At 40.4% G+C, this 114,510-nt stretch carries 117 protein-coding genes, 3 pseudogenes and 1 riboswitch; of the genes and pseudogenes, 39 read left to right on the top strand and 81 right to left on the bottom strand.

Annotation, left to right across the window (positions count from 1 at the left end; genetic code table 11):
- Nucleotides 1-174: 174 nt before the first annotated feature.
- From CU635_RS17415 to CU635_RS17395, 6 genes are all read right to left on the bottom strand, one after another.
- The gene (locus tag CU635_RS17415; RefSeq protein WP_101578657.1) at nt 175-420 is read right to left on the bottom strand and encodes a hypothetical protein; all 246 of its coding nucleotides are present in this window, start codon (nt 418-420) and stop codon (nt 175-177) included.
- 275 nt (nt 421-695) lie between these two features.
- On the bottom strand, nt 696-1,109 hold the full coding sequence (locus CU635_RS17410) for a hypothetical protein (protein ID WP_101578656.1): 414 nt from the start codon (nt 1,107-1,109) through the stop codon (nt 696-698).
- 166 nt (nt 1,110-1,275) lie between these two features.
- Complete coding sequence (locus CU635_RS17405) at nt 1,276-2,238, bottom strand: DMT family transporter (RefSeq protein WP_245917509.1); 963 nt, start codon at nt 2,236-2,238, stop codon at nt 1,276-1,278.
- A gap of 187 nt (nt 2,239-2,425) precedes the next feature.
- Nucleotides 2,426-2,578: a hypothetical protein gene (locus CU635_RS23450; protein WP_180956505.1), complete on the bottom strand. Its 153-nt coding sequence runs from the start codon at nt 2,576-2,578 to the stop codon at nt 2,426-2,428.
- 109 nt (nt 2,579-2,687) lie between these two features.
- The gene (locus CU635_RS17400; protein ID WP_101578654.1) at nt 2,688-3,161 is read right to left on the bottom strand and encodes a hypothetical protein; all 474 of its coding nucleotides are present in this window, start codon (nt 3,159-3,161) and stop codon (nt 2,688-2,690) included.
- Nucleotides 3,162-3,554: 393 nt separating this feature from the next.
- Nucleotides 3,555-4,370 (bottom strand): metallophosphoesterase, encoded by an 816-nt coding sequence (locus CU635_RS17395; protein ID WP_101578653.1) that lies wholly within the window; start codon nt 4,368-4,370, stop codon nt 3,555-3,557.
- A 152-nt stretch (nt 4,371-4,522) separates the two neighbouring features.
- Between CU635_RS17395 and CU635_RS17390 the strand changes: the two genes are divergently transcribed.
- Both CU635_RS17390 and CU635_RS17385 read left to right on the top strand, forming a co-directional pair.
- Nucleotides 4,523-5,629 carry an MGDG synthase family glycosyltransferase gene (locus tag CU635_RS17390; RefSeq protein WP_180955709.1) on the top strand — a complete coding sequence of 369 codons (1,107 nt, stop codon included), beginning with the start codon at nt 4,523-4,525 and terminating at the stop codon, nt 5,627-5,629.
- A 275-nt stretch (nt 5,630-5,904) separates the two neighbouring features.
- Nucleotides 5,905-6,684, top strand: coding sequence for a hypothetical protein (locus CU635_RS17385; RefSeq protein ID WP_101578651.1), 780 nt, complete (start codon nt 5,905-5,907; stop codon nt 6,682-6,684).
- A gap of 297 nt (nt 6,685-6,981) precedes the next feature.
- Here CU635_RS17385 and CU635_RS17380 read toward each other — a convergent pair whose 3' ends face one another.
- Entirely contained in the window at nt 6,982-7,770 is a 789-nt protein-coding gene (locus tag CU635_RS17380) for a 3D domain-containing protein (protein WP_101578650.1), read from the bottom strand.
- Nucleotides 7,771-8,011: 241 nt separating this feature from the next.
- Nucleotides 8,012-10,171: a PAS domain S-box protein gene (locus CU635_RS17375; protein WP_101578649.1), complete on the bottom strand. Its 2,160-nt coding sequence runs from the start codon at nt 10,169-10,171 to the stop codon at nt 8,012-8,014.
- 211 nt (nt 10,172-10,382) lie between these two features.
- On the opposite strand from CU635_RS17375, the gene yhfH reads away from it, so the two are divergent.
- A complete protein-coding gene (gene yhfH, locus CU635_RS17370) occupies nt 10,383-10,517 on the top strand; it encodes a protein YhfH (RefSeq protein WP_101578648.1) in 135 nt (44 codons plus the stop codon).
- Between the two features lie 188 nt (nt 10,518-10,705).
- On the top strand, nt 10,706-12,520 hold the full coding sequence (gene pepF, locus CU635_RS17365) for an oligoendopeptidase F (RefSeq protein WP_101578647.1): 1,815 nt from the start codon (nt 10,706-10,708) through the stop codon (nt 12,518-12,520).
- A gap of 133 nt (nt 12,521-12,653) precedes the next feature.
- Here pepF and CU635_RS17360 read toward each other — a convergent pair whose 3' ends face one another.
- Nucleotides 12,654-12,866: a cold-inducible protein YdjO-related protein gene (locus CU635_RS17360; RefSeq protein WP_101578646.1), complete on the bottom strand. Its 213-nt coding sequence runs from the start codon at nt 12,864-12,866 to the stop codon at nt 12,654-12,656.
- Between the two features lie 132 nt (nt 12,867-12,998).
- On the opposite strand from CU635_RS17360, the gene CU635_RS17355 reads away from it, so the two are divergent.
- The 3 genes from CU635_RS17355 (at nt 12,999) to CU635_RS24130 (ending at nt 13,675) form a co-directional block, all read left to right on the top strand.
- Nucleotides 12,999-13,187: a hypothetical protein gene (locus tag CU635_RS17355; protein ID WP_180955708.1), complete on the top strand. Its 189-nt coding sequence runs from the start codon at nt 12,999-13,001 to the stop codon at nt 13,185-13,187.
- 101 nt (nt 13,188-13,288) lie between these two features.
- Nucleotides 13,289-13,426 carry a hypothetical protein gene (locus tag CU635_RS23445; RefSeq protein ID WP_180955707.1) on the top strand — a complete coding sequence of 46 codons (138 nt, stop codon included), beginning with the start codon at nt 13,289-13,291 and terminating at the stop codon, nt 13,424-13,426.
- A 123-nt stretch (nt 13,427-13,549) separates the two neighbouring features.
- Nucleotides 13,550-13,675, top strand: coding sequence for a hypothetical protein (locus CU635_RS24130; protein ID WP_257985647.1), 126 nt, complete (start codon nt 13,550-13,552; stop codon nt 13,673-13,675).
- A 160-nt stretch (nt 13,676-13,835) separates the two neighbouring features.
- Here CU635_RS24130 and CU635_RS17350 read toward each other — a convergent pair whose 3' ends face one another.
- The gene (locus CU635_RS17350; protein ID WP_101578644.1) at nt 13,836-15,011 is read right to left on the bottom strand and encodes an MFS transporter; all 1,176 of its coding nucleotides are present in this window, start codon (nt 15,009-15,011) and stop codon (nt 13,836-13,838) included.
- 395 nt (nt 15,012-15,406) lie between these two features.
- On the opposite strand from CU635_RS17350, the gene CU635_RS17345 reads away from it, so the two are divergent.
- Nucleotides 15,407-16,891 carry an aldehyde dehydrogenase family protein gene (locus tag CU635_RS17345; protein ID WP_101578643.1) on the top strand — a complete coding sequence of 495 codons (1,485 nt, stop codon included), beginning with the start codon at nt 15,407-15,409 and terminating at the stop codon, nt 16,889-16,891.
- A 165-nt stretch (nt 16,892-17,056) separates the two neighbouring features.
- A complete protein-coding gene (locus CU635_RS17340) occupies nt 17,057-17,656 on the top strand; it encodes an SCO family protein (protein ID WP_101578642.1) in 600 nt (199 codons plus the stop codon).
- 116 nt (nt 17,657-17,772) lie between these two features.
- Here CU635_RS17340 and CU635_RS24125 read toward each other — a convergent pair whose 3' ends face one another.
- Nucleotides 17,773-17,904: a hypothetical protein gene (locus tag CU635_RS24125; protein ID WP_257958830.1), complete on the bottom strand. Its 132-nt coding sequence runs from the start codon at nt 17,902-17,904 to the stop codon at nt 17,773-17,775.
- Between the two features lie 607 nt (nt 17,905-18,511).
- Between CU635_RS24125 and CU635_RS17335 the strand changes: the two genes are divergently transcribed.
- The 3 genes from CU635_RS17335 (at nt 18,512) to modB (ending at nt 21,507) form a co-directional block, all read left to right on the top strand.
- A complete protein-coding gene (locus CU635_RS17335; RefSeq protein ID WP_101578641.1) occupies nt 18,512-20,131 on the top strand; it encodes an ABC-F family ATP-binding cassette domain-containing protein in 1,620 nt (539 codons plus the stop codon).
- A gap of 224 nt (nt 20,132-20,355) precedes the next feature.
- Nucleotides 20,356-20,598: a YkuS family protein gene (locus CU635_RS17330; RefSeq protein WP_101578640.1), complete on the top strand. Its 243-nt coding sequence runs from the start codon at nt 20,356-20,358 to the stop codon at nt 20,596-20,598.
- 255 nt (nt 20,599-20,853) lie between these two features.
- Nucleotides 20,854-21,507, top strand: a complete 654-nt coding sequence (gene modB / locus CU635_RS17325; RefSeq protein WP_373270864.1) for a molybdate ABC transporter permease subunit — start codon at nt 20,854-20,856, stop codon at nt 21,505-21,507.
- Between the two features lie 81 nt (nt 21,508-21,588).
- Here modB and CU635_RS17320 read toward each other — a convergent pair whose 3' ends face one another.
- Nucleotides 21,589-22,752 carry a D-alanyl-D-alanine carboxypeptidase family protein gene (locus CU635_RS17320; protein ID WP_101578638.1) on the bottom strand — a complete coding sequence of 388 codons (1,164 nt, stop codon included), beginning with the start codon at nt 22,750-22,752 and terminating at the stop codon, nt 21,589-21,591.
- Nucleotides 22,753-23,074: 322 nt separating this feature from the next.
- A complete protein-coding gene (locus CU635_RS17315) occupies nt 23,075-24,487 on the bottom strand; it encodes a PAS domain S-box protein (RefSeq protein ID WP_101578637.1) in 1,413 nt (470 codons plus the stop codon).
- A 376-nt stretch (nt 24,488-24,863) separates the two neighbouring features.
- Between CU635_RS17315 and CU635_RS17310 the strand changes: the two genes are divergently transcribed.
- The 5 genes from CU635_RS17310 to CU635_RS17290 all read left to right on the top strand — a co-directional run bounded on the left by CU635_RS17310 (nt 24,864) and on the right by CU635_RS17290 (nt 30,370).
- Nucleotides 24,864-25,313, top strand: a complete 450-nt coding sequence (locus tag CU635_RS17310; protein ID WP_101578636.1) for a cupredoxin domain-containing protein — start codon at nt 24,864-24,866, stop codon at nt 25,311-25,313.
- A 146-nt stretch (nt 25,314-25,459) separates the two neighbouring features.
- Nucleotides 25,460-26,140 (top strand): DUF421 domain-containing protein, encoded by a 681-nt coding sequence (locus tag CU635_RS17305; RefSeq protein ID WP_245917508.1) that lies wholly within the window; start codon nt 25,460-25,462, stop codon nt 26,138-26,140.
- A gap of 290 nt (nt 26,141-26,430) precedes the next feature.
- On the top strand, nt 26,431-28,656 hold the full coding sequence (gene pflB / locus CU635_RS17300) for a formate C-acetyltransferase (protein WP_101578634.1): 2,226 nt from the start codon (nt 26,431-26,433) through the stop codon (nt 28,654-28,656).
- A 153-nt stretch (nt 28,657-28,809) separates the two neighbouring features.
- Complete coding sequence (gene pflA, locus CU635_RS17295; RefSeq protein WP_101578633.1) at nt 28,810-29,556, top strand: pyruvate formate-lyase-activating protein; 747 nt, start codon at nt 28,810-28,812, stop codon at nt 29,554-29,556.
- 265 nt (nt 29,557-29,821) lie between these two features.
- Entirely contained in the window at nt 29,822-30,370 is a 549-nt protein-coding gene (locus CU635_RS17290; protein ID WP_101578662.1) for a biotin transporter BioY, read from the top strand.
- 52 nt (nt 30,371-30,422) lie between these two features.
- On the opposite strand, the gene CU635_RS17285 is transcribed toward CU635_RS17290, so the two are convergent.
- The 5 genes from CU635_RS17285 to CU635_RS17265 form a co-directional block, all read right to left on the bottom strand.
- Nucleotides 30,423-30,740, bottom strand: coding sequence for a hypothetical protein (locus CU635_RS17285; protein ID WP_101578632.1), 318 nt, complete (start codon nt 30,738-30,740; stop codon nt 30,423-30,425).
- Between the two features lie 498 nt (nt 30,741-31,238).
- Nucleotides 31,239-31,442 carry a DUF6501 family protein gene (locus CU635_RS17280; RefSeq protein ID WP_101578631.1) on the bottom strand — a complete coding sequence of 68 codons (204 nt, stop codon included), beginning with the start codon at nt 31,440-31,442 and terminating at the stop codon, nt 31,239-31,241.
- Between the two features lie 85 nt (nt 31,443-31,527).
- Nucleotides 31,528-32,394, bottom strand: coding sequence for a gamma-glutamylcyclotransferase family protein (locus tag CU635_RS17275; RefSeq protein ID WP_101578630.1), 867 nt, complete (start codon nt 32,392-32,394; stop codon nt 31,528-31,530).
- A gap of 184 nt (nt 32,395-32,578) precedes the next feature.
- Entirely contained in the window at nt 32,579-34,219 is a 1,641-nt protein-coding gene (locus CU635_RS17270) for an AMP-binding protein (protein ID WP_101578629.1), read from the bottom strand.
- Between the two features lie 158 nt (nt 34,220-34,377).
- The gene (locus CU635_RS17265; protein ID WP_101578628.1) at nt 34,378-34,776 is read right to left on the bottom strand and encodes a secondary thiamine-phosphate synthase enzyme YjbQ; all 399 of its coding nucleotides are present in this window, start codon (nt 34,774-34,776) and stop codon (nt 34,378-34,380) included.
- Nucleotides 34,777-35,081: 305 nt separating this feature from the next.
- Here CU635_RS17265 and sda point away from each other — a divergent pair, with 305 nt between their 5' ends.
- Nucleotides 35,082-35,216, top strand: a complete 135-nt coding sequence (sda, locus tag CU635_RS17260; RefSeq protein ID WP_101578627.1) for a sporulation histidine kinase inhibitor Sda — start codon at nt 35,082-35,084, stop codon at nt 35,214-35,216.
- 101 nt (nt 35,217-35,317) lie between these two features.
- Here sda and odhB read toward each other — a convergent pair whose 3' ends face one another.
- The 3 genes from odhB to CU635_RS17245 form a co-directional block, all read right to left on the bottom strand.
- Nucleotides 35,318-36,583, bottom strand: coding sequence for a 2-oxoglutarate dehydrogenase complex dihydrolipoyllysine-residue succinyltransferase (gene odhB, locus CU635_RS17255; RefSeq protein WP_101578626.1), 1,266 nt, complete (start codon nt 36,581-36,583; stop codon nt 35,318-35,320).
- Nucleotide 36,584: 1 nt separating this feature from the next.
- Complete coding sequence (gene sucA / locus CU635_RS17250) at nt 36,585-39,437, bottom strand: 2-oxoglutarate dehydrogenase E1 component (RefSeq protein ID WP_101578661.1); 2,853 nt, start codon at nt 39,435-39,437, stop codon at nt 36,585-36,587.
- Nucleotides 39,438-39,958: 521 nt separating this feature from the next.
- The gene (locus tag CU635_RS17245) at nt 39,959-40,195 is read right to left on the bottom strand and encodes a hypothetical protein (RefSeq protein WP_101578625.1); all 237 of its coding nucleotides are present in this window, start codon (nt 40,193-40,195) and stop codon (nt 39,959-39,961) included.
- Nucleotides 40,196-40,429: 234 nt separating this feature from the next.
- On the opposite strand from CU635_RS17245, the gene pxpB reads away from it, so the two are divergent.
- Genes pxpB through CU635_RS17230 form a run of 3 tightly spaced genes read left to right on the top strand, consistent with a single transcriptional unit; the run spans nt 40,430 to nt 42,854 of the window.
- Nucleotides 40,430-41,149 carry a 5-oxoprolinase subunit PxpB gene (gene pxpB, locus CU635_RS17240; RefSeq protein ID WP_101578624.1) on the top strand — a complete coding sequence of 240 codons (720 nt, stop codon included), beginning with the start codon at nt 40,430-40,432 and terminating at the stop codon, nt 41,147-41,149.
- Nucleotides 41,134-42,093, top strand: coding sequence for a 5-oxoprolinase subunit C family protein (locus tag CU635_RS17235; RefSeq protein ID WP_101578623.1), 960 nt, complete (start codon nt 41,134-41,136; stop codon nt 42,091-42,093). Before pxpB ends, CU635_RS17235 begins: the two co-directional genes overlap by 16 nt.
- Nucleotides 42,094-42,098: 5 nt before the next feature.
- Complete coding sequence (locus CU635_RS17230) at nt 42,099-42,854, top strand: LamB/YcsF family protein (RefSeq protein ID WP_101578660.1); 756 nt, start codon at nt 42,099-42,101, stop codon at nt 42,852-42,854.
- Nucleotides 42,855-42,904: 50 nt separating this feature from the next.
- On the opposite strand, the gene CU635_RS24120 is transcribed toward CU635_RS17230, so the two are convergent.
- The 4 genes from CU635_RS24120 to CU635_RS17215 all read right to left on the bottom strand — a co-directional run bounded on the left by CU635_RS24120 (nt 42,905) and on the right by CU635_RS17215 (nt 46,767).
- Nucleotides 42,905-43,039 carry a hypothetical protein gene (locus CU635_RS24120; protein ID WP_281258891.1) on the bottom strand — a complete coding sequence of 45 codons (135 nt, stop codon included), beginning with the start codon at nt 43,037-43,039 and terminating at the stop codon, nt 42,905-42,907.
- Nucleotides 43,040-43,149: 110 nt separating this feature from the next.
- Nucleotides 43,150-45,330 (bottom strand): beta-propeller domain-containing protein, encoded by a 2,181-nt coding sequence (locus CU635_RS17225; RefSeq protein ID WP_101578622.1) that lies wholly within the window; start codon nt 45,328-45,330, stop codon nt 43,150-43,152.
- A 216-nt stretch (nt 45,331-45,546) separates the two neighbouring features.
- The gene (locus CU635_RS17220; RefSeq protein WP_101578621.1) at nt 45,547-46,029 is read right to left on the bottom strand and encodes a spore coat protein; all 483 of its coding nucleotides are present in this window, start codon (nt 46,027-46,029) and stop codon (nt 45,547-45,549) included.
- 105 nt (nt 46,030-46,134) lie between these two features.
- Entirely contained in the window at nt 46,135-46,767 is a 633-nt protein-coding gene (locus tag CU635_RS17215; protein ID WP_245917506.1) for a hypothetical protein, read from the bottom strand.
- 283 nt (nt 46,768-47,050) lie between these two features.
- Here CU635_RS17215 and CU635_RS17210 point away from each other — a divergent pair, with 283 nt between their 5' ends.
- Nucleotides 47,051-47,899 (top strand): dimethylarginine dimethylaminohydrolase family protein, encoded by an 849-nt coding sequence (locus CU635_RS17210; RefSeq protein ID WP_101578620.1) that lies wholly within the window; start codon nt 47,051-47,053, stop codon nt 47,897-47,899.
- 47 nt (nt 47,900-47,946) lie between these two features.
- Here the strand turns inward: CU635_RS17210 and CU635_RS17205 are convergent, their stop codons facing one another.
- The 7 genes from CU635_RS17205 to CU635_RS17175 all read right to left on the bottom strand — a co-directional run bounded on the left by CU635_RS17205 (nt 47,947) and on the right by CU635_RS17175 (nt 54,084).
- Entirely contained in the window at nt 47,947-48,339 is a 393-nt protein-coding gene (locus CU635_RS17205; RefSeq protein ID WP_101578619.1) for a thiol-disulfide oxidoreductase DCC family protein, read from the bottom strand.
- A 165-nt stretch (nt 48,340-48,504) separates the two neighbouring features.
- Nucleotides 48,505-49,029 carry an RNA polymerase sigma factor gene (locus CU635_RS17200; protein WP_101578618.1) on the bottom strand — a complete coding sequence of 175 codons (525 nt, stop codon included), beginning with the start codon at nt 49,027-49,029 and terminating at the stop codon, nt 48,505-48,507.
- A gap of 17 nt (nt 49,030-49,046) precedes the next feature.
- Complete coding sequence (locus tag CU635_RS17195; RefSeq protein ID WP_101578617.1) at nt 49,047-50,999, bottom strand: DUF6449 domain-containing protein; 1,953 nt, start codon at nt 50,997-50,999, stop codon at nt 49,047-49,049.
- On the bottom strand, nt 50,974-51,873 hold the full coding sequence (locus tag CU635_RS17190; protein WP_101578616.1) for an ABC transporter ATP-binding protein: 900 nt from the start codon (nt 51,871-51,873) through the stop codon (nt 50,974-50,976). The genes CU635_RS17195 and CU635_RS17190 overlap by 26 nt, the downstream gene beginning before the upstream one ends.
- Before the next feature lie 2 nt (nt 51,874-51,875).
- Nucleotides 51,876-52,256, bottom strand: coding sequence for a GntR family transcriptional regulator (locus tag CU635_RS17185; RefSeq protein ID WP_101578615.1), 381 nt, complete (start codon nt 52,254-52,256; stop codon nt 51,876-51,878).
- Between the two features lie 189 nt (nt 52,257-52,445).
- A complete protein-coding gene (locus CU635_RS17180) occupies nt 52,446-53,600 on the bottom strand; it encodes an acyl-CoA dehydrogenase family protein (protein ID WP_101578614.1) in 1,155 nt (384 codons plus the stop codon).
- Nucleotides 53,601-53,688: 88 nt separating this feature from the next.
- Nucleotides 53,689-54,084 (bottom strand): VOC family protein, encoded by a 396-nt coding sequence (locus CU635_RS17175; RefSeq protein WP_101578613.1) that lies wholly within the window; start codon nt 54,082-54,084, stop codon nt 53,689-53,691.
- A gap of 270 nt (nt 54,085-54,354) precedes the next feature.
- Between CU635_RS17175 and CU635_RS17170 the strand changes: the two genes are divergently transcribed.
- Nucleotides 54,355-55,188, top strand: coding sequence for an undecaprenyl-diphosphate phosphatase (locus CU635_RS17170; protein WP_101578612.1), 834 nt, complete (start codon nt 54,355-54,357; stop codon nt 55,186-55,188).
- 150 nt (nt 55,189-55,338) lie between these two features.
- On the opposite strand, the gene CU635_RS17165 is transcribed toward CU635_RS17170, so the two are convergent.
- Nucleotides 55,339-56,679 carry an ABC transporter permease gene (locus CU635_RS17165; protein WP_101578611.1) on the bottom strand — a complete coding sequence of 447 codons (1,341 nt, stop codon included), beginning with the start codon at nt 56,677-56,679 and terminating at the stop codon, nt 55,339-55,341.
- Nucleotides 56,676-57,365: an ABC transporter ATP-binding protein gene (locus CU635_RS17160; protein ID WP_101578610.1), complete on the bottom strand. Its 690-nt coding sequence runs from the start codon at nt 57,363-57,365 to the stop codon at nt 56,676-56,678. The genes CU635_RS17165 and CU635_RS17160 overlap by 4 nt, the downstream gene beginning before the upstream one ends.
- A gap of 233 nt (nt 57,366-57,598) precedes the next feature.
- Here CU635_RS17160 and CU635_RS17155 point away from each other — a divergent pair, with 233 nt between their 5' ends.
- From CU635_RS17155 to CU635_RS17145, 3 genes are read left to right on the top strand one after another with little or no spacing between them, the layout of a single operon-like run.
- Nucleotides 57,599-58,438 (top strand): amino acid ABC transporter substrate-binding protein, encoded by an 840-nt coding sequence (locus tag CU635_RS17155; RefSeq protein WP_281258890.1) that lies wholly within the window; start codon nt 57,599-57,601, stop codon nt 58,436-58,438.
- Nucleotides 58,425-59,126 (top strand): amino acid ABC transporter permease, encoded by a 702-nt coding sequence (locus CU635_RS17150; RefSeq protein ID WP_180956508.1) that lies wholly within the window; start codon nt 58,425-58,427, stop codon nt 59,124-59,126. The genes CU635_RS17155 and CU635_RS17150 overlap by 14 nt, the downstream gene beginning before the upstream one ends.
- A gap of 27 nt (nt 59,127-59,153) precedes the next feature.
- Nucleotides 59,154-59,888, top strand: coding sequence for an amino acid ABC transporter ATP-binding protein (locus CU635_RS17145; protein ID WP_101578607.1), 735 nt, complete (start codon nt 59,154-59,156; stop codon nt 59,886-59,888).
- 100 nt (nt 59,889-59,988) lie between these two features.
- Here CU635_RS17145 and CU635_RS17140 read toward each other — a convergent pair whose 3' ends face one another.
- The 4 genes and pseudogenes from CU635_RS17140 to CU635_RS17130 all read right to left on the bottom strand — a co-directional run bounded on the left by CU635_RS17140 (nt 59,989) and on the right by CU635_RS17130 (nt 61,285).
- On the bottom strand, nt 59,989-60,228 hold the full coding sequence (locus tag CU635_RS17140) for a hypothetical protein (protein WP_101578606.1): 240 nt from the start codon (nt 60,226-60,228) through the stop codon (nt 59,989-59,991).
- 41 nt (nt 60,229-60,269) lie between these two features.
- Entirely contained in the window at nt 60,270-60,422 is a 153-nt protein-coding gene (locus CU635_RS24400; protein ID WP_373270863.1) for a hypothetical protein, read from the bottom strand.
- Nucleotides 60,350-60,631: pseudogene (locus CU635_RS17135) on the bottom strand (DUF3817 domain-containing protein); the annotation flags it as partial. The gene CU635_RS24400 and the pseudogene CU635_RS17135, both read right to left, overlap by 73 nt.
- A gap of 102 nt (nt 60,632-60,733) precedes the next feature.
- A complete protein-coding gene (locus tag CU635_RS17130; protein ID WP_101578604.1) occupies nt 60,734-61,285 on the bottom strand; it encodes an HAD hydrolase-like protein in 552 nt (183 codons plus the stop codon).
- 249 nt (nt 61,286-61,534) lie between these two features.
- On the opposite strand from CU635_RS17130, the gene CU635_RS17125 reads away from it, so the two are divergent.
- Complete coding sequence (locus CU635_RS17125; protein ID WP_101578603.1) at nt 61,535-63,271, top strand: AAA family ATPase; 1,737 nt, start codon at nt 61,535-61,537, stop codon at nt 63,269-63,271.
- A gap of 204 nt (nt 63,272-63,475) precedes the next feature.
- Entirely contained in the window at nt 63,476-64,495 is a 1,020-nt protein-coding gene (locus CU635_RS17120) for an STAS domain-containing protein (RefSeq protein WP_101578602.1), read from the top strand.
- Between the two features lie 109 nt (nt 64,496-64,604).
- Here CU635_RS17120 and CU635_RS17115 read toward each other — a convergent pair whose 3' ends face one another.
- From CU635_RS17115 to CU635_RS17085, 7 genes are all read right to left on the bottom strand, one after another.
- Entirely contained in the window at nt 64,605-65,414 is an 810-nt protein-coding gene (locus tag CU635_RS17115) for an alpha/beta hydrolase family protein (protein WP_101578601.1), read from the bottom strand.
- A gap of 14 nt (nt 65,415-65,428) precedes the next feature.
- Nucleotides 65,429-65,593: a Fur-regulated basic protein FbpA gene (locus tag CU635_RS17110; protein WP_245917505.1), complete on the bottom strand. Its 165-nt coding sequence runs from the start codon at nt 65,591-65,593 to the stop codon at nt 65,429-65,431.
- A gap of 121 nt (nt 65,594-65,714) precedes the next feature.
- Nucleotides 65,715-65,820, bottom strand: a riboswitch (SAM riboswitch).
- A gap of 167 nt (nt 65,821-65,987) precedes the next feature.
- The gene (locus CU635_RS17105) at nt 65,988-66,815 is read right to left on the bottom strand and encodes an aldo/keto reductase (protein ID WP_101578600.1); all 828 of its coding nucleotides are present in this window, start codon (nt 66,813-66,815) and stop codon (nt 65,988-65,990) included.
- Nucleotides 66,816-66,948: 133 nt separating this feature from the next.
- Nucleotides 66,949-67,296 carry a hypothetical protein gene (locus CU635_RS17100; protein ID WP_101578599.1) on the bottom strand — a complete coding sequence of 116 codons (348 nt, stop codon included), beginning with the start codon at nt 67,294-67,296 and terminating at the stop codon, nt 66,949-66,951.
- 308 nt (nt 67,297-67,604) lie between these two features.
- A complete protein-coding gene (locus CU635_RS17095) occupies nt 67,605-69,953 on the bottom strand; it encodes an FdhF/YdeP family oxidoreductase (protein WP_101578598.1) in 2,349 nt (782 codons plus the stop codon).
- Nucleotides 69,954-70,223: 270 nt separating this feature from the next.
- Nucleotides 70,224-70,583, bottom strand: coding sequence for a Na-translocating system protein MpsC family protein (locus CU635_RS17090; RefSeq protein WP_101578597.1), 360 nt, complete (start codon nt 70,581-70,583; stop codon nt 70,224-70,226).
- Between the two features lie 102 nt (nt 70,584-70,685).
- Nucleotides 70,686-71,951 carry an L-lactate MFS transporter gene (locus CU635_RS17085; protein WP_101578596.1) on the bottom strand — a complete coding sequence of 422 codons (1,266 nt, stop codon included), beginning with the start codon at nt 71,949-71,951 and terminating at the stop codon, nt 70,686-70,688.
- Nucleotides 71,952-72,293: 342 nt separating this feature from the next.
- On the opposite strand from CU635_RS17085, the gene fdhD reads away from it, so the two are divergent.
- Both fdhD and moaA read left to right on the top strand, forming a co-directional pair.
- Nucleotides 72,294-73,109 (top strand): formate dehydrogenase accessory sulfurtransferase FdhD, encoded by an 816-nt coding sequence (fdhD, locus tag CU635_RS17080; RefSeq protein WP_101578595.1) that lies wholly within the window; start codon nt 72,294-72,296, stop codon nt 73,107-73,109.
- 3 nt (nt 73,110-73,112) lie between these two features.
- A complete protein-coding gene (gene moaA, locus CU635_RS17075) occupies nt 73,113-74,138 on the top strand; it encodes a GTP 3',8-cyclase MoaA (RefSeq protein ID WP_101578594.1) in 1,026 nt (341 codons plus the stop codon).
- A 45-nt stretch (nt 74,139-74,183) separates the two neighbouring features.
- Here moaA and CU635_RS17070 read toward each other — a convergent pair whose 3' ends face one another.
- The 4 genes from CU635_RS17070 to CU635_RS17060 form a co-directional block, all read right to left on the bottom strand.
- Entirely contained in the window at nt 74,184-74,858 is a 675-nt protein-coding gene (locus tag CU635_RS17070) for a hypothetical protein (RefSeq protein WP_101578593.1), read from the bottom strand.
- Between the two features lie 106 nt (nt 74,859-74,964).
- Nucleotides 74,965-75,237: a hypothetical protein gene (locus CU635_RS17065; protein ID WP_101578592.1), complete on the bottom strand. Its 273-nt coding sequence runs from the start codon at nt 75,235-75,237 to the stop codon at nt 74,965-74,967.
- A 144-nt stretch (nt 75,238-75,381) separates the two neighbouring features.
- Nucleotides 75,382-75,519: a hypothetical protein gene (locus tag CU635_RS23440; RefSeq protein WP_180955646.1), complete on the bottom strand. Its 138-nt coding sequence runs from the start codon at nt 75,517-75,519 to the stop codon at nt 75,382-75,384.
- Nucleotides 75,520-75,646: 127 nt separating this feature from the next.
- Entirely contained in the window at nt 75,647-76,900 is a 1,254-nt protein-coding gene (locus CU635_RS17060) for an ATP-binding protein (protein ID WP_101578591.1), read from the bottom strand.
- 342 nt (nt 76,901-77,242) lie between these two features.
- Here CU635_RS17060 and CU635_RS17055 point away from each other — a divergent pair, with 342 nt between their 5' ends.
- Nucleotides 77,243-77,839, top strand: coding sequence for a biotin transporter BioY (locus CU635_RS17055; protein WP_101578590.1), 597 nt, complete (start codon nt 77,243-77,245; stop codon nt 77,837-77,839).
- A gap of 61 nt (nt 77,840-77,900) precedes the next feature.
- On the opposite strand, the gene chrA is transcribed toward CU635_RS17055, so the two are convergent.
- Nucleotides 77,901-79,100 carry a chromate efflux transporter gene (chrA, locus tag CU635_RS17050; RefSeq protein ID WP_101578589.1) on the bottom strand — a complete coding sequence of 400 codons (1,200 nt, stop codon included), beginning with the start codon at nt 79,098-79,100 and terminating at the stop codon, nt 77,901-77,903.
- A 223-nt stretch (nt 79,101-79,323) separates the two neighbouring features.
- On the opposite strand from chrA, the gene CU635_RS17045 reads away from it, so the two are divergent.
- Together CU635_RS17045 and CU635_RS17040 are read left to right on the top strand one after the other, a co-directional pair.
- Entirely contained in the window at nt 79,324-79,749 is a 426-nt protein-coding gene (locus tag CU635_RS17045; RefSeq protein WP_101578588.1) for a hypothetical protein, read from the top strand.
- A 167-nt stretch (nt 79,750-79,916) separates the two neighbouring features.
- Nucleotides 79,917-80,441, top strand: coding sequence for a MerR family transcriptional regulator (locus CU635_RS17040; protein WP_245917504.1), 525 nt, complete (start codon nt 79,917-79,919; stop codon nt 80,439-80,441).
- Between the two features lie 134 nt (nt 80,442-80,575).
- Here CU635_RS17040 and CU635_RS17035 read toward each other — a convergent pair whose 3' ends face one another.
- The gene (locus CU635_RS17035; protein ID WP_101578586.1) at nt 80,576-80,986 is read right to left on the bottom strand and encodes a hypothetical protein; all 411 of its coding nucleotides are present in this window, start codon (nt 80,984-80,986) and stop codon (nt 80,576-80,578) included.
- A gap of 332 nt (nt 80,987-81,318) precedes the next feature.
- On the opposite strand from CU635_RS17035, the gene CU635_RS23120 reads away from it, so the two are divergent.
- Entirely contained in the window at nt 81,319-81,651 is a 333-nt protein-coding gene (locus CU635_RS23120; RefSeq protein ID WP_125928558.1) for a hypothetical protein, read from the top strand.
- 419 nt (nt 81,652-82,070) lie between these two features.
- Nucleotides 82,071-82,916, top strand: coding sequence for a CgeB family protein (locus CU635_RS17025; RefSeq protein ID WP_180956506.1), 846 nt, complete (start codon nt 82,071-82,073; stop codon nt 82,914-82,916).
- 113 nt (nt 82,917-83,029) lie between these two features.
- Here CU635_RS17025 and CU635_RS17020 read toward each other — a convergent pair whose 3' ends face one another.
- The 16 genes and pseudogenes from CU635_RS17020 to CU635_RS16945 form a co-directional block, all read right to left on the bottom strand.
- Nucleotides 83,030-84,292, bottom strand: a complete 1,263-nt coding sequence (locus CU635_RS17020) for a glycosyltransferase family 2 protein (protein ID WP_101578583.1) — start codon at nt 84,290-84,292, stop codon at nt 83,030-83,032.
- Between the two features lie 14 nt (nt 84,293-84,306).
- Nucleotides 84,307-85,386: a glycosyltransferase family 4 protein gene (locus tag CU635_RS17015; protein WP_101578582.1), complete on the bottom strand. Its 1,080-nt coding sequence runs from the start codon at nt 85,384-85,386 to the stop codon at nt 84,307-84,309.
- Nucleotides 85,387-85,588: 202 nt separating this feature from the next.
- A complete protein-coding gene (locus CU635_RS17010) occupies nt 85,589-86,512 on the bottom strand; it encodes a GDP-mannose 4,6-dehydratase (RefSeq protein ID WP_101578581.1) in 924 nt (307 codons plus the stop codon).
- Complete coding sequence (gmd, locus tag CU635_RS17005; protein ID WP_101578580.1) at nt 86,509-87,474, bottom strand: GDP-mannose 4,6-dehydratase; 966 nt, start codon at nt 87,472-87,474, stop codon at nt 86,509-86,511. The genes CU635_RS17010 and gmd overlap by 4 nt, the downstream gene beginning before the upstream one ends.
- A gap of 85 nt (nt 87,475-87,559) precedes the next feature.
- A complete protein-coding gene (locus CU635_RS17000; protein ID WP_101578579.1) occupies nt 87,560-88,675 on the bottom strand; it encodes a glycosyltransferase in 1,116 nt (371 codons plus the stop codon).
- An 88-nt stretch (nt 88,676-88,763) separates the two neighbouring features.
- Nucleotides 88,764-89,894: a class I SAM-dependent methyltransferase gene (locus CU635_RS16995; RefSeq protein WP_101578578.1), complete on the bottom strand. Its 1,131-nt coding sequence runs from the start codon at nt 89,892-89,894 to the stop codon at nt 88,764-88,766.
- A 107-nt stretch (nt 89,895-90,001) separates the two neighbouring features.
- A complete protein-coding gene (locus CU635_RS16990) occupies nt 90,002-91,156 on the bottom strand; it encodes a glycosyltransferase family 4 protein (protein ID WP_101578577.1) in 1,155 nt (384 codons plus the stop codon).
- Between the two features lie 25 nt (nt 91,157-91,181).
- Nucleotides 91,182-92,276, bottom strand: a complete 1,095-nt coding sequence (locus CU635_RS16985; RefSeq protein WP_180955722.1) for a glycosyltransferase family 4 protein — start codon at nt 92,274-92,276, stop codon at nt 91,182-91,184.
- Nucleotides 92,277-92,353: 77 nt separating this feature from the next.
- Nucleotides 92,354-93,163 carry an SAM-dependent methyltransferase gene (locus tag CU635_RS16980; protein WP_245917503.1) on the bottom strand — a complete coding sequence of 270 codons (810 nt, stop codon included), beginning with the start codon at nt 93,161-93,163 and terminating at the stop codon, nt 92,354-92,356.
- A gap of 155 nt (nt 93,164-93,318) precedes the next feature.
- Nucleotides 93,319-93,912 (bottom strand): class I SAM-dependent methyltransferase, encoded by a 594-nt coding sequence (locus CU635_RS16975; RefSeq protein WP_180956507.1) that lies wholly within the window; start codon nt 93,910-93,912, stop codon nt 93,319-93,321.
- A gap of 240 nt (nt 93,913-94,152) precedes the next feature.
- Nucleotides 94,153-94,971, bottom strand: coding sequence for an FkbM family methyltransferase (locus tag CU635_RS16970; RefSeq protein WP_101578573.1), 819 nt, complete (start codon nt 94,969-94,971; stop codon nt 94,153-94,155).
- Between the two features lie 348 nt (nt 94,972-95,319).
- Nucleotides 95,320-95,915, bottom strand: a pseudogene (locus tag CU635_RS24240) (sugar phosphate nucleotidyltransferase).
- A 231-nt stretch (nt 95,916-96,146) separates the two neighbouring features.
- Nucleotides 96,147-96,905 carry an FkbM family methyltransferase gene (locus CU635_RS16960; RefSeq protein ID WP_180955718.1) on the bottom strand — a complete coding sequence of 253 codons (759 nt, stop codon included), beginning with the start codon at nt 96,903-96,905 and terminating at the stop codon, nt 96,147-96,149.
- A 143-nt stretch (nt 96,906-97,048) separates the two neighbouring features.
- Entirely contained in the window at nt 97,049-97,375 is a 327-nt protein-coding gene (locus CU635_RS16955) for a hypothetical protein (RefSeq protein ID WP_101578571.1), read from the bottom strand.
- A gap of 13 nt (nt 97,376-97,388) precedes the next feature.
- Nucleotides 97,389-97,937, bottom strand: a complete 549-nt coding sequence (locus CU635_RS16950; RefSeq protein ID WP_101578570.1) for a hypothetical protein — start codon at nt 97,935-97,937, stop codon at nt 97,389-97,391.
- A 68-nt stretch (nt 97,938-98,005) separates the two neighbouring features.
- Nucleotides 98,006-98,695, bottom strand: coding sequence for a BMQ_0737 family morphogenetic spore coat protein (locus tag CU635_RS16945; RefSeq protein WP_101578569.1), 690 nt, complete (start codon nt 98,693-98,695; stop codon nt 98,006-98,008).
- A gap of 185 nt (nt 98,696-98,880) precedes the next feature.
- Between CU635_RS16945 and CU635_RS16940 the strand changes: the two genes are divergently transcribed.
- On the top strand, nt 98,881-99,468 hold the full coding sequence (locus CU635_RS16940) for a hypothetical protein (RefSeq protein ID WP_101578568.1): 588 nt from the start codon (nt 98,881-98,883) through the stop codon (nt 99,466-99,468).
- 373 nt (nt 99,469-99,841) lie between these two features.
- Here the strand turns inward: CU635_RS16940 and CU635_RS23435 are convergent, their stop codons facing one another.
- Together CU635_RS23435 and CU635_RS16930 are read right to left on the bottom strand one after the other, a co-directional pair.
- A complete protein-coding gene (locus CU635_RS23435; protein WP_180955717.1) occupies nt 99,842-100,177 on the bottom strand; it encodes a hypothetical protein in 336 nt (111 codons plus the stop codon).
- Between the two features lie 136 nt (nt 100,178-100,313).
- The gene (locus tag CU635_RS16930) at nt 100,314-100,538 is read right to left on the bottom strand and encodes a hypothetical protein (protein ID WP_101578567.1); all 225 of its coding nucleotides are present in this window, start codon (nt 100,536-100,538) and stop codon (nt 100,314-100,316) included.
- 281 nt (nt 100,539-100,819) lie between these two features.
- Here CU635_RS16930 and CU635_RS16925 point away from each other — a divergent pair, with 281 nt between their 5' ends.
- Entirely contained in the window at nt 100,820-101,032 is a 213-nt protein-coding gene (locus CU635_RS16925; RefSeq protein WP_101578566.1) for a hypothetical protein, read from the top strand.
- A 381-nt stretch (nt 101,033-101,413) separates the two neighbouring features.
- Here the strand turns inward: CU635_RS16925 and CU635_RS16920 are convergent, their stop codons facing one another.
- Nucleotides 101,414-102,010 (bottom strand): hypothetical protein, encoded by a 597-nt coding sequence (locus CU635_RS16920; RefSeq protein WP_101578565.1) that lies wholly within the window; start codon nt 102,008-102,010, stop codon nt 101,414-101,416.
- 192 nt (nt 102,011-102,202) lie between these two features.
- Here CU635_RS16920 and CU635_RS16915 point away from each other — a divergent pair, with 192 nt between their 5' ends.
- Nucleotides 102,203-102,886 carry a BMQ_0737 family morphogenetic spore coat protein gene (locus tag CU635_RS16915; protein WP_101578564.1) on the top strand — a complete coding sequence of 228 codons (684 nt, stop codon included), beginning with the start codon at nt 102,203-102,205 and terminating at the stop codon, nt 102,884-102,886.
- Between the two features lie 845 nt (nt 102,887-103,731).
- Here CU635_RS16915 and CU635_RS16905 read toward each other — a convergent pair.
- Nucleotides 103,732-104,067, bottom strand: coding sequence for a hypothetical protein (locus CU635_RS16905; protein ID WP_101578562.1), 336 nt, complete (start codon nt 104,065-104,067; stop codon nt 103,732-103,734).
- A gap of 518 nt (nt 104,068-104,585) precedes the next feature.
- Here CU635_RS16905 and CU635_RS16900 point away from each other — a divergent pair.
- Nucleotides 104,586-105,956, top strand: coding sequence for a sugar phosphate nucleotidyltransferase (locus tag CU635_RS16900; RefSeq protein ID WP_101578561.1), 1,371 nt, complete (start codon nt 104,586-104,588; stop codon nt 105,954-105,956).
- A 109-nt stretch (nt 105,957-106,065) separates the two neighbouring features.
- On the opposite strand, the gene CU635_RS16895 is transcribed toward CU635_RS16900, so the two are convergent.
- The 10 genes and pseudogenes from CU635_RS16895 to CU635_RS16855 all read right to left on the bottom strand — a co-directional run bounded on the left by CU635_RS16895 (nt 106,066) and on the right by CU635_RS16855 (nt 114,425).
- The gene (locus tag CU635_RS16895; RefSeq protein WP_101578560.1) at nt 106,066-107,055 is read right to left on the bottom strand and encodes a 2-hydroxyacid dehydrogenase; all 990 of its coding nucleotides are present in this window, start codon (nt 107,053-107,055) and stop codon (nt 106,066-106,068) included.
- 250 nt (nt 107,056-107,305) lie between these two features.
- Nucleotides 107,306-107,443, bottom strand: coding sequence for a lmo0937 family membrane protein (locus CU635_RS23115; RefSeq protein WP_308303494.1), 138 nt, complete (start codon nt 107,441-107,443; stop codon nt 107,306-107,308).
- Nucleotides 107,444-107,612: 169 nt separating this feature from the next.
- Nucleotides 107,613-107,801, bottom strand: a complete 189-nt coding sequence (locus tag CU635_RS16890; protein ID WP_101578559.1) for a hypothetical protein — start codon at nt 107,799-107,801, stop codon at nt 107,613-107,615.
- Between the two features lie 149 nt (nt 107,802-107,950).
- On the bottom strand, nt 107,951-108,184 hold the full coding sequence (locus CU635_RS16885; RefSeq protein WP_101578558.1) for a hypothetical protein: 234 nt from the start codon (nt 108,182-108,184) through the stop codon (nt 107,951-107,953).
- Nucleotides 108,185-108,189: 5 nt separating this feature from the next.
- Entirely contained in the window at nt 108,190-109,200 is a 1,011-nt protein-coding gene (locus tag CU635_RS16880) for an ABC transporter ATP-binding protein (RefSeq protein WP_101578557.1), read from the bottom strand.
- A gap of 2 nt (nt 109,201-109,202) precedes the next feature.
- Nucleotides 109,203-110,132: a C40 family peptidase gene (locus CU635_RS16875; protein WP_101578556.1), complete on the bottom strand. Its 930-nt coding sequence runs from the start codon at nt 110,130-110,132 to the stop codon at nt 109,203-109,205.
- Between the two features lie 12 nt (nt 110,133-110,144).
- Nucleotides 110,145-110,570, bottom strand: a pseudogene (locus CU635_RS16870) (enolase C-terminal domain-like protein); the annotation flags it as partial.
- A gap of 69 nt (nt 110,571-110,639) precedes the next feature.
- Nucleotides 110,640-111,629 carry a S66 peptidase family protein gene (locus CU635_RS16865; RefSeq protein ID WP_101578555.1) on the bottom strand — a complete coding sequence of 330 codons (990 nt, stop codon included), beginning with the start codon at nt 111,627-111,629 and terminating at the stop codon, nt 110,640-110,642.
- Nucleotides 111,630-111,696: 67 nt separating this feature from the next.
- Nucleotides 111,697-113,331, bottom strand: coding sequence for a peptide ABC transporter substrate-binding protein (locus tag CU635_RS16860; protein ID WP_101578554.1), 1,635 nt, complete (start codon nt 113,329-113,331; stop codon nt 111,697-111,699).
- A gap of 95 nt (nt 113,332-113,426) precedes the next feature.
- A complete protein-coding gene (locus CU635_RS16855) occupies nt 113,427-114,425 on the bottom strand; it encodes an ABC transporter ATP-binding protein (protein ID WP_101578553.1) in 999 nt (332 codons plus the stop codon).
- Nucleotides 114,426-114,510: the final 85 nt, after the last annotated feature.

Here is a 114,510-nt window from a genome sequence, read left to right as displayed (position 1 = left end):
GGAACACCCTGAAACCCGAGGACAAGAAGACAATATCTAATTCCTGTTTTCTACTCTACATTATGACGTTATTCCATCGTGCATGCAGTGATAGCGGGTTCAATTAATGTCAGGCAGAAATCATCAAAAAATAAAAAACGAGACACAGGCAAATCCAGCCTGCATCTCAGTTTATTAAATCCAGGAAAAACCCCTGCGCTGTTTCTTTTCGTTATCATTCTTATCTTCGGAGTTGTTCTTTTTATTTTTGTTTCGGTTGTCAATATGGTGTTCCTCATGGTCATCCCGGCTTTCACTACGGTCTTCCCACTCATCATCAAGACGCCAATGGCGCTCGCCGTCATCAATAATGACTCGATCAGTCCGAATGATTACTTCATCAGCATCAATGACTGTCCGTTTCCGATTCTTCTTTGACATTGATATCCCTCCCTTTTTCCTTTTATAATATGTAAAAGATCAAAATGTGCTAGACGGGCCGCCTATTTCCGGGAAAAAATATCGCTGTTTTAAAGAGTAAATTTCACAATGTAACAAGCTAAACATGAAGTTGTCTAAATTAACAGGAGTATGCCGTAGGAAACGAATAATACTGTCTTAACTATAAATAACCGTTCGTTTTTCAGTTAAAGAATGCTTTTATGAAATTCACTCTTAAAATAAAAGAAAAACCTCCCTGGTTGGGAGGCGACCTATCACTGCCCTTCAAAGTAGTCAATTGCCTCGTCTACTGACATGAATATTTTTACATCGGTTATTTTTTGCCCATTGTTTGCCACGCCCATAAATCCATCGGCTACTTGAATGATATCGGCCGTGGACCCCTCCTTGTCTTCCGGCAATTGTACCGTTTCCTTAATAGAAGCCTGTCCTTGTTCTGCCCAGGATTGTATTTCTGCCGCATAAGTATCGTAATTCATATTGACCGTAATTCGACTTTCCAATTCATTTAACGTTAGCGGTTCGGCTTCACCTTTTGTATTTGTTGCAGTAGGATTTTCGCCTTGTTCCGGTTCAACTGGTCTGCTTGGTTCCGGCTTTTCACCTGCTTCTCCACCGCATCCAGTGAGTAAAAAAACGATGCCTACCAACACAAAGAATTTATGCATCGATGTCCATCTCCTTCTTTAAGTGTTTAGTACCAATCTTTACCCTTTTTGAAAAAGATCATTCATACCCTATATTTCGCTGTTTTTTCGTAAAAAAAGCATTCCATTAAAAGGAATGCGGAACTATTTTTCTGTTTGTTCTAATAACCCTTATGTACCAAGCTGGTCAAATTGAGACCTTAGTCGGTTGTCCATCCCCAGTGTTCGCCTCGGGGACTTGACGATTTTGTTCTTTAGCGCTTGATAATAGAATAACGGTAATGATAATGCAAACCGCGCCTCCCCATTCCGCCAAACCAAAAGGGGTGTTAAGCCAGATTACAGCCAGCAGCGCAGCAGATAAGGGTTCTGCGCAGGCAAGCAAGCTCGTTTCTGATGGCTGCAGATACTTTAGGCTTTCTAAATAGCAAAAAAATGCGATTAAGGTTCCGAAAAGTATTACAAACAGAATCGCCAGTACAGCCGAGATTGACGCTTCGCCATGAACTTCCCATGGAGGAGCGACAAAGCTCATCCCGATACCGCCAATTACCATGCCCCAGCCGATGACGGAAATAGTTCCATGTTCCTTCAATAATTTAAGCGGCTGAACGGTATAAAAAGCAAGTGCTAAGGCGGAAGCTAATCCCCAGAATAATGCCGTGCCCGATATCGCCAGAGATGACGGTGTTCCCGCAGTCACTAACAGATATGTACCCGCTAACGCCAGTATGACAGCAATTATTTGCCTTATGCCGGGCCATGATTTTGTCCGTAAAGCTAGATACAAAGTGATAAAAACTGGGCCTAAATATTGGAGAAGTGTAGCTGTGGCAGCATTGCTTGCTTCAATTGCCGCAAAATATGTATACTGGACTCCGAGCATTCCAACAAGACCAAACAGAACGATGCTTAACCAGCCATTCTTGTCGCTCCACACACTAAATAATTTCTTCTTCCCTTGTCTTGCCCCTGATAAAGCCAGCAAAATCATTCCGGAGATAAGGAGCCTTACAACGACAAGCCAATCAGCTTGATAATTTTTTTCTTGAAAAAGAAATTGCGCGACAGTTCCCGAAACACCCCACAGGGTTGTACCTGCCAATACCAGAATGATACCAGTCGTCCGCTTATTTAATCTATTGAACAACCCTTTCCCCCCTTTCAAACCAATATCCCAGTTCAGGATGGTCATGGACACCTGATCAGACATCCATGTCGATTACAAAATTTCCAATGAGATTTTTTAGTATTTTCCAAAATGATACATGAATCAATTAGAATTGTCACTTACAAAAAACTGCCGGAACGAGCTGGCAGTTTTTTGCTTTCTTCAATTAACTTGGATCTACTTCATCAAGGGAGAGTGTTGTAACATTTGTATACTCTCCCATTTCAATCTCTCGTTCGGTTGCCTCGGCATCGAGCTCTTCGTCCATATCCAAGCCAGGTGCCATTGAAGCCTTCGTATCCTGCTCCTTTTTTTTCATCAGTAGCCAGCTCCTTTCCAACTTAGCTTTTCCGACTACGCCAGGCGTATTCCTTACCAGAATTTAATCATGAAAAAAACCCGAAAAATCCGGGTTTTTTGCGGTTCGTTTATTGAAAGACTCCATCAAAAGAAGGTGGTATAGCTTTTGCATCTTCGAATACTTTAGTGATTTGATCGATGTACTCCTGTTTTAGTGCATCTGTCTGTTCTGTGTTTGCTGATTCTCCGTTTATTTTATTCGTATAATATTCTTTTAATTTCCCAGTTGCTGCTTCAAGTTCAGTTTTCTGGGCACTTAATTCTTTTGGGAGTGCAATCTCTGACACGTTATTCCCGAACTGTGCCAGAGCCTCATTTAAGTCCTTTTCTTCATCTGTAAAGGCAGCTTCCATGGTGCGAATTTCTTTCATAACGTCGTTTTGATAAGTCAGCAGCGCAGATTTTACTGCTTTTTGGTTATCATCTGTTTTATTTTCCGCTTGCTTTGCTTCCTCTCCATTTGAGGCAGCTTTGTCATTTGAACATGCCCCGATTACCGATAATAATAAGGCAACCATACATAATGCTAAAATTTTTTTCATTTCTCTCTCTCCGTTTCTTTTTTCATCAAAAATACCTGATCAGACGTCCCGATTCTTCTGCATATTGTTATTGTAGCACGCAAAAAAAATGTCGACTGACAATTTTTAATTTAACCATTATTCGCATAAGTTGCAAGGATTTTATTCGAAAATCGAAATAAAATATTTTACCACTATAATATTTTCAACTTTCAGAAAATATTTATTATCAATGAGTTTCATAAAGTGAAAAACGAACAGTTACTTCAATTGAGACAGTATTCGTTTGCCTACGGCATACTCCTGTATATCTAGACAACTTCATTCTTTTATCGGTTTAACTTATTACATTTTGAGATTGACTCATATAAAAAAACGGCACCATTTTGGTACCGTTCTGCTAACAACATTAAGTTAGCCTATTTCGTGGAAGGTAATTTCCGGCCGGCTGCCGATTCGTATATTGACACCGGTCTGTCCCAAGCCTTCGCTAATGTAAAAGGGTTTTCCATGATGATAATGCAAGCCCTTTACCATATTCATTCGGACAAGCTTGCCCATCTTTACTAAATGGTATGGCTTAGGCCAATGGATTTGCCCACCGTGAAAATGGCCAGAAAGTAAATAATCATAATGATAATCTTTCATATCAAGAACGATATTCGGGTCGTGAGTGATGACGAGATGATAACCGTCAGGCAACCCATGATACGCTTTAGCGATGTCACTGCGCTTTGTACTAAAATCATCAATTCCTATTATATTCAGCTTTTCCCCATTGAGTTCGATTGTGCAATGCTCATTTTGCAGTGTTTTACACCCATATTGCTCAAGTGTTTGTTTTAATACGTTAAAATCTTTTTCTTTAAGTATATAGTCGTGATTGCCGAAAACGGCGTAAGTTCCATAATGGGGTTTAAGGCTTTTTAATACTTCAAGATAGGGGATCAGTTTTGTAACGGTTCGTTTCCGGTCAAGGAAGTCCCCTGTTAAAGCGATCAGGTCGACCGGCTGATCTGATATAATTCGAAACAGCTCTGCAGGAGTTACTGAAATATTTTCGAGATGCAGATCTGACAAATGCAGAATACGTAGTTGTTTTTTTGATATTTGCAGATTTGTGCGTGCCACCGTAATTGAATTAACCGCTACTTTGCTTGTGTTTCTATTAGCTTTATAAAATACCAGGACAAGAAAGACCACTATAATCATTAAAAAATAAATTGACATTTTATCTCCTCCCCACTCATTAGTATAGTAGGGATAGGTTGAAAGGCCTAGTGGGAGTTGATGGCAATGGTCGGTTACTGGTGGAAAATATCGATTCATCCGCATAATCGGTTTTGTAATGTAGGAAAATAAACAAAAAAAGGATGTTTTTCGTGAAAAAGGTTTTGCTATTGCCATTTTTGCAAATATCATCAGGCCACCACCAGGTAGCGGATGCAATAGCCGCCTACTTAAAAAAGGCGGACCCGTTTATGCAGTGTAAAACAGTCGATTTATTTCATTACACGTCGAAAAGATTGGAAAAAATGACTTCGGCTCTTTATCTTTGGGCGATTAAAATGCTGCCAGATTTTTATAGCAAAATCTATATTAGGAATGCGTATTTAAATGATAAGCCGGACCAATCATTTTTGTTTTATGAAAAGCTTTTTTTAAAAAGCATGAAAAAATTGCTCTCCGAGGAGAACCCGGATATTGTCATTTGTACGCATTGCCTTCCCTCCTATTTGCTCAATGTTCTTAAAAACAACGGGGAGTTTACTGGTTTTGTAGTAAATTCCTACACAGACTTTTTCATTAATACAGTATGGGGAATTAAAAATATTGATTTACATATCGTACCAAGTGTTACACATAAGCGTTTTCTTGTTGAAAAACAGATTGATGCGGCGAGGGTGATCGTGACCGGGATTCCTGTCCATCCTACATTTAATGGGCAGGTGCCGGACCGTAAACGGCGGGCCACATTTAATATCCTGATTACTGGAGGAAATTTAGGCGTTGGTTCGATTGGCGACCTTTGTGGCAAGCTGATTCCGTCACAAAAGATGAAATATTTTGTCCTTTGCGGAAAAAATAAAACGCTATTTCAGAAACTGAAGAAACTCGCCAGCCCGTCGGTTGTCCCGCTTGAGTACATTGAATCAAGGGAACAAATGAACCGTCTGTACGACGAAATGGATTTGGTGGTTACCAAACCTGGCGGTGTGACGATAAGCGAGTGCCTGGTGAAGAAACTCCCCATTCTACTGCTGCGGGCCTTACCGGGACAGGAAGAAATTAATGAAGCATTTTTAAGGGAAAACAAACTCGTACTCGAGCTTCCCCGCGGCCTTATGATAAAAAGCATGGAAGAAGAGATTATTGCTTTTCTCGAAAACGATCATCTGCGAAATCAGCATAGAGAGACTGTGACAGCCTTTTTGGAAAAATATGAGGATTTTAACCGCGTTGTCGAGTACTTATACAAGCGCTTATGAAAACAACAAAAAGGACTCCAAAGTCCTGTTTTGTTGTAATTTTTATTAGTTGAATGAATTTCATAAAGCAATTCTTTAATTGAAAAACGAACAGTTATTTAAAATTAACATGGTATTATTCGTTTCCTACGGCAAATTCCTGTTAAATCTGCCCAGGCATTGTACCATCATTAGGCATTTATCCCAATTCAATGTTTAGCTGTCTCATCTATAGGGCTGGTGACATAAAATAAATTAATTTAGTGAATGATTAAGGCTTCGAAAGGAGTGTTTCGATGAACCTATTTTTAAATGGACAGTTAGAGCCCCGTCTATATATTCAGGAAGTACCGGAAAACGAAACATCCAATCAAACTATTTTTCAAAGGAATCTCCTCGCCGATTTTATTGAAGAACAGCAGGCGATCAATACTATGATCAATCAGTCTGTCCAGCATGTTGATTCATCTCTTAAAAGCTCTGCAACAGAACAAAAACTTTATTTCGAAGGAATGTTTACGAGAATTGATGATCAAGAGCTTTTTGCCTTGCAAATGTTGGATCTGCTCCAAAACCAGGAAGTTGTTAATCAGAAAGTTTTACAAAGGCTCGAGCTTTTGGAAAAATTCAATAACCAGGTCTCAAAAAATATCGAAAGCGATGAAGCGATCAATCAAGCGATTCTCGATCAGCTCTCTTTTCAGGATGATTCGCTAAAAGGACTTGCCCATAAACTCGAGAAAAGTGAAGAACTATCTGAAGGTCTTGCAAAACAACTGGAAAGCCAGCAGGAAATGGAGAAAGAAATATTAAATAAACTAAATACAGAGGAAATCTACCATCGAACCGTTATGGAACGGCTCGATGAACAGGATGCTTTAACACATAAAGTGATGAGACAACTTGAATTTTTAAGAGAGAGCTTGTTTGAACAAGTCCTGTCGTTAAAAGAAAAGCTTGAAAAGCATTTTAAGCTGACCTCCGGTTTTCTTTTTGGTATGGTTTCACGAAAAAAAGGGCCTGATACAGATCAGCACATAAGCAAATCACAACAAAAAACGCCTGTTGGAAAGTGATAAAACCGGCAAAAAAGGCAAACAATGATACGTTTCCACTCCCTCCGGCCAATGCAGTTCTTTTGTTATTGAGGATGGACTGATGGTGCTGCTGGTCAATGAACAAGACGCATAAAAAAACTGCCCAAAAGGCAGTTTTTTGATATTGAATGAATTTCATAAAGCAATTCTTTAATTGTAAAACGAACAATTATTTAAGATTAAGATATTATTCTTTTCCTGCGCCATACTTCTGTTTATTGTATAAAATTTCATTCGTTTTTCGGTTTAGCTTATTACATTGTGAAATTTACTCTATTAGTCTAATATTTGAACTTTCACTTGCTTTCTTCCCCAATTGACAGCTTCCTGCTTATCAGGGATAAAGATGTCGATCACGTTTCCTTTAATGGCTCCTCCTGTATCTCCTGCAACCGCATAACCATAACCTTCAACATAGACTTTGGATCCTAACGGAATGACATTAGGGTCAACAGAGATCACTTTTGCGTCCGGGTTGGCATTTAAATCAATCCCGGTGGCAGTCACACCCGAACATCCTTCACAGCTCGCTGTATAAGCAGTAGCTGTTACAGTCAATTCCTTTGCGTTGCTTTCTGGCTCAGCCGGAGTTGGTTCTGGTTTGGTTTGTGCTGGAGCCGGTGCCGGATTTACGGCAACTTCTGCCCTTGCTGGTTGTTCAGCGGGGGCTGCCGCTGCCACAACTTGAGCTGCCGGAACCGCTGCTTGCTTATTTGAGTAAATAACAAGATTGGCATCCGGGTGAATCATATCGGAACTTAAGTTATTCCACTTTAAAAGATCGTCAACATTCACTTTTTGATCTTTTGCGATTTCCCAAAGAGTATCACCGGATTTTACTATGTAATTCTTTACCGGAGAAACGGTTAATACATCATCGGGACGAATGAGATCATTTGATAATGCATTCCATTCCTTTATGTCACTAACCGCTATTTCATACTTTTGAGCAAGTGCCCATAGCGTATCTCCTTTTTCGACAACCACTTCTTCAGCTTGAGCATTAACTCCGATTGCACCAGAGATGGTCACAGCTGCGAGCATGGAATAAATGTGTTTTTTCATTTGATAACCTCCTATGGCTTGTTTAAGTTAACGCAATCAATCATAACACGTATTTTTCTCAGAAAAAGAACAGCACGATGATAATTGCGTTACGAACTTAACAGCCACATAACAGGAGTTTTACATAAAGTCTGAACAGTGAATTTTCTATTAAGCTTATTCTCTCGACTGGATGTTTTTCTCAAAAAAGACGCTCACCAATATGGTCAGCGTCTACTCGATTAAATTTTTAATAAACAATTCATGCGGTTTTAGCAGGCAAGACAATATTAAAGGTCGTGCCTTTATTTAGCTCACTCTCAATATAAACTTTTCCTTTGTGGCTTTCGATGATTTTAAAGCTAACCATTAATCCAAGACCGTTGCCATTCTCTTTTGTAGTGAAAAAGGGCTCGCCAATTTTTTTCACTTTTTCCGCAGGAATGCCGATGCCTGTATCCTGAATTGAAATATGAACGGTATTATTCCTCAGTTTAGTTCCTACGTGAAGCTCACCGCCATCTGGCATCGCTTCAATCCCATTTTTGATGAAATTTAAAAATACTTGTTTGAGACGGTTTTCATCACATTCGATTTGGACAATGTCTTCATGAAAATCAAAATGCAGTTTTACGCGCTTTTTTCTCGCTTCAAAATCAAGCAGGGCAAGGACATCCTGAATGACCGGAATGATGTTTTTTTCTTCAAGCCGGGCCGCTTTTGGTTTAGCAAGTACCATAAAATCCTCGACAATAGTATTAATCCGTTCTACTTCGTCTAAAATAATTTCGATAAATTCTTTCCGTTCCTCTTTCGTTTCGTCGAGCAGAAGAAATTCAGCATAGCCTTTTAAAGAAGTTAATGGATTGCGAATTTCATGGGCAACCCCTGCCGCAAGCTGCCCTACTGCAGCGAGTTTATCCTGGCGATGGAGGATTTCCTCCGCTTGTTTCTTTTCCGTAATATCATTGCGGATCGCGAGGTATTGATAAGGCTTGCCCCGCTCGTTTAAAAAGGGAATGATTGTCGTATCGACCCAGTAATAGGATCCATCTTTCGCTTTATTGCGAATTTCCCCTTTCCATACATCACCTGTCCCAATCGTGCTCCAGAGCTGCTTGAAGAATTCCTTCGAATGAAAACCGGAATTAAGCAGACTATGGTCGCGTCCAATCAATTCTTCACGGCTGTACTTTGATATCTCACAAAACTTTTCATTTATGTTTGTAATGATGCCTTTGTTATCGGTAAAAGCAACAATCGAAGACTGGTCGAGCGCAAACTTGATGTCGCTGACTTCTTTCAACGTATTTTTCAAATGCTCTTCCGTACTTTTTCGACCTGTGATATCACTGCGTATTGAAACATATTGAAACGGTTTGCCTTTTTTATTTAGAAACGGAACAATCGTCGTATCGACCCAATAAAAAGTTCCATCTTTTGCTCTGTTGCGGATTTCACCCTGCCAAACCTTGCCCTGCCCTATCGTTCTCCATAGACTGCGGAAAAATTCTTTAGAGTGAGAACTAGAATTTACGACTCGATGATCCTTCCCTAACAGCTCATCTTCGCTATATTTTGAGATTTCAAGAAACTTATCATTTACATACGTGATGATCCCTTTAGCATCGGTAATCGCAATAATCGACGATTCATCAAGAGCAGCTTTAATATCCTTTAAGTTGGCATCTGATACGAGAAGCCGCTTGCTGATAAGTGTACTGGAACCAATCAATCCTGCCAGAATGATCACGGTGATGACAAGAATTAAATACATGATGCTTGTTTCAGGAAATGACCTTTGCAATCCGATTCCTTCTTTCGTGGAAACGAATAAAGCCCGATTCAGCATAAAATAGCCTTCAACAATTGCCGCTGTAATGATCAGTGCACTAATCGGCTTCAGCCAGGTCCGGTTTTCATCAGAGAAATTTTTCGAGGCGAAAAGGATCCAGAGTGAAAAGAAGAAAGAGACGAAAATGAGCGATGTTAACATGCTTAACAGTAGAACATTAAACTCTACCGTTAAGTTTAAGGAATATAGGCCAAGTATATGAACAGATAAAACTGCAAGTGTCAGGAAACTGCTTCCGGTAACGAGGTGCAGCGGTTTTATGACGGGCATCATTAATGATCGAAAGCCAGCTCCCGTTAAACAAATCGCAGCCAGCATTGAAAAGGCGATGATCAAAATATTATAGGCCGACGTACCGGTGATCTCTGAAGAAAGGATTCCAAAAAAGTTCATCACCCAAATTCCGATGCCCATCGAGAAGCTACTGCCAACAAATAAAAATCGCTTGTTTCTTTCGGAGGATTTAATCAAAGTTAATAAATCAAGAGCTGTGTATGAGGCCATAATAGTCAATAGGATAGCGATAAAAATAAGAAGCGGATTAAATGACCCAATCATTTCGTCCATGCAATCGATCAATCTCCCTACAAACATAGTTATTACTATGATTGTAATGTAAACTCCCTTCCTTTGGAAAGTGTAATTAAAAAGTTTTCACTAATTGGTGATAAAATTAACTTTTTTTTAAAAAAACTTCACAATTTTAAGAAAAATCGTGTATACTGTACTACAACAGGGTAACAATAAATAAACTGTATTATAAAAAGGAGGAATTAACATGTTGCAAAGTCCAGTCGAGTTTTTCCGCACTCTACCGAAAAAGGTTTGTCCGGAATGTGGTGAAAAAGTGTTCGAACAAGCAGAATCCTACCTAATGGAATGCGATCGCTGCCTATCGAAGAAAGAAGAATAATATCTGTAGCGGGGTGAGAAAGGAGAAATCTCACCCTTTTTTTATGCCTGAAATACCGCTTTCGCCTAGTCCGGCTATTTATACAACAAGTGAATTCAAAAAATTGAGATAAATATATTCAAATTGGATTTGTTCATGTATAATCAATTTAGTTAGAGTTACGAAATACTTTTTGGAGGTCATAATCTATGGAAAAAACCGTGGAAAAGCGTTTGACACGCTCAGAAGTACCAGAGAAATTAACATGGAATCTGCAAGATCTTTTCGTTTCAAATGAGGCGTGGGAAAACGAGTTAAATGAAATTAACAATGCCCTTCCTTCATTCGAACAATTTAAAGGAAAACTGCAACAAGGTGCAAATTATTTGCGCGATTGCTTGTTGGCCCAGGAAAATTTATCTATCAGATTGGTCCGAGTCAGTACATATGCAAGCTTGCGCCAATCCGAGGATGGCAGCAGCCCGGAAAACCAGGCGAATTTCTCCAAGTTATCCGCCCTGGTTGCCGATGTAAATGCCGCTTTGTCTTTTATCGACTCTGAGATCCTCTCCTTCCCTGACGGTTTAGTAGAATCCTACTTACAAGAGGACAAAGAGCTCCAGCCTTTTGATAGGCAGCTTTCTGAGCTTCTTGAAGGAAAGAAACACAAACTTTCCGCAGAAACGGAAGAAGTTCTCGCTTCTTTGGGAGAAGTTCATGGCGCACCGTACCGAATTTATCAGACGAGTAAATCAGCTGATATGGAGTTTTCACCTGTCGAAGATAATGAAGGAAATGAACTTCCTAATTCGTTTGCCCTTTTTGAAGATCGCTACGAATTTTCTCCTGATACAGCTATTCGCAGAAAAGCGTATGACTCATTTGTCCAGACACTGCAGAAGTATAAAAATACTTTTGCCGCTACGTATGCCACCGAAGTGAAAAAGCAAGTGACGCTCGCACGGTTGCGCAACTATGAATCGGTTACGCATATGCTCTTGGATCCGCAAAAAGTCAGCCTCGATATGTATAATAACCAACTGGATATTATCCAGGCTGAACTTGCTCCGCATATGCGCCGTTATGCCGAATTAAAGAAACAGCAGTTAGGTTTGGAGAAAATGTTGTTTTGCGACTTAAAGGCTCCGCTCGATCCGGAGTTCAGTCCAAAAACGACCTATGAAGAGGCGAGCAAAGTAATTCTTGAAGCACTGAAAGTAATGGGTCCGGAATACTCCGAGATTATGGAGAAAGGCTTGACAGAAAGATGGGTTGATTTAGCTGATAACGTTGGTAAATCAACAGGAGCTTTCTGTGCCAGCCCATTTGGCGTCCACCCTTACATTTTAATTACCTGGACAGATACGATGCGGGGCGCTTTTGTCCTGGCACATGAACTTGGGCATGCAGGCCACTTCTACTTGGCCAACAAAAACCAAAGAATTATGAACACTCGTCCGTCAACATATTTTGTTGAAGCTCCATCAACGATGAATGAATTGTTGCTTGGGGACCATTTATTAAAGAATACAACAGATACAAGAATGAGACGTTGGGTCGCTCTCCAGCTTCTCGGAACGTACTATCATAATTTTGTTACCCATCTTCTTGAAGGAGAATTTCAGCGCAGAGTTTACAATCTGGCTGAAAACGGTACTCCGCTCACTGCCAAAGTGCTCTGTGAGCAAAAAGCTGATGTGCTTTCAAGTTTCTGGGGTGACGCAGTTGAAATCGATGAAGCTGCAAGCCTGACGTGGATGCGCCAGCCTCATTATTATATGGGACTGTACCCTTATACCTATTCTGCAGGTCTTACCGCATCAACAGCGGTTTCTCAGCTAATCCAATCAGAGGGTCAGCCTGCCGTTGACCGCTGGCTCGATGTATTAAGAGCAGGCGGAACAAAAAGTCCTCTTGACTTGTTAAAGCATGCCGGTGTCGATATGTCTAAGCCTGACGCCATTCGAAAAGCCGTTTCCTACGTCGGCACATTGGTCGATGAATTGGAAAAAAGCTATTCCTGAATGAGTGCATAAAAAAGCCTGCCTATTTTTTGGCAGGCTTTTTGTATTAAATTCAAGATTGCTTATTATTGAATAAAGTTCACTTATTAGGCATGTTACTTCGTAGGCAAGGCCTGTGCAGTTTTAAAATGACTCAGTTGTATTTAAACGGGTTAAAATCCGTTCGAATTTCTGGAAGCTGCCTCATTTCCTCTCTCATTCCGCTGCCACACATCGGGCAATTCAGGTCGTCGCTGGAAAACTCTTTCCTCATCCAGCCATTGCAGGAATCAGATTCGCAGGAATACACACTTGTATCAACAATGATGTTTTGTATTTCTTCAGTTGCCTTCTTTGAAAAATACATTGGCAAGCCCCCTTTCGATTAGTATGATCTTTATACCAAAAAAAATTACCTGATTTTGAAATTCGCGAAATGACGACAGACTTATGAATAATGTTAGCTAAGGATGAGAAACTTTTAAAAAGGGGTGAAAACTTGGCGAAAAAAACTGAAGAGTATTTAACGTATGCACCTAAACAACCTGTTATAACCATTCAGAACGATGATACTTATCCTAATTTAAAAAATATACCTGGAGACTCTGTCGACAGCCATAAGGATCTTGAAGTGGCCAATGCCATCATAGGCGGCGAGGAAATTCGCCAGCAAAATGAAAATTTATAAGCGAAAAGTGCCTATTAATCGTTATTTGCCCGTGATGCCTATACAGAAGCCTTGTGATTATGCATTTTCGATTAAAAGGCACTTACTTGAGGAGAATATCAATGATTGAAAAAGAGCAGAACAAAAAGTATACAGTTGTCGGAACAGATATTGAGGAAGTGAAAAGGCTTAATCGCCAGTCCGGCCTGTCCTACAATCAAGTTAAGGAGCTCCTTGCCAGGAAGTTATTGGACAAATAGGGAAAGCGCGCGTCGGCTTTACCCCTCTTGTTCGCTGCCCATTTTCACGGTAAGTTTATTTTTCAGGAGAAAGGGTATCAGAATAAAGCAACGTCTATACTATACAGAAGGGATGGATTAGCAATGAGAGTCTTAACAGCATCTCCAAAAATCGTATACGGCATTGCATTTGAAGGCGGATTTGTCTTAATGAAGAAAGGAACACTTTCCCGGCACCATATCGTCCGTAACGGAAAGAAATCGCCTTGATTTTGCGATTAAGGAAGAGTTCTTCCAATTCAATTGATCATCACCCCTGTCGAACTATCGGCAGGGTTTTTTCGCTTTTTCTTGAAAACAAGCTCGTTCATAATAGTAAAAAGAAGATGGCGATGCAGTTGCCATCTTCTTTCGACTTCACCAGTATATATCAAATTTTTGCCGTAACCGTGGCATTATCTTTTTCTTCTTTTATCAACCAAATATTAAGTATCACACCCATTAAAGCCAAAATTCCAAAGAAGAAATAGACATAATAGATATTCCATTGTTCATAGATGATTCCGCCAAAGAAAGTGCTGAACCAGTTGCCGAAGCCATTGCCTATTGCTGAATATAAGGTAACTGCGGTTGCAGTAATATGAACCGGAGTGATTTCGCGAATGTATTGCAGTCCCGCCGGAATGAATAGGCCAAGGGAAAAGCCTTGGATCACAGCTGTCGTATAAACAAGCGTTAAATTCGGTTCAAAGAAATAAAGCATCCATCGAAAAAAAGAAACAAAGCCAGCCAGTGCGGAAATATGGAGCAGCCCAAATTTATCAATCCAGCTCCCTGCCAGTCGCATAAATGGAATCTCGGACAGTACCGCCAATAAAAAGGCGATTCCAATTCCTGTGTACGTTCCGCCGCTATCTTCGACGAACAGCCCGAAATATGTATTATTGGCTAGATTTGGACCGAAGATGAGAAACGTAATTGCCAGGAAAATGATAAACTTTTTGAAGGTGAGAATTTCTTTTACTCCTGATAAAAGCTGTTTGTTGACCGGTGCTTTTTCTTTTGGGATTCTAAAGGCGAGTAAAGCCGCCAATGTCAAAGCCAGGAAGAAAGCATAAAAGATCACAGATGGATTTTGTTCTGATAATCTTCCCATTATAAATACCGCAATACCAAAGCCAAGTGAGCCGAAGAGCCGGACATTTCCATAATTGACTCTTACTTTGCTCGTATATTTTAACGAAATGCTGTCTGAAACCGGGATGATCGCGCTCTGGAAAACGGCAATTGCTGTCGCGGTAATGAAAAACAAAATATAATCATCAGAGAAAATATAGCCAAGTCCGAATGCACCGGCTAAAAAAGTAGTGATCGACAATACTCTGGTCGGAGCATTTGTTTTGTCACTAATAACTCCCCAGATAGGTTGGAAAAAAATCATAACGATCGGGCCAACGGACATGATGGTCCCGATTTGGTATCCATTCAAACCGACTGTCTCGCTTAAATACACGCTCAACAATGGAAATAAACTACCGAATGCAAAAAAAGCTAATAAGTAAAATCCCTGCAAGGTTAATATATTTTTCTTTACTTCTTTATTCATTAGTATCCCCCATATGCTATTCCCTTTAGCAACCAAAGCATCTTATATTTTAACACTTTGGTTCATATATTGCTTGAAGAAAATCAGCAGGGCGGGAAAATTGTCAGGTGAGAGCTTTTTAAAAATAGCCCCCCTTCCCCTTCATATCAGACAGTAGTTTATGAATGCCGGTCAAGGCCAACACTTATACCTTTATTCTAAGTGGAGGTTATTCATCAATGGCAGGCTATCAAACTTAACCTGGTTTTATAGATTATTCACACCTGTCACTTTTTGTCAGAATATTTCTACTCTTATTAGTTGATTACTAGTTTTCAATGATGATAACATTATTGTGGAAGCGCTATCAAATTGATAGTACGTTTTCTACATATCAAAATCTAAGGAGGAATTTGATGAGTTCTGTTACGGTTGAGCTAAATGAAAAAGTCGCTAAGTTTTTAGCAGGCAAGAAGAAAATGTTTATTAACGGCCAGTTTGTTGAAAGTGCATCCGGGAAAACTTTTGACAGTTACAATCCGGCAACTGGTGAAGTTCTTGCCACCGTATACGAAGCTGGACCTGAAGACATTGATTTAGCTGTAAAGTCAGCCCGCAAAGCATTTGATGAAGGGCCATGGTCAAAAATGGGCGCGGCCAAGCGAAGCAGATTAATGTATAAGCTTGCCGATCTCATGGAAGAGCACAAAGTTGAGCTTGCCCAGCTGGAAACGCTTGATAATGGAAAGCCTATCAGAGAAACTTCAGGAGCAGATATTCCTCTTGCCATTGAACATATGAGATATTATGCAGGCTGGTCAACAAAGATTGTCGGCCAGACAATCCCTGTTAACGGACCTTTCTTTAACTATACCCGCCACGAGGCAGTCGGCGTTGTCGGTCAGATTATTCCGTGGAATTTCCCGCTTTTAATGGCAATGTGGAAATTGGGGGCTGCGCTTGCAACAGGCTGTACCGCCGTCTTAAAGCCTGCTGAACAAACACCATTATCTGCTCTATATTTAGCAGAACTTGTTGCTGAAGCTGGTTTTCCGGAAGGTGTTCTTAATATTGTGCCCGGATTCGGTGAAACAGCTGGACAACCGCTTGTCGATCATCCGCTTGTAGATAAGGTTGCCTTTACAGGTTCTACTGAAGTAGGCAAGTTGATCATGGCGCGGGCAGCGAAAACAGTCAAAAGAGTGACGCTTGAGCTTGGCGGTAAATCACCGAACATTATTCTTCCCGATGCAGATTTGACAAAAGCAATTCCAGGTGCACTAAATGGCGTCATGTTTAATCAGGGCCAGGTTTGTTGCGCAGGATCACGTGTGTTTATTCAGAAGAAGCAATTTGATAATGTTGTCGCTGACATGGTGAGCCATGCTAAAAATATTAAGCAAGGCGCTGGTCTGGATCCGGATACTCAAATAGGACCGCTCGTTTCTACTGAACAACAAAACCGTGTTCTCGGCTTTATTGAAAAAGGCCTGAACGAAGGCGCCGAGCTGCTGACAGGCGGTTCAAAGCCTTATGAAGACGGATATTTCGTCTCACCAACGATTTTTGCCGACGTACGTGATGATATGACGATTGCAAAAGAAGAAATTTTTGGTCCGGTCATTTCTGCGATGCCTTATGAGGATCTTGATGACCTGATTGCCCGTGCCAATGACAGCCAGTATGGATTAGCAGCCGGAGTATGGACTCGTGACGTTTCAAAGGCGCATTATATAGCCAATAAGCTTCGTGCCGGTACCGTTTGGGTCAACTGTTACAACGCATTTGACGCAGCTTCACCTTTTGGCGGCTATAAGCAATCAGGAATCGGCCGCGAAATGGGCTCCTACGCTCTCAACAATTACACGGAAGTCAAAAGCGTTTGGATCGGAATGAATTAAGTAAACTACAATCTGTTGAGGATCGTGCTGACATGATTTCAGCACGATCTTTTTGTTTTAACAAACTGTTGAACACTTATTTTTCCCTTCACATTAAAAAGATTCACATTATGTCCATAGGATTTTCCTATGATTTTATTTATCTTTAAGTGGGAGGGAAAACGAATGAAGAAAATGTATATAATTTGTGCGATTATTTTAGTATTAGGCATCACTTCAGGGATTTCTTTTTTTGTGATTAGGGATGCTAATGCGCAAATACCTGATGATATTACTTTAGTTACAATGAACAATGAAAAATTTACATTCGGTAAAGCAGATAAAAAGTTGAAGCTAGTTGAATTTATTTATACGCACTGCCCTGATGTTTGTCCGACAACAACACAGCGGATGAATATGCTTAGAAACGATTTGCAGGATGAAGGAGTATTTGGCAAGAAAATTCAGTTTCTCACGGTTACAATCGACCCTTACAGGGATACGCCCGAAGCACTCAAAAAACATATGGACGCGCTGGGGATAGAAGATGACGGAAACTGGCTGATGCTGACAGGAGACTCCAACATCATTAAGGAAGAGCAAAAAAAAATCAGAGAGCTCGCTGATACATTCCAGTTTCAATACCGGGATCCGGGCAACGGGCTATTTATCCATAGTTCTTTCACTTTTTTAATTGATGAAAACAATGAATTTATCGAGAAGTTCCCGATGGGAGAAGATTTTAACAGACAGGAAGTTTTCGATGTCATCATGGATGAGATCTAGACTTCTGTACATCAGATTACAAGCATTACTCTTCAACACCATAACCGGGAAAAAGCCAAAGGCGGTGAATTCTTTGAATTCACCGCCGTTTTTCTTAAGCAGATACTTGCTATGAGTTAGTTAACTGGAGAGGATTCCTTTGCATTTTGCTTAAGGGAAAAAAATTCAGACTTTGGCTTTGTAAAGCTTACTTTGATTCCAGACTTTTTTAGTTGATTAACAAAATCGATAAGCTGCTTTTTAGCCATTTCAAGATCTCCTTTTGTACGCTATTTCATTATTCTAAGTTTACATGAAAAGTGTGAAGAAAATATGTCGTTTTTCTGAAAATTTTTCTTTTTTTTTACTATACCCGTACATTCATACTGTTAAAACCAATTTTCTTCCATTATAATATTTCAGAGTTGTTTGAGGACAGTTACCAATTACCTAATCTTCCATTTGCTCCCTGGTACCATGCGCTTAGAAATGGCCGGATTGCCCAGGCCTGATATGATGATCACCTTCCAGGTTGTTATTTTGTGACTGCTTTTCATTCCTCTACTTTCATATGTTTTATTCTATGTTGTTAGCCCCCTCGCGAATAACGACAGAGTCTCCAGCAAAAATTCTTTGCTATAACCTGTCAATGAATGAATTCGGTTCGCCCAATCCTCAATACTTGTTAAGTCCGGTCCATATTTAATGCCCATTTTCCAAACAATTTCTTTTCTTTTATAAATTCTCTTATTTTCCCATAATTCCTTTTTTAGTTCCGAATTTTCGATTTTTTTCTGGAAAACATGAAAACCATTCGCCCTCCAACCTTTAAAATGTTATAATTTCGTAGATATTGGTTTACTGGAGGATAAAAACATGATTACTGTTAGTAATGTCGGTTTAAGATACGGCGATCGCAAGCTGTTCGATGACGTGAATATTAAATTTACCCCGGGAAATTGTTACGGGCTGATTGGAGCAAACGGAGCAGGCAAGTCAACCTTTTTAAAGATTTTATCCGGTGAAATTGAAGCACAGTCCGGATCTGTCCATTTGGGTCCTGGCGAACGGCTCGCCGTTTTAAAGCAAAATCACTTCGAATATGAAGAATTTGAAGTGTTAAAGGTTGTGATAATGGGCCATACTCGTCTTTATGAAGTGATGCAAGAAAAAGATGCAATTTATATGAAGGCTGATTTTACCGATGAGGACGGCATGAAAGCTGCTGAGCTGGAAGGTGAATTTGCCGAACTGAATGGTTGGGAAGCTGAGTCTGAAGCGGCGATTCTTTTGAAAGGGCTCGGAATTCCGGACGATCTTCATGATAAAAAAATGGAAGAGCTTAATGGCGGCGACAAAGTAAAGGTGCTTTTGGCACAAGCTTTATTCGGCAAGCCGGACGTGCTGCTGCTTGATGAGCCGACGAACCATTTGGACATTAAAGCAATCCAGTGGCTCGAAGAATTTTTAATTAACTTTGAAAACACAGTTATCGTGGTCTCGCATGACCGCCACTTTTTAAATAAAGTATGTACACACATTGCCGACCTTGATTTTAGTAAAATTCAAATTTATGTTGGAAACTACGATTTCTGGTATGAATCAAGCCAGCTTGCTTCCAGAATGGCAACGGATGCAAACCGGAAGAAAGAAGAAAAGATCAAAGATCTGCAAAACTTTATTGCCCGCTTCAGTGCCAACGCATCGAAATCAAAACAAGCAACGTCCCGAAAAAAACTTTTAGACAAGATTACTCTTGATGATATAAGACCTTCATCGCGCCGTTACCCTTATGTCGGCTTCACGCCAGAAAGGGAAATCGGCAACGATCTATTGAGAGTTGAAGGCATTTCAAAAACGATTGACGGTGTCCGGGTCTTAAACAATATTAGCTTTATTGTAAACAAAGACGACAAGATTGCCCTTGTTGGCAAAGATGAAATCGCCAAAACAACACTATTCAAAATTTTGACGGGTGAAATGGAACCGGACAGCGGCTCGTTCAAATGGGGAATCACTACTTCACAGGCGTATTTTCCTAAGGATAATTCCGAGTTCTTTGAGGGAAATGAGCTCACTCTTGTTGATTGGCTTCGCCAGTTCTCACCGAACGACCAAAGTGAAAGCTTTTTACGTGGTTTCCTTGGAAGAATGCTTTTCTCTGGTGAAGAAGTATTGAAAAAGGCCAGTGTGTTATCTGGTGGGGAAAAGGTGCGTTGCATGCTGTCGAAAATGATGCTGAGCGGTGCTAACGTCCTCTTGCTTGACGAGCCGACAAACCATCTTGACCTTGAATCGATTACCGCTTTAAATAACGGCTTGATTAATTATAAAGGCTCGCTTATCTTTTCATCCCATGACCATCAGTTTATCGAAACGATTGCAAACCGGGTTATGGAAATCACGCCAAACGGCCTGATGGATAAACAAATGAGCTATGATGAGTATTTAGAAAACAGCGAACTGCAGAAACAAGTTGCTGCTTTGTATGAATAAACATTGGAACAGGGAAGCCATTTGTGCTCCCCTGTTTTTTTAGTGTTAATTACGGGACCGTGTCGATCTCCAACGCAACCATTCTATTGTTTTGACATATAGCCCAGCTTTTCCTGATTCATGTTTACTTCTTCAACTCCGTCGGCTTTTCTACTTTTGCATTTAAGCATATTTTGTAAAAAGTTAGGAAAGCTTAAGCTTAAAGCAGAAGGAGGTGTGATATTTTGGCGAGAATAGGTGTAGAACAATCTCTTTCATATGTTCAGGACGCGCTTCGGGAGAAAGGCTATGATGTTGTGGAGCTTAGACAGGAATCGGATGCAGAAAACTGTTCCTGCTGTGTTATTACGGGACTTGACACGGATGTGATGGGTATTGAGGATACAGTCACGTCCGGCCCTGTGATCGAAGCACGCGGACTAACCGCAGAGGAGGTTTGCCAGAGGGTTGAAGAACGTTTGCGCTGATTTCAGGCAGCGTGATATGTGGTTGAAAACCTTTGCGTCGATACGGATCTCTCCGTTCAAGTGAACAAAGTATTGTAAACATATATATTCATACGGTTATCACAGACTAAAGGGCTGCAAAGGCAGATTCCTTTAGTCTTTTTTATGTTCCAACCTTAAAAAATACTGTTTAAGATCAATTTTTTCGGTATAATCGTGGTAACCGAATATTGTCGATTTTAGAGACGGAATTATTGTATTGGATTGATGCAGATGATAAACGAGCAATTTTGGATACCGATTAAACTTTCGATGCAGGTTGCCTGTACCTCATTACTAATCGTTTTATTATTAGGTTTAGTCCTGGCAAAAGTTTTTGCCGGCAAAAACTTCCAGGGTAAAGTGATATTGGAAACGATTTTGATGCTTCCCCTCGTCCTCCCTCCGACCGTGATTGGATTCTTGCTTATTATAATTTTCGGTAATAATAGCCCGATTGGTGCGTTCATAGAGTCGATTTTACAGCAATCTGTGATGTTTACTGCTACAGCCGCTGTAATTGCTTCAGCCGTTGTCGCCTTCCCGCTCATGTACCAATCGGCAAAGACGGGCTTTCAGTCGGTGGATATCGGAATTGAAGAAGCGGCACGAATAGATGGCGCAAGCGAATGGAAGGTGTTTCTACTCGTCACGATTCCGCTTTCTGTTAAGGCGATAGTGTCCGGGGCGATTCTAAGTTTTGCGAGGGGGCTTGGCGAATTTGGTGCGACATTAATGTTTGCCGGCAATATCCCCGGAAAAACGCAAACGGTGCCGACAGCAATATATGTCGCTCTTGAGTCAGGAAATATCGATTTGGCGTGGCTCTGGGTGGCTTCAATGGTTATCATTTCATTCATAATGCTCTTATTGACCCAGATCATAAAATAATTGAGCAAGAAGCGTGCGTCCATCTGATAAGGGTGGGCCAAAATAAAACGCAACCGAATAAGCAAAGACGGCGTGTAACTGTTATACACGCCGCCTTTTTTTCATCCGTTTAGGAGTGCGGTACCTTAATGAGAGCAGTGCACCACCAGCGATAATAATAACAATTCCATAGAGGGCATTCATGTTAACCGTTTCACTTTTTGCTTTGATTGGTTGATCGGGCTTTTTATTTGCCTTCTTGACTTGTTCAAGCTGAATGGTTTGAAGCACTTCGCCATTTTGGTTTTCGATCGCAAGGAGGCCTTTTTTATCCACTCTTTTAACCATTCCTTCAAGCGGTTCGGTAATCGCGGTTGCAGCGCTTGTCTTATACTTTTGGTTCCCGAATGAATACTCGGAAGAAGCTGGCAAAGTTGCCGATTTGAAATTTTTAAAGCCATACTCAAACAGTGAAATCGTATCCTGGTAAGCGTCCCTTTTGTAATCTGCTTGAAGAATGATTACTGTCAGTTGAATATTTTTATTTTCAGCTGTAGTTGCGAGTGTTTGCTTTGACTCATTGATAAAGCCTGTCTTTCCGCCGGTCACACCTTCAAACGGATATTCACCTTTTATCATTAGATGATGGGTAACAAGGGTTGTATCCCAAGATTGCCCTTTCCAGGCCATTTCTTTTGTTCCAAAAATACTCTTAAATACTGGATTATTAATCGCATAACTTGTAATTTTGGCGAGGTCTGCTGCTGTACTATAATGGTTTTCATCGAAAAGGCCGTGCGGGTTTGTGAAATTTGTATGAGAAACCAAGGACTTTTCATGCAAATATTCAGTCAGGTTTCGGGAGAAATCCTCAACACTTCCATGAAGATGCTCGGCAATCGCCACAGCTGCATCATTTCCGGAGTTAATCAGCATTCCCTGGATAAGCTTTTCCAACGTCACTTGTTCGCCTTCCACAAGGTATACCCGCGTGCCATCAGTTTGAACGGCATTTCTACTCACCGTTACAATATCACTAAGATCACCGTTCTCAATTGCATATATCGCTGTTGCAATTTTTGTCAGACTCGCAGGGTACATGATTTCGTGCCCCCTTTTTTCAAATAACACGGTCCCTGATTTAGCATCCATCAATATCGCTGCCCCACTGCGTAATTGCACATCTTCAGCCTGCTCTGCTCCTGCCGGGGACTGATGAAAAAAGGAAACCAATATAGCTGTTAAAAATAAAATAAGTTTCTTCATCTTAAAACACCCTATCAAAATAATTGTCGAATTTGATTTTAACAAAAAAATAGAGCAAATGGACTATATAATTGAATTTGTTACAAAAATGCAAAACAGTTTCCTTAATCTAGGTTCTTATTGACTTCAAATTTGAAAAGTTCTTATGTTAGTTAACATAATATAGTTATGATTAATATTTGATTCTTGGCTGAAACTACAAAAAACCTGGATGATTAGATCCAGGTTTTTGATTAGTTTCATTTAGCGACTCTTTCGAGGATACATCGAGTTAAACACAGATTGTCGCGTGAATGAGTAATGACCATGCAAAGTTCTCGCGTTAAGCCCTTGGCAATATAATGTTTACGGTCGTTCCTTCATTCTCTTTACTTTCAATATGTAAATTCCCTTTATGGGTTTTCAGGATTTTATTGCAAATCATCAATCCAAGGCCGGTTCCCTTTTCCTTAGTGCTGTAGAAAGGCTCGCCAAGCTTGGACAACCTCTCTTCAGGAATTCCAATTCCCTGATCTTTTACGTTAACATATATATAATTTTGATCTTGTTTAATCGTGATAAGTATTTCACCGCCAGCTGGCATAGCTTCAATCCCATTTTGAATGATATTTATCAAAACCTGCTTCATTTTTGATACTTCACACTCTACATATAGATCATGATCGCTTGTTACGACATTAATCGTGATATTGCACATGATTGCCTGTGTGTTTAAAAGGGTTACAACTCCCTTTACTAAATTAACAATATTCGCTCTCTCGATATCTGTGGCCTGCGGCTTGGCCAGCACGAGCAGATCCGTTACGATTGATTCAATCCGCTGCAATTCTTCAAGAATTACTGGAGTATAGTCATCCGCTTCCTTTTCCCCGAGCAACTGTGTGAATCCTTTAATTGCGGTTAAGGGATTACGGATTTCATGGGCAATAGACGCAGCCAACTGGCCGACGACCGAAAGCTTTTCAGCATTGTGAAGCCGTTCTTCAGTCCTCTTTTGTCCAGTTATATCGCGAATGATGATTTGAAACATCCTTCGATTTTTATAGATAGTCGGTATTAATTGAATCTCTGCCCGGCGCAGCTGGCCGTCGCTTCTTTTTAAATTGAGCTCGAAATTAATGCTTTGTTTAGCAGCAAGGAAGTTGGTCAAGTATTTTTGGTCCGATTCTGCCACATAATCATATAAAGATGTGCCGATAATTTCGTTATTGCTTGTAAAACCGAGCAATTTCCTTCCTTCACCGTTTATATAAGTCCAAATTCCATCCCCGGTTGTCATACCGATCGTGTCTCTTGAAAATTCGACAAGCAGCCGATATTTCTCCTGGGTTTCAAGAATTTCTTCTTCCATAATAATACGTTCAGTCATATCTCTTGAGATGCATATCGTTTCGTTTGCCTGATTAGTCGGGGAAGAGATCGTTTCAAGCCAAATATAATCCCCTTCTTTCCGCCTGAACCGAAAGCTGACGCGAACCGTTTTCCTGACGGCCAGCTGTTGAAAGATTTTATCCAAATGGTGATGATCATTAGGATGGCAAAAGTCGTAAAGGTTTTTTTTAAATAATTCTCGGGGTGAATATCCGAGCAAGGAATAACTGGATGGAGTTACAAATAGAAAAGTTCCATTTTCCGAATGCTTTGTTAAAACATCCTTCGAATGGGTCAGTGCGAGGCGGAGGTTCTGAATCTCATCCTTTTCATCACCTACTTTTATCAAGTCCGTGTCAATCATTGAGCTTATGGCCTCCGTTTCTTAGAGCTGGCAAGTTCTTAGAATGTTGGAATTTCTCACTTATCATTATCATACAAGATACTTCCATTAAGAAGGGAAGAAATATCTATTTTATTGGAAAAATAAAGAAAATATTCCGCGACAAAAGGACCTTGTTGAATGTTGGAAATCCAGTGAGAGGTCGATAAATAGCAGTCTTCTGCCCCTTTTGTCTCAGGTTCTCTTGCGATTGCTATAGGAAGCCGCCTTCCCCCACTGTTAATTATTCATATCCATCAGTGAAAAGTAAATAAGCTAATCAAAAAAAATTTTGACAAGTTATCCTTCATATCAAGCATATTCTGTATAGGGACAAACTTTTAAGGAGATGAAGCAAATGAAATTCTATGTTTTTAAAAAAGAATCACTGGTTTTATTTATCATCATTTGTATGGTCGTGATCACAGCATCTATTTGGTTTTTTGCTCATTCAGATTCTGTGCCGGCCAGTGGTGCTGATGTCGGCAGCAAAGCTCGTGAAATCCACCTGATTACAAGTGAATTCAAGACAAAAATGGACGACGGATCCGAAATGGAAGTGTACCGCTGGGATCCAGGAACTATTTTTGTTGAAAAAGGAGAGAAAGTAAACTTAAAAATTTTCGGAGTTAACGGGCGCGAGCATCCATTTATAATTGAAGGTACCAATATCAAAGGAACTGTTAAAAAGGGCAAAGAAACTGTGGTTCCGCTTCAGTTTCAAGATGAAGGAGTTTACAGGCTGATTTGTCATACACATAGCCAAAGCATGAAAGGTCATATGATTGGCTATATTATCGTGGATTAAATTTTTCAAAGCGAAAGTTTACGGAAAGAGTACTAAGCCCCCTGCACAAAAGTGCCGGGGGTTTAGTATTCTTGGGGTTCCAGACGAGTTAAATGGTTAATAAAAGAAAATACTAGGATAAAAAGTGAGCAATGGAGTGGAAAAGCTTGATAATCCTAAAAGCGATGATTATTTACCTCGTAACGATTGCCGTAATGAGGCTTATGGGAAAGTCGTCAATTGTACAGATGACTCCTTATGATCTTGTAGCCATTATCATTATCGGAACAGTAGCATCAGAACCATTAATCAGCACCGAGCTTATTCCAAGCCTGATTACACTGGCCATCATTACAGCTATGTATATCCTCTTTTCTTTTTTAACGTTACACCCGCTCGGAAATAGATTATTTCTCGGTGAACCAACCATTCTTATTAAAGATGGAAAAATCATTGAAGACAACCTTGAAAAATCGCATTTATCTGTTTCCCAGGTTCTTTCGATTTTGCGCAGCAAAGGTTATCCGAAGGTGGCTGACGTTGGATACGCTGTTCTGGAGCCTATAGGTGAGATCAGCATTGTTCCGAAAACAGAAAATACACCGGTCACCGTTGACCACTTAAATATTAAAATCGAGGATGAAGGCTTGCCCATTGCCGTTATTATTGACGGCAGGATTCAATCGAGAAATTTAAAACTATTACATATACGAAAGGATTGGCTGATTGACAAATTGGTTTTAAATCAATTGGAACCAAAAGCTATCATTTACGCCTATATAAATGAAAAATCCAAAACGCTCGTTGTCAATCCGCGCAAGTCTGAACAAAAAATCATTGATCCGTGAGAATGTAAAATAGAAAACTCGGTTTGGTAGAGCTTCCTTTTTTATATAACAGTTGATGATTTTTTGACTATAATTATAATACAGATTGAATTGTGAATATTCCCCTCCGTTTATTCTCTAAATTTTTTAATATGAATAAACCCTTTATTTTAATGGTTTTTTGACATTCTACATATTGTTCATAATTTCACAACATTTTGTGATGTTGCTCATATTTTAACCTGTTATACTTGAGTTAGGATTTAAATATGCTTCTGTTATATAATTTAATCTAACTTGAGGTGAGTATGATGGAAAAGTGGAATAGTTTTTCAGGAGGAGCTTGGCAGCAGGAAGTAAATGTCCGCGATTTTATTTTAAGAAACTATACGGAGTATAGAGGAGATCATTCATTTTTAGAGAAGCCGACCGATGCAACAGAGGCACTCTGGACACAAGTGATGGAATTAACAAAGAAAGAACGCGATAACGGCGGTGTCCTTGATATGGATACAGAGATTGTCTCAACGATTACATCTCATGGCCCCGGGTATTTAAACAAACAAACAGAAAGAATCGTCGGCGTCCAGACGGATCAACCGTTTAAGCGTTCCATGCAGCCTTTCGGGGGAATCCGCATGGCTTCACAGTCCCTTCAATCATATGGGTATGAACTTGATAAGCAGGTCGAAAAGTTTTTTACCGACTATCGTAAAACCCATAACGCAGGTGTTTTTGATGCTTATACAGAGGAAATGAAGCTTGCCCGGAAGGCAGCGATTATTACAGGTCTGCCTGATGCTTATGGCCGTGGAAGAATCATCGGTGATTATCGGCGTGTTGCCCTTTATGGCGTAGACTTCCTGATCCAGGAAAAGAAAAAGGATTTGGCTGCAACAAGCAGTGTGATGTCTGAAGAAAACATGAGGCTGCGTGAAGAGCTTTCTGAACAGATTCGTGCTTTGAAAGAGTTAAAAGAGCTTGCCGCAAGCTATGGTTTTAATATCTCCGAGCCTGCCGCAAATGCACAGGAAGCATTTCAATGGTTGTACTTTGCTTATCTGGCTGCCATTAAAGAGCAGAATGGTGCTGCGATGAGCCTTGGAAGAGTTTCCAGCTTCCTCGATATTTATATTGAACGGGATCTTGCAAATGGAGTATTATCAGAGAAGGAAGCTCAGGAATTGGTTGACCATTTTGTCATGAAGCTTCGCCTTGTCAAGTTTGCCCGAACTCCCGATTATAACGAATTGTTCAGTGGCGACCCAACCTGGGTGACAGAATCAATCGGCGGTATGGCTTTGGACGGCCGCTCACTTGTGACAAAAAGCTCATTCCGGTTTCTTCATACGCTTAATAATCTTGGCCCGGCGCCCGAACCGAATTTAACCGTGCTATGGTCAGAACAGCTGCCGGAAGGATTCAAAAGATATTGTGCTAATATGTCCATTCAAACCAGCTCAATTCAATACGAAAATGATGATATTATGAAGCCGGAATATGGCGATGACTATGGAATTGCCTGCTGTGTTTCCGCAATGGAAATCGGAAAACAAATGCAATTTTTCGGGGCAAGGGCTAATTTAGCGAAAGCCTTATTATACGCAATCAACGGCGGAATAGACGAAAAGCTGAACATTCAAGTCGGTCCTAAATACCGTGCGATTACATCCGACGTACTAGAGTATGAGGAAGTATTGGAGAAATTCGATGGAATGATGGAATGGCTGGCGGGCCTTTATATCAATACCTTGAATGTCATTCATTATATGCATGATAAATATAGCTATGAACGGATCGAAATGGCTCTTCATGATACGGAAATCCTCCGTACGATGGCAACAGGGATTGCCGGATTAAGTGTAGTTGCTGATTCCTTAAGTGCAATCAAGTATGGCCGTGTTCGCGTTATCCGCGATGAAAACGGGCTCGCAACCGATTTTGCAATCGAAGGTGATTTCCCGAAATACGGAAATAATGATGACCGTGTTGACAGCATTGCCGTTGAAGTTGTAAAACGTTTTATGAAAAAGCTTAAGAAGCACCAAACATACCGAAATTCTGTTCACACAATGTCTATTTTAACGATTACTTCCAATGTCGTTTACGGTAAAAAGACAGGTAATACACCTGACGGACGGCGCGCCGGAGAACCATTTGCACCTGGTGCCAATCCTATGCATGGCCGGGATACGAAAGGAACGCTTGCTTCCCTTTCATCCGTTGCGAAGCTGCCATACAGCTACGCATTGGACGGAATCTCCAATACATTCTCGATTGTACCGAAAGCTTTAGGCAAAGATGAAGACAGCAGAATCAGCAATCTAGTTTCAATTCTTGATGGCTATGCGGTAAAAGCAGGACACCATCTCAATGTTAACGTCTTTAACCGTGAAACGTTGATGGACGCAATGGAGCATCCTGAACTATACCCACAGTTGACGATTCGTGTTTCTGGATATGCCGTTAACTTTATTAAATTGACACGCGAACAACAGATGGATGTTATTAACCGGACATTCCATGAGTCCATGTAACAATCCTGTTACTCTATCAATATAATTATCTTTAAGTTTTTCACGCGCCGTCTCCCTCCCCTGCTTAGCCGGGATATGGAGACGGCCCGGTAATATTACGTAAAAATTGAGCAAAATCTTCTAAGCTCTCTCAAGTGAAAGGGGTTTCTCATCATGATTGGAAATATACATTCAATAGAGTCCTTTGGGACAGTCGACGGACCAGGAATTCGCTATGTTATCTTTACACAGGGCTGCTTGCTGCGCTGCCAGTTTTGCCATAATGCTGATACTTGGGAAATCGGTTCCGGAAAACAAATGGCTGTTTCCGAAATCATTGAGGAACTAAAGACATATTTGCCTTTCATTCAAGCTTCAGGGGGAGGAATTACGGTAAGCGGCGGTGAACCACTTCTGCAAATTCCGTTTTTGACTGCATTATTTAAAGAATGTAAAAAGCTCGGCATCCATACAGCTATCGATTCTTCGGGCGGGTGTTATTCAACTGCCCCGCACTTTCAGGAACAGCTGAAAGAGCTTCTAATTTATACTGATCTTGTTTTACTAGATTTAAAGCACATCGACCGAAAAAAGCATATCAAATTGACAGGAATGGGCAACGAACATATTCTTGAGTTTGCAAAATTCCTTGACCAACATGATACTCCCGTCTGGGTTCGCCATGTCCTCGTCCCAGGGGTAACTGATGATCTAACAGATTTGCAGGAGCTCGGAAACTTTATTGGCCAACTGACCAATGTACTTAAGGTTGAAGTGCTGCCCTATCATAAGCTGGGTGTTTATAAATGGGAAGCACTGGGACTCGAATATCCGTTAAAGGGTGTTGAACCACCACGCGAAGAGAGTGTTGTAAAGGCTTTAAGTCTGTTAACAAGTAAAGTTGTGCTAAGACGTGATTGATAACTTATAAATAGATTGAAAGAGTTGACACCGAAAGACGACCCTTCGGTGTCTTCTTCTGTTTTTGGACTTCCTCATTTATTATAGTCCCCCCTCTCCTCTCTTAAAACGCAACTCGCAAACATCACAATTGTTATAAATTTTCGAATTGTTTATTGACTTTTTGTTGGCAAGCTTTTAAATTAAAAATGTAAACCTATATATAAAATAAGTTAACAAAAAGGGGGATGAAACATTGAATAAACATCAAGTAAAACTTAGGATGATGATTGTGACCGCCTTATTTGCTGCTGTGATTGGCATTCTTGCGCAAATTACGATTCCATTGCCGCTAGTGCCGATTACCGGGCAAACTTTGGCGATTGGTTTGGCAGCAACCATCCTGGGAGCGAGGTTTGGGACTTTAGCGGTTATACTTTACCTGATTATTGGGGCGGTTGGAGTGCCTGTGTATGCTGAATTTTCTGGTGGAGCATCCGTATTGGTGGGGCCAACCGGCGGTTATTTAGTCGGGTTTATACCGACTGCATTTCTAATTGGATTTATCCTGGAGAAGACTTCTTTCACTTTTAAAAATGCAATGATTGCTAATAGTTTAGGGATGATTGTGACTTTAATTTTCGGAACAGTTTGGCTGAAAATTGCGGCTGACCTCACGTGGATAGCTGCTCTTGCCGGCGGATTTACGCCGTTTATTATTGTCGGCCTTATTAAGGCAGCGCTTGCTTCATGGATAGGAGTTCTCGTCAGAAAACGGCTTCATTCGGCTAAATTGCTTATTCTTGATCAGGTGGAAATAACGAAAACGTATTAATTAAAGCACCTGGCAGTCAATGTGCTGTCAGGTGTAAGTATTCAAAGCTATATTAAGCGATGTCAAACGTTTTTTTGTATTCCGGTTCACAGTTAACGCAGATGTATTCATCATTGTCTATCAAAGTAGTGTCTGCTTCATTGTACTCGATTCCGCAAAATGAACACTCGACCATTTCTTCTTCATAATGCTCGGCGAATTCAGGCGTTGGACTATGAAACTTAATTTCTTCGACCCATATTCCGGTTGTATGTTTTAATTCATTCTGCAAATATCTTTGCGCTTCATCGGCTGTTTCCCAAACACCAAAATCCCAAAGAAGCTCGTTTCCGTCACCCGGATTTGTCATCAACCCGTACACCTTTCTCATATGCATTGTCCCCTCTCACAGAATTTTGGTTTTAAAGGCTTGAAGTTGAAAACGTTTGTTTATTCATATCCGTTTTTCGGATTACTCAAACCGCCTCCTGCTATGAAACTTTTTCCGGCCACAGCCGTATTAATAAGCGAATCAGTTTTCCGATCGAACATGGATTGATTCACAGTTCTTCTATATCCTAGCTTTACCGACACGGCAATGAAAATTCCTGCTCTGGAATGAGAGCGGGAATATATTTTTATTGGCATTCTATTTAAGTTTTTCGAGCAGGTTTTTCTTGACGTCCGGCCACTCTTCAGCAAGTACACTAAAATATAGTGAATCCCTTGCTAAACCCTCTCTGATTATCCTGTTCTTACGGAGAGTGCCTTACTGCATCTCCTTCCAGACTAAATAATTCATTCCATAACGGCATCCCCAGCGTCTCCCCTTTTTTAAATTTGCAGTAATGAACAAAGACAGCAGCCACAGCCACTGTCCATTAAATCATTATGCTTCCTGGAAATATTCTTTATAATAACCACCGACTTTACCTGTGTTGTCAACGATAAAGTAAAATTCTTCGGTTTCATTTTTAACATCGTAAGTCTTTCCGGCCGTAAGGGCACGGTTGACAATATATTTTTTGGCGTCAGTATGTACACAATTCACTTTTTTTAATGTATCTCGCTCATTCCAGATTTGATGGATCATTCTCTAGCCACTCCTTCAGGTTATTGTCTTTACAGTATAATGAACAAACGCAAAGTAAGGCAACTTTATTTAAATAGCTCCATCATCACATTGTTTTCGGCAAGCCGAGCCTGTGCAGTTCGCTTTCAAGCTTTTGGTAATACTCTGTGCTTAGCCGGCCTTTTGATCCTCTAAGAATCTCAATGACATAGTGGGCAGGCGGGGCAAGCTCCTCCTTTTTGTTGTAAACATGAAAGGTCAGAACATTGGTCAAAACAGTTTCGCCGACTTTTATATCAACAAAAGCAGGCCTGTACCAGCCGCCCCGAAATCCTTCGCGTTTGAATAAATATTCGGCAGCTTCAAACGGAACATCATATACGATCCCTTCCGTGACCCCGCCATCCTCGACAATGTCCGCCCGTCCACCATCGGGCCTGGCAAATAAATATTTCATCGAGTAACCGTCGAGAATTCCTGACCCCTTCACTTTCGCAAAAAGGTGGCCTACACCTGCTATTTCAAATCGTTCAGTATCCATACAGGATCCGTATGCAAAATAAAAAAATCTTTCAGGCTGTTCCTTCAAAAATCGATAAAGCTTCCAGTCGCCATCCAAAATCGGCTCACCGAGGATATCCATTTTTTCAGAGATGTATATATACGCTTCTATTGTTCCTTCATCGGTATGGACCGTTTGAATGACCCGCTCATACAGATTGTCCTCGTCGCCTTCAACAAAACCTTCCAATTGGTCCACATCTTTTAGTTGCTCTGCGGTTATTTCGAATATCTCTCCGTATGTTTTTGATTCAAGCGACGGCTTTACGACAGGATAGCCAAGGCCTGTATCGTAAAGTTCACCATAAACCCAACCTTGTTCGGCAATGCACTTGCTCCCTTCGATATAAATGTGATTGTCCTCGTGCTTTCTTAATGTTCCGTACACAAAAACCTTCATCTTGTCTGTCATGTTTACGGCTCCTCTCTTGTCAGTTTGTAAAAATCTACAACAATTTTTAATCTCAATTATATTGTATTAGAAAAACTGAATTTTTTCATAAAAAATAAAAAACAGCAGTGGATGCTGTTTGGTCATAAGGTTTACTTATAGTTGGAATAGCAGCAATATTTATCTATCTGCTCTAATAGGTTATTTAATTGGCTCCAATCCGTTGTTTTGCCTGCTCACGCAACCGGAATTTTTGAATCTTCCCGGATGCTGTCATTGGATAGGCCTTCGTAAATTCAATATAACGCGGAATCTTGTGGCGGGAGATTTTGCCCCGGCAAAAGTCGCGAAGATCTTCAGCCGTGCATGCCTCCCCTTCTTTCAAAATAACCCAGGCCATCACTTCCTCGCCGTATACGGAATCAGGAACACCAATCACCTGCACATCAAGAACCTTCGGGTGGCTGTACAGAAATTCCTCGATCTCTCGAGGGTAAATATTTTCGCCTCCCCTGATGATCATATCCTTTAACCGGCCGGTTATTCTGCAATAGCCGTTCTCATCCATGATGGCCAAATCACCAGTATGCAGCCAGCCTTCTTCGTCAATCACTTCCTTCGTCGCTAGGGGATTTTTATAATAGCCCTTCATTACATGGTAGCCTCTTGTGCACAGCTCGCCTTGTACACCCTTTGGAAGTTCCTTGCCGGTTCCCGGCTCGACAATTTTCACCTCGACGGATGGAAGTGCACGGCCGACCGTTTCTACCCTAAGCTCGATGGGGTCGTCTGTTCTTGTTTGTGTAATAACCGGAGAAGACTCTGTTTGCCCATACGCAATCGTGATTTCGCGTGCACCCATTTTTTCAATAACTGCCTTCATGACCTCAATCGGACAGTTCGAACCAGCCATAATTCCGGTCCGTAACGAACGAAGATCATATGTTTCAAACTCGGGATCATTGAGTTCCGCAATAAACATCGTTGGTACGCCATGCAAACCTGTACACCTTTCCGCTTCTACGGTTTTGAGGACGGTTTTTGGATTAAATTCTTGAACCGGTACGATCGTCGCCCCGACCGAAACACATGCCAGTGTTCCAAGGACGCAGCCAAAACAATGAAAAAAAAGTACGGGAATACAGAGGCGATCTTCTTTTGTGAGCTTCATACAATTAGCAATGTTATATGCGTTGTTGACAATGTTGCTATGCGTGAGCATGACTCCTTTTGGAAAACCAGTGGTACCTGATGTGTACTGCATATTAATGACGTCATCCGGGTCGAGGCTGTTAAGACGTTCATTTAACTGATTTTCAGAAACTTCTTCTGCGAGCTCGAGTAAATCGGACCAACTGTATGTACCAGGATAACGATTTTCGCCCAAAACAATTACATTTTTTAAAAATGGCAGCCGGCTGCTTTTGAGCATACCTGGTTGTGAATTTTTCAGCTCGGGAACAATTTCATAGAGCATGTTCAGGTATGACGAATCTTTGTATTTTTCCATGAGGATAATTGTCGTGGAGTCTGATTGCTGTAATAAGTATTCAAGCTCGGATGTTTGGTAGTTTGTATTCACCGTGACGAGGACGGCGCCCATTTTTCCGGTTGCAAACTGGCAGGCCAGCCATTCAGGCGTATTTGTAGACCAGACAGCAATATTTTCTCCTTTATCGAGACCGAGTTTCATTAGCCCTTTTGCTATCTTGCGGCAATAATCATTAAATTGTTTATAAGTCAGGCGCAGGCCGCGGTCAGCATAAATGACCGCTTCGTGATCGGGATGAGCATGTGCTTTTTCTTCTAATAAATGACCAACCGTTTTCGTTAATAACTCTGCCATGGAAAGCTCCTCCTTAGCAAATGTTTTATAATTCGAGGCAAACGCTTACAATGAATAATAACATATTTGTTAGAAAATTCAAACTTCTTTCTTATTAAAAAAAATCCCATTAAAGAACCACTGCCTTATTACTGCAGTGGCTTCATATTTCAACTATTTTAGCCGGTTATTTTTACATAAAAGTTTCTTGTTCTTGGCCCGTCAAATTCACAAAAATAAATACCCTGCCAGCGGCCGAGGAGAAGCTTTCTGTTTGTGATAATCACATGGCAGGACGCGCCAATCGTGCTTGCTTTCATATGGGCGGCGGTGTTTCCTTCTTCATGGCGATCCAATGTGTGTTTCCATGGATAAGTTTCATCAAAGCGGCGGATCATATCCCTTTTCACATCAGGATCCGCATTTTCGTTGATCGTAATCCCTGCTGTTGTATGCGGGCAATAAATGATTGCGGTTCCTTCCTTTACATCGGATTCCTCGACAAGTTTGCCCACAATTCTGGTGATTTCATTCATTTCATCACGATGATTCGTTTCGATCGTAAACTTTTTTAACATTGACAGTGCCCCTTTCTGGATAATTGGTTCAAAAAGCAGTATTCATTTAAATTCTCTTTCAAATTCAGTTTTCCCTTTCTTTTCGCAAGGAGAAGACAAAAAATAGCGAAAAACGGTTGACTATCGGGCAGAAATAATTCCCTCATTTACAAACAACGTGCAAAAGACGTTCCAAATGACTCGTCCATTAGTCCCTTTTTGAAAAATATTTAAAAAAAGCCTTTTCAAATCTAGAAAAAACCTATACAATATATAAAAATTGAATATTGAGAAATCCTTTAACTTACCGAGGAGGTACATGCAGAATGAAAATTATGAGTAATGAACAGTTGGTTGTCTCGTATCGTGATGCATTAAAGTCGGAAAAGGATAAGGACTGGGCTAAGATTTTAAAAGATGAAATTCAAAGACGTGGACTAAGGCCATTTAAAAACAGGTGATTAAGAAAGCCGTTTAGCATTTCAGCTAGACGGCTTTATACATGCAAAAAAACAAAAAATTAAGCCATGGGCGCATCAGAGCGTGCCATGGCTTAATTTAATTATCCTTCAAGCAACAAGGATTCCGGGTCTTCGATCAGTTCTTTTATTTTGACGAGAAAGGAAACAGCTTCTTTGCCATCGACGATCCGATGGTCGTAGGAAAGCGCGATGTACATCATTGGCCGGTTTTCGGATTTTTCTGCGTCAATCGCAACCGGACGGAGCTGGATTTTATGCATGCCAAGGATACCCACCTGAGGTCCGTTCAGAATTGGAGTGGACATCAATGAACCGAACACTCCACCATTTGTGATTGTAAACGTTCCGCCTTGCAAATCTTTCAAGGAAAGTTTATTGTTTTTTGCCTTATTGGCTAACTCCATAATATCTGCTTCGATCTCAGCAAAATTTTTGCGGTCAGCATCGCGGACAACTGGAACAACGAGCCCCTCTTCGGCTGCAACAGCAATGCCAATATCGTAAAACTTTTTAAGAATAATCTCATCGCCCTGAATTTCTGCGTTTAAGAGCGGCGACTTTTTAAGTGCTGCCACAGCCGCTTTTGTAAAGAAAGACATAAAGCCGAGGCGGACATCATTTTCCTCGAAAAACTGATCCTTGCGGCGTTTGCGGAGGTCCATAACTGCTGTCATATCGACCTCATTAAAAGTTGTCAGCATCGCCGCTGTTTGCTGTACTTCAACTAAACGGTTGGCAATCGTCTGGCGCCGGCGTGACATCCGGATCCGTTCTATTTTCTTTCCATTCTCTGTTCCGCCGATCTCAGGTACAGCCGGCTTCTGAACAGGTGAAACTGCTTGCTGTGGTGCAGAAGCGCTCGGTTTAAACGATTCGACATCGTGTTTCCTGACCCGTCCGAGTGGATCGACAGTTGGTACAGCGCTTAAATCGATTCCTTTTTCCCTGGCGATTTTGCGTGCTGCCGGAGAAGCGATCGGCCGCTGTTTGCTGTCCTGGTCCACAGCAGGATCCGTCATTATTGCTGTTGTTGTGGCTTTCTCTGGCTGATCCACAGGTGCAGCTGCTGTTTCGGGTTGCTGTTCCGCTTGTGAAGGTACTTCGGCTTGTCCCCCTTCTGCGAGCACGGCAATCACTGCGCCGACCTGGACGGTATCACCTTCATTCGCCAGCACCTCTTTCAATACACCTTCATGCTCAGATATAATTTCCACATTTACTTTATCTGTTTCCAACTCAACTACATATTCCCCTTTATTTACATAGTCGCCCGGTTTTTTCAGCCATTGTGCGACCGTACCTTCCGTGATCGATTCCGCCAATTCAGGAACAGTAATATCAGCCATTTTATAATCCCCCTTGTTCGTTGCGAGTTAATGCCTCTTCAATGATTCTCGCTTGTTCTTTCTTATGGATGTTCGGGTCTCCTTCAGCAGGGCTTGACCGGCGTCTTCGCCCGATATAGGAAACTTCAGCTGGATCCGGTGCAATTTCATTGATTCTTGGTTCAACAAAATTCCAGGCTCCCATGTTTTTTGGTTCTTCTTGAACCCAGCATATTTCTTTTACGCGCGGGTAGCGGTCAAATATTTTCTTTAACTGCTCGAACGGGAATGGATAGATTTCTTCAAGCCGAATGATATGAAGCCAAGCTGCGTTGCTGGCTGTTTTTAGCTTTTCAGCAAGATCAATGCTCACTTTTCCAGTGCATAAAATAATTCGCTCCACCTTTTCAGTGTTCATTCCAAGCCCTGGCTGCTGGATAAGCGATTTAAATTCTCCCTCGCTAAGCTCTATACTACTTGATGCGACAAGTGGATTGCGAAGTAGGCTTTTCGGTGTCATGATGACAAGCGGACGGACTTCTTCCCGTTTAAGAATCGCTGCCTGCCTTCTTAAAATATGAAAATATTGAGCAGCAGTTGTTAAATTTGCAACAGTCCAGTTATTTTCGGCAGCAAGAGTCAGGAACCGCTCAACTCTTCCGCTCGAATGCTCAGGCCCCTGCCCTTCGTATCCATGCGGGAGCAGCATGACAAGCCCGGATTTTTGCCCCCATTTTGCCCGGCCTGCTGCGATAAATTGATCAAATAAAACTTGGGCGGCGTTGGCAAAATCTCCATATTGAGCCTCCCAGATAACAAGTGTTTCAGGGGCGAAGACATTATAGCCATATTCGAACCCGACAACCGCCGCTTCGGAGAGCGGGCTGTTATGAACAGCAAAAGATGCCTGTGCCGAAGATAGTTGGTGGAGCGGTGAATACACATTTCCAGATATGCTGTCATGAAGAACAAGATGGCGATGGGCGAAAGTACCCCGTTCAGAATCCTGTCCCGTCATTCTGACCGGAGTTCCATCCGAAATGATCGACGCAAAAGCAAGCGTTTCGGCGAGAGCCCAATCAACTTTGCCATTATCGTCAAGCGCTTCGGTCCTTCTTTTTAAAATGCGTCCAAGCTTATTGAAGACATTAAACTCTTCCGGCCATTCGAGAAGCTCCTGATTGATTCGTTTCAGCTCAGTTGCGGGTACGGCTGTATTGATTTTCGGAATACCCTTTTCGACCGTTTCAGGAGGATTCATTTCATTGAATGCCTGCTCTTTTTTCTCCGGAACTTGTTCATTTGCCTCTTGGAGGCGGTTAAGTATTTGCGTTTCATATTCACGCCGCGTTTCATCAGATAAGACTCCCTCGTCAGCGAGCTTTTTAGCATATAATTCTTTGACGGTCGGATGCTCATTGATGATTGTATACATCAACGGATTAGTTGTCATTGGTTCATCCATTTCGTTATGTCCAAAACGACGGTATCCGATCAAATCTATTAAAAAATCTTTGTTGAATTCTGCCCTGTATTCAGCAGCAAGTTTCGCCGCAGAAAGGCAGGCTTCCGGATCGTCGGCATTTACATGCAAAATAGGAATCTCATATCCCTTGGCAAGATCACTTGCATACCTTGTTGAGCGGGAATCAATCGATTCGGTCGTAAATCCAATCGTATTGTTGGCAATAATATGAATCGTCCCGCCTGTTTTGTAGCCTGATAATCCGCTCAAATTTAATGTTTCAGCAACAATTCCCTGTCCGGGAAATGCCGCATCACCATGAATAAGGATCGCGAGAGCAGAAGTTGGCTCGTATTTAGGATAGCCCTTTTCAGAGCGCGTGTCCTGGGCCGCTCTTGTGAAGCCCTCCACAACTGATCCTGCGTACTCAAGATGGCTCGGATTGTTTGCAAGCGTTATTCTTGCTTTAACTGTACTTTCTTCAGTGATTTGCCGGTCGAGGCCGAGATGGTATTTTACATCACCTGTCCATCCATAATTAATTCCGATCGAACCTTCTGAAGGAACGAGCTCTTTATTCGGTGCATGCTGAAATTCAGCAAATATCGCTTCGTAAGGCTTGCACAATACATGGGCAAGAACATTAAGCCGGCCCCGGTGAGCCATTCCGATATTAATCGTTTTTGCGCCATCATGAACTCCTTCTGAAATAATTTCATCAAGGAGCGGCACCATTGAATCGAGACCTTCAATCGAAAATCGTTTTTGCCCGACAAAGGTTCTGTGCAGGAATTTTTCAAATTCTTCAACCTCGGCTAATCGCTTCCAGAGGGAGTTGCGTTTTTCGTTTGAAAAAGCAGGCAACAATGAGCCCGTTTCAGCCTTTTTACGAAGCCAATTCTTTTCTTTCATGTTGGCAACATGGTGAAATTCAAACGCAATTGAACCGGTATACACTTCTTTTAAGTAGTTGATGGCCTCGAGCCCATTATGGATATGTCCGGGAGCATCCGGGCAAACAACCGCGGCTGGAATCGCCTGCAAATCTTGATCGCTCAACCCGTAATGGGATGGTTCGATTAAATCCCTGACCGGCTCGTGGTCATTTAATGGATAAATTTGAGCAGCCAAATGACCATAAGCACGAATATTGTCAGCAAGACGGACAGCAGCAAGTGTCGATTCAAGCTGCTTGAAAGAAGGCTGAACAGCTGTTTCATTGTTTTTGTCCTCAGCAACAATCGAATTCGCCAGGGAAGGTGAGCCCCATCGCTCAAAGTATGCCTTCATTTCCGGATCTACTGAATCTGGATTTTTTTGAAACTGTTCGTATAATTCAATGACATAGCCGAGGTTCGGGCCATGGAATCCCTGCCAGACAGGATCTTGCCCTGCTGATGGCTTTTTCATGAGAAATACCCCCACTTGCAATTTACTAACACAGCTTTTTTCTTCCTCTCTGCTTATACCCGTTTTTAACTTGAGTGAATAAATTTCATAAAGCAATTCTTTAACTGAAAAACGAACGGTCATTTAATATTAAGATAATATTATTCGCTTCCTACAGCATACTCCTGTTTATTTGGACAACTTCATTCGTTTTTCGGTTTAGCTTAGTACATTGTTAAATTTACTCGGGTAATTAATTGAATAATAATATTTTTCAGAGGATAAACCGTTTTCATAGCAATTTTATCATGCTAGGACCCATTCTACAAAGATTTTAAACGTAAAAATAGTGAAAACTATATATTTTTTTAAAAATATAAATTTATATTGGAATAAGAAATCATCTGTTCTTTACAGAAATTATGAAATATTATTTAGAGGATAAGCTGGAAAAAACCTAGAACATACCCACCAACTCTGTATTTTATTTTTGCATAAAAAAAGACAGCCCTACCTGCATTTGATGCAGCGAGGCCATCACCTTAAAAAAACTCTATTCCATTCACAAAAAATTTTCTCGAGAATGAAAAATTGTTTCGCTCTTCTTGAAACATAAACCCCTTCATTTCATCGGTTTGAATTGGAAATTCCAAAAGTTCGTCCTTAATAGCTTTTGGGGAAGATGCTGCTAATCCGAACATTTCAATTCCGTCTCCACTTGCATAGGCATAGATTTCGTTACAATCTGAGTATAGATGCATGTTGTTTTTAGGCTCCATCTAACTTCCCCCCAATTGTTGATGTTACCTTTATTATAATGGGAAAATTCAGATTTTTGTTATTAATTATTTTTACAATTTTATTACACTCTTTGAAACGTTATTATCATGGTAAGCAAATGAGCATTCGCAACGTTTTACCAGAAACCTGCTCACTAAAAAACTAGATTAATAACCATAATGCGTCGAATTATGTTATAAAATGAGTAAACTGCTTTTTTAAGGATGAGTTTGATGAAGCTTTTATATGAAATTATCCCCCTTGGCGATTCAGCCATTTCTATTCAATTTGGAAACGAAATTTCGAAGGAAGCAAATGAACAGGTCCATCTGGCTGCCCGAAAGTTAAAAGCAGCGCCATTTCCCGGTATGATAGACATCGTTCCTGCTTTCCATACATTGACGCTCCATTATAATCCAACAGCTATAAACTCGGCCGATCCTTTTCAAAAAGTTTGTAATGAAGTTGCCAACAGGCTACATGCCGAAGTTACAAATTATTCAACGCATGTGCCGGAGCGGCTGATCAAAATCCCCGTTTGTTACGAGGAAGAATTCGCACCCGATTTGGCCGAGGTTGCAAAGACAAACCAGCTGACAAAAGACGAGGTTATTGCGATCCATTCAAGCAAAACGTATAACGTGTATTTTATTGGGTTTGCGCCAGGCTTCCCATTTTTGGGTGGAATGGATAAAAGGATTTCGACACCGAGAAAAAATACACCACGCACGGGAATTCCTGCTGGTTCAGTTGGGATTGCAGGCAGCCAAACAGGTATTTATCCAATCGACACTCCTGGAGGATGGCAGCTTATCGGTAGATCGCCGCTTCCCCTCTTTTTGCCGCAGGCAGAGGTGCCAAGTCTGTTAAGAGCCGGTGACCTGGTGAAATTTGTGCCGATTTCGCGACAGTCTTTCGAGAATTGGGAGGAATCAGCATGGGCATCCAAGTAATCAAACCCGGGCTGCAGTCGACGATCCAGGATCTTGGCCGTTTCGGTTATCAGGAATATGGAGTGATTGTTTCGGGAGCAATGGATAACTATGCCTTACGGGTTGCCAATCTGTTAGTTGGAAATGAGGAAGGAGAAGCCGGTTTAGAGATCACGTTGATAGGCCCTTCGCTCCTTTTTGAACATAATACCGTCATCAGCCTGTTTGGTGCCGAGCTTCATGCCAGTATCGACGGAACTCCAATTCCGAACGGGAAGCCGTTAATGGCAGAAAAAGGTTCTATTTTATCATTTGGCTCCGTAAAGAATGGTTGCCGCTGTTACCTGGCTATTAAGGGTGGATTCGCAACTGATCCTGTCATGAGCAGTAAAAGCACTTATATGAAAGCAAAAATAGGCGGTTATCAGGGCAGGATGATCGCCGCGGGTGATGTTCTGCCAATTAAGGAAACGGTACTATTTCAACAGCCCTCCTGGAGAGCCAGCCCCTCCCTGTCAAGATACATAACAGAGAACAATCCGATTCGATTCATAAGCGGCAAACAGGCCGACTGGTTTACAAACGAAGGAAAAACAGCTTTTACTTCCTCCCCCTACCTGATTGCAAATGACTCTGACCGAATGGGATACAGACTGAAAGGCTCTCCTATTAATTTGATGGAAAAAAAGGAATTAATCACAGAAGGTGTGACAGTCGGTTCAATCCAGGTTCCTCATGACGGACAGCCGATTATCTTGATGGCTGACCGGCAAACGACGGGCGGATATCCGAAAATTGGACAAGTTGCAAGTGTAGATCTGCCGGCACTCGCACAAAGAAAACCGGGTGAATCTTTGTCATTTCAAGAAATATCGTTACAGGTGGCTCACCGCTTGCTATTTGAACAAGAGAAAGAACTGCAACTCTTGAAGCGTTTTATCAATAATAAACTGAAAGGTGTGTGATGGCAGTGCTGAACGTTGATTTAAATTGCGATCTTGGTGAAAGCTTTGGGCATTACCGACTGGGAAATGATGAAACGATTATGAAGTATATCTCCTCTGCCAATATTGCCTGCGGTTTTCACGCCGGGGATCCAAATATTATGAGAGACACGGTTAAACTGGCCTTAGATCATCATGTTGCGATCGGAGCCCATCCAGGTCTCCCCGACCTGATCGGCTTTGGACGGAGGAATATTGAGATTTCGCCTGCTGAAGCCTACAATTTGATCGCTTACCAAATTGGTGCGCTTGATGCTTTTGTGAAAATTGAGGGGGGACGGATGAATCATGTGAAACCGCACGGTGCTTTATATAATATGTGTGCAGTGAATCCAGGGCTGGCTGAGGCGGTTGCGAACGCAGTTGCCGATGTTAATCCTGAGCTGATTTTATTCGGGCTCTCCGGCAGCGCCCTAACGAAGGCCGGGAAAAAACTGGGCTTAAAAACGGCAAATGAAGTGTTTGCTGACCGTTCATACCGGACGGATGGTACGCTAATGCCGAGAAACCTGCCCGGTGCGGTCATTACCGAGGACGTACAAGCCTTACAGCAAGTGATTCAAATGATCAAAGAAAAGAAAGTAACGACTCCGGAAGGAAAAGAAATCTCGATACAGGCAGACACAATTTGTATTCACGGGGATGGTCCGAGGGCTGTTGAGTTCGCAGAGTTAATTTTTCAGTCATTAACGGCTGAGGGGATTTCGATCTCGGCAACATGAGCGCATAAAAAGAGGCGTTCTCAATGGATGAGAGTACCTCCTTGAAAAACTCACTCATATTGCCCGCTTTCTTTAGTTTCTGCTTTCATTCGCTCTTCTTCTTCTTCGACACTTATCCTTGTTATTTCTTCGATAAGATAATGCTGAATTTGATCTAATTGTTGCTGCGAAAATTCTTTCTTCATGTCCAACTTGATCACCTCATCATTAATATGGGGTGGTTTGGGATATTTTATGATTGATATTTTGTTCACATCTTAAAAACTGAACTTTTCAAATACGATTCGCAACATAGTTACTGATTCAGCACCAATTCTCCCTGGAGATTGAATGTTTGTAAATCGTGTGCCGTTATTTTCGAAGGTGAGAGTGCATAAAGGCTGTTGTCGATATAAACCAGCCTTTCGATACTATTGGACCATTCCTCATAAACCTGTTTATTAAAACTGTGGGTTATTTTCGACTTTAGTGAAAAGCCATTAGTTGAATCAATATGATACACATACGCTCCTTGAAACTCGTAGTTTTGCGCAACTTCTTTCCCTTCTATATCAGAATATACGGTAATTGGAAATGCAAATAAATTTTTGCCGCGATCGTATAACAGTGCCTTATGGTCATGATTGAGTGGCGAATATGTGCCGCTTCCACCAATGATTTCTGTGAATTTTTCCTTAGGACTGGCGACATCGCTTACATCAAAGAGAGAGATTTTCACGCCCTTTGTTGTTACTCTTGGCTCAGTTGTTGATGTAAATCCTTTAACCAGTTCTGTATCTTGCCCAAAGCCAATGATATGGTTTTCATCATATGGATGCAAATAATTACTGAAACCGGGAATTTTTAATTCACCGAGCACCTTTGGAGCCTTCGGGTTTGCTGCATCAATTACAAACAGTGGATCTACTTGCTTAAATGTAACGATGTAAATACGTTCCCCCATAAACCGTGTTGAATATATTCGCTCACCTCTCGCTAGATCCTTCAATTCTCCTATGCGCTGGAGATTGACATCAAAAATATAAAGGTGATTGGCTGAAGGCCGTTCTTCATTCCAGGAATTGCCTTTTGTTGTTGCCACACGCAAATTCCCTTCGTACTCGTCCATCGCAAATTGGTTTAATATCGTCCCTTCGATCTCGGCAGAACTATGAAAGGCAACATTCATCCCTTCAACTGAAAACTTATAAATCGTCGTATCAGGTGATAAAATACTGCTTCGATCACGTTCAATGCTTGTGTAGTTTGGGACAGCCAGGTATAAATAACCGTTGGACATGTATAGCTCCTGCCCGCTGCCTAAATAAGTGGTCATGGCCGCATCCTTTAAAGGGTCGCTCAAATCGATTGCAGCGATCGTATTGTAGTTTGTTTCGGCAGAATCCGAAAAGTAGTGGATTTGATCATAATCGATACTCACAGGCTTTTCACTTACTGCTGTGTCTCTGTATCTTGGCCGCAAATCGATCTTCTTGCCTTGCTCCAATGCCCAGTAGTCAGGATAATGGCTGGCAATTAAATAAACGATCCCATTTCTTTTACGTGACGACACGTACGAACCTTCCATCTCCAGTTCCCTGAGTTTTGCCGGATTTTGCGGATCTTCAATATTGTAGATGATGAGCTTTGTCGATTGATACATTGGCACGATGCTGAGGTCTGCGGATGTCTGCGACTTAGGCAGCCGGGGCATTTGTTGATAGCTTGGTCCAATAATGACCAGATGCTGATCTTCGACATACAGCTGGGATGGCATAAAAGAGCTGTCATATTCAAGAACTTTCTTCAGAATCATTTTATTAGCTGGAATAGCTTCAATGATTCTCACTTTTCCGTCAGAAATTTGGTAAATATGTTTTCCATCCGTTTTTACAGTATCTGCCTCATCGATTCCTGCGACCTGGACGTTTGTCTCGGACACCGATTTTGCTGAGCTTTCTGTTTTAGCACTGTCTGCTGATAGCGTAGTATTCTCTTCAGTTGCATCGAAGGCAAGTGTTTGGCGATGATTTTTTTCAGTTTTGATTGCCTTCTTAAAATAGTCATCCAGTTTTTCCTTTGAACCGATCACAGGCAGTGTCTTGTTCACGACAAATGACAACTGCTTGCCGGAACTGAGCTTTCTGCCGCTCTTTGTTTTTATTCCGTCTAAAATATTGAGCGTATAAAATGGTATGTTAGAATCATAGCCTTGATCAGGCGGGCTAATATATACCGTTTGGCCGTCCGGCCCCAATTCTACATCCACTTCTTGCTTTTTACCTTGATCATCTGTCACATAAATCTGATTTCCGTCCAGGCTTGCCTCAGCAATCTTTTTCGAAAAAGATACCTTCCAAACCTTGTTTTTTAAAACAATTGGTCTTTCATCATATTGGGCCCAATCATTGACGATTTTAAGCTGGGTAAAATGCGCATAAACAGCTGCCCCTGCTATAAGGATCACCAAACCGGCAATCAACCATGTTTTCCGCATCAAATAACCCCCTTTATCTTTCTAGACGGCAAGCTTTGATAAATGGTTACAGGACTGTCAACCCGGAAAACAGAAAAAAGTGCGGCTGTCATTCATTCAGGCGTACTTTGCACGTTAATATATGAAAATTAAAGACGTTGCGGAAATTCAATTATATTCAACAATAAGAAGCTGCCAGGTGCTTTCTTGCGCACCTGGCAGCTTCTCCTCGTATGTTCAGTAACCTTTATTTATCGCATTTTGAGCCAGTTTTATATCATTCAACAACAACTGTTGCAAATTGTAAGCAGGATAATAACTGCGCTTATACATATAGTAAAACACTTGTGCGTGCCAGGCAATCGCAGCATTTAATTGTCTCACAAGCACTTCCCGTAAAGCAGGAGTCGCCGTTTCTGTAATGGCGATCGCATAATTGCGGACCGCAGTCTTGGCAGCTCCTAATAAATCTCCGGCGTAAAAACCGGTCTCCGCCCTCTCTTCTTCTTCTCTAAAACCTGGCGCCGCAGGATAAAACTTCAATAATTCCCGCAAATTTTTTTCAAGCGCTTTGATCGAGAAAGTATATAATTGTTTTAATTCATCATCATCCACTTTCCGGTAGAGCTTCTTAATTCTGTTCAGTACGATAGCTTGATATGCAACTAATTCGTGTACTTCCAGTGTTTCATGCCAGGCCAATCTTCGGATTTCCCGCATTCATGTTTCCCTCCCGTAGCGTTATCACACTGACTACTTTATGAAGGCGGGAACATTATGTGCATGGTTATTTAATCGCCTTATTGCAGACGTCTATTTCAAAAATTATTTAAAACTTTTACCAGTCAAGTTCATCATGGCACGGCAAAATTTACTCCATTCCTTTGGAAACTCCTGAAATCCTCCGCTCGAGTACGTTGCTCCTTTTGTCTCAAGCTTTATGGACCAGCTAGTACCATCCAAGATCATTTCGTTGCGCTGGTAATCATGCTTCCAGTCCCAAATCTTCATTTTGAACAATTCCTTCTTGAAATCTTCCACTCTTCCATACTTTTGTGGCAAATTATGTTCAGTCTGTTGATGTTCGTTTGAAGTCCATTCAATATAAAAAAATGTATTCTTTTGAAAATTGATTTTCACCTTGTACCACGGTCCCGGGTGGCGTCCTACCGAAGCTGTCAACGAAACAATCTCCTTATCAGGATTGATCGATACAATATTATCTTTAACCGAAAACAGATCCTTTTTTCGGCTAATCACAGACTTTATGTGGGAAAGTTTAAGAGAATTCTCTCGCTCACCCTGGCTACTCATTGCCTCGAGGATTGACGGAAGTGACGCAGGACCGTTTTTTTCTATTATTTCAAGAATTTCTTCATACATATTCATGTTATATACTTCCTCATCTAAAAAGTTCAGTATTTTAAGCTTTTCATTCATTCCGCTTTTTTTCAGCAATCTATCTTGTCTCCATTCTAAATGGACTGGAACATGGTACAAGCGTGATGAAATACTATACCTTGCACTACAGATTAAATCATCATTTACTGTTTTTACATTTATAGTATAAGGTAAAAATGGTAGAAATGCTGTAATAAAATTCACTTTTTGATTTAAATATGGCAAGTGTGATTTTACTGAAACAGATAAATGGAGCTATATGTTTTCTCGGCTTTAAAACTCATATCTCTTTTTTGTTTGGAGACATTAATCATATTATCGATTATCGGGAGGATTTGGCATGCCGTCACAACAACATAAATCCATCTGCAATAGTGAATATGATAAATTGCATACAGTTATCCTGTGCGAACCTCAGCATATGACAATTAGAGAAGTAATCAATGAAACCCAGAAACATTTTAAAAATGAAGGGATTCACATAGAGCTGGCGTTGGAACAGCACCGCGATTTTCTTGTAAAATTGGAGGAACATGGCGTTAACGTTGTACTGCTCCCTGCGCTCAGGAAGTTCCCCGAGCAAGTGTTCACCCGCGATATCGGTTTTACGATCGGGCAAACAGTCTTTGTCGCAGAAATGGCCCATGACATCCGAAAAGGTGAAGAAGACGTTTTAAGAGAGTGGCTTGAACAGGAAGAAATCCCCTACTACCATTTATTAGGGGACGAGATTGAAGGTGGAGACGTTGTAATTGACCGAAACACTGTCTATATTGGCGTCAGCAACCGCACAAACTTAGCTGCAATCGAACATTTGCAAAGTTTGTTAACGAGTTATGAAGTGATAGCCATTCCGTTTACCGAAACATATCTGCACTTGGATTGTGTATTTAATATCATTTCCACCGAGGAAGCAATCATTTACCCCGGAGTTATTGAGAAAGAAAAAGAAGAACTTCTTCGGTCCCGCTACGATTTAATCGAAATCACCGAGGAAGAGCAGTTCACGCTTGGAACCAATGTGTTTTCGATTGGAGATAAAAAGATATTCAGCCTTCCCGTAAATAAACATGTTAACAGTGAGCTTCGTAAAAGAGGCTATGACGTAATTGAAGTTGATATTAGCGAAATCATTAAATCCGGCGGTTCATTTCGTTGCTGTACGATGCCCCTGATCCGTGAAGAATAGAAAAAAGTGGCATCCATTTTGGATTGTGCCATTTTTCAATAACAACGCTACTCAAGAAATCTCTCCTTCATGCTTGGTGAGGGTATCATACAGCTGTCTTGTTTTCCAAACCACCTGTAGCGATTATGCGCGATCCAATCATAGAAAAAGTTACGAACTGGCACAGGCACTAGCAAGAGCAGAACAAGCAGTTTCCATCCCCCTTGCAGCTTACTTGCAGTCCTTAAGGCAGCAGAGGATTTGATAAAGGCCTTGCGTTTTTCGATTAATACTATACTGTCAATGTTGTTTTTTAAGTTATATTCTTGCAATAGCTTTTGACCGACATCACCTTGTATTGAGGCAAATTTAAAATATCCTTGTTGATCCCGTTTGATAATAAATTGCACACTGCTGTGACATAAGTTGCACACACCGTCAAAAAGAATAATCGCAGCCATGATTCCTCCTTCTTAGCAAGTGAATGAATAATCTCTTCTATAAAGCAACAAGATATTTTTGTTTCGTTTATTTTTTCCAGGCATTATTTACCCCTGTGATTCCTAATTATAACTGGTCAAATAGGAAAAGGCACGGCGGTTGTCCTGAGCCATGCCTTTTCCTATTTATGCCGAATATCTTTCGGATAAAACAGCTTTCAGATGCTTTCTCGTCCGGTACAGCCTTGTTTTCACTGTTGATGGCTTGAGATCAAGCTGCTTGGCAATCTCGTCTTCCTTTAATCCAGAGTTTACTTTTAACAAGAAAATGGCTTGGTGTTCTGGCTTCAACGCTTTGATTTCCTGTCCAATGTCTTCTTTAAACAGGGAGAGCGCTACTTCCTGCTCAACATTATGATCTGATTCAAGTGCAAACAGCTCATTATGCTGAGCAATGGCCTCCAGTGAAACACCGCGCCCTCTTGCTTCTTTGCGGATAAAATCAATTGCCGTCCTTGCCGCAATTGCTGATAACCAGGCTCCCAATTTTTCTTCATCGTGAATAGAATCGCTTTTCAAGAAAGCTTTCAGATAAGTCTCCTGGACAACATCCTCGGCCGTATGCGCGTTTTTCGTGATATTTAAAGCTGTATAAAACAGCCGTTTATAGTACCGTGCAAATAAAAATTCAAAATTCGGCTGAACTTGCATATCCTATGCCCCCAAATCTATTTATCAAAATGGTCTTTAATAAACTCTGGTAACTTATTCTCTTTAAGACTAGTAATTTCATAATTTCCTTTTTCATGATAGTAGATCGCGGCAATAAATGCTCCGTCGATATGCGTCTCAGCCGCTGTTATCATGCTGCTGATTTCATCTTTGTTCTCAATCTTAAGGACCTTCCCTTCCTCCTCAAGCTTTTTCAGCAATGTATGATCATCAAAAGCTATATAAGGATCCGGTACCAAATCCTGTTTATCTGCAACAAGGATATAATTTATATCCTCAGGCAGCAAGCTGGCCTCGGCAAGCAAATTTTTGTCATCAAGCCACTGTTCAAACTGTTTGTAAGACCGCTTCCATTCAAAAAAGATTCGTTTGTCATTGTCAAGCAATAATTCAACATCGGAGTTAATGTAAGCGAAATGATTCATTTGCTCATACGTTTCCAGTTTTGCATCCTCTTTTAGAATCGTGATTGCTTCCTTGATGTCTTTGCTATCAGCGATGACAGCATTCTTGGTCCTCATCCCTCTCGGGGTAATCGTAATCTTGTCTACTTCCTCTGTGTCTACCAGAAATATTTCATTGGATGCATTCTTGTATTCTGTTGATTCTCTAATAGGTTTCAGTAATTCATCAAAGTCGTTTCTATTAACTTCATATTCGCGTACGACTTTTTTGCCGTTTTCTAGTTCATAGGCGAAAAAAATTGATTCCTTTTTTGTTGATCGGGTATTAACGATGCTACGATGAAGGTCCAAAACCGCCTTCACGTTCTCGGGTTCTTTTAATGTAAACGTTAGCTCGCTTTCAAAATCTTCACTATTAGCGTAGTGATACGGTACATCACTGAAGTATACTTGTTTTACTTCTGAAAGTTCAGGAATATTTTTTTCATATAGATTAAAAATTAACTGGGATGCTGCGAAGGATAGCAACATCACTGCGACGAATATGAAATAACCTTTTACATTCGTAAAAACACGCCACGTTTTTTGCAAAACCATCTCGGCAATGAAATAGCCAATGATCGATCCCGCAATATAACCGAATATCCACCATGAAGATTTCATGCCAATATTGCCAAAGTAGATGCCCCCAAGCAGCATAAAACAAATGGCAGCTCCGTATTTAAACACTGGCGTTAGCTTTTCGAAGGCAATCGCCTGCGAAACGGCCTCGACCTGTCTCTTTTTATAAAAAAATAATGAACCGGCGTATAACAGTCCAATTAAAATAGCATAAACAGTTGCTATTCCTGGAGATAGAACCCGTGATTCCAAAACCATCGCATGAGTTAATGGCGAATATGTCTCTATTTTGGTATGTAAGTAATAACTATCAGGGAATCCTAACAGAAAAAAACCGAGACTTGAAACCAACAGAAAGACGATTCCAGCAGGGAACACCAAGAAAACATATGATAGAACTCCATGCACTGCGGTGATTCCCGTAAACATTCCGACAAAAACACCAGCCAGGAAGAGCACAAGGCTGATAAGAACAGTTACTCCACCCCAGTAAAAAATCTCATCAATCCCGAAATACAGATTTAAATCGAGGACTTTGTATAATATCAATACGATCAACATAGTTAGGATCACCGGAACTACCAATAATACGGCACCTGTTAATGTGTATTGATGAAAGATTCTGCTTCTCGTCATTGGCAGGCTGTGCATCAAATCGGCAGGCTGTTTGACATGCAAAAATCGAAACAGAAATATCGCCATTAAAATCGGGACCGATAAGATAAACAGCATTTGTATAGGAAAATCCACCTGGAACAGGTTTTCATACTTTTGATAGTTTGGATATTCACTTGATACTTGCATCAGGAGCCTTAAAGGCAAAGCAACAACGAGGCCAAGTAAATAAACAATGCCGACCCAGCCAACACTTCTTGTGATCTGGCGGACTATTTCTCTATTAAACAAGGATATTCTTGATAGCATATCCGACATCCCCCATTTCGTATATGAAAATTTCCTCTAAAGTCAGCGAAAGCATATCGAAGATGACCGGATTGTATTTTTCAATATATGCTGCTATTTCTGGTTCTTTACCTCTCACGATGCACAACAGGACGCTCCCTCTTATCTCTTTATGCAATATCGCCAGATCAGAGTATAGCTGTTCAGGAATAGCGCCTTTAAAGGCTAACTGAATTTTGTGGACATCGGCTTTCAGATCATCAAGCTCTTGTTCAAAAAGCAAGCGTCCTTTATGAAGAATCCCGACATGGTCACAAATGTCCTCAAGCTCCCTCAAGTTATGGGAAGAGATTAAAACCGTCATCTCCCTGTCAGCGACCTCGTCAATGATCAGGCTTTTTACCTTTTTGCGAATAACTGGATCAAGTCCATCCATAGGTTCATCTAATATGAGGATTTCCGGCATCGTAGACAGAGCGAGCCAGAAAGCAGCCTGACGTTGAAGTCCTTTCGAAAATTTATGTATTTTTCTGTTGATGTCCATTTCAAAGACTTGTGCCAACTGTTTAAAACGCTCATCGTCCCAGCGGGAATAAACGCTTTTATAAAAATCGGCCATCTGTCGGATCGTATATTGCGAGAAGAAATAAGGTGCATCCGGAATGAAGAAAATCCGATCTTTTATTTCCGGGTTTTCAAAAATATTTTTGTCATCGATCAGAACTTGGCCTTCATCAGCCCTAAGAATTCCGGCAAGCAGCTTTAAAACCGTAGTTTTTCCCGCACCATTTGAACCGAGCAGCCCGTATATTGAACCGTGGTTAACCTTTATATCTACCCTATAAACAGCCTCAATGTCTTCATATGATTTAGTGACGCCCTTTAATTGAATCATCGTTATTTTCCTCCCTGAATGGAAGTATCCAATTCGGTAATTATGGTGAAAAGTTCGCTGACTGGCACTCCGAGATACAATGCTTCAGAAAGCAGCTTGATCAGCTCCTTTTTTACTTTAGCGATTTTTTCGGTATTGATCGTTTCATTAGAAGGATTGACGAAGCTTCCTTTCCCTTTGACGGAGTATATATAGCCCTGTAGTTCAAGCTCACGATACGCTTTCTGAATCGTATTCGGATTGATCGTCAACTGCTGCGCCAACGTTCTCACAGATGGCAGCTGCTCATCTGCGCCAAGTACTTCATTTATAATCAGTTCCTTTAGCTTGTCGACTAACTGTTCATAGATCGGCTGCCGGCTTCTCAAGTCTAATTCAAACATTCGCACCCTCCTAACTGTATTAGGTGTACTATTTCAAGTAATACAGTTAGATTATATAATATGGTATACCATATGGGAAGATATTTTTTTGATAAATTTTAGTTCAAGTAAGGATCTTCAGGAGTATGCAGATTTACAGATAATAAAGAAACTCGCCGTTTGGCGAGTGCTGTTTATGCATGTATACCTTTATTTTTTCTGTACTTGAATAGCATGTTGAGCAAGCAAATTAATCGTCATATCATCCATCGGTGGATTGTGAAGCCCGGCGCGGACATCGCGGTAGTAGCGCTGCAATGGACTCTTTGCCGAAAGGCTTCTTGCGCCGACAACTCGCATCGCAAGATCAACTGCCTTGATAGCTGAGTTGGTAACAGCATGTTTGACTGCGCCAAGCTCCGGAAGAAGGCCGTTTCGTTTATTTTCATCTGATTCATCCCATAATTTTGCTACGGAGTAGAGAAAATGTCTGGATCTCATCAATTCGAGTTCAATCTCGCCTATTTTTTGACGAACATTAGGCAGGTCAATGATTGAGCCATCAATGCTATTAGGTGAATAGCTTTGCGAAAACTTGATTGCGTGAGATTGAGCAGCTTGCGCAATGCCCAAATAGCATGCCGGGATATGGAGAAGCCAGCCGTTGGCCCGTTGACCAGACTTTCCAAGCTTTTCGACCAGGAACTGATCTTCAACAATGACGTTTTCAAGAATTAAATCATGACTGCCAGTGCCCCGCATCGAAATACTGTCCCAGGTTTCTTCAATTCTGAGCCCTGAAGCGGAACGTGGTATCAAGAAGTTCGCTATTTCTTCGCTTTCTTTTAACGTTGCGGTGACAATAAAAAAATCCAATACCGGCGCCAACGTCGTAAACGTTTTGCGGCCATTAATCGTCCATGTCTGCCCTTGTTTTTCCGCAGTTGTCTGTGGCTTGCCTCCTCTCGTCGGGCTTCCGGTTCCTGGTTCTGTAGCAGCAGCGTTAATGATCGCTCCCTTTTTTACTTCTTCACAAAGAAATTGGAACAATGATTCGTCCCACAGCCTTTTTTCACTTAAATTTTTGATAATACCCATATGCCACCCGATTCCGAGAGCTGTGGAACCATCTCCTTCAGCAATTTTCTCCTGCAGCCGTACAAGCTCATACAGAGAAATTTCCTTGCCTCCATATTCCTGTGAAACCGTTAACGCTGTGTATCCTGTACGCTTAAGATCATCGAAGTTTTGAAACGGGAACTCTCCGCTATCATTGTTGCGATTTGCCCGTTCTGAAAAGTCTTCCTTTAGGCTGTCCATACATTTCAGACGTTCGTCTGTACCTTTTAGTTCTGCGAAATTCATTATGTACCCTCCGACTTTTTATCTTTTACATAGCGTATTGATTCTATCCTAAATTAAAATTATAAGTCAGCTATGATTACTTACGTTCTCATGTAGCAACCAGTTCAACTTTAATCCGATCGGGATCTTCAAAATAAATAGCGTAATGGTCAGGTCCACCCGCATAGGGCGATTGATCCGCATACAGGAGCGGGATTCCTTGTGCGGCTAACTTTGCGGCCATTTCATCAACGCGTTCTCTTCCGCCTGCATGGAAAGCAAGATGATTGAGACCGGTTCGCCGCCGGTGATATGGAACATCGAGGTATTTGTCTTCTGTTTGTACGAACACAATATAAGTATCACCTAATTTCCAACTTACTCCTTTGTCCCATTTCTGAAACGGCTGATATTTTAGTTCAGCCAATATCCATTCCCAAAATTCGCTGCTCTTTTTTAAATCTGAAACATATATTTCCAGATGATGAATTAGGCCTGCTGCCATGCTGGATCCCTCCTTTTATTGTTTGTGGCAAAACCTCTTCTATATAACGACATTATCCCCTAGTTTTTGTGCTATTTTTACAGGTAAGATAGATGATTTTGTCTTTTCCTGCGCTTTCCCGAGAAATAAATTCTAATTATTTCTCGATTCAAATAATAATAGTTTCTATTTCCTGTCTCTTAAATTAATGATATAGTAAATTTTCGGACAGTGCTTCAATTATGACTCGTTAAAGCCTTAACATATGTAAATTTAATTTGGGGTGTTTCAATGAACTTGTGGGAAATTTTCGTAGCAATCGTTTTGGGAATTGTTGAGGGACTGACGGAGTTTATTCCGGTTTCCTCGACAGGACATATGATTATTGTTGATGACTTGATGTTTAAATCAAAAGAATTGTTTTCAAAGGAAGTGGCGAACACTTTCAAAGTGGTAATCCAGCTGGGATCCATTTTGGCGGTTGTGATCATTTTTAGAGAACGATTCAAAGAGTTGCTAGGTTTGAAAAAGGGATCTGCGGGCGGCACTGCTTCTTCGGGACCAAGACTCCAGCTCAAACATGTGATTGTCGGGCTTTTCCCCGCTGCGTTTTTTGGTTTCTTGTTGGAAGATACAATTGACACACATTTGTTTTCGGTCTATACCGTTCTCATCGGACTTGTCATCGGTGCTGTTTTCATGTTAATTGCTGACTTCCTCCCTAATAAAGTGACAACCACACATTCGGTTGACCAAATCACCTGGAAGCAGGCGATTGGTGTCGGTTTATTCCAGTGTATTGCGTTATGGCCAGGATTTTCCCGTTCCGGGTCAACGATTTCCGGCGGCGTGATCCTTGGAATGAGCCACCGGGCCGCATCCGATTTTACGTTCATCATGGCGGTTCCGATTATGCTCGGTGCAAGCGGACTTTCATTATTAAAAAACTGGCAGTTTATCACGATTGACGCCTTGCCATTTTTTATTGCAGGTTTTATCAGTGCCTTTATTTTTGCGATGATTTCGATTCGCTTCTTCTTGGCGCTTATCAATAAAATAAAGCTTGTCCCGTTTGCAATCTACCGGATCGTGCTTGCTGCTGTTATCTATATTGTATTTTTATAAGCTGGAAAAGGCTGCTTCCAATTATCGGGAAGCAGCCTTTTCATTAAAAATATTTGTAACATAAAACAACCCAATTTCCACTTATCTCGTTAAAAATTGATATGAAAAAGCTATCCAAGTGAAATAAATCGCTTCACAAGTATTTAACTATTAAACTTCTCTTCGCAGCGCTTTCAGTACATCAACCCGGGTCGCTCTTTGGGCAGGGCGATAGCCTGATAGAATTGTAACGGCGTAGCAAATGATCACACAGATAAGCGGCAGTGTAACAGGAATATAGCTGAACATAAGACCTTCCGGAAGCTCCTGGCCAAACGAGCTGCTAATAATGATCGGGAGCAGATAATTTACTATGTAGCTTAACCCGTATGAGACGATCGTGCCAATGAAGGCACCAGCAATGCCGATATAGCTGCTTTCCAGCAGGAAAATGCGCTTAATTGTTCCTGGATTTGCACCGATCGCTTTCATAATCCCGATATCGGGGGCACGTTCGGTCACGGCCATTGTCATCGTATTGTAAATTCCGATTGATGCAATTAGAATCGCAATCGTTCCAACAAAGATGAGCCCGGCTTTAATAACGGTGAAAACCTTATTGACCTCTTCCATCTCACTCACAACAGAGTAAGTTGGATAGTTTTCTTGTTTAAGCGAATCCGTAATAGCCTGGACAGCTTCAAGATTCACAGCGTAAATTTTAACATAATCATAGCTCTGACTATCCACTTCCGGGCTCTCTTCCTCACCCTGGCTCTTAATCATTCCCCGTGGAGTTCCAGTAAACTCTTCGATCTCTGATAATGTTTTCTCTGAAATAAACACGTTTTGATCGATCATCCATTCTCTGCCCGGTTTTTTACCGATTCCGACTACGGTGAGAGGAATCACCTTTTTCTGCTCCTGTCCATCAACATATTGGATCACGGTAAGGTTAAGTTGTTTCCCGACAAGATCCTTTGTATATCGAAATTCTTCTTTCACTTTGCCTGTTTCATCATACAGTTCCTCTTGTTTGGCATCTTTATTGGCCAGTGATTCGACAAAATCATACCCTACCACAATTTCATTATCCGCTTCAGGCAAGCGGCCCTTTGATAGCTCAAAGCCTGCCTTTACCTCCGATGGCACATGGGTAACAATTGTTTCGGCAGATGTTTGATAGTTGTCAATTTCGTAGTTTCCCTGCTGCATCAAAACCTGTCTTCTAGTCACCGCTTTTACATTGTCGATCGACTCAAAATACTTGATATCTTTGTCTGTTAGCGGCAGAAAGGTACCATTTTCTTCTTTTCCCGGCACCTCTATTTCCGTGACCGCGCGATCCTCGGTCATACCTTTGATAATTGTTTTATGAAGGCCGAATCCTACCGATGCAAGCACAATTAAGAAGGCGCATCCCATTGCTGTAGCCAGTATTGTCATAAACAGTCTCGTTTTATTTTTTTTCATATTTTGGCGGACAAATCTGAACTGGTCCTTTAGTTTCATATCAAGGCCCCCTCTAAAATTTGACCGTCAACTATTTCGATCGTCCGGTTCCCGATTTCTGCTACTTTTTCATCATGAGTAATGATTAAAAAAGTAATCTTCATTTCCTGATTTAATTGTTTGATAAACTTTAACAGATCCTGCTCCGTCTCGCTATCCAGACTCCCGGTCGGTTCATCTGCAAGAATCAACGGTGCGCCGGCGACAAGTGCTCTTGCAATGCTAACCCGTTGCTGTTGGCCTCCGGATAATTCGCTTGGATAGTGATCTCCGTACTCCGCCAGACCGACTTTTGCAAGGACGGCCAATGCTTTTTCACGGCGTTCCATCTCGCCCAGCCCTTTTAAAATAAGAGGCAATTCAATATTTTCATAGGCCGTCATACTCGGAATCAGCTGGAAGCTTTGAAAGATAAACCCGATATGGTTTAAACGAAAATCGGCAAATTTCGTTTCGTTCAGGCTGGTCGCCTTTACATCATCGATCCAAATCTCACCGCTGTCGGGGGAAATGAAACCGGCGATTAAATTTAAAAGAGTTGATTTTCCACTCCCGCTTCGCCCAACAATTGTTACGATCTCCCCCTGATTAACCGAAAACGAGACATCCTTTAAAACAGGGATGCTTGTTTTCTTGTCCTTTTTCCCAATGCGAAAAGCATGGGATAGATTCTTTACTTCTATCATTCTGTTTCCTCCTGCTCCAAAAATCGTTTCACCTTATAGACGAACAAAATCGATTTTCCCCTACAATCTTTTTAAAATTTCTTATTTTGCTGGCTAAAAGTTTATTTAGAAAAGGATGATTTACTCCGATTTGGAAACGATAGTAACGGATAAATATTCTTTGACAGGGTATAGGACATATACTATGATAACTAATGCCGATAAAAACTATCAGAATTAGGGAGGAATCATTTTTGAAAAAGCTTACACTTTTATTTGCACTGTTATTAAGTTTTATGCTGATCCTTTCCGCATGCGGAACGAATGATAATAACAATGAAGCTGGAAATAATCAAGAAAATAATGCTGCTGAAGGTGGCAAAACAGAGGAAGATTTACTGGCCAAGGTAAAAGAGGATGGTAAATTATTGATCGGTACAGAAGGTACATATCCTCCATTTTCATTTCATGATGATAAAGGCGAATTAACCGGCTTTGATGTTGAGTTAGCGACAGAAGTTTCGAACCGGCTCGATGTGGAACCTGTCTTTATGGAAACGCAGTGGGACGCGATGTTTGCCGGGCTTGATTCAAAGCGTTTTGATATGATCGCCAACCAGGTTGGAATTAAGCCGGACCGCGAAGAAAAATATGATTTTTCAAAGCCTTATATTACATCTGCAGCTGTGTTGATTACGCGTGAAGATAATACTGACATCAGCAGTTTTGAAGATCTCGAAGGGAAAAAGTCTGCCCAATCGATGACAAGCAACTATGCTGAGCTTGCCAAATCGTATGGTGCAGAAATTGTTGGAGTTGAAGGCTTTAACCAGGCAATTGAGCTTTTAAATTCAAATCGTGTCGATGCTACGATCAACGACAAGCTTTCGTTTCTTGACTTTACAAATAAAAGACCGGATGCTCCGATTAAAATTGCGGCAACATCTGAAGACGCAGCCCAAAGCGGTTTGATGTTCCGTAAAGGCAGCGAGACGCTTGTTGAAGAAGTAAACAACGCTTTAGATGAAATCATTGCAGATGGCACATATGAACAAATCTCCAAGAAATGGTTTGGCGAAAATGTACTTGAATAGCATTTTCCTTGATCCCGATAGAACTGAGCGCCTTATTGAAATTGCGAGGAGTTCCCTCCAGCCGCTGCTGGAGGGGGCTATTTTTAATACAATACCTTTAACGATTATCTCGTTTATTATTGGATTAATACTGGCGATATTGACAGCACTGGCGAGAATCTCAACCATAAAGCCTTTGCAAACGTTCGCCAGAGTCTATGTTTCTGCCATCAGGGGAACACCTCTGCTCGTCCAATTATTTATCATTTTCTACGGGCTGCCCACGGCTGGAATCGTGATTGACCCGTTTCCAGCAGCTGTTATAGCTTTTTCATTGAATGTTGGTGCCTACGCATCTGAAATTATCCGGGCCTCAATATTATCGGTTCCGAAGGGGCAATGGGAAGCCGGCTACTCGATCGGGATGTCTTATTCGCAAATTTTGCGGCGGATTATCCTTCCCCAGGCTTCGAGAGTATCAATCCCTCCCCTTTCAAATACATTTATCAGTCTGGTCAAAGATACTTCGCTTGCTGCGCTTATTCTCGTTACGGAAATGTTTAGGCGGGCTCAGGAAATTGCCGCGACCAACTATGAATTTCTCCTTCTTTATACAGAAGCGGCACTCATCTACTGGATTATTTGCTTCCTCCTTTCCATCGTTCAAGGAAAACTCGAGGGTCGGTTTGATCGTTATGTATCAAGATGAGACTTTTAACATGGAAGGAGAAGAACTATGATTTCTGTTAATGATTTATACAAACGCTTTGATACGCTGGAAGTTTTAAAAGGAATAGATCTTGAGGTTGAAAAAGGAAAAGTTGTCGTTGTGATTGGCCCTTCCGGTTCAGGAAAAACTACTTTGCTTCGTTGTTTAAACCTGCTGGAAACACCGACAGCCGGCACGATTGCGATTGAGGATAAAAGGATCGATTTTTCCGAGAAGCTCCAGAAAAAAAACATAGCGGCTTTTCGCAGGATGACAGGGATGGTTTTTCAAAACTATAATCTGTTCCCTCATATGACTGCTTTGGAAAATGTAATGGAAGGCCCTGTTACGGTCAAAGGACAATCCAAAGCTGAGGCGCGAAAATCGGCAGAGGCACTACTTGCCAAGGTTGGCTTAGCTGACAAATTCGGTTTCTATCCGTTCCAATTATCCGGCGGCCAGCAGCAGCGGGTCGGGATTGCGAGGGGCCTGGCGATGGAACCGAAAGTCATGCTTTTTGATGAGCCTACTTCTGCACTTGATCCTGAGCTTGTCGGAGAAGTGTTGAAAGTCATGAAGGATCTTGCAAACGAGGGGAAAACGATGGTTGTCGTTACACATGAAATGCGCTTTGCCAGGGAAGCGGCAGATGAAGTCATTTTCATGGATGGCGGAGTAATCGTTGAACGCGGCCGACCTGCAGAAATTTTCACAAACCCGCAAGAACCGCGTACAAAGCAATTCCTGAATTTAATCCAATAGGCCAAACCCCATGCTTTACATTAGCATGGGGTTTTTCGCATTAAAGAAGGCATTGTTTTTTAAAAATCAATCCAGTTCAGTTAGGGATCATTTTGGCATATTAATTTCTCTTTTTGATAAAAAGTCGTTTACCATCATGTTGCATGATTTTATATTTAAATTGGCGAAACAGAAAGTTTTCTAAATACCGGATTGAATATTCGCTGTTCATTTTTTTACCTTGCGACACATCGCTAAGCTTTTCGATTGATTTAACCAAAAAGAGATAGTCAGGACCATTTTTAAATTCTTCAACCATTTTTCTGGCTTTTTCGTTAACATAATGATCATGCTTATCCATAGGCAACACCCCAGCAATGATGGTCTGTATTTTAGTTACCTTTATTCCCTTTTATATTTTAGATAAACATCTGCTCTATTTTTAAAAAATATAAAGAACCCGGTTCTTAAGCAATTCCGGACCGCTGTAAACGGATGTCGAGGATCATATTGCCAAACGGAATGAAAGCAACGACGACCGCACTGGCCACCCAAACAAACGACCAGCGAATTTTAAAGGTTGTATAAGCGATAATCAAAACATAAGCAATAAAGAAAAAACCATGAAGTGCTCCGACAACACTGACCACTTCCGGAAACCCTGCAAAGTATTTAAGTGGCATTGCAATAAATAAAAGTATCAACAATGAAGCACCTTCAATAAAGCCCATCAGCCTGAAGCGTCCGATCGGAGTTTTAAGCATATATCTTCCCTCCGCTTTTAATCATATTTCTAGTGCAGCAGAAACATAATATATTCACTATGTATACATTAGAATAATTTAGAAAAAAATTCAATGTTGGCTTTAAAAAATTTTAAATTCGGAGTAGCAAGAAAAACAATAGTCTGCATACTCGTTTGGATTTTGGAACGAACAGGTTGCCATTCCAAGTGCCCTGGCAGGAATTAAGTCCGTTTCCTGATCTCCGATTGCAAGTTGAATTCCATACCGTTTCTGTAGATACTCATAGGCATCAATATCGGGCTTTGGTGAATATCCATCATCTTCGGGACAAATTACTTCCATAAAAAAAGGTGAAAGGTCCCAGTAATCAAGCAATGCTTCAGTTGATCGCCGGTTCCTGTGCGTGACAAGAACATTAAGGTCCGCACGCAACAGGACATCTTGGACAAAAGGAAAGAGCGGTTTCCGATCATGGGCAAATATCCGTTCAATGTCACGGAATTCAGTGATTTTATAGGCAGGCACACCATAATCAGAGTAAGCTGTTCCATATTTTAAACGCGGCAGCACATCTTCCCGGTCTAAATCCTTTCCTGACACCTGGATGAATGCTTCAACAAGTGTCGGCCATGAATCGATGATTGTTCCGTCCAAATCCCATAACACTTTCATTTCTGCTTCCTCCTTTGCTCCACTCATGGTTCTATAAGGCTTGGGGGTTTCCGTGACGTTAACATTCATTTCTATTATAACCATAGGAAGATACCAAGAAAAGAAAATAATAGCTAGTCCGAGACAGCACATACCATTGCAATCAATTGATTACCAACATCCACCAATAAAGATTATGTCCTATTCCCTATTCAATTGGCCTCTCATTCTCTTATAATGGTATATAGATTCATGAAGGAGCTGAAGTGATTGAAATCTAATTCAAAGTTCAAACATAAAATTATTCCGCTCATCGCAGCGGTTATTGTTATAGTATCAGCATGTATTTGGATTATTCATGAGCCGGGTAAATTTACTGCTGTCCCTTTTTCCTCTATGGAAAAGATGATCCAACAACAGAACGGGAAGACGGTAACTTTGCACGAAGAGGCAAACGGCACATTAGAATTGACAACGGACAACGGGAAGTTTGTTTCGCAAATCCCGCCCGGAAGCCAAATGGCTACAAAGCTTGTTGAAAACTACAATGTTCAATATAGTTATTCTGCCGGCAGCGGCTATGGAAGTCTACTAATGGGCGGTCTGGTCATCTTGCTGGTTGCTACAGCGATCATTTTACAGAAAAAAGGAAGCTTTAGTGCCACAAAAACGAACAAACAAAGTGTGACGAAATCACGACCTCTTCCTTCCATCTCATTGAATGATGTCGGTGGTCTTCAGGATGAAATGAAAGAAGAAATCATCCAGACCCTCACAATATTAAAAGACTCGGATCGTTCTGCCAAAATTGGCATAAAGCCTCCAAAGGGAATCCTGCTGTACGGACCTCCCGGCACAGGCAAAACACTGCTTGCACAGGCGATTGCCCATGAACTCGGGGCAGCCTTCTTCTCAGCAAGCGGTTCCAGCTTCAATGAAATGTTTGTAGGTGTTGGTGCTTCCCGCGTTCGCAGCTTATTCCAAAACGCCCGCAAGCAGTCTCCCGCTGTTATATTCATAGACGAAGTGGATGCTCTTGCAGGTAAAAGAAAGCCCCACGGCGGTGAGGAAAGCGAGAAAACTTTAACTGAATTGCTCGTCCAGCTTGATGGCGGGCACTCCAATGATGGAATTTTATTTATTGCAGCAACCAACAGGAAGGATATGTTGGATGAAGCATTTCTCCGACCAGGCCGGATCGATTTTTCCTTCCATGTGCCGCTTCCTGATACAAAAGGACGCCGGGAGATTATCGACATCCATACGAAAGGGAAAAAACTTGCTGCTGACGTAATGGCATCTTTGAATGAGCTTTCTGAGAGCACATCAGGCTTTTCCGGTGCCGAATTGGAATCACTTTTTGAAACAGCAAGCAGGCGGGCTGTTCGTAACGGACAGGATTCGATCAAAAAAAATGATCTGGATTACGCTTTAGACCGAACGATTCTTGGCAGCACGTCACGGACATTACAGGATGCTGAAACGAAACGGCGTGTCGCTATTCATGAAGCTGGACATGCTCTTGTTGCCGCTTTAACAAAACCTGGCTCTGTCAGAAAAGCAACCATAATCCCGCGTGGAGATGCGCTTGGTTATGTGGCACCAATTCCAAAAGAGCTTCATCTGTCTACTACAAGCGAGCTTTTGGATCAAATCGCAATGATCCTCGCCGGCGGCTTGGCAGAAAGATTGCATTTAGGCGAGCATAGCATTGGGGTCAGCGGCGATGTCAAACAAGCGAAGCACATGATCGAGCAAATGGTTGACACCGGCTTGCTTCAGGAAGGTTTCTCGTTAACCTTTAATAAAGGGGAAAAAGAAGCGAAAATGCAAGCATTATTTGACGACGCCCTTGAAAAATCACAAACTTTAATCAAAGCACATGATTTCCAATTTCGTAATTTAGTAGCAGCCCTTCTCAAACAAGAGACACTCGAAGGCTATGAAATTGAGAGAATTATTACCGAAAGAGAAGTTATTAACAGTGACGAATTATTAAATGTCTAACAATCGGTCCCTGCCCGGGATCGGTTTTTTTGTGCGTTATATGTACAAGCGTGAACAATTATTATTAATACCGATATCGAGAAAATCTTGTTTTATGCTGGACCGAGAATTTTTTACCATCAATAATTCAATCCTTTCTTTTTTGCATTATCGTTTAATTTATATATAATGAATGCAAATATACGTTTGAGAGGAAGCAGGCAATTGGAAAACAAACCTTTAGAAATCGATGCAGGCGGATTAAATTTTCAATGGGATCTTGAGAATGGAACCTTTTTATTCGAAAAGGACGATGCAGTCCTATTTTGGATTTCGTCGGCAATGAAAACTTTTTTTGATGCAATTGAAGAAGTTTCTGGCGATGATGCAGCAAATCTTGTGATTCAAGCTGCGGGCTTTCGACAGGGAATCGTTGTTGGTGAATATTTCCAGAGTATGTCTTTACGTATAGAAGCAATCGTTTCAGCACTCACAAATACATATGCTTCTGCAGGCTGGGGCCGAATTGTTGTAGACGAAATTAGTGAAACCGACAAGACGGCTGTTATTCGAATGAAAAACTCATGGGAATATAAAATTAATAAAGCCCAGGAAAAGACCCGTGCCGGATCTTTTCTTCCCAGCCATTTTGCAGGCTTGCTGTCTGGTCTGTTTGGCGAGAATATCGGCTATAACATTCTCCAGAGCCAAATTGAGGGCGATGATTTTTGCAAGTTTGAATACTTCCCTTCTACCGTCACTGTTGACCAAAATATTCACCAACTTGCGAGAAGACGAGAAACAGAAGAGATTGAAAAGCTGGAAAAACTTGTTGAAGAACGAACAAAAAATTTAACGGATTTAATTAGCGATATTTCTTCACCGATTATTCCGGTCTTGGAGGAAATTGTCGTTGTTCCCCTGCTCGGTCAATATGATGATCTTCGTTCCGATGAGCTAATTGAAAAAACACTGCACCGCCTCCCCCATTACCAGGCAAAATATTTGGTTCTTGATTTGACGGCTTTACATCAAAGCTTGAATAATTATGCGATTGATTTAATCGTTAAACTTGCAGCTGCTGCCAGGTTGATTGGAACAGAGACGATTTTGGTCGGTATGTCTGCGGAGATCAGCATGCAAATTACGGAAGTAAAAGTGAAATTAAGCCAATACCATTGTTTTCAGACTTTGCAGCACGGCATTTACTATGCCCTATCACAACAAGGAAGAAGAATATTATAAAAGATCAGTGCCGGCTTTTAGTCGGCTCTGCTTTTTGGTGAGTGTAAGGGAACAATTAATAAGAAAAGCATAAAGCCATCATAGTTGTTATGCTTTTTGGTTAAATTTGTTAAGAAACATCAGAGAAACTGGATTCACTTTTTCTGGCTTTGATCCATGCCCTTGTCACCGAAATTAATTTAGAAAAGTGCTCAGCATCGGAAAATGTATGATTGGCACCGCTGATTTCTTTCCTTTGACATGTTCCTTTCCCTCTTTTAGAAAAAGCTTTTTCGTAGAGACGGCAATACTCTACCGGAATTTCATCATCATTGGTTCCGTGAATAAGCAGTACATTTCCGGTCAATTCCCGCGCCACGGTTAACGGCTTATACTTTTCCAAAGAGTTAAAAAAGTTATCTGTCAGGTAATAACCCAAATAGTCTACATGGCAAGATTTTGACAACTCCTGCAATCTCTCTTTCCCGACAATCATTTTAATATCAATGTCCGGATTTGCGACTGCTGACCAAAGAATCAGGTTACGAACTCTTGCATCCCCTGCTGCGGTCAACAAGGCCACCGCCCCTCCAAGACTGTGCCCCAATAAAAACACTTCTTCCACAATGAGGGCGTTCTGCTCAAAAGCATAATCAATAACTGCTTCTGTTTGCTCAATCAGCTCACAAAAACCATTTTTTCCATATTCACCAGAGCTTTCTCCACATCCAGCATAATCAAATCGCAGCACGGCACATTGATCAAGATTTAAATGTTGAGCCGTTTTAACAAACAGACGATCGACACCGATCCTGCTCCCGGTAAACCCATGGCAAATGATGACGAGTGGATAGGAAGCCCCTTGCTGAAATGATACGGGAAAATCAATCGAAGCAGCAAGCATTTGATTCTTCCATGGTATATTTATGTGACCGATCATAAATCCTCTTCCTCTCATTCAAAAATTTTTACATTCATAATTCTTTCATATTCCTCCGTGAGGTCATCGAGCGATAATTCAAACAGTTGGCGGTCCCCTTTTTTATAAATGCCGAGGTCCAGCAGCTTGGCGATGAAAATTTCCTTTTCCAGTTCGGCAGAACAATCTATTTTTTTCACTTTATACTTGCTCCTATTCTCATTTATTCCGATTGGTTTAGTGGGTTTTTGGTAAAATAAAAACCCCTTCCTATCGTCCATTCCGTAACAATAAGAAGAGGTTGGCGTTATATCCAATCCTGTCTTATCTGCCAAGCATAACGCTTGTTGGAATTGGCACAGTGCTCTTTAAGAGTCTGCTGCCGAGGTATCAAAGGGCCAAATCCCTCCACCTCTCTGGATAAGAAGTAAACATATGCGGTTATATTGTCATCTACTATATATGAAACGAGATTAATTGTCAATTTTTTAATGTGACAAAACCAGAAATTGGGCAACGCTTATCAAGAGAATGGGTCATCCATATATTCTCAATAACGAAACCGTTTTTCCTTTTATGAAATCAATTCTGTCATTAAAAATCAAAATTGTCTGGATCTGCTCCGACGCGACGGTTTTCATTTAAAGAGTTTATCTTTTCCATATCGTCCCGTGAAAGTTCGAAATCGAAAATGTTCGCATTTTCGATGATCCGATTTTCATTGATTGATTTAGGAATCGTAACTATTTCCCTCTGCAAATCCCAGCGAAGAATGACTTGTGCAGGTGATTTATCGTATTTAGCGCCAATTTCCTTCAGGACATTGTTATTCAGCAATTCACCTTGTGCCAATGGTGACCATGCTTCCATTTGGATGCCTTGATTTTTGCAAAACTCATGCAGCTCAATTTGTGCAAGCAATGGATGCAGCTCAACCTGATTGACCATCGGTTTAATTTCTGCATCTGCAAGAAGATCCTGTAGGTGGTGGATATGAAAATTACTTACGCCAATTGCGCGAACTCTTCCATCTTTATAAAGCTGCTCGAGAGCTCTCCAGGTTTCTTTATACTTCCCTTTGACCGGCCAGTGAATAAGATACAGATCTACATAGTCAAGCTCCAGCTTCTTTAAACTCGTTTCAAATGCATTTAGCGCAGAATCAAAGCCTTGGTCCGCGTTCCAAACTTTTGTCGTCACAAACAACTCTTCGCGGGGAACGCCCGATTCTTTGATTGCCTGGCCGACTCCTTCTTCGTTTTTATAAACTGCAGCAGTATCAACGTTCCGGTAACCCGCTTTTAACGCGGCCTTGACCGACTCGATGACTTCTTTACCCTCTTTGACTTTAAATACACCGAATCCGAACCATGGCATCTTTACTCCATTATGTAACGTAGTCGTATCTGTCAGGCTTCTCATACTTTTTTCCTCCTTATAAAAATTTCCATTTCATTTTCTCATATCTCATTCGAATTATGAAATAATTTGCTCGTTTTCGGAAAAAATTAAAAACCCATGCAGGGACACCGACACGGGCAGAAATTGTATAAATTTAGAAGGTTTGCACTGCATGAGTAGCCACTGGATTTGTTTCTTTCCGTTTTACTTCATCGATTTTATGTACAAACATTTGAAATACTTTTCTTTTTTCGTCAAGTTCACGCATATAATCCTTCAATTCCTGGTATTTTTCTTCAAAAGGCTTGTGGTATAGCTGGCGGATATTATTAATAATCTCATCATTAACCGTCGATTGAATCACTTGTTTTGTAATGCCGTATTTATATGAATACACCTTGAGATCTTGCTTTACTTCTTCATACTCTTTTTCTACGGCATCAAGCACTTCAGAAATTTCTTCTTTCCACTCATCAAGCGATTTTTGCAAATATGATTCCATAAATACCTCCAAGTTCTGCTATTAGTATTCATAGTTTAGCGGATTTATTTTACAAGCTGTTAACGATAACGTTACATTGATGTTTCATGTGGATTTTTGTTTTCCCCGAGTAGTGATCGACTTAAAACTAGCAACAGCAGGAAGTGGGTATAATGAACCGGATATTAAGCGAACCCCATTTAATAACAGGACTTTCTTTGGGAAGACATCGTAACAAATTTGGTCTGCTCACCCTCTCAAACCAAAAAAGATCCGGTTCAAAAAATCTGACCGGATCCTAAAAGAATATATTATAGAAGAAACCCGACTTAGTCGACACTCATTTCTAATTCTTCTACTCTTTTTTCAACATACTTTCTATCTTTCTGGGCATGGAAGGTGTCTGCCTTTTCTAGAATCACACCTGTATTGTATTCAGGAATTTGCGAGTACTTTTCATATACACCCTTTGGAAGAAGAACATTTCCTTCCGGCCAATAGACCGCGATATTGCCGGATTTGATATCTTCAAATTTGGCTCGTCCTTGATAGGTGCCAAACTGGTTATATGCAACAACTGTGTCACCTTCATTAATCCGCAATTTTGCTGCATCTTCTGCGTTCATAACGATGTCATAACGGTCAGCCCCGTTGAATGAATCTTTGTCGCTATAAACCATTGAGTTGAACTGTTTACCACGGCGTGATGTTACATAGAAATGGCCTTCCGTTTTGCGGAGTTCTGGAATTTCGATCGATAAAAGATTTCCTTTTCCGTTTGGAGTCGGAAATAATCCATCTTCACACAGCCACGCACCGCCCCATTGAAAAACGTCACCGCGATTTTTCAAATGCTGAATTCCGTCATAATATGGATTAGCTTCAGCAATTTCCGCACGAATTTCTTCAGCATTATTGAAATGGATGAGATGCTTTTTCTCAGGAAACACTCTTGAAGCAAGATCAACATAAATTTCCCACTCTGCCCGAGCTTCTTCAATACGCGGCCCGTCAATTTCTGAACTAAAGTAAACCATTCGTTCAGTACTTGTTGAAGTTCCTCCGCCCGGCTGTTCGTAGCGGGTCATCGCCGGCAGCACAATCACTTCTTCCTGCGCGTCAACAAGTGTAGAAGTGTTAAAGATAATGTCCTGATGGACACGTAATTCAACATTCTCTAATACTTGTTTCATAAAATTCGGATCAGGCATCGTTTCAAGGAAGTTGCCTCCGCTTGTAAAGAATAGTTTCACCTTGCGTTCATGGTCGTCCGGGAGCATGATATTTTCAAGCGTCTGCCCGACTGTATCCCCCTGCCAACGCGGAATCGGGAATTTCCAGACCTTTTCAACTCTTTCAATGTTTTGCTCGTCAAAGTCTCCGCCCGGCATAACAAACGGATCGGCGCCCATTTCTCCTGATCCCTGCACACCGCTATGCCCGCGGATTGGCATAACACCACAATACTTTTTACCGATAAAGCCGCGAAGCATCGCAAGGTTTGCTACTTGTGAAATATTATCGGTTGCGAAGCGATGCTGGGTTAAGCCCATGCTCCACACAAAGACAGCGGATTTTGATCCGGCAAGTAATTCTGCAAATTCAAGCATTCTTTCCCGGGTTACACCAGACGATTTCTCGAGCTGCTCCCAGTCCTGGATTTTTAAATGATCTTTTAGCTCATTGTAACCATTTGTATGTTCATTGACGAATGCATGGTCAATAGCTGAGCCCGGCTGTTTTTCCTCCATTTCAAACCAATGCTTCATGACGCCATTCATAAAGGCGATATCGCCGCCGATGTTGACCTGGTAAACATCATCGACAATTTTTGTTCCAAATACAGCACTTTCAGCAATTGACGGAATCCAGTATTTCTCCATTGCTGGTTCGCGATATGGATTGATCGTTATAATTTTTGTACCGGCTTTCTTCGCCGCATACATATATTTCGTTGAGACCGGCTGATTGTTCGCTGCAACGGATCCCCAGAACACCAATACATCGGTTCCGATCCAATCTTTATAATTACAGCTGGATGCACCGATTCCCATTGATCGCTTTAAAGCCGTCTTACTTGGAGAGTGACAAATCCGTGAAGCGTTATCGATATTATTTGTACCCAGGAAACGCGCTGTTTTGGCAGCTGTATAGTAAACTTCATTCGTAATACCACGAGCGGTTAAATAAAAAGCAAGCTGCTTTGGATCAATGCTTTTGATTTTCTCAGCAATCCGGTCGAGTGCCTCATCCCAAGAAAGTCTGGTGAACTTTTTCTCTCCTTTTTTACGGGAAAGCGGGTATGGAATCCGGCCCAATTTTCGCAGTTGCGTGCTGTCAAGCTGTTGCATCTTCTCGACATCTTCAAGCCACGTCGGATCAATCGCTGACATCGTGTTGAGGCGAAGGACATTCAGTCTTGTTGTGCATAGATGCGGCCCGGTCAGCGTCTGGTCATATAATCCGGAAACGCCAAGCGCACAACCATCGCACACACCCTGTGTTAAAATTCGGTATGCGTAGGGAAGATTGTCTTTGTTATCCCAAACAACCTTCATCGTATCCTTAATATGGTGAGGCTTCACTTTACCCAGCCCCATCGGTGCAAGTCCTGCCCATAATGCCGGTTTTGGTCTAGTATCTAATTTTATCGGTCCAGTATGCTTTGTTTTCCCCATTTTTCCATAACTCCTTTGTAGAAAATAAAAACCACCATACACGTGAAGCTCCGAGTGTACGGTGGTTAGTCTTTAGCAGGTTCGCTACCAAGTGCCAACTCCCAATAAGCAAAAGTTGTTTTATATGACTGAATTTCATAAAGCAATTCTTTAATTGAAAAACGAACATTGACTTAAAATTAAGATAGTATGATTCGTTGCTACGGTATACTTCTGAATATATAGAATTCATTCGTTTTTTGGTTTAGCTCATTATATTGTGAAATTGACTCATGTACAAAACTTTTTTTCGATGTCCTGGTCAAAGACAAACACCGACATTCCAAAGTCCCGATCGATGTCAATATCGACAAACAAGTCGATCAGTTTGCTCTGGAGAAATTCTTCCATTTCAACAGGCGTGTTTTTCTTATACATTTGTTTAACCATTTCTGTTCTTGCAGCACGAAGCATTTGTTTTCCTTCGTCAGCACTGGCAATAAATTTTTCAACCGGGGACAAATTGCCCTCCATCTCGCAAATTGCCCAGTTTTTACAAAACTTGGTCGTCACTTTACCTGGACCTTTTCCCATATGCTTTTTCCGAAAGGAACGTACTAAGTTGCTGAATTCTGCCTCATACTTATTCATTGCATTTCAATCCTTCATTACAATCTTTTCTTGTTAATCACTATGCAAACAGTGTCATCTAATGATATCGCTTTATAAGTTAATCAATTATTTGCTATATTGTCAACTTGCTGCTTTTACGCTGCTGCTGTTTTGCTTTTCGCTTAACTTCTTGATATCGATGCGAATCAATAATGAAACGGCTAATGCGACCACGAATAAAGCAGTAAACACCAATAAACTTTGCGAATAAGTTCCAGTTGTTTCACGTACCTTGGAAGCAAACATTGGTCCGACTAGTCCTGCTGCAGCCCAAGCCGTTAAAATATAGCCATGGATTGCCCCAAGCTGTTTTGTTCCAAACAAGTCGCCAATATAGGCCGGGATGGCAGCAAAACCTCCGCCATAACATGTATATATGATCGCCAGTAAAATCTGGAACATGACTGGATTGTCAGTCATCGTCACTAACGGGAACGCTATAACTTGAATTAAGAAAAAAGCGGTGTACGTATTCGGACGGCCAATATAATCCGAAATTGATGCCCAGCCAATTCTGCCGAAACCATTAAATGCTCCGAGCACTCCCACAAGGGCTGCAGCAGCAGCTGCGCTTAGGCCAACGCTTTCCTGTGCCAGCGGTGATGCGGAAGAAATGATCGCAATTCCACACGTAATATTAATAAACAGCATAATCCATATGTAATAAAATCTTCTTGTCTTAATCGCTTCATTAGCTGTCAGTTGCGATAAATCCCTCTTTACAGCAGCCGCGCCAGATTTCATTTTCTCCTCAAAGCCTGCCGGCATCCAGCCTTGCTTTGGTGGAGCCAGGTAAAGAGACGAAGAAATCATGATGACAAAGTAGGAAATTCCCAGGATGTAAAAAGTATTGGCAATTCCAACTGCCTCAATTAACTTTTGCATAATCGGGCTGCTGATTAATGACGCAAACCCAAAACCCATAATCGCAAGGCCAGTCGCCAAACCTCTTCTGTCAGGGAACCATTTGACCAATGTAGACACAGGAGCGATATAACCAACTCCAAGCCCGATTCCACCTAACACCCCATAGAAAAGATACAACAAAGGCAACGATTCTAAATTAATCGCGAGCCCTGAGCCGGTAACACCGACACCAAAAAAGACTGCTGCAAGGATTCCTGCCTTTCTTGGTCCGTATTTTTCAACGAAATGTCCCAAAAAAGCGGCAGACAAGCCTAAAAATAGAATCGCCAGGCTGAATGTTAAACTGATGTCTGTTAAGTCCCAACCAAATTCACTTGCCAGTGGCTTCGTAAAAACACTCCATGCATAAACAGAACCGATTGAAATATGAATTCCCACTGCTGAAGCGGCAATAAGCCATCTGTTTTTTGTTTTTTCCATTCTCTACACTCCCCTTTTTTCAAAAACTCATTAAAAAACCGTCAAACCTCCCCTATTAATGGGAAAAGATCCGACGGTTAGCTGCCAACAGGTTACGCTGCTGCATACCAACAGTAAATCGCTTTCAAAACTTTGCTTCATTTTAACTCGAAAACAGGTTCGCTATCCCGAGATTAAAATGTTACAAATTGGTGAACTTTTAGTAAATTTTATCATTTAATTTTAATTTTCACAACTGCTTTTTTATTTTCACTATGGGTATAGTAATAATACTTGCATTTTAGATTTTCTTAGTGCTAATATTTTGGGTAATTCAGTTATCCTCGTCAGGTGGGTGTAAAAATGGAAAATCAAATCAGGAGTAATAATAAAATTTTAAAGTTTGAAAATGGCAGCTTGCAAGAAAAAGAGGATCAAATCGTCACGGAATTCCCTTTGACAGTTATGCTCAATGGCTCCGAATTCGCAACAATGGTCTGTACTCCGAAAAACTTGGAAGAGCTTATTTTCGGCTTTTTAGCGTCAGAAGGAGTTATCCGTTTTCACGACGATGTCAAAGAACTGCACATCGACGAAAGCAAAGGTTTTGCTTATGTCGAAACAGCAAAAGAGATACCTGTAAGCCAGCAATTTTATTCAAAAAGATTTATCGGCTCCTGCTGCGGAAAAAGCAGACAGTTTTATTTTTATAATGATGCAAAAACAGCTAAAACTTCTACATCAAAAATTACCTTGACGCCACAACAGTGTATTCTGTTCATGAAAGCGCTTCAGGATAATAGTGTTGTTTTCCAGGAAACTGGCGGAGTTCACAATGCAGCCCTGTTTTCACCAGATGGTATGATTGTTAACCGAACGGATATCGGCCGGCATAATGCATTGGATAAAATCCTTGGGTATTGTGTGCAAAATCGAATACCGGTGCAAGATAAAATTATCGCTTTTAGCGGAAGAATTTCATCTGAAGTACTGTTAAAGGCGGCAAAAATCGGAGTAGGAATCATTTTGTCAAAGTCGGCGCCTACTGATCTTGCCATTAAATTAGCAGACGATTTAAACATCACGGCAGTCGGATTTATTAGAGGCAATTCCTTTAATGTATACTCTCATACAGAAAGAATCATCGCGACCAGGGCATCAAGAGAGGATGTAAAATAATTTATGGAGAAAAAACTTCTGCAGGACCAGCTGCGACGTCCATTGCGGGATCTGCGCATTTCTGTGACGGATCGCTGCAACTTTCGGTGTTCGTATTGCATGCCAGCGGAAATCTTTGGACCGGACTTCCCTTTCTTACCCAAGGACCAGTTGCTTTCTTTTGAGGAAATTACGCGGCTGGTCGATATTTTTTCAGGTGCATTTGGGATTAAGAAAATCCGGATTACCGGCGGTGAACCATTAATGAGAAAAGACCTGCCGGCGCTGATTGAAAAGATCTTCCAGATCGATGGAATCAATGACATCGCGATGACGACAAATGGCGTACTTTTAAGCAAGTATGCCGGGCAGCTCAAGCAAGCAGGCTTACAACGTGTTTCCGTCAGCCTTGACTCATTAAATGATGATTTGTTTGCGAAAATAAACGGCAGAGGAGTCAAAGTTGATGCTGTATTAAAAGGGATTGATGCAGCGGCAAAAGCAGGGCTGAAGATTAAAATTAACATGGTTGTCCAAAAAGGCGTCAATGAGCATGAGGTCGTTCCAATGGCACAGTTTTTTAAAGATGAAGGCCATATTTTGCGCTTTATCGAATTCATGGATGTCGGAAATACAAACAAATGGAACATGGAAAAGGTATATTCAAGGCGGGAAATTCTTGAAGATATCTCTCATGTATTACCTTTTGAGCAGATATCATCGAATTACAGCGGCGAAGTAGCGGCAAGATTTCGTTATCTTGGAGCAGACAGTGAATTTGGAATTATATCATCCGTTACGGAAGCGTTTTGCTCAACCTGCAACCGCGCCCGTCTGTCAGCCGAAGGCAAACTTTACACATGCCTGTTTTCAGGAGACGGTCACGATTTGCGCACCCCTCTTCGCGCAAACAAATCGAATGACGAACTTGCGCAGATTGTCACAGGTATATGGGAAAATCGCCATGACCGTTATTCTGAAATGCGCGATAAAAATCCAGAGAGAAATGTCAGCAGAAAAAAAGTCGAAATGTCACATATTGGTGGCTAACAATTAAAAATCCCCTCCAGGGGATTTTTTTTCAAATTGGGTTTGCTATTGCTGGTCAAAATTAAATTCACTCATTGAATCCATATGTGTGGCAATCAGCGCGATAATCGTATTAGCTTCTTCTTTGCTGAAAATAAAGTTGGATTCATCTTTAATCAGGTCATCGTCTTCAGTCCAGATTCGGTTTACGCGGCGAAGGACGCCATCACCTGTCTCTTCAACGACCCCAAATTGATAGGTGACCTCAACTTCATCTTCATGCATAAATGCTGTGACCTCAGGGGTTTTCCATTCGACATCAATTTGATTGATGATATCCCCGTCCGGCTCTGCTTCCGCCATATAGTACTCCTCTTCTTCCCCGGCAAAATCGTCTGCAGGTTCATAATCACCAATGATATCGTCATCGCCGTTCATGTAGTCATGAAAGCTTTCATGCACTGCGTCAGTAATATCCTCAATATCAGCGAGAATCGTTTTTGAATTTTGTGCTGTCTCAATGTCAAAGGTGTCCATATAAAACTCGTCATTATGCGGGTCAAATGAAAGTGTGCAAAAATAATCGCGGTCATTGTCAGTTGTCTCGACATAAAATTCAATTCGCGGATGACGTGCTCCTCTGTCAATCGACATGTGGCCGAGCTGGTCGTATTTATCACACAATGACTCAAGATGATCCTGAAGCTCCCCAGTTACTCGATCAAACCATTCCAATCCCATCATGATCCCTTCTTTCCATCGTAATCGCTAATATTATTACCATGACTGCGGATAATATCATGGGATTTTCGACCATTTGAACATTTCTGGACGGCAGCCGAAATATTCAACACTGCTTGTAAAGCTGCTGGACTCTTTCCAAATCCCTTAACAGTAATTTCGTTTCAAATTGTGTTAACATGACAGGGATTTGGTCGTATAACGTCACAATTTGGCCATCCTCTTCGTTTTCATGCAACTTTAAATAACGGTACAGCATCGAAATTTGTTGTTCGTTTAACACTGACAAGGTGGATAAGTTTTTCACTTTTTGAACGGAAAAATGGTTGTGAACGTGATCGAATTCACCTGAGATTATCTGTCCACTAATAGGCTGCATACTCACACCTCTTTTACAGTCTTTTAGGTTAGGATTTCCCCATTATTCCTTTAATATCCTCTTGTGGATTTTTTCATCATGCTTATCGGTTATGGAATGTTAATTGCAATCAAAAACCCCTGAATATTCAAGGGTTTCACAAAATTATTCAAATCTGTTTTTGCCGGACCTTCCACTAAAGGCCTGAAACTGTTCTTTAAGTTTTTGACGGGATTTCTTATCTCGTAAAAGAAATGCTGTCCCTAACGCTATCGTTGTCATCATCAATTTTTTTCCTGCCATCAATTATCCCTCCTAGCCGTTTCTATATAAAATTCCCTTTCCAAATGGTTTTAAACTTTTGCGTGGCATTTGTATGTTAAATCAGTATATTCTTACGCTCAATAGAGACGATAGAGAAAGTATCGGTTTAGGCGTGCAAAGCAGTAATTTTTTCGTTTATGCCTTCTTTTTTGAGGACAGGCAATATGATTTCAATGGTGGTGCCTTGATCTACTTTACTCGTAATGTTCAATTCGCCATGATGCGTTTCGACAATTTTATAACAGGTCATTAAGCCGAGGCCAGTACCTTTTTCCTTCGTCGTGTAAAAAGGTTCTCCCAATGTTGGGATCCGCTCTTCAGGAATTCCGACCCCGTGATCAATAAAAAGAATCGAAACCTTCCTATCTTCCTTCTTTTTAACTATTAAATCTATCGTTCCACCCATTGGCATCGCTTCTATACCATTTTTTAAAATATTGATAAAAAGCTGCTTCAATTGATTTTCTTCACAGGAGATGTTTGGAATATCCGCACCAAACTCAACACAAATTTCAACATTATTTATTATCGATTGTGTGTTAATCAGCATCACGACATCTTCTATTACATTTTTTAAATTTTTCTCCTGAAAATTAATTAAAGTTGGCTTAGCCAGAACTAAAAATTCCCCGACAATTAAATTAATTCGTTCCAACTCGGCTAAAACGATTTCAAAATACTCTTCCTGGCTGTTGTTGGAACGAAACAATTGGATAAATCCTTTAATAGAAGTGAGCGGATTGCGAATTTCATGGGCTATCCCTGCCGCCATTTGTCCGACAAGTGCGAGTTTTTCAGACTTTTCTAATAGGCGTTCTGTTTTTTCTTTCCGATCCGTTATATCCTTGCCGATCGATAAAACAGCTTCCTTGCCCTCAAACAAAATATAGAGTGATGACTCTTCGAAAAAAATCGATTTTCCATCCAACCTTGTTACTCTATGCTCAAAATTAATTAACGGCTTTTTTTCCTTGTAAACTTGTTCGATACGCTCTTTTACCAGGTCGTCCTCTTCCCTTGGAAGAAAATCAAAAATGGACCGGCCAATTAACTCCTCTTTGTTTTTGGCAGCAGCCATTACCTCAGCAGCTTTATTTACATAAAGGATTATGCCATGGTGATGTATAATCACACACTCTGGAAGTGATTCAATCAATTGCTTGTAGCTTTCTTCGCTTTCTCTTCTTTCCTTTGCATAAAATTTCACTTTATCTAAGTGCCAGCCGACAAACCAGGCTATTGCCGTCGCAAGGATAAAATCAATTGCCTCTTTTTCAATGGGGTCATTAAAAATAACAAATTGGATTAACGTGAATGCAATCGAGATGCTGACAAGCGCGATTTGTCCTGTTTTTTTCACAGAAAATTCCTCCCGCACAAATTTTTTCGCAAACTCAAAGTTATGTACAGTCTTGATCAAAGCATTTCTTGGTTATTTTAAAATAATATGAATTTTCTGACTTCTAACATATTTTAATAGGTTGATTTTATTTTTCAATGAACGATTTAAAATACCATCATAATCGCTTTTTTATGTTACGATTTCATACATGCCCACACCATAATTTTAACATAAGTCAATAATGTCGGTTATGATTCCTGTAGCCGATAAAACGTTAACTATTTTTTATTTTCAGTTGACATATCTAAACCAATTCCCTTATTCTTTAATGTATAATTTTGTTTTTTTGGAGGAACTATGATGAACAAGAAACTACGTGCTCTTGATATTACGCTGGTGGGGATGTTTGTAGCGATGATGGCTGTCGGAGCGAATATTACGTCAATCGTCCCTTTTATGGAGGTTGGTGGCGTCCCGATCACATTACAAACATTTATTGCAATACTGGCCGGGGCGATTCTCGGCAGTCGCTTAGGAGCGCTGTCGATGGCGGTTTATGCGTTTGTTGGCTTAGTTGGTGTACCTGTGTTCGCACAGTTTGGAGCAGGATTTTCAACTATTTTCAGCCCTACTTTTGGATTTATTCTCTCCTATATACTTACGGCATATGTGATCGGCGTCCTCGTTCGTAAAAATAAAAGTGTCGCAATGTTCGTAACCGCAGCACTACTTGGAATGGCGATTAATTATATGTTCGGGACGAATTGGATGTATGCCGCTTACAAGATTTGGTTCGCCGCGCCAGAAGGATTTACCTACAAGATGGCCTGGCTCTGGATGGTTGTCCCCCTTCCGAAGGATATCATTCTGTCAGTAGTCGCCGGTTTGATAGCCCATCGTCTTGAAATAACTGTTTTATCAAAAGGGCAGTTTAAGAATTTAAATAGAGTCGCTTAATTTAAAGACAATGGTTGAAAGTTTTCATCCATTGTCTTTTATTGGTTTCGGATAGTTGCCTCTAGTGAAGAAACTGGATCAACGATCCGCCGATTGCTCCCGTTAAGACGATGATCCATGGCGGAAGCTTCCAATACACCAGCATGCTGAAAAGGATAGCAGCAAACGCAAAGTCAATTGGTGCGAGTATCGAACTCGTCCAAATCGGATCATAAAAAGCAGCAATCAAAATCCCGACAACCGCTGCGTTGACCCCCATTAAAGCGCCCCTGATTTTCGGGTTACGCCTAAGTGTATCCCAAAAAGGAAGTGTTCCGAATATCAGCAGAAATGCCGGCAGGAAAATTGCTATAGTGGCGAGCAGTCCACCCTGCCATCCGTTTATTACGGCACCAATGTAAGCCGCAAAAGTGAACAACGGGCCGGGAACAGCCTGTGCTGCACCATAACCGGCAAGAAAAGCTTCTTCGCTTATATAGCCGGACGGAACTAATTCCCGTTCAAGCAATGGCAGAACCACATGACCTCCTCCAAAAACAAGCGATCCTGCGCGGTAAAAGCTGTCAAACATGGCTACCCAATTTGAAGAGTTTGCTTCCCTGGCTAAAGGCAAAATAAGCAATAGTCCGAAAAACAATAACAAACAAAGAATCGCAAAGCGGCGCGAAATTGGAACCCGGAAATTTGCTTTAGTTTCAGCTTCACTCTCTTTAAACATAAGATAACCAACTAATCCCGAGAGCAGGATGATTCCAACCTGTGTGAAAGCAGACTGCCATATAAGCGTCGTAACAATCGCGAATAAGGCGATCATTTTGCGCTTCAGATCGGGGGTAAGTTTCTCGCCCATTCCGATAATCGCATGGGCTACAACAGCCACGGCTACGATTTTCAATCCATGGATCCAGCCAGCATCATCTATATGCAATCCTTTCAGTATCAATGCAAAAACGATCAATGCCAATACCGATGGAACTGTAAACCCGAGAAAAGCTAACACGCCGCCGAGAAGCCCGCCCCGGATCACACCAATTCCGATCCCAACCTGACTGCTGGCCGGACCAGGAAGAAACTGGCACAGAGCCACTAAATCAGCATAACTTTTTTCATCGAGCCATTTTCTTCTGCGTACATATTCTTCATGAAAATACCCTAAATGAGCGATCGGTCCCCCGAACGATGAAACCCCCAGTTTCGTTGAAACAAGTAATATCTCGGTTAAATTCTGTAAAAATCGGTGTTGCTTATTTTCTACTTTCATGGTTTCCTCCGCTTTGATAAATCCGACTAGAGTTTTCCTGAAGTTTAATTCTTGATTCTAATCGTGTATACTTTATCATATCAGAGAACTTCACAAAAATTGTTCTAACTTAATAATGTTTACACCGTTTTTACATTCTAAAAATGTGGCGGTCTATTTCTTTAACCTCAGGTTCATCACTGTTAAAACAAGGATATAAAAATTTTGATTTTTAGGAGGAGCCATGAAAAAACTAATTTTGTTATTATTGATAGTTGGCGGCTTAGGCACCGCTGGCTTTCTTGGCTACAATGCGTTCATGGGAATGGCGTCAGATAAAGTTATGGAGCAGGTTGCCAACTCTATTTCAGAGGAGGATGTAAATCAACTTGTTCAAGATCCATCTATTCAACAATTAATTGGTGAAAATGCCGATCTTGCAAATATTGATACTTCCAATCTCCCATTTTCGACAAAAGAAGAAGCACTTAAAACGATTACGAAAGAATTTTCAGTCAAGGAAATAACCGATATTACCTCGACAATAAGCGATGGCATAACAGCTGATGAGCAAACCGAGCTCCTTGAAACGGTTCAGAGCCGATTAACAGAAGAAGAACTGGCCGCTTTGAAAATTATCGCAGTAAAGGAAGCATTGAAAAACCAATAGAGATAAAGGTCAAGAGGGCTCTTGCGCCCTTTTCTTTTTGCCTTTTGTTTCGACAGCATCAAAAAAAACAAGTGAATTTCACTTTCTTTGCCGAACCAAAACTTGTTTTGTCAACTCGATAGGATTTACCTGATAGACAGAGAATATCTTTCTTACAAGGAGGGATCATGATGAATACTACTGCTGTCGCAAAATTATTGGGTGTCTCGTCAAGTACGATTCAGCGCTGGGTCAAACAGTTAGACTTGCATATGCAGCGCAATGACCTCGGTCATTATTCGTTTACGGAAGATGATATCAAGTTGCTTGCCGGCATTAAGGAACAGGTTCAGAACGGGGTGCTGCTTCAGGAGGTAACGGTCACTGTGCAAAGGCCGCGGAAAGGAACCGTTAAAGGCCAGCTGGAAAATAAGGATACAGAAAAGCTCTTGTCTAAAGTAAGCTATTTGGAAAGCAGGCTTGAGGAAAAGGCAGATAATGTTGTCTCCTATCAGCTTCTCCAGCATCGACGCGAGATTGAAGAGTTACAAAATGAAGTAATGTCTTTAACAGATCGGATCGAGGCCCTTGAGGCGAGTCAAATTCACACTGATCAGCACCATGCACCTGAAAAAAAGCTTGTTTTTGAACAGTCAACACTGTTGAAAAGGCCAAAAAAAAGAAAATTGATCAGCTCGTTATTTGGTTTTTAGCATGCTTAATTGACTGCTTTTTATAACGAAAGTATAAAACGCTTGGACATCTTGCCAAGCGTTTTACATTGTTTTCTTTCCCACAAAATAAAAATAGCCTGTTCTTGTGTGAGAACAGGCTACACCTATCAATGCTAATCGTTTAACGCATCTTCAAAAGGTGCATAAAATTTACCTTTCACCGCGAGCATATCTGTTTCGGATTCACGTTTTTCCCCGTTTACGTCATATACTCCTTCTGGAAAAAAATCAAAATATCCACTAAGCTTATGAAGTTCTACAAAGTGATCGTTCAATTCGTAGAACAATTCTTGGTATGCCTCAAGATCGATGACTTCACCAAACTCGTCCAATTCGAAATTTTCCTTAAGCGCGTCCTCTAGCTCTTCATGATTCGAAGCTGCAACATACAAGTCGACATCGCTGCATTCCAAGCATAGTAATACCGGTTCATCTTTAATTTCTTCATAAGCGTACTTAACCATTTCTTTTAAGATCGCTTCTATTTTATCGTGGTTTTTCAATTGTGTGCTTGTCTTTAACATACTGGGACCTCCATCGTTGTTATCTGTTGTCTATTTACTACTCTATGGAATATGAAAATGTATTATCTTTTATAAGAATTATATCAAAATTAACCGTTTATAGAGGCAGATAATGCATAAAGCGTCACGTCGCCGAGAGACACAGTTGAAACATTAGGAACTAAAATAAAACAAATGCATATTATACATAAGGGCAAAATCAACGGATGGCAGGCTTGGAACACGACACCATTTTCTGCATGGTAAGGTTTAAAGCCCATACAAATTATTTTCTGGTTAATATAATACATTAACCCTGACATACTCAGGAATTTGCTAAAAGGAGGATAACAATGGGTTATAATAAAAAAAGCTATTTCTATGATGACAGTGATTGCAGAAAAGATGATTGCTGTGATAAAAAACATCATGACCATGACTGTAAAGATGATCACAAATGCAAAATTAAAGGTTGCATCTGTGAAGAGTTTCGTCGTATAACGCCAGGAAGAACTGTATTTCTTACGATAGATGGCGTTCCTTCAGGACCTTATGTTTTTGCTAAATTCTGTAAGGATGATCATTGTGTAACATTAATATCAGGAGCAGGCGTTACCCCATCAGGAGCTGTATTTATTGTCGACTGTTTTCGCATCGACGCTTTTGCGTTCCCTCCAACCGTATAAAAAAAATATATATATATTTTTTTTAGTCGATCAGGCTGCACGCAGCCTGATTTTTCGCTATGACTAACAACCCCCATATAAGAGATTCTCCAAATTATGCAATCCCCACATAAAAAAGTCAATTTAAAACATTGTGGAGTTTGATTGCTTCTGTTTGCTTTTACACTACATCTACGCATAAATCTGTTCATCATCCATTTATTCTATAGAACAATAGGAGTATTAAACCATACAATGGTATTACGCCAAGCAAATAATAAAAATCGGAGGTCAAAATAAAATAAGTTATGAAGGTACTATATATTCCCTCAGGCTTTCCCGGTATATACTATTTTTTTGATAATTGCATTGTTAATGAACTACGAAAACAAGGCCATATATGCAATAGCTTTAATCATTTCAAAGGTCTCGATTCTTTGATGTTAAATGTTTCAGAATTTGCACCTGAGCTTGTGTTGACTATGACCGGTTTTATCCTGCCAAACGAAATGACCGAATGGTTAAACACCCAACATCTTAAAACGGCTGTCTGGATGACGGAAGATCCATACTACATGGACAGAACGTGCGGGATGATAAATGATTATGATTATGTATTTACGATTGACAGGTCCGCCTTGGAGTGTTATCAAGAAAAAGGACACCCACTTGTATTCCATCTTCCGCTCGGAACGGATCCCCGTACATTTGCTCCTTCAATAACTCCGGACGAACAAGACTTAGAAGATATTTGTCTAGTTGGATATCCTTATCCTGAGCGGATTAAATTAATCGAATTTCTGTTGGAAAATACACAATATACGTTACAAGTAGTTGGAGGGAAATGGGACGAAAAGCTAGGCCACATGACGAAAAATCCTAGATTGAAAATAACTGAATGGAAGCCGCCTCAAGAAGTAGCTCATTATTACAACAACTCTAGAATTATCCTAAACACACATCGTCCCCATGACCTGGCAGAGAATAATAATTCAATGGGCATAATGAATAAAAGTATAAACAACAGGACATTTGATATAGCAGCTTGTGGTGCATTTCAGCTTATTACAGAAGAGCTCGATTTACGCACTTATTTTTCCGCAGAGGAAATCATCTCCTTTGAAGGTAATGAAGAACTCCTGGAAAAGATTCATTTTTATGTAAACCATGATCAAGAACGAAAAAAAATCGCGTTAAAGGCCCGGGAGAATGTGCTTAAACATCACACATTTGCACACCGTATCAAAGAATTGACTGCAATATACAAGAAAATGAACATCATTTAATCTGACACAGTCCTGAGCTAAATGTATTTCACCAATAGCAATTCAGTTAATTACTTAATAAATTAGTAAGGCAGTCAATCAAGACATATTCTTGAACGACTGCCTTATGAAAGTTATTTAAATGGAAGTTCCCATGTAAAGGATGAGCCTTGTTTAAACAATGAAAACTCTTCTTCACTCATTGGTATGGCATGTTTCAAGGGCAGTTGTAATTTACCCAATGCAATATCGGTTTGCAGGAAGCAAAGCAGGTTATCAAAGCAAATATAAAATTTCCCATTGAATGAAAATAAAATCCCATCCGGCAACATCGTATCCATTGTGATATGTTCTGATAGTTCCGGACCGTCAGGCCACTGGTTTAAATGATTTTCATTCAAAATTACAGTTTTTTGCTTATTAAAACGATATTTCTTAAATGCAGCGTCATTAACGAGCCGCTTTTGACCTTTTTGGATGTAATAAATTGAATGATTGGTTCGAGACTGGACGAGAATTTGGTTTGGAAGCTTTTCTTCACATATAGGTATTCCTTTATCATAACTAAACAAGACAGGGTCAGGGATTTCCACGATCGTGTTAAACTTTAAGCGCTCAAACAATTCGTTAGAAATAAGCCGAAGCTTTTGTTCATCAATTAAATATAATTCTTCCTTTAATCCCTTTACCACTGTACCATCCGGGATTACTTTAGGAAGCAAAGCGCTTAAATTTTGATAGCTTTGCGGTGTTTTTTTTGTTATATCAAGTACTTTCTGGATCGGGTAAAAAGGCGCAAATTCGTTTAAACGCGTCCAAAATACAGCATCAGCGTTAAACCAATATTTTGGATCCACATCCCAATGAGTCCCATATCGGGAGAAAACTTTTTCCGCAATATTTCTTGTATGCATCACTGAACAATGATCCACCATATTTGCTGCACGGGTTAATACCTCCGTTGCTGTCAGTTCAATCTCAAAATTCACTTTATGGTTTTTATTCAAGTGTTGCATTTTTTGACTGGAATAGACAATCTCTACTGTTGGATTTTTGTTAAAAAAGTCAAGCATAACCTGTAAACGGTTTGGCATATAGACGGTATCATCAGTTAGATAGCTGATATATTTTCCGGTGGTTCGCGGGATAGCCTGGTTAATCAGTACCGCATACCTTGTCGTTTGAAATCGCTTGTTGTCATCAATGCCGCTGTTCATATAGAAAATTCGAGGATCTCTGAGGTATGAATGAAGAACTTGGGATGTATCTTCATTAGAATTATCATCCATAATGAACAATTCCCAGTCTTCTTCCGTTTGCTGCAACACGCTCTCTATCGATTCAGCAACATAAAGGGGCTTATTATAGCTGGTAAGTATAATAGAAACCTTTGTCATAGGCCACTCTCCCATTATCCAAGCAATTGTTGATATCCTTCAAGAACAAGTTTGGCGACATTCGTCCACTGGAATTGTTGAACTCTCTCAAAGCCCCTATTCACAAGTGTATTTCTGATCTCTGCATTTGTTAAAAGATGTTCCATACCTTGTGCAATATCGTCAATACTTTTCGGATTAATCAAATATGCTGCCTCACCCGCTATTTCTTTTAAGGCAGAACTGTTTGAGGTTAAAACAGGAACACCGCAAGCCATTGCTTCTAAAACAGGAAGCCCGAAGCCTTCATACAGGGACGGAAAGGCAAATAATTCTGATCCTTTGTATAACTGGATTAATTCTTCATTGGAAACAAATCCAGTGAATAACACATCGTCAGTCACGTTAGCTTTTTTTATATTTAATTTGATAAAGAATCTTTGGTCTTCGGGGATATTCCCTGCAATAATGAGCTGGAATTTACTCTTTAGTCGATGGTTTACCTTTGCAAATGCCGCAATTAACCGATCCAGGTTTTTACGGTAATCACAGCCGCCAACATATAATATGTATGGCTTTGTTGATCCATTCCAAGTAGTAGCCGATAATATACTTTCATCAGAAAAATGCTCGCATAGCGCCCCGTAGATCACTTTTATTTTTTCAGGTTTAATATTAAGTTTTTCAACAGCATCTTTTCTAGTTGTATCTGAAATAACAAAAATCATGTCGCAGGATTTAACAAACTCGATGTTTTGCATATAATGCTTTTTCATGTGGGGCAATGGCAAATACTGATTTTCAAATAACAAAGGGATGATATCATAAAGGGTAACTGCTAATCTTGCATTTCCGAACCAATTTCTTTGTAAAGCATGCGAGTTATAATAATCAAATGTGCTGTTTATATGGTAAAGTTCAATGTTATTCTGTGAAATAAATGCTTTCAATTGTCTGCTCAAGTCTTCTGTGTTCGAAGAATTTGGCCGAAAATAATAATAGCTATAGTCTTTACTTAATGGTTGTATTGCTTTTATTAATTGCCTTGTATAAACACCTACTCCTCTATTGTTAGCCGGTGTTAGCGCAAACGCCATATCAAAACCGATCTTCAAAATTGTTCCTCCTTGGTTGATTAATATTTAGCAAAACCTTATAACTTTTGGAAGGTAAGGGTGCGTACAATCTGAAGAGTCGTTAGTTGGAGAATGAAATAATGTATTCAAATGCTATCCACCCTCAGAACCACTCGACATACGTATTTATCTCCTAAAAGTGTCGCGCAAATAAAAGAAGGTCCTTTTATTGCAGGACCCATTACAAATTATATAACCACTGTTCATAAATATTTTTTAATGTCTGCTCTAGTTGCCTTTTTGGCCGCCAATTAGTATCTTTTATTATTTTATTTGGATCCCCAACTAATTTTTGAATTTCAGAGGTCCTTACTTTTTCAGGATCAACCATTACTTCTATATTTACTTTTGAAAAAGATAGAAGGATATTTAATATATCTCGAATGGAAGCCCCTTCTCCGGTACAAACATTATAGATTTCCCCTGCTTTTCCATACCGCCCTAGATGATAATAGGCATCTGCAATATCTTCTACAGCCGCAAAATCCCTGATCGTGTCAAGATTTCCCACATTCATTGTGTTATCTTTCGTATTTCTTTTATTAATCACGGCTATTTGGTGCGCAAAATCTGTTGTAACAAAACCCAACCGTTGCCCCGAACCTATGTGGTTAAAAGACCTGGCATGAATAACATTCAAACCATAAAATTTAAAGTACATTTTAGCAAGCATGCTTACCATACTTTTGCTTACCCCATATGGATTGACAGGAGATAGCGGTATCCCTTCATGAACTTTCTCGATACCATCAGGTACAATACCATACTCCTCTGACGATCCTACGGTAATGATGCGTATTTTGCCATCCACTTTTCTAACCGCTTCAAGTAAATGAATGGTACCTGTCACGTTGCCTTCAATAACAGCCTGTTTATTTTCCCAAGAGTCTTTCACACTGCTAAATCCAGCCAAGTGAAATACATGTGTAGGTTTAATTTTTTCCATAAGCCTAATGATTTCCCACTCTGATAAAAAACTTATCTTAAAGATGTTTTTTTCAGGATAATCTGCTCTGGAGGTGCCAAATACGTCAGCCTTATCCTTTAAATACTCCTCCAAATGTTTGCCAACAAAACCTTTGATCCCAGTAATTAATACCTTCATTTAATTTCTCTATATTTTTGTACATCATGATCAACCATCATTTTTATCAAATCCTCAAAAGAAACTTTTGGTGTCCATCCTAATTTTTCTCTTGCTTTTTTTGAATCACCAAGCAGCAAATCTACTTCAGCTGGTCGCAGAAAATCAGGATCTTGCCGGACATAATCTTCCCAATTCAAGCCGACATGATCAAAAGCAATTTCGACGAGACGACGAACGGTGTTGGTTTCACCTGTTGCAATTACAAAGTCATCCGGATGATCATTTTGGAGCATGAGCCACATCGCTTTGACGTAATCACCTGCAAATCCCCAGTCTCTCTTGGCATCCAGATTCCCTAGACGAAGCTCTTTTTGCAGACCGCATTTTATTTTGGCCACCCCGTCTGTGACTTTGCGTGTCACAAACTGTATTCCTCTTCGGGGCGATTCATGATTGAATAAAATCCCTGAACATGCATACATATTAAAGCTTTCCCGGTAATTGACCGTTATCCAATGACCGAATACTTTTGCAACACCGTATGGACTTCGTGGATAAAATGGCGTGGTTTCTTTTTGCGGAGTTTCTATCACTTTACCAAACATTTCAGAACTGGAAGCCTGATAAAAACGTAGGTCTGGGTTTACTTGACGAATAGCTTCCAGCATGTTCACAACGCCCAAGCCTGTAATTTCGCCAGTGTAGATTGGCTGTATCCATGAATCTGCAACAAAAGACTGGGCTGCCAGATTATAGACTTCATTAGGCCTTGCCAACTTGACAGCCTGAATTAAAGATGCCAGATCAGACAAATCACCTGAAACAAACTCAAATTCATTCAAAATATGTTTAATATTTTCATAATTTTGCGTTGCGGTTCTCCTTTTCAATCCGTAGACCTTATACCCTTTTTCGAGAAGAAGTTCAGCTAAATAAGAGCCATCCTGTCCAGTAATTCCGGTTATTAAAGCTCTCTTCATGACACCACCTCCCTTTAAAAATACTTACTGTATTATTTATGCGGTTATCATGAAATGATATTACAAACTAATTTACAATTATAATTTAAAGAAGCTCCAGCTCATTCAGACGGCTCTTCATTAACTGCCCTGACTTTTTTGGTGAAAAGTGTTTTTGTATCGTATCCTTTCCTCGTGCAGCCGTTTTGCTGCACCATACCGGATCCTCAACCACTTTTTTCATGTAATATGCTGCATGATCTATATCAGGATCCGCCCAGAATTGCTCTGCTTTATAAGGTCCCCAGTCTTGCCCGACCCTCTCCAGCTCATATCGCACCAGACAGGAATTCGCTTCGTTCATAAACTCCATATTTCCAGACCAACCGGTTGCGATTACTGGTTTGCCACAAGCCATTGCTTCGGCTAAAGGCAACCCGAATCCTTCCGAGCGATGGAGGGAAACGAGGCAATTGGTAACATTCATTAATGCATTAATTTCATTGCGATTCATTACTTTATCAATGATATAAATATTTTTATAATCGCCTATTTCTTTCTTTAATTGCTCCAGTTCTACAGATCGATCGATTTGACTGTTGTTGATCTTGATAATTAGTCCTACTGAGGATTCATCTTTTGCGAAGGCCATTTTAAAGGCTGAAATCACCCCTTGGGGATTCTTTCTATGTGGCGAACTATTTGGATCATACATCATCAGAAAAAGAAATCGATTATCCGGCAGCATAAAATATTTGCGGCCAATAGTTTGAGAAGCATGGTTATCACATAGTCCATGAGGGATTTTTACAACGGGAACCGGGGATTTTTTCGAAATGGACTCAAAGATAAACGTAGATGGTGCCCATACTTCATCTATCATTTTAAAACTTGCAGCAAACTCATCTGGAAATTCTGGAAGTTCCCAATGCCATACAGCAATGTTATAACGGTTTTCTAATAATCGGCGGTTTAATATGTCGTATCGAAAAGCAATTTCCAGCTGGTCGGCGTTAATATGAAATATATTGGTATTGAAAAGGGGTTCTTTTATTTCTTTGTGAGCCCACGTCAAATCTTCTTGTCTAGCAGCGCAAACCGGGTAGTTGATGATGCCAAATGGAATATCAACGTTTTCCAATGAGTTTGCTGCTAAACGACAAGATTCACCTACACCCAATTCGGCTCTAATATATCCGAATAGGTTAACACCACCGGACATTCGGCTTCCCCCCAGTTGGCAAGTCAATATTGTAAGGAGTCACTACATTTTGCGAACTTCCTTTAGACAGCTGGTTACAATCGTTAAGCTAAATCCGATTTAAACTTAATATCGGCACTCTGATTTTGGAAAATGGAGGAGAATAAGCCAGGAGTCTTATTTCAACATTTTGCAAATCCTTTTCTATCATGACTTGTTGTTCGGAATTACTAGTAGACTGAAATTCGTATTTTAATAAAGTATTTTTTGCAAAATCATCCACCACATCCAGGATAAATTCCCCCTCGGTTTCTACTTCCAGTTTTGCCCTTAGTTCATATTTACCTGCCGGTAAAGTAATATAAGGTCCAAAGAATAAATAAGTTGGATTGCTGATCTGAAACCACCCATTGCTGTCATAGACACTTCCAAAAAAGAAATTGCTGAAATATAGATTATTGATTAACCCAGCCGGTTGATAAATCAATTCTTCTTTCATTCCATTTTCAATTGGATAGTCCTCTGGTGCATTTCGGTATATTTCAATAAAGGCAATTCCATTTGCGAACGGAAAGGGTTGATTAAAGCGTGTATAGGAAAGTTCTTCCTTAGTACACTGTTCCCAGATTTGTCTTGGATTATTTAGTGACAAGTCCATGTCACTCTTTTTAAAAAATGAAATCGTGACATCATTTTCAGGCAATAGATATTTAGTAAACAACAATTGCAGGTACTTATCTCCAAACTGTATCAGCCATCCAAGATCGGATAAGCAGCCAAACGGTACTGAAATTATTGCCTTTCCATTCACTTTTAGTAAATTGTAAATTTTTACGATCGCTTTTAAAGGCGCTTCATGGTCTTTCAATTGGCTGGATTCCCCGTAAGCTCCTGTTGGATCTGTTGATTGTCCAATATGTTCTACAGTTGATATGGAAATAATGGCATCGTATTTATCCTCCGGATGAAAGTCCATTAAATCTAAGTTTAGAACATTTGCAGCCACTTCAAATTTATCAAGAATATCTCTTTGCACTATGTTCGCGGCAGTTTCATAACTAGATAGGACATGCCCCACCTCTAATATTCGCCCCGTTTTATTTTGTTCAAGAAAGTCCAAGCCAATTGGTACTTCTATTGCCCTCTCGGAAATATTATTAATGGGAATTTTGTTATAACTAAACTTTTTATCTTTAAAAAAAAAAGAATCACTAAAATTTGCTGTAGAGAAGAGACTCATAACATTAAACCTCCGTGATAAATTCTATTTTGCTTCCAAGTCCACAGAATGATAGCATTAAGCTTTGCTAGGTGAATAGTTCCTTAAGAGATGAAGAAACTAAATATTTATAAAGCTAGATTCTGTTTCATTACTTTCGCTATTTCATTTATTGAGTATTTATGATCAATCATTTCTTTCGCGTTTTTGGCTATTTTTAGTCTTTTTTCTTTATTTCGATAAGCATCTCTCATTGTTTTTCTGACATTTTCCACCGAAACTTTTGCCCATTTGTGGCCCATGTATAAAAGCGGGCGATTTATCATAAGATTTATGTCCACTGGTTCCAATTCGTCCAATGGCTGAATAAGAAAAGTATTCTCATCATTCATAAATTCGGTGGAACCACTCCAGTTGATCGATATCACCGGTTTCCCCATAGCCATCATTTCCATTTGTGGCATTCCCCATCCGCAGGCTCTGTCTGTGGAGATGTAACAAGTACAACTTGAATATAAAGAGAGCAATTCGTTTTCTGGCATTTTTTCATTTATGATCAAAATACTTGGAATGTTATTCTTAATTGGTATATAGGAGCGGATGATTGCTTCGGCATCAATATCATTTTCATGTACATATGTTTTAATAATCAGAGTTACATCGTCGTTATCCGTGAATTCTTCGCAAAAACTGTTTATCAATAAATCAAAGCCTTTTCTGTAATCAAATTGGCAAGTATATAGAAACGTAAATGTCTTAGGAGTTGTCGAAAAAGAATATGGCTCAAAATTCTTATCGTATTTCTGCACATCGATTCCGTATGGCATAACTCTAACTTTTGTTTCATCGACTCCTGACTCAGTAAAAGTATGATAATTAAAGGCTGTTGGTACCCATATTTCGTCCATTTGATTGCATAAACTAACCCAGTAATCCGGAATTTTATCGGTTTCAAAGATAGTAATACCTATTTTTTTGTTAAATCCTGTTGTATTAAAACGCGCAAAATCGTCTGGAGTGCTATGGATCACCATAACCGGGTCTGTCCCTAAATCAGAAATTGGACGGTGAATGCTGCCGATTAAGTCTCGATCATCTTGCGCTATTTCCTTATGAATTTGGCCTAGATTATGGATATGAACTGGAATATTTAATACCTCCAACATTTTTAAATAGTTTCTGGATACAGTGCCATAACCACCTCTATCAGATACGTATCCTGCCCAAAAAACTCCAGTTGGAAGTGGCAAATCTTCATCCCTCCCTGCTTTAAGCCCTACCATGATGTAGCCTCAGTTAAAATCAGCGCTAGTTGACATACATGTCTGTATAACACGATAAAATCTGTGAGGCAACATTTTCCCAATTAAATTTAGCGGCAAGTTTAGGTCCTTCTTGCTTATATCTTTCCAATAATTTTGACTTCGTCAACATGTTATATATACCCTCTGAAATTTCTTCAATACTTTCAGGATTTACCTTATAGCACGCGTCATTAGCTATCTCATTAAGTGCCGAAGTGTTTGATGTGAGCACCGGGGCACCACAAGCCATCGCCTCTATAATCGGCAAGCCCAATCCCTCATAAAGTGATGGAAATATGAACAGACTCGAATTGCTATACAGGTTGATAAGCTCTGCTTTTGGTACATACCCGGTATATATCAATTGATTTTCAATTCCCTGTGCAGCTGCAAGCTGCAGTATCTTCTGTTTTTCTACTTCAGAAAAAAAACCGGTCATGACAAATTGATATTGAGTTTCAAGTTTATGATTTATTATTGCAAAGGCATGTAGTACGCGTTCCAAATTTTTTCTAAATTCCATGCCTCCGATAAATAGAATATATGGTTGGTTTACCTGATTGTTAAGCTTCACATCTGAATCTTTGTTTATCTGAAAAAATTGTCGGTCAATTCCCCCGTATACAACAGAGATTTTCTCGGAATCCATATCAAAGTATTTAACCCCGTCTTTTTTGGTCGTCTCGGATATGGCAAATATAGTATCGCAATTCTTGATAAAATCCATAATATACAAAAATTTATTTTTAACAATCGGGTCACTTAAATAAATTTCAGGATAGATCAAGGGAATGACATCGTAAAATGTAACAGCCAATTTTACATCTCCAAACCATTCGCGGTTAAGTAGCTCATTATGGTTGAATAAATATTCAACCGGACTCGTTACATGATAAAGATCGATAGAATTATTAGTTAGAAATGATTGTAGTTTGTTTATTTGAATAGATGTATCTTGGTAAGGATCAGGTGAAAAGAAAAATATTGAATGGGTCTTATTAAGCCGCATAATATTTTCGATCATATTTCTGGTATAGTCTCCAATTCCCCTAAAATTCGAAGCAGATGAAGTGTAAAAAGTATCAAAAGCTATATTCAATTTAACACCTCTTAAACAATCATTTATGCGGTCGTATGATTGTGATATGATACAATTCTTCGAATTGCTATTTGTCATCAAACACTATCTGAATTTTTCTTTTGTATAATCAGACCGATAGAGGTTGATACATATTGTTCGAGTAGCAATCTTAAATGAATTTCACTCGTATAAGGTGGAACATCGACAAAACTTTCAATGTTTCCTGTACTGGCGGTATAATCAACTTCGATTGAATGGCCATCTTCCCTTAGATCATTTACTAAAGATTCAATGTCTTTCTTTCTAAGAATAACTGTAGCTCCGGATTCAATCGTATGTTCGTTTGAAGATAAATTAAACTCTGTGGTGTGAACTGCTACGCCTCCAGGCTTGAGGCAGTGCATCTGGTTCATAATAAATCGTTTGCTTCGTTCAATCGTTCCTAAATGTTCAAATGAGCAAGAAGACCATGTAAAATCATATTTATTACTATGCTGCTTTTGATCAATTTCATTCATATCCATAAACTCAAAAGTGACAAGCTTGCTAAATTGCTCCGGTTCACATAATTTTCGTTCGTTCAAGTCCTCAAGATTATTAGAATGTTGATTAGAATCAACCCATCCTAAAAGTTTGGCAATCTGAAAATCTATGTCTGTTGCGACTACTTCACAACCACGTGATGCGAATAAAGAAACCAAAGGTTCTTTTCCTACTCCAAATCCAAGCCCTTTCTTACCTTCCTTTAGCATACCTCTTTCAGTTAATGCTTGTGTTATAAAACACCATTCCCATAGCTTTCTGTGATAATGAACAGCTATTTGAAGTTCTTCACAGCAGTTTAAGAACCATTCTTCATTAAAATGCTTTTCTTTACATAGCTGGGATACCAACAATGCAATCATCACCTCATCGTAATAACATCTTTTTTGTTTCTGTATTTATCTATGCGTAAAATATAGTTAATGGAACTAAAAATCCATTTATTTAGATTGGAACCTTTTCTAATATATTGTAAATATTCAAGCTGTTCATCGAATAGTGTCTGTGACTGCTTTGTCTAATTAGGTTTCATACCTACTATAAAAGTGTCACCTACATCTGCATCCAAACCACCATCAAGTATATCAAAACCAATTTGTGCAAAAGCATTGCCGAGCCACATTAAAGGATATGGTCTCACATGTGAAGAGCTAAGCCAGAAAACATTCTCGTGGACATGTTGTGCAGCGAAATTCGGTGTAATTATCGTAACGATACCACCCTTTTTTAGGGATTCATAAAATAGAACTAATAATTCAATAGCCCTCCTGCTGTCAAGGTGCTCTATTAAATGTGCATTAAAAATTCCTTCAAATACTTCCTTATTCGTCTGCTGATCTAAAAATTCAAATACATTTTCCTTCCTGGCATTGAAACCTTTTGCTGTACACGAGTTCACAAAATCCTCTTCTAAATCAAGCCCTAGAATGTCGATTCCCAGTTCACTTGCAGCCCGCAGGAAAGATCCTTGACCACAAGCAACATCCAGAACAGGTTTTTTTCCCAGATAATAACGAACATATTTTCTCTGATAATCATATGCAACCGATTCATTGCCGACGAAACCATTATCAATCCTGCTGAACAGTTTTTCAAAGCTGACCTTATCCATCTTCATAGAATCAACTCCCCTTGATGGAGTTTTATCCGACTTTTCAGTTTATAACTTTTATAATGTACTCTATCCCCGTTATATTCATTAAATCTTGTACTGGTGTTATTAATTACAGTGTACAAAGGTCGTTTTTTGCGAGAATCCCCCTCTAAATTAGGTTTAACAATTGCCTGCACGTTGACTGATACACCTTTAAATTCGCCTCGGCATGTTAATCAGAGTGTGACGTAAATTATTTTATTTTTGCGTTTTCTTTAAAACAATATCATAAAACCATTTCCACTCTTTTCCATATAGATCATAATCGCTTAATATTTGATCCTTGTTGATGTTTGAGTCATGTGCAGGGTGTTTTAGAGGGTTTATATAGGAGATTTCAGAAAAATTGCTAAGGATACCTTCTATTTCTGTTTTGGAAGTGCCATTTTGCAATAAATGGTATGGAGAGTATTCGATTATAACAATTGACTCATGATTAATCATTGGTAAACTTGCCTTTAAAATGTCAAAATCGGCGCCTTGAGTGTCGATTTTTATTAAATCAAAATACGATGGCTTCTCATCACCATAACATTGATCAAAAAAGTCAATAGGTGTTACCATTGGTACCCGATATGGCAAACGTTTAAAGTTTCCCAATACATTATCAGGGGATATTGGTGTTGCGCTTCGGTGATCACCAAAATTTATATCACTTCGATAAAAATCAATAAATCGTGGCTCACTTCCTAAAGCATAATTAAAAGTATGGATATTTTGTACATTGTTCAGTGCAATATTTATATTTAACAATGAGAAATTAAGTGGATCAGGTTCAAAACAGTAAATTATTGCTCCAGGCTGGATTTTTGCTAAATAAATTGCAGTAGTGCCAATATTGGCTCCTGCATCAAGAACGCGACTCCCTGGTTTAATAGTTCCAGACAATTGATGTAAAATTTCACTCCAAAATACACCCGCTCTTAAACCTGCACCGTTGTACATATCAGCTAAATGGGTCAAAAATGTCGTATTGATTCCGTTTAACAACACATTAGATCTTACAAAAGGTAACATATCCAGATGACCTCTTATTTATATATTGTTTAAAGCCAACCTATAACGCTATCGATGTATTTATTAACACATATTTTATATATGTGTATTCTTACCTAATCTGTATGAGTAAAAATGGTAAAGAATATGATGCTCTTGATTATAGCCACTTATACATCGGCTTTACCTGCCCAAATCGTAATTAAATGTTTTTCCGAGCTGTCCATTTCCTCCGGTAATGATTACCTTCAAGCCATATGACCCACCTTTCCCAATATATACAACCATTCATAATTCTGCATAACTACTCCACTGTTCTTTGTATCCCTGTGCGCCGCCGGTTATTAGAACCTTCTTAGCCACCATTCTTCACCTTATTAGTACTAAAATAAAACAATTCGCCGCCTGAAGATGTGTGCCAGCGTCAATCCAACAGCCTTTTAAAAAATCATAGCTTAAATGCTTCTTAATATACATTTTTTATTCACGCCTGAAATTTCCAGTTCTCCCCGTTCCGATACGGTCGTATTAGCAATATATTCGAAAACTGAGGAATCATACATATATATTCCGACAACACAAAAATTGGATTTGTGATGAACAGGATTTTCCTCAATAGAGATAATGCTTTTATTATCTGTACCTATATAAGCGATGCCATATCGTTCCGGATCTATTACATGCTTAAGTAATACTTTTGCACCTTTTTCCTGCTTGCAAAACAACGGAACCAACGAATCTTCGAATAAATTGCTTCCAAGAATAACAATAAATTTGTCTCAAAACATGTCATGATAAACGCCATTTTTTACCCACAATATTTCAGTAATTTCCGCCTCTTTTAAGTTTAAGATTGGCCAGTATATCATCGGATAAGTGCTCACTGAAAGGAGATGCTTATTGATTATTGTCGTCAACGGCTTAAGTCTTGAACCCGTTGCTCCTGCAAGTATGATTCCTTTCACAGCAAGACACTCCTCATTCATAATTTCTATCCTTATCCATATGCACAAGAACCCACTTTTGAAACCCAGTAGAGCTATATATTCGCCAAGGTAAGTTTTTGTACCAATAGAAAAAACCCTCTGGTACGAGGGTTTTTTTCATACTATAAGTATTTAATTCTTTAATACTAGAAATCTGGAAAAATATAAAAAGAGAACTCGTTATTTTTAATATATCCGAACTCCGTTTTTTTAGTTTCTCGTCAGTTTCAAATCTATATGGATGGGACCTGGAAATGCCACTACTTCTTCGACAGTGGTTGGCTCCAGAACTCCGGTATGAGCAACCTTATAAAAATTGAATCCCCGATCAGCAAACTTTTGCAGGCTAACTTTTGGATCATGGCCAACCCAGAGAGTCGGTGCGTACTCTAAAAAGATTTGAATGTTATCACTTTCATCTACAATTTTTATGACATCATCCATGATAAGAGGCTCGGATCCATCAATATCAATCTTCATCACATCGACTTGTTGTGGTGGGAAATATTCTGAAAAAACAACTGTTTTCATTTTCACCTCTTTTTGATACTGAGATCCCGGGTTGATGATGGTGGCTCCCCCGCCGTCCGGAACGTATAGAATAACTTCTTCGTTTTTGTTGGATAACCCTACTTGATGGATTGTAGCATGGTTGTAACCATTTATTAACAAACTTCTCCTTAAATTATCAAAGTGGGCAGGGTTAGCTTCGAAAGCATGTACTTCTCCGGTAGGACCAGTCAATAAACTTGCGAGAAGAGTATAGTAACCACAATGTGCTCCAATATCCAAAACTTTCATCCCTGGCTTAACAGTTTGAAAAAAGTTAGATGTAAGCCCATGCTCCCAAAAACCATGTAACATAATATGAGCCTGCACAATATCTCTTGGATCTAAATAAATTACAGGGGTATAGATTAATTTTGTTAAAATGGTGTTATCACCTATATAAATGATCGGTCTTTCCATAATATTGTTGCCTCCCTTGTTGCTATATGCTAGTTTTCGGACCCAGAAGTTTCTGAATAAAGTCATTTTTGTTGATCACTGATTAAATTTATAACAGTGGCATATCCTGAGCAGCCGGTAATGATCGATGCAACTTATGTTACTTATGATTGCTGCTCGTTGACGTTTAAAATCTCATCATAGAAATTTTTATCTGCCTGTCGCAACCGGTCAACATCATTAATTAGTTTTTTCAACTGTTTAATCATCGGATTCTCTTGTTCTGCGGATTGTTTAGAAGAATTTCCGCCAGATATGTTATGGTTTAGCATTAGGTACAGTAATAAATAAGTGACTATTCCATTATTATCGAAATTTATTACCGTCTGTGCAGTAGGGATGCTGATAGAGTCTTTGTTGGCATTTTCCATATATTGCTTAAGCAACGCTTCAATGAGTTTCCTTATTTCTTCATGGTCTGAAGAAAACAAAATATCCCTCCTCTTAGAAGCTTATATTTATCGAATTCAAAGACGGCATCCCTTCGTTTATATCCCTCACGTAAACATGTCCTTCCACATTTATGTAGCCGCTGGCTTCATTTTGAAAACGGATCTGAAAGTTGGAAAAAGACAAGGTCTGATCGGGATCAATTTGTTCTGCCCCAGTGGGTGTAAACCAATATTCCATAGCTTCATTTTCGTTTTTATTCTCCACAAGCTTCCATTGGAGATTTTCGATCTTTATATGCTGAGTTGGCATGATGTATTTACCCGAAAAGTCAAATGCATGATCCGATTTTATTTTAAGTACGAATTTAGGATTATAGAGAGGGGATGGGGAGTGATTTATAATATTAAAGTTACCATATATTGTATGCTTTCCGTTTGCGTTGTTATCTAAAATAATGGAATAACTGAAAAAAGGCAAGAGCCGTTTTGCCGAAGATCTTTTTACTGATAATAATTCTCTGACCTTTGCCTTAAATGCTTCACTCTCGCCTTTCATGAGGTTTATCTTGCTTTCCAATTCATTAACCAGTTCGTTTATCATTAACACCACCTTTGCATAAAAAATAAAGAGAGGAAATCATCCTCTCTCTACATTATGCTATACCTTGATTACTCATTACTGTATTCATATTCATATTCGCATTCATCACCAGGAAAGACGATATTGCACTGTTTCGGAATCTTTGGTGTTGGACACTGCTCCGTCAGGATATCTCTTGGTTGACAGAAGGCTGCAAATAACTCTACAGTTACATCCGCAACCGTTTGAATGCTCTGGCATACATTTAAAGTAAGGTCTACACCTAATAATTCATCCTTTTTATCGTCGCAATCCAACCTTACTGTACATTCACTATCGGCAAGTTTCACCATTAGTCGTGTCCCCTTTGGTGCACAAAGGAAGAGAGACTCCGACATTTCTATCGTGATTGGCTTGGATATTTCCACAAATGGAGTCTTGCCAATGATTCCGCTAAACTCAATAACAGCGCACAACTTCTTAGTGAAAGTAACTCGCTGCAGTTCAACCAGGTCTTTACCAATGATAAAAGGACGGTCGTCTCTCTCACCAATTTCCTCTACTTTGATCCCAGAATTGTAGCCTAGTGGATGACCGGTTTTAGGATCTACCAAAATACAACGCGTTTTTAAATTTCTTGCCTTGCATACATCGGTATCTAAATGGAGAGCATCTGCGGGAACGCATTTTGACATCGCAGACTGTAATATCACCCAATCATAAACTTTTTCAGTATTTATACACAAAAGTTCATCGTCATGCTCAGCAGGATTTTGCATATGATCTACTCCTTATCTTATTTTCGATATAGTACAAAATACGCTGGCATTCCCTTTGAGTGACATGTTTCTATTCAAAATCAGGAAAATGGGCTGTTATACCATACTACGCGAATAACTACTGTCACAGGCCCAAAAAAAAAACATACAATACATTATAAAATGAACTAACGGGGGAAAGGTGTATGTCCAAACAGCATGTGCAAGATGATATCGATAAATTGTTGTACCAATTAAAAACGTACAAAAAAATAATTAAAAGCTATCAGGAAAATGACACAACCCAGGAGTATTTAGATACTAGAAAAAAATTAGAAAGTGAAATGAAGGAAAGAGAACTTGACCAACAGAGATACAAAGAGTTAATGAAAAAGTTCAAATCCAATTCAGAAAAACTCAAGTCGACTGAAGAAAAATACGATGAATTAAAAGAAAAATTCGAACGTAAGATTGAGGCAAAAGAAAAAAAGTATGATGAATTAAAAGCAGCCTATGAAAACCAGAAACAAGAATATCAACAGTTAAAGACTACTTTTGAACAGCAGAATAACATTGTTCGCCGTCAACAACAAATTGATACTGAAGAAGACAAGACGTCTTCAGCCGAACTCCAAAGACAGAATACGGATGCGGAACAACGACCAAAAAAATATTTGCACACTCCGCTTGATCTAGTAAGGATGGCAAAACAAAATGAAATGCAAACCATTACTCCAAAGCAGGTAACCTTCAGGGACATTCAGCGCAATCTGCAACAAATAAAATGTAAATAAACAAATGAAGTTTAAATCAAATCAATTTACCATTCTGTGCATGAGAATCTGCTTCTTCAATAAATGGATGGCTGTATAGCGAAGTAAAGATTAAATTCATAACAATCCTCCAGCCATCTATTACATATTTCTATTGCAAAGAAAAAGCTACCCCCATGACAAAGGTAGCTTTTGATAAGGAGTATAAAACTGAGCATGAGCGAAACCTAGGCAGTTTATGACTGGATTATAGTCCCAGCGTAAAATTGCCATTAGCATAAGGAGCATCCCGAGACACCAGCGATGGATTCACAGTATGAACACTACAGTCCGCAAATCCAAATTGTTAGAATAAAAATTTGCATAGGACATTCTAGTGATGCCTTAAATAAATTCAATCACCGTCGTAGTGATCGTCTTTAATAAATTTGCAAATCAGCTTCTTCTTTCGTTTTGGATGTTTCTTTTTCGGTTTACATGGATAGTGATGATCTTTCTCCACATACAATTCGACATCGAAATGCTTCACGTAATAATGTTTCTTGTCATCATGTTTCTTATCATAGTATTTTTTATCGTAGTCGTCATATTCTTTTTTATCGTAATCATCATAGCCATCATAAGATTTCTTATCGTAGTCATCATAAGATTTCTTATCATAATCGTCATACTTATCATAATGTTTTTTATCGCAATCGCAATCATAATACTTATGATCGTCATAACACATATAAATTCACTTCCCCTTTTTTCATAAATTTAAGATATCCCTTGAATATTTCCACACCGACGAAAACACACAATCCTGAATGAAATTGTTAGCTGCTTGGTTGTACATGAGTTTCGATTGTTGCCACTACTTACATTCAATCAGTGTCGTAATGATCATCTTTAACAAACTTGCAAATCAGCTTCTTTTTTTGTTTTGGATATTTCTTTTTCGGTTTGCAAGGATAGTCATGATCATGGTCAAAATATACTTCCAAGTCAAAATACTTTACGTCGTAGTGTTTCTTGTCGTAATCATAGTGGTGTTTTTTGTCGTAGTCGTCGTAGTCTTTCTTATCATGCTTATCATCTTCATACCACATATGCTTTCACCTCCCTGTTGTGTATACTTCAAGATACGCAGGAGGTGTACAAGCCGAAGCGGCTGTTATCACTAAGGAAATAGCTCATTTTTTATTTAGGATTTCAAATAGATAAAATGTTTCTATATACGTTTAAACTCTTCACATTAACGTTTTTCTTCTGATAAATTCAATTAGTTTAATAATCAATAAAAATAGGTATTTGCAATCATGATGAATGCCGTTTCAGCCTGTACATCAACTGCGTACGGTAAAGTATACAAAACAGGAGGTGAAATCAAATGTGGTTTGATAAATATGAAGTATCCAGAAAGAAAAAATACAGTTGTCCATGTTCTGAAAAGCATTATGAAGATTGGGACGATGAATACGAATACGATGAAGACTATGATGAGGATTATGATGAACCGAAAAAGAAATGTTCAAAGCATAAACCAAAAAAGAAGAAATTGATTTGCAAATTTGTTAAAGATGATTATTACGATAGCTATTGATTGTATTAATGTGCCGTGTAGTCATGTTGGGTACTGGCAGGAATTCTGAACTATAAATTGGTGTTCACTTTTGGTACCTAAAAGCATTAACTTAATTGTCGAAAGTTTATGCTCATGCTCAGTTTTATAGTCTTTTAAGCTACCTTATTCAGAAAGGTAGCTTTATTTGCCGTTATATGTTATCGAGGATCATAACAAGCTGGCAAACGAGTCCTTGTTACATGAATGGCTTCACTGGTGATCTTTGCTGAATTAATAAGCAAGTTCATAAAATATAAAAATGGATGGAGGAATCGAAATTTATGATCATTTCCCTTCGATTCTCCCACCCATCCTGTCAGTGGCAGGCGGATCAATATCCCAGTCAATATTTTATATTTTTCAATTTTCAAGGTTACTTTGAATGTCTCTGAAAGTGATCTGCTTTGCTGTTTGCATCCCATTCTGTCGAGACATTCTGGTTAAATCCAGCGGAGTTCGCATCTGCTTTTTTGGCCATTTATCCTCAACCATATTGGGTCCGTCTGTTTCCGATGGAGCCGTAATTTCTTCCGTATCAATATGGTCCGGAAGGCTAACACCGGTTTTCTGCTGGTCAGAAGTTGCCTTAAACTGTTCATATTCTTGCTTCTGCATTTCATAGGATGCTTTGGTCTCCTCATATTCTTGTTTTTGCTTCTCATACATTGCTTTGATCTCTTCATGCTCTTGTTGCTTCTGTTCGTATGAGTGTGTTAACTCTTCGTATTTTTTCTCGTTCGCCTCGAGTTTCTCTGAGTTGGTTTGCAGCTGTTTCAATAATTTTTCATATCTCTTTTGTTCGAGCTGTCGCTCCTTCATTAAACTTGTTAATTTTTTTTTCATATCCAGATAATCCTGGGTTGCATCATTTTCCTGATAGCTTACAATTATTTTTTTGTACGTTTTTATTTGATGTAGCATCTTGTCGATCTCATCTTGATCATAGTGTTTGGACATATATCTTTCCCTCCGTTTAAACTTTTATAGAGTATTGTATGTTTTCAGTTTAGGGCCGTGACAAAAGTTATTAGTAAAGCATAGTATATCAGCCCATTTTCCTGATTTTGATTAGAAACATGTCACTCATAAGGAGAGGTTGCCATATTTTGTACTATATCGAAATTCAAATAGAAGTAAGGAGTTGATCATATGGAAAACTCTGCTGAGTATGACGATGAGCTTTTGTGTATAAATACCGTAAAAGTTTATGATTGGGTGATTTTACAGTCTGCAATATCAAAATGCGTGCCCGCGGATGCTCTCCATTTAGATACCGATGTATGCAAGGCAAGAAACTTAAAAACGCGTTGTATTTTGGTAGATCCTAAGACCGGTTATCCTCTAGCCTATAATTCTGAAATCAAGATAGAGGAAACTGGTAAGAGAGACGACCGTCCTTTCATCATTGACAAAGATCTGGTTGAGTTACAGAGGGTCACGTTTACCAAAAAGCTATGCCTAGTTATAGAGTTTAGCGGAATTATTGACAAAGTTCCTTTTGTAGAAGTATCGAAGCCGATCACGATAGAAATGTCGGAGTCTTTATTCCTATGTGCCCCCTGTGGAACAAGATTAGTTGTAAAACTTGCCGATAGTGATTGTACAGTAAGGTTAAATTCTGACGATGAAAAAGATGAGTTATTAAGTGTAGACCTCACCCTGAATGTTTGCCAGAGCATTCAATCGGTGACGGATGTAACGCTAGAGCTATATGCTGCATTCTGCCTGCCGAGAGATATCCTGACGGAACAGTGTCCAGCTCCAAAAATTCCGAAACAGTGCAACAGCGTCTTCCCGGGCGACGAATATGAATATGAATACCATACTGATTGATGAAGAGTAAAGCAGTAAAAAGAGAGGAATAGTTCCTCTCTTTTTCTATAAGTGAATGAATTTCATAAAGCAATCCTTTAATTGAAAAACGAACAGTTTTTAAAATTAAGATAGTTTTTTCGTTTCCTACGGCATTCTCTGTTTATTGAGACAACTTCATTCGTTTTTCGGTTTTACCTTAATACATTGTGAAAATTTACTCGAGTACAAAATTTGTTGCGAAATGGACACTGATCTTGGTACACAAGCTAATTACGAAGGTAAAACTTACATATAAGAAACATTCAGAGAATTACAAAACAAAGAAATTTGCCAGGTTAGATCCGGATGGCTCATCTCAGCAAACGAAACGAGGGTTAGAAGCTTTCTTATGATTCGACCACCAATGCATCATCAGGCCTTCGGACCAAACTCAGGCAGGCAGATATTAAGTTTAGAGAAAGAGTTGTGCGCGCAGTTGCATTCCAGGCATTATTACGGACTAAACGCAACAAAATTTATTTTTCTACAATCAGCGATTGTAACAGTACCTGTACTGCTCACGAATGTTGCGCAGTGATTGCCTTTGCAAAAATTTGCATTAATAACAGGCAACGATACACCATTAAATCCTAATGTGACACCTGTTCCTGGAGCGGTCTTACGCAGTACATCGCAGGCGCATCCGTTTGAACTATAACAGCCCATTTTTCACACCTCCTATAACTTGTCCACCCTTGCTTTTATGCTCTTAACAGAAGGGATAATTTATAATATGAAAAAAATCTATAACTTGATTGGGTATTACACAAAAAAATCAGGCTGCAGCAGCCTGATGGATTAAAAAAAATATATATATATTTTCTTTATACGGTTGGAGGGAATGCAAATGCATCGATTCGAAAACAGTCGACAATAAATACAGCTCCTGATGGCGTAACGCCTGCTCCTGTTATCAGAGTAACACAATGATCATCCTTACAGAACTTAGCAAAAACATAAGGTCCCGAAGGCACGCCATCTATGGTTAGAAATACAGTTGTTCCCGGCGTTATACGACGAAACTCTTTACAGATGCAACTTTTAATTTTGCATTTGTCATCATCGTCTTTGCAGCCACAGTCATGATCTTTTTTATGGCCGCAATCTTTTTTGTGACCCCAGTCATCATCATGGAAATAGCTTTTTTTACCGTAACCCATGGTTATCCTCCTTTTATCGAAATTCCTGAGTATGTCAGGGTTAATTTATTATATTAATACGGATAAAATTTTGTATGGGCTAAAACCCTACCAGTTAAGAAAATGGTTTACTGTTCCAAGCCCGGTGTGCTTTGATTCACCCCGAAGTACCTCTAAGCATGATATGCATTGAGTCTATTTTAGTTCATCGACTACAAGTCATTAAATAAATTGCAAATCTAGATATTACATATTCAGATGCCGATAAAATTAAAAAGACATAAGTACACCGGCATTAATTTTGGCCAAACACAGCCAATTCTTTGGTGCATATAATAAAACACTGCTGGCAATGACAACAAAGATTAGAATCTAACGAAAAATATGATTAGTTGATTTGCTAAGGAATTAAATGTTTTAACTTTTCGATACTTATAAACTTATAAGGGGAAAATACAAATCACAATCTATTCTCACCACATCGTTGCCCGAATTATCGCTATTTCCCCACTGAAAATATTTTAGAAAGTGGATGAAAGATGAAAATTATTTTACTATCTGGAGGATCAGGACAAAGACTATGGCCGTTATCAAATGGTTCAAGGTCTAAACAGTTTTTGAAGATGATGTTTAATGACAACGGAGTAGAAGAATCAATGATCCAGCGAATATGGCGGCAATTACAACAGGCTGGTTTAACGGAATCATCTTATATTGCCACGGGTAAGTCGCAAACAGATTTTATTCAAAGCCAAATTGAGAATATTCCTCCTCTTATCATTGAACCTGACCGCAGAGATACGTTTCCCGCGATAGCATTAGCTGCAGCTTACCTTCATTCCATTGAAAAACTAAGCTTAGACGAAATTGTATGTGTACTACCTGTCGATGCTTATGTCGAAGATTCATTTCTTGAGGCCATAAAGAAGTTTGGTCATGCATTAACAGATTCAAATGCTTCTCTCGCTCTTCTCGGCGTAAAACCCACCTTCCCTTCCGATCAGTATGGTTACATTGTTCCTGCACCGAATCATGAATCGCTATGTAACACCGGAACTTATGATGAGGTCGACTTTTTTATTGAAAAACCTGACCGTGATACAGCAAAAAAACTAATTAAGCAGGGAGCTTATTGGAACTGCGGTGTATTTGCCTTCAAGCTGGGATATTTGATCCAGTACCTGGCCGATAATGGAATTCCCTGCAATTTCGAAGAACTAATTAGTCAGTATTCTGATATTCCAAAAAATAGTTTTGATTACGAAGTAGTGGAAAAAACGAATCACATTGTTGTCGTCCCGTATAAGGGAAAGTGGCGGGACTTGGGAACATGGAATACGATAACAGGCATTATGAATACGGATACGGTAGGAAAAGGAGTTATTGACAACAATTCAATAAACACTCATTTAATAAATGAACTCGATCTTCCTGTCGTTGTTGCGGGTATTTCCAATAGTGTAATAGTAGCAAGTTCAGATGGTATACTTGTTGCGGATAAAGCTGCTTCCGGTCGGATAAAAGAGTTAACTAAAGACTTTTGTCAGCGTCCCATGTATGAAGAGAAGCATTGGGGTCATTATCGAGTTTTAGATTTTCATAAACTGAGAAATGGCGCAGAAGTTCTAACAAAAAAAATAAGTATCTTCCAGGGAAAAAACCTCAGCTACCAGCTACATTTGAAGCGACAGGAAATCTGGACGATAACAGAAGGTGAAGGGGAATGTATCTTAGATGGACAGTTAACACACATGAAGCCTGGAACTGTGATTACGATTCCTGCTGGCACTAAACACGCGCTTAAAGCCATCACTGAATTACAATTCATTGAGGTGCAAATGGGCAGTGAACTAAGCGAAGCGGACATCATTCGTTTTCCAATGGAATGGTCAGAAATTGAAACAGAATAATGGTTAATCTGACCAGATGCGCCTATCAATCTTGGTATTTTTAACCTGTGTGAACGAAGGGGGTTGACCCAAGCGAAACGAATAATCACCTTGGGTGAACCCCTTTTCTTCATTTCCTGTAAGTGTCAAGCTGTGGTCCATTGACGAGACAGGAAGGAGTGTTTCCTGCTAACGCCTCAAGTAAATTATCAGCAGCAAGATTAGCCATTTTCATTCTTGTTTTAATGCTGGCACTCCCAATATGGGGCAGAGCAACAACATTCGCAAGTGACAGGAGCGGATGGTCCAGGTCGACCGGCTCCTCTGTAAACACATCAAGTCCCGCCCCCCATATCTGGCCATCTTTTAGAGCTTCGTATAGGGCCGTTTCATTGACAATTCCACCTCTCGCTGTATTTATAACAATCGCGGTTTTCTTCATCAATTGCAATTGCTCCTTACCGATTAAATTGACCGTTTCAGGAGTATACGGGGTCATGATGCAGATAAAATCGGAAACTTTCAGCAGTTCATTGAGCTCCGTATATCTGATCCCAAGCTCTTTCTCGGCATGCGGTTTTCTGCTTCGATTATAGTATAGGATATTCATATCAAAGCCCTTCGCCCGTTTTGCAACTGCTTCACCGATTCGCCCCAGTCCAACAATTCCTATAGTTGCCCCGTAAATATCCTGCCCTGTTAATAGCATCGGAGACCATGTGTCCCACTTCCCCTCACGAAGGTAATTCGAGGATTCGACCACTCTTCTTGCGGTAGCCATTAGAAGCGCGAAGGTCAAATCAGCTGTTGTTTCCGTTAAGACCCCAGGGGTATTGGTAACACGAATCCCGCGTTTTGAAGCAGCTTCCACATCAATATTGTTATAGCCAACTGCCATATTGCTGATGACCTTTAAGTTTTCTGCAATCTGTAACAGGTCTTCATCAATCGATTCCGTTATTAAGCACAAAAGCCCGTCTGCCATCGAAATTTCTTTTTTCAACACTTCACGGGGTACCGGCACGTTTTCTTTTGCCCACATTCGAACCTCGTATGAAATTTGCAGTTTGGATATAATTTGTTCGGGCAGCTTTCTAGTTACATATATTTTGGCTGTCACCTGCAACATCCACCTTTCTATCAAAAAAACTTTCCCAATACACCGAATGATCAGGTTATCTTAGCAGGAGAACAATTGCCAAGATGGCTGTTCGTCATCCATTTCAACGATAACAATGTAATTCTCTATTACTAGCGGAAAACCTGCTTCCAAACAAAAAGAAGTGAATTGTAGATTTACGATTAAGCAAAACAAAGTTTTTTTAAAATAAAAAACTCCCCGCACTGGAGGAGTTCATGGTTTTATAGTGTTAGTGCGTCGCGCGTCCTTTAATCACTTTGTAGATAATAACGATTGCGGCAACTACAAGCAGAATGTGAATAAGCCCGCCAGCAATGTCAAAAATCAATCCAAGGACCCAAAGTGCAATTAAAACACCGATAATCATACCAATCACGATCAGTCACCCTTTCTATTTAAATCATCCATATTGTAAGATTACCCTAAATAGTAAGTCGCCAAACAGGAGCCATTCCATTGAATGTGTGCTCATTGCATGAATCGGCATAGAAGGCTGTTGACCTTTTCAGGCTTGAGCCATGGAAAATAGCCTCGAGCTATACCACTATATAAACAGCGAGACCGATAAGTGATAGCAATGTTACCACTACATAAATCATCGTCAGATTAACTGTATTTCTTTTTGAAGAAGATGAATACTCTTGATCACTTTTTCCGGTTAGCAGCAATGTCGAGATAATCGCTATAATGATAATAATGATAACTAATACTATTGCAAAAGTCATGTCTTCCCCCCATGAATCTTCTTTACTACAATAATAATTAGATACTTACCAATAGTAAACCTTTTTGATGAAACACAACTATTCAAAGAATCTTGTTGAAAAAAATCACAGCAAACACTTAAAACCCCTCTACTTGAGAAGAGGAGTTGTTATATTGTGATATAGTCACAGAGCATCTTTCCAATTTGAACGGTTAAATTTCTTCCAGTTAGCTGATTTTCCAGGCCGTCGGTCAATACTGCCGCATAAGCTTTCTTTCCTTTATAGGAAATAATCGTACAGTCATGCTCAAGTCTGGGATCTGCTTCAATCATAACACTGACCCGCGCATCACATTCGTTTAACAGCGATCTTACTCGATTAGCAAAATCAAAGAAATCCATTGCCCTTACCTCGATGCGGCAACTTGCCTGGGGGCAGGTTTCCCTGTTATCTGCTTGTTGTATAAATGGCAAGCCACAAAGTGATTGGCCTCAATTTCTTGCCATTCAGGTTTCAATTCCGCACAAACCTGCATCGCATAAGCGCATCTAGTTCGGAACACACAGCCGCTCGGCGGATTGATTGGACTTGGGAGCTCTCCTTGCAAAATAATGCGTTCCCGCTGATCTTCGATATTCGGATCGGGAATCGGAATTGCCGATAACAATGCTTGTGTATAGGGATGGAGCGGTTTTTCGTATAATTGGCTGCTTGCTGTCAGCTCTACGAGGTTTCCTAAATACATGACGGCAATCCGATCACTGATTTGTTTGACCATCGAAAGGTCATGGGCAATAAATAAAAAGGTCAGCCCCTTTTCCTTTTGCAGCCTTTTCAACAGGTTCACAACCTGGGCCTGTACGGAGACATCAAGAGCAGAAATCGGTTCGTCAGCAATAATGAATTCCGGATCAAGGGCAAGCGCGCGGGCAATCCCAATTCGTTGGCGCTGGCCGCCGCTGAACTCGTGCGGATAGCGGTTTGCATGGTCCCTGTTCAAGCCAACATCTTCTAACAATTGGTACACCTTCATCAGCTTCTCTTGTTTATTACGGTGTAAGCCGTGCACCTCCATCGGCTCGGAAATAATCTCCCTGACCGTCGAACGCGGATTTAATGATGCGTATGGATCCTGGAAAATCATCTGCATTTTACGATGAAACGCAAACTTCTCCTTTTCATTTAAGGTATGGACGTTTTTCCCATCGTATTTGACCTCTCCGCCGCTAACATCATAAAGGCCGATAATCGTTCTTCCAGCCGTCGATTTTCCGCATCCCGATTCGCCAACAATTCCGAATGTTTCTCCTTTATAAATTTGGAAAGAAACATCGTCTACAGCTTTTAAAGTTTCCCCTCTGCCAAGGTAAAAATATTTCTTTAATCGATTTACTTCCAGCAAAGCTTTTTCAATCATGCTTACTCCTCCCTCTCCTGCCAGTAACGCCGTGCTGCACATAGCTCTTTTTCATATATGGTACCGGCAATAGGGATAATTTCTATTTCTTTTCCCGTTTTCGGTGAGTGCAGCAGTTGTCCATTGCCATAATAAATGCCGACATGGTGGATATGCCCTTTTCCTTCCTGGTAGGCAAAAAACAATAAATCACCCGGCTCGATTGCTGACAAACTTATCTCTTTTCCTGTTTCCGCCTGGTCTGATGCATCACGCGGAATGATTGCGCCAATCGCTTTGCACATCGAATAGCTGAAACCTGAACAATCATAACCGTAACTGCTCAATCCTCCCCACAAATAAGGGAGGCCAACAAACTTTTCACCTGCCCTGACAAGATCTGTCCCGGTTCCTTTCGGAATATGTTGATAAGACTCGTAGATCGCAGTATCTTCATGTTTCAGCAACGCGCTGCCAAGAGGAGATTTTACTTTCAGAGTATCACGGGAATTTTCTTGAACAGGAAGAATCGTTTGATAGCTTAATAGCAGTTCATAGTCAGAGTTAACCGGCCTGAGCACGGCTTGTTTACTTGTAATGACAGCAACCTCACTGTCAGTTATATTCCAATCTCCATACTCAGTTAGTTGTGTTATCGGTATCCAGCCCGGATAACCGTCCTTATTTTTCAAGGCAGGCTGGCCAGGAACAATGACTTTAGCCCAGTGCCCGTTTGTACCAGTAACGATGACCTCTTCCCCAAATAATACCTGCGTCTGCAAAAGATTCGAACTGCATAATTCCAGCCGGGTGTCATACGTAAGCCCGTTGAGCCATGATCCAAGATCGACAGGGTTTGTAGTAACAGCTTCGTCAATCGGCCTTGCTGAATCGTACGAGGTCCAAACATTTGCAACAGATACATTAACGATCCGCTTTGTTTGATCCGCCATTATAACTCCTCCTTAATTTACTAGGACATTACGAATGCCCAGGCCAGGTTCTTTTGAAAAAGTAATTTTATTTATGTTGTATACAATGCCGCCTTCAACGATATCTTTAGCAAGCATCAGCGGTGCATCAAAATCCAAACGGGTAATATTGGCTTTGCTGGCGGCAAAATGAGCGGCAGCACTTATGCCGATCCGTGTTTCAATCATACTTCCGACCATGCATTCAATTCCGCAAACTTCTGCCAATTGATTGATGATCTGCGCCTTATAAATTCCGCCCGCTTTCATCAGCTTAATATTGAGCAAATCAGCACTTCTTGTTTTGATAACTTCGAACGCCTGCCTTGGCGAAAAAACACTTTCGTCGGCCATAATCGGCGTATCGGCGGTATCAGTTACTTGTTTTAACCCGGCGATATCTACTGCTTTTACAGGCTGCTAACTAGCTCAACACAAGTAACCTTGACGACGATTGTTTCAGCTGTTTCCACCGTGCGCAACGCTGTTTTAAATGGCTTCACAAGCGGTACTGCTGCGCGATAAGTTTGCAAATGTTCTATTTTCATAACGAACCCCCTTACTGGATTCCACTCTCGATTGACAGTTTTTTTGATCTGCATCCATGTGGGCCGTACACCCAAGTGGAAGCGATAGATTACGGGAACAGTGTCCGATCATAAATTCTGACAATGCCAGTTTACCTGCGGCCGCGATATAATGATTGACTACCTCTTCGAGAGTCAGCGAATCTTCTCTCTCGGGAAGGCAATTTTTAAAATCTCCGACTATAAAGCCTGCGGCATCATCCAGTTTTCCAGCCATCTTGAGCTGGTTCAGCATTCTGTCTATCGAGCGCGGTTCTTCATTTATATCCTCGATCAACAAAAGCTTACCCTTTGTATCAACTTCAAAAGGAGTTCCCATTGTGCTGGTAAGCAGGGATAAATTACCGCCAACAAGCGGGCCGCGTGCACTTCCGGCAACGAGCGTTTTGAGGCGCGAATGCTGCTCCGAATAGTTCAATAGTTCAGGTTGAAACAACTGGCGAAATAGCTCTCTCGATACCGGATGCGAATCATCATTGCCAATATCGGATGCAAGCATTGGACCATGAAAGGTTACGAGCCCTGTGAGCTGGTGTATGGCGGCATGTAAAAAAGTAATATCACTGTAACCCCAAAAAATCTTAGGATTAACTGAAATGATTTGATAATTGATTTGGTCTGCAATTCGGGCTGTTCCGTAGCCGCCGCATGCACAAAAGACTGCTTTTACCTGCTGATCCGCAAACATGGCATGCAAATCTTCCAATCTATCATGATCTGATCCTGCAAGATAGCCGTTCCTTTTAAATAAGTGCTTACCTAGCTTAATGGTCAATCCAAGCTCTTCAAGGAAGGGAAGGCCCCGCCGTAAATTTTCTTCCTTCGGAGGGCTGGCCGGAGCAATGACACCAACGGTATCTCCTTTTTCCAGTCGCTTTGGTTTAATGATCATATTCGCCTCCAGCTACTTTTTTATAAAAGGGGTGTTCCTGTGAACACCCCTTTTATGAGATTTGTGCCTATTTCTTATCCGCCCATTTTAACTCCAGATAACCAACCGGATGGCGGACGATTCCCGTGACCGCATCGTTTTGAAGATGTGGCTGGTTATAGAAGTGAACCGTGAAGATTGGTGCTTCATCCATCAAAATCTTCTCAGCTTCGTACATGAGCTCAAAGCGCTTTTCTTCATCTGATTCTTTTTTGGCGTCCTGAATCAGCTGATCATATTTTTCATTGCTCCATCCCGTCCTGTTCATCGAATGTCCGGTTTGGAAGTTTTCAAGGAAATTGATTGGATCCGCATAGTCGGCAAGGAACGAACTTCTGGACAGCTGGAATTTTAGTGCTGACTGCTGCTCTGCAAACACGCTTGATTCCATATTCGCAAACTTGACATCTACCCCGAGATTTTCTTTAAACATTTGCTGGAGTGCTTCGGCAATCTTTTGGTGAATATCATTAGTGTTATACGTTAAGGTGACTTCAGGAAGAGTGCCATATCCCTCTTCTTCCATTCCTTTTGCGAGAAGCTCTTTCGCTTCTTCAATATTGGTCTTCATGAGGTCGCCATTCACCTTGCGGAAGTCTGCCCCGGACGGATCTTTAAATCCAGGCGATACGAAGCCATAGGCCGGTTTCTCTTTATTCTTCGTTACAAAATCCACGATTTTCTTTTGATCAACGGCCAGCGCAAAGGCTTTGCGAATATTTTTATTTTGAAAGGGTTCCAATCCAACATTGAAGCGATAGAAATAACCGCCGGCCTGGTCGTCCACCTTCACTTTATTTTCTGAATACAGCTTTTCACTTAAATCAGGCGGAACATCAGAAGTATCCAATTCTCCGGTTTGGAACATTTGATATTCAGTATTTGTATCATTGACCATTGCCCAATGTACTTTGTCTAATTTAACATTGTCAGCATCCCAATACTGGTCATTTTTCTTCATCAGGAAGTAGTTATCATGCTGCCACTCGGCAAGTGTAAAAGGACCGTTTCCTACGAATGATTCCGCTTCTGAAAACCATTCAGGATTTTCGGTGGCCACCTTTTCATTAACAGGGAAAAACGCCGGGTTTGTTATCACGCTTAAAAAATAGGCTTGCGGACTTGTTAATGTAACCTCCAAGGTTTTTTCATCAACTGCTTTGACCATCACATCATCAGCAGTACCTTCTCCGTTATTGAAAGCCTCACCGCCTTCAATAAAATAGCCTAAAAAGGCAGCCTGTGAACCCGTTTCAGGGTCTAAGAGCCGCTTCCAGGCAAACACGAAATCACCTGCCGTAACATTATCGCCGTTTGACCATTTTGCATTTTCCCGGATATGGAACGTGTACGTTTTTCCATCGTCTGAAACTTCCCAGCTTTCAGCTGTCGCTTCCTCCGGCTCATGATCAGGGCTTAACCGGGTTAATCCTTCCAGTAAATTATTCAAGGAATTCCATGAAACGGCGTTAAAGCCGATCGGCGGGTCAAAAGATGTTGGCTCCTCTGCGTTGTTCATGTATAATACTTTTTCACTCGCTTTCTTGCTACTTTCGCCGTCTTTCTTTTCGCCTGGATCCTCGCCGGCATTTTCATTGGCCGTACACGCTGTCAAAACAAGCAACAGCAATCCCGTCAAAAACAACTTTAAACATGATTTCATCAAGCCTGCCCCCTTCAGTTTTGTTTATATTAACTGCTTGAGAAATCCCTATATACACAGAGATTCCGTACAGACAATACCGTCTTCGCGTTTCTCTATCTGGCAGACGTGAGCAACTTCCGCGCGCGCTCATCCTGGAGCCAGCAATCAACTTGATGTTCCCTGTTTAACCGGGTTTGAAATGGATATACTTTGTCACACACTTCCATCGCATAATCACAGCGCGCCGCAAATGGACAGCCCGCAGGTGGTGAGAATAAATCCGGCGGTGAACCGGGAATCGGAATTAAATCGGCTCCTGCCTGATCAAGACGTGGGACCGAATTTAATAATCCCTTCGTATACGGATGCTGGGGATTATAGAAAATGTTTCTCCTTGTACCTGCTTCGACGATTTTTCCTGCATACATGACTGCAATCCTGTCAGCAACCTGGGCAACGACTCCAAGGTCATGGGTGATTAAGATAATCGAAACTCCCGTCTTTTGTTGGATATCTTTAAACAGTTCAAGGATTTGTGCCTGTATCGTTACGTCTAAAGCCGTTGTCGGTTCATCTGCAATTAATACCTCAGGCTGACAGACAAGTGCCATCGCAATCATGATCCGCTGCCTCATTCCGCCGCTGAATTGGTGGGGATACTGCTTAAGCCGCACGTGGGGGCTTGGAATGCCCACCAGGTCCATCATCTCCAGAGCCGTTTTTTTCGCCGCAACAGTTGAGACGTTGTGATGGCGGATAATACCCTCCATGATTTGGTCGCCAATTGTCAGTGTCGGATTAAGAGCTGTCATTGGGTCCTGAAAGATCATCGATATATCCGCACCGCGAATATTTCTCATTTGCGGCTCCTTCATTTTAGTTAAATCTTGTCTTTTGAAGAGGATTGAACCGGCCGTGATTTTTCCGGGAGGGATTGGAATCAAGCGCATAATGCTTTGCGCCGTTACGCTTTTTCCACAACCCGATTCGCCGACGATTGCAAGCGTTTCGCCTTTATGGAGGTCAAAAGTAACGCCTCTTACTGCTTTAACTGTGCCGCCATATGTAGTGAAAGTGACGTGGAGGTCTTTTACCTCAAGTACATTTTCCATACCTTTACCTCCTCAACCTTGGACGTATTGTCAAAAATTAAATATATAAATCAAGCAAATACATTGATATCAGAGGGTTTATAAG

Origin of the sequence: Bacillus canaveralius, from assembly GCF_002860125.1 — a bacterium.
Lineage (GTDB): Bacteria > Bacillota > Bacilli > Bacillales > Cytobacillaceae > Bacillus_BJ > Bacillus_BJ canaveralius.
The sequence above is the reverse complement of the archived record's forward strand: the minus strand, read 5'-3'. Positions and strand labels throughout refer to the sequence as shown.

Excerpts from the sequence above, each read along its gene's own strand:
- CU635_RS17415 (WP_101578657.1), bottom strand. The coding sequence starts at position 420 with ATGTCAAAGAAGAATCGGAAACGGACAGTCATTGATGCTGATGAAGTA.
- CU635_RS17410 (WP_101578656.1), bottom strand. The coding sequence starts at position 1,109 with ATGCATAAATTCTTTGTGTTGGTAGGCATCGTTTTTTTACTCACTGGA.
- CU635_RS23450 (WP_180956505.1), bottom strand. The coding sequence starts at position 2,578 with ATGAAAAAAAAGGAGCAGGATACGAAGGCTTCAATGGCACCTGGCTTG.
- CU635_RS17400 (WP_101578654.1), bottom strand. The coding sequence starts at position 3,161 with ATGAAAAAAATTTTAGCATTATGTATGGTTGCCTTATTATTATCGGTA.
- CU635_RS17395 (WP_101578653.1), bottom strand. The coding sequence starts at position 4,370 with ATGTCAATTTATTTTTTAATGATTATAGTGGTCTTTCTTGTCCTGGTA.
- CU635_RS17385 (WP_101578651.1), top strand. The coding sequence starts at position 5,905 with ATGAACCTATTTTTAAATGGACAGTTAGAGCCCCGTCTATATATTCAG.
- CU635_RS17380 (WP_101578650.1), bottom strand. The coding sequence starts at position 7,770 with ATGAAAAAACACATTTATTCCATGCTCGCAGCTGTGACCATCTCTGGT.
- CU635_RS17375 (WP_101578649.1), bottom strand. The coding sequence starts at position 10,171 with ATGGACGAAATGATTGGGTCATTTAATCCGCTTCTTATTTTTATCGCT.
- yhfH (WP_101578648.1), top strand. The coding sequence starts at position 10,383 with ATGTTGCAAAGTCCAGTCGAGTTTTTCCGCACTCTACCGAAAAAGGTT.
- pepF (WP_101578647.1), top strand. The coding sequence starts at position 10,706 with ATGGAAAAAACCGTGGAAAAGCGTTTGACACGCTCAGAAGTACCAGAG.
- CU635_RS17360 (WP_101578646.1), bottom strand. The coding sequence starts at position 12,866 with ATGTATTTTTCAAAGAAGGCAACTGAAGAAATACAAAACATCATTGTT.
- CU635_RS23445 (WP_180955707.1), top strand. The coding sequence starts at position 13,289 with ATGATTGAAAAAGAGCAGAACAAAAAGTATACAGTTGTCGGAACAGAT.
- CU635_RS24130 (WP_257985647.1), top strand. The coding sequence starts at position 13,550 with ATGAGAGTCTTAACAGCATCTCCAAAAATCGTATACGGCATTGCATTT.
- CU635_RS17350 (WP_101578644.1), bottom strand. The coding sequence starts at position 15,011 with ATGAATAAAGAAGTAAAGAAAAATATATTAACCTTGCAGGGATTTTAC.
- CU635_RS17345 (WP_101578643.1), top strand. The coding sequence starts at position 15,407 with ATGAGTTCTGTTACGGTTGAGCTAAATGAAAAAGTCGCTAAGTTTTTA.
- CU635_RS17340 (WP_101578642.1), top strand. The coding sequence starts at position 17,057 with ATGAAGAAAATGTATATAATTTGTGCGATTATTTTAGTATTAGGCATC.
- CU635_RS24125 (WP_257958830.1), bottom strand. The coding sequence starts at position 17,904 with ATGGCTAAAAAGCAGCTTATCGATTTTGTTAATCAACTAAAAAAGTCT.
- CU635_RS17335 (WP_101578641.1), top strand. The coding sequence starts at position 18,512 with ATGATTACTGTTAGTAATGTCGGTTTAAGATACGGCGATCGCAAGCTG.
- CU635_RS17320 (WP_101578638.1), bottom strand. The coding sequence starts at position 22,752 with ATGAAGAAACTTATTTTATTTTTAACAGCTATATTGGTTTCCTTTTTT.
- CU635_RS17315 (WP_101578637.1), bottom strand. The coding sequence starts at position 24,487 with ATGATTGACACGGACTTGATAAAAGTAGGTGATGAAAAGGATGAGATT.
- CU635_RS17310 (WP_101578636.1), top strand. The coding sequence starts at position 24,864 with ATGAAATTCTATGTTTTTAAAAAAGAATCACTGGTTTTATTTATCATC.
- pflB (WP_101578634.1), top strand. The coding sequence starts at position 26,431 with ATGGAAAAGTGGAATAGTTTTTCAGGAGGAGCTTGGCAGCAGGAAGTA.
- pflA (WP_101578633.1), top strand. The coding sequence starts at position 28,810 with ATGATTGGAAATATACATTCAATAGAGTCCTTTGGGACAGTCGACGGA.
- CU635_RS17290 (WP_101578662.1), top strand. The coding sequence starts at position 29,822 with ATGATTGTGACCGCCTTATTTGCTGCTGTGATTGGCATTCTTGCGCAA.
- CU635_RS17285 (WP_101578632.1), bottom strand. The coding sequence starts at position 30,740 with ATGAGAAAGGTGTACGGGTTGATGACAAATCCGGGTGACGGAAACGAG.
- CU635_RS17280 (WP_101578631.1), bottom strand. The coding sequence starts at position 31,442 with ATGATCCATCAAATCTGGAATGAGCGAGATACATTAAAAAAAGTGAAT.
- CU635_RS17275 (WP_101578630.1), bottom strand. The coding sequence starts at position 32,394 with ATGACAGACAAGATGAAGGTTTTTGTGTACGGAACATTAAGAAAGCAC.
- CU635_RS17270 (WP_101578629.1), bottom strand. The coding sequence starts at position 34,219 with ATGGCAGAGTTATTAACGAAAACGGTTGGTCATTTATTAGAAGAAAAA.
- CU635_RS17265 (WP_101578628.1), bottom strand. The coding sequence starts at position 34,776 with ATGTTAAAAAAGTTTACGATCGAAACGAATCATCGTGATGAAATGAAT.
- sda (WP_101578627.1), top strand. The coding sequence starts at position 35,082 with ATGAAAATTATGAGTAATGAACAGTTGGTTGTCTCGTATCGTGATGCA.
- odhB (WP_101578626.1), bottom strand. The coding sequence starts at position 36,583 with ATGGCTGATATTACTGTTCCTGAATTGGCGGAATCGATCACGGAAGGT.
- sucA (WP_101578661.1), bottom strand. The coding sequence starts at position 39,437 with ATGAAAAAGCCATCAGCAGGGCAAGATCCTGTCTGGCAGGGATTCCAT.
- CU635_RS17245 (WP_101578625.1), bottom strand. The coding sequence starts at position 40,195 with ATGGAGCCTAAAAACAACATGCATCTATACTCAGATTGTAACGAAATC.
- pxpB (WP_101578624.1), top strand. The coding sequence starts at position 40,430 with ATGAAGCTTTTATATGAAATTATCCCCCTTGGCGATTCAGCCATTTCT.
- CU635_RS17235 (WP_101578623.1), top strand. The coding sequence starts at position 41,134 with ATGGGCATCCAAGTAATCAAACCCGGGCTGCAGTCGACGATCCAGGAT.
- CU635_RS24120 (WP_281258891.1), bottom strand. The coding sequence starts at position 43,039 with ATGAAGAAAGAATTTTCGCAGCAACAATTAGATCAAATTCAGCATTAT.
- CU635_RS17225 (WP_101578622.1), bottom strand. The coding sequence starts at position 45,330 with ATGCGGAAAACATGGTTGATTGCCGGTTTGGTGATCCTTATAGCAGGG.
- CU635_RS17220 (WP_101578621.1), bottom strand. The coding sequence starts at position 46,029 with ATGCGGGAAATCCGAAGATTGGCCTGGCATGAAACACTGGAAGTACAC.
- CU635_RS17210 (WP_101578620.1), top strand. The coding sequence starts at position 47,051 with ATGCCGTCACAACAACATAAATCCATCTGCAATAGTGAATATGATAAA.
- CU635_RS17205 (WP_101578619.1), bottom strand. The coding sequence starts at position 48,339 with ATGGCTGCGATTATTCTTTTTGACGGTGTGTGCAACTTATGTCACAGC.
- CU635_RS17200 (WP_101578618.1), bottom strand. The coding sequence starts at position 49,029 with ATGCAAGTTCAGCCGAATTTTGAATTTTTATTTGCACGGTACTATAAA.
- CU635_RS17195 (WP_101578617.1), bottom strand. The coding sequence starts at position 50,999 with ATGCTATCAAGAATATCCTTGTTTAATAGAGAAATAGTCCGCCAGATC.
- CU635_RS17190 (WP_101578616.1), bottom strand. The coding sequence starts at position 51,873 with ATGATTCAATTAAAGGGCGTCACTAAATCATATGAAGACATTGAGGCT.
- CU635_RS17185 (WP_101578615.1), bottom strand. The coding sequence starts at position 52,256 with ATGTTTGAATTAGACTTGAGAAGCCGGCAGCCGATCTATGAACAGTTA.
- CU635_RS17180 (WP_101578614.1), bottom strand. The coding sequence starts at position 53,600 with ATGAATTTCGCAGAACTAAAAGGTACAGACGAACGTCTGAAATGTATG.
- CU635_RS17175 (WP_101578613.1), bottom strand. The coding sequence starts at position 54,084 with ATGGCAGCAGGCCTAATTCATCATCTGGAAATATATGTTTCAGATTTA.
- CU635_RS17170 (WP_101578612.1), top strand. The coding sequence starts at position 54,355 with ATGAACTTGTGGGAAATTTTCGTAGCAATCGTTTTGGGAATTGTTGAG.
- CU635_RS17165 (WP_101578611.1), bottom strand. The coding sequence starts at position 56,679 with ATGAAACTAAAGGACCAGTTCAGATTTGTCCGCCAAAATATGAAAAAA.
- CU635_RS17160 (WP_101578610.1), bottom strand. The coding sequence starts at position 57,365 with ATGATAGAAGTAAAGAATCTATCCCATGCTTTTCGCATTGGGAAAAAG.
- CU635_RS17150 (WP_180956508.1), top strand. The coding sequence starts at position 58,425 with ATGTACTTGAATAGCATTTTCCTTGATCCCGATAGAACTGAGCGCCTT.
- CU635_RS17145 (WP_101578607.1), top strand. The coding sequence starts at position 59,154 with ATGATTTCTGTTAATGATTTATACAAACGCTTTGATACGCTGGAAGTT.
- CU635_RS17140 (WP_101578606.1), bottom strand. The coding sequence starts at position 60,228 with ATGGATAAGCATGATCATTATGTTAACGAAAAAGCCAGAAAAATGGTT.
- CU635_RS17130 (WP_101578604.1), bottom strand. The coding sequence starts at position 61,285 with ATGAAAGTGTTATGGGATTTGGACGGAACAATCATCGATTCATGGCCG.
- CU635_RS17115 (WP_101578601.1), bottom strand. The coding sequence starts at position 65,414 with ATGATCGGTCACATAAATATACCATGGAAGAATCAAATGCTTGCTGCT.
- CU635_RS17105 (WP_101578600.1), bottom strand. The coding sequence starts at position 66,815 with ATGAGAAGCCTGACAGATACGACTACGTTACATAATGGAGTAAAGATG.
- CU635_RS17100 (WP_101578599.1), bottom strand. The coding sequence starts at position 67,296 with ATGGAATCATATTTGCAAAAATCGCTTGATGAGTGGAAAGAAGAAATT.
- CU635_RS17095 (WP_101578598.1), bottom strand. The coding sequence starts at position 69,953 with ATGGGGAAAACAAAGCATACTGGACCGATAAAATTAGATACTAGACCA.
- CU635_RS17090 (WP_101578597.1), bottom strand. The coding sequence starts at position 70,583 with ATGAATAAGTATGAGGCAGAATTCAGCAACTTAGTACGTTCCTTTCGG.
- CU635_RS17085 (WP_101578596.1), bottom strand. The coding sequence starts at position 71,951 with ATGGAAAAAACAAAAAACAGATGGCTTATTGCCGCTTCAGCAGTGGGA.
- fdhD (WP_101578595.1), top strand. The coding sequence starts at position 72,294 with ATGGAAAATCAAATCAGGAGTAATAATAAAATTTTAAAGTTTGAAAAT.
- moaA (WP_101578594.1), top strand. The coding sequence starts at position 73,113 with ATGGAGAAAAAACTTCTGCAGGACCAGCTGCGACGTCCATTGCGGGAT.
- CU635_RS17070 (WP_101578593.1), bottom strand. The coding sequence starts at position 74,858 with ATGGGATTGGAATGGTTTGATCGAGTAACTGGGGAGCTTCAGGATCAT.
- CU635_RS17065 (WP_101578592.1), bottom strand. The coding sequence starts at position 75,237 with ATGCAGCCTATTAGTGGACAGATAATCTCAGGTGAATTCGATCACGTT.
- CU635_RS23440 (WP_180955646.1), bottom strand. The coding sequence starts at position 75,519 with ATGGCAGGAAAAAAATTGATGATGACAACGATAGCGTTAGGGACAGCA.
- CU635_RS17055 (WP_101578590.1), top strand. The coding sequence starts at position 77,243 with ATGAACAAGAAACTACGTGCTCTTGATATTACGCTGGTGGGGATGTTT.
- chrA (WP_101578589.1), bottom strand. The coding sequence starts at position 79,100 with ATGAAAGTAGAAAATAAGCAACACCGATTTTTACAGAATTTAACCGAG.
- CU635_RS17045 (WP_101578588.1), top strand. The coding sequence starts at position 79,324 with ATGAAAAAACTAATTTTGTTATTATTGATAGTTGGCGGCTTAGGCACC.
- CU635_RS17040 (WP_245917504.1), top strand. The coding sequence starts at position 79,917 with ATGATGAATACTACTGCTGTCGCAAAATTATTGGGTGTCTCGTCAAGT.
- CU635_RS17035 (WP_101578586.1), bottom strand. The coding sequence starts at position 80,986 with ATGTTAAAGACAAGCACACAATTGAAAAACCACGATAAAATAGAAGCG.
- CU635_RS23120 (WP_125928558.1), top strand. The coding sequence starts at position 81,319 with ATGGGTTATAATAAAAAAAGCTATTTCTATGATGACAGTGATTGCAGA.
- CU635_RS17025 (WP_180956506.1), top strand. The coding sequence starts at position 82,071 with ATGTTAAATGTTTCAGAATTTGCACCTGAGCTTGTGTTGACTATGACC.
- CU635_RS17020 (WP_101578583.1), bottom strand. The coding sequence starts at position 84,292 with ATGACAAAGGTTTCTATTATACTTACCAGCTATAATAAGCCCCTTTAT.
- CU635_RS17010 (WP_101578581.1), bottom strand. The coding sequence starts at position 86,512 with ATGAAGGTATTAATTACTGGGATCAAAGGTTTTGTTGGCAAACATTTG.
- gmd (WP_101578580.1), bottom strand. The coding sequence starts at position 87,474 with ATGAAGAGAGCTTTAATAACCGGAATTACTGGACAGGATGGCTCTTAT.
- CU635_RS17000 (WP_101578579.1), bottom strand. The coding sequence starts at position 88,675 with ATGTCCGGTGGTGTTAACCTATTCGGATATATTAGAGCCGAATTGGGT.
- CU635_RS16995 (WP_101578578.1), bottom strand. The coding sequence starts at position 89,894 with ATGAGTCTCTTCTCTACAGCAAATTTTAGTGATTCTTTTTTTTTTAAA.
- CU635_RS16990 (WP_101578577.1), bottom strand. The coding sequence starts at position 91,156 with ATGGTAGGGCTTAAAGCAGGGAGGGATGAAGATTTGCCACTTCCAACT.
- CU635_RS16980 (WP_245917503.1), bottom strand. The coding sequence starts at position 93,163 with ATGATTGCATTGTTGGTATCCCAGCTATGTAAAGAAAAGCATTTTAAT.
- CU635_RS16975 (WP_180956507.1), bottom strand. The coding sequence starts at position 93,912 with ATGGATAAGGTCAGCTTTGAAAAACTGTTCAGCAGGATTGATAATGGT.
- CU635_RS16970 (WP_101578573.1), bottom strand. The coding sequence starts at position 94,971 with ATGTTACCTTTTGTAAGATCTAATGTGTTGTTAAACGGAATCAATACG.
- CU635_RS16960 (WP_180955718.1), bottom strand. The coding sequence starts at position 96,905 with ATGGAAAGACCGATCATTTATATAGGTGATAACACCATTTTAACAAAA.
- CU635_RS16950 (WP_101578570.1), bottom strand. The coding sequence starts at position 97,937 with ATGATAAACGAACTGGTTAATGAATTGGAAAGCAAGATAAACCTCATG.
- CU635_RS16945 (WP_101578569.1), bottom strand. The coding sequence starts at position 98,695 with ATGCAAAATCCTGCTGAGCATGACGATGAACTTTTGTGTATAAATACT.
- CU635_RS16940 (WP_101578568.1), top strand. The coding sequence starts at position 98,881 with ATGTCCAAACAGCATGTGCAAGATGATATCGATAAATTGTTGTACCAA.
- CU635_RS23435 (WP_180955717.1), bottom strand. The coding sequence starts at position 100,177 with ATGTGTTATGACGATCATAAGTATTATGATTGCGATTGCGATAAAAAA.
- CU635_RS16930 (WP_101578567.1), bottom strand. The coding sequence starts at position 100,538 with ATGTGGTATGAAGATGATAAGCATGATAAGAAAGACTACGACGACTAC.
- CU635_RS16925 (WP_101578566.1), top strand. The coding sequence starts at position 100,820 with ATGTGGTTTGATAAATATGAAGTATCCAGAAAGAAAAAATACAGTTGT.
- CU635_RS16920 (WP_101578565.1), bottom strand. The coding sequence starts at position 102,010 with ATGTCCAAACACTATGATCAAGATGAGATCGACAAGATGCTACATCAA.
- CU635_RS16915 (WP_101578564.1), top strand. The coding sequence starts at position 102,203 with ATGGAAAACTCTGCTGAGTATGACGATGAGCTTTTGTGTATAAATACC.
- CU635_RS16905 (WP_101578562.1), bottom strand. The coding sequence starts at position 104,067 with ATGGGTTACGGTAAAAAAAGCTATTTCCATGATGATGACTGGGGTCAC.
- CU635_RS16900 (WP_101578561.1), top strand. The coding sequence starts at position 104,586 with ATGAAAATTATTTTACTATCTGGAGGATCAGGACAAAGACTATGGCCG.
- CU635_RS23115 (WP_308303494.1), bottom strand. The coding sequence starts at position 107,443 with ATGATTATCGGTGTTTTAATTGCACTTTGGGTCCTTGGATTGATTTTT.
- CU635_RS16890 (WP_101578559.1), bottom strand. The coding sequence starts at position 107,801 with ATGACTTTTGCAATAGTATTAGTTATCATTATTATCATTATAGCGATT.
- CU635_RS16885 (WP_101578558.1), bottom strand. The coding sequence starts at position 108,184 with ATGGATTTCTTTGATTTTGCTAATCGAGTAAGATCGCTGTTAAACGAA.
- CU635_RS16880 (WP_101578557.1), bottom strand. The coding sequence starts at position 109,200 with ATGATTGAAAAAGCTTTGCTGGAAGTAAATCGATTAAAGAAATATTTT.
- CU635_RS16875 (WP_101578556.1), bottom strand. The coding sequence starts at position 110,132 with ATGGCGGATCAAACAAAGCGGATCGTTAATGTATCTGTTGCAAATGTT.
- CU635_RS16865 (WP_101578555.1), bottom strand. The coding sequence starts at position 111,629 with ATGATCATTAAACCAAAGCGACTGGAAAAAGGAGATACCGTTGGTGTC.
- CU635_RS16860 (WP_101578554.1), bottom strand. The coding sequence starts at position 113,331 with ATGAAATCATGTTTAAAGTTGTTTTTGACGGGATTGCTGTTGCTTGTT.
- CU635_RS16855 (WP_101578553.1), bottom strand. The coding sequence starts at position 114,425 with ATGGAAAATGTACTTGAGGTAAAAGACCTCCACGTCACTTTCACTACA.